This window comes from Massilia agri, assembly GCF_024753255.1.
Classification (GTDB): domain Bacteria; phylum Pseudomonadota; class Gammaproteobacteria; order Burkholderiales; family Burkholderiaceae_D; genus Telluria; species Telluria agri.
In genome coordinates this window covers 57,672-157,968 of sequence record NZ_JANUHA010000013.1, presented here as the reverse complement: position 1 = coordinate 157,968, position 100,297 = coordinate 57,672, and the positions used below count along the sequence as shown (strand labels likewise).

The window sequence follows — 100,297 nt, the reverse complement described above, 5'->3', positions numbered from 1 at the left end:
TTCGCCTGGCCGCCTCAGGCGCCGGGCCGGCAGCGCAGGCCGTCCACCAGCAGTCCGACCATCCGGCGCGTGGCGGCCGTGTCCTCGTCGGGATTGGCCTTGCACAGCGTCGCCACCGCACGCAGCAGCTCGTCCGCCTCGTAGCCGGGGCGGATCACATCCTGCGCGACGGCGGCCTGCAGCAGCCCGCTCAAGGCTGGACGCAGGCGGCTGTAGAAATAGTCGGGCAGCGCGGCATAGGCGGCGCTGCCCGACTGCAGCGCGCCCGACAGGCCACGTTTAGTCACGATGAAGTCGACGTAGCGCTGCATCCAGCGCGCCAATGCCTCGCCCGCATCGTGTTCGGCGGCGAGAAGGGGGGCCGCGTCGGCGCAGGCATCGATCTGGGATTTCATGACCGCGATGATCAGGTCGGCCCGCTGGGGGAAGTGGCGGTAGAAGGTCCCGACTCCGACGCCGGCCCGTTCCGCGATCTCGCGCACCGGCGCGTCCACGCCCGACTTGGCGAACACGTCCATTGCCGCTTCGAGCAGCCGGTCCAGGTTGCGCTGGGCGTCCGCACGCTTGCCGCGCGCCGACGTGGTCCCGGCCACGCCTTCTTCTTGTGATGTCGTATGCATAAAAAAATTGCTTTCAAACGGAACACGGTTCCGTTTATAATGCGGAATCGTGTTCCGTTTTGTACATGGTATCAGGTCTTTGACCAGCAGGGCAGCGGAACTTCTCTCAATCCTGTTCCCGAAAGGAGAAATCATGCCCAATCCTCAAGTATGCATGTTCTGCCGCTACAGGAGAACACCCGTGAACGGAGCTGCCGCACCATCATGCAATCACGCTGCGGAACAGATGGCGCCGACGGGCGCTCCGCCCGTGCAGCAGCGATCCGGCCTGCTTGCGGCAGCGCGCCGGCGCGCCGGCCAGGGAGGTCTTGCGCGCCATAGTTAGCCAAACGTGTCATATGGGTAACTTTACTGTTATGCTCATGCATTATTTGACATGGAGGCTTGTATGAAACGCAGGGAGTTCGTTCAGCTCGGATTAAGCGCAGGGATCGCGGCAGGCTCGGCGGGTGCGGCAGGGGTGGCAAGCGCGGCCGGCAGTGCAGGCCCCGGCATCCTTGACGCCGGCGTGCGCGAGCAGCAGGCCCAAATGGCGTCCGGCAAACTGACTTCCAGCAGCCTCGTCAAGCAATACCTGGCCCGCATCGCCGCCGTCGACAAGGCCGGCCCGCGCATCAATTCCGTGATCGAGACCAATCCGGACGCGCTCACCATCGCCGCCGTGATGGACCGCGAACGCGCCGCCGGCAAGGTGCGCGGCCCCCTGCACGGGATTCCGGTCCTGCTGAAAGACAATATCGCCACCGGCGACAAGATGAGCACCAGCGCCGGCTCCCTCGCCCTGAGCGGCGTGCGCGCCACCCGCGACGCCCACATCGTGGCCCTGCTGCGCCAGGCCGGCGCCGTCATCATCGGCAAGACCAACCTGTCCGAATGGGCGAACATGCGCTCGACCAAGTCGGTCAGCGGCTGGAGCGGCCGCGGCGGGCAGACCAGGAATCCCTACGCGCTCGACCGCAACACCAGCGGCTCCAGCTCGGGTTCGGGCGCGGCGGCCGCCGCGGCGCTGGCGACCCTCACCGTGGGCACCGAGACCGACGGCTCGATCGTCTCGCCATCCTCGTCCTGCGGCATCGTCGGCATCAAGCCGACCCTGGGCCTCTTGAGCCGCAGCGGCATCATCCCGATCGCCCACTCCCAGGATACGGCCGGACCGATGACCCGCAGCGTCGCCGACGCCGCCCTGATGCTGGCCGCGATGGCCGGTCCGGACAAGGACGACGCCGCCACCGCCGATAGCGGCAACCACCTCAAGGACTACGCGGCGGCGCTGCGCACCGACGGCCTGAAGGGCAAGCGCATCGGCGTGGCGCGCAATTTCTTCGGCGCGAACGACGCGGTCGACGCCATCATCGAAAAAGAGCTCGACATCCTGCGCGCGCAAGGCGCGGTGCTGGTCGACGTGAAGGTGCCGAACACCGACAAGTACGGCGACAGCGAGCTGCAGGTGCTGCTCTACGAATTCGCGCCGGGCCTGGCCGCCTACCTGAAGAACTACGCGCCGCATGCGCCGATCAAGACCATGGCCGACGTGATCGCCTTCAACGAGAAGAACGCAGCCAGGGAGATGCCCTACTTCAAGCAGGAGCACCTGGTGGCGGCCGCGGCCAAGCCGGGGCTGGACGCGCGCGAGTACAAGGAGGCGCTGGCGAACGACCTGCGCTATTCGCGCGAGGAGGGCATCGACCAGGTAATGAAGGAACACAAGCTCGATGCGCTGGTGGCGCCGACCGGGGGGCCGGCCTGGCTGACCGACTATATCAACGGCGACCACTACGGCGGCAGCTTCTCGACCCCGGCGGCGGTGGCGGGCTATCCGCACATCACGGTGCCGGCCGGCTTCACGCGCGGCCTGCCGGTGGGCATCTCCTTCGTTGGCGGCGCCTGGAGCGAAGCCAGCCTGATCGGCATGGCCTATGCCTACGAGCAGGCCTCGAAGCGCCGCCGCGCGCCGACCTATCCGGCCAGCGTCAACGTCAGGTTCTAACGCGCCCCGGCCTTGACCTTGGCGAACACGGGGCCCCATTGCGGGTGGCCGTGCTCGCCAGGCGCCAGGTCGAAGTTCGGGTCGAGCCGCCGGGCGCGCTCGAACGCCTGGCGGCATGGGACCGGGCGGCCCGTCACGCAATAGCTGAACGCCGTGTACTTCAGCGCGGTGACGCGGTTGCGCAGCGAACCGCCGTTCATGTCGCTCGAGGTGAGGCGCTTGATGGCGGCATTGAACTCCCCGTCATGATACAGGGCGATGCCTTCGCGCAGGGCGATGTCGTCGCGGTCGGCGGCCGGCCGTTCAGGCCGTGGCGCGGGGCGCTCGGGGCGTTCGGCGCGGGCGCGCTGCACGTCCTCGGCGCGCGGGTGAGGACGCGGACGCGACGTTTCCTTCGGGCCGAATACCGAATCCAGGCCGGCATTCAGTTGGGCGCAGCCGCCCAGCAGCAGCACGGCGGCGAGGGCGCCGGCACGCAGGCAGGGTGTCTTGAAGCGTGGCTTCACTGGGTGGCCTCCTCGCTAAAGTCCAGTTCGATGGTCGAGGAATCGCCCTTGGCGGCGTTCACCGTGACCGTGTGTTCGGGGAAGCTGGGGTTGGTGATGCGGATCGTGTGCTCGCCCGGCGCCAGGTTCAGGCGCTTGAGCGGCGGGCTGGCGCCGTAGTTCACGCCATTGACCTGCACCATGCCCCAGGGTTTGATGATGAGCTTGTAGCTGGCGCCGGCGCCGGCCGGCATGGCGGGCTGCGCCGCGCCATGCGGCGTCATGGCCGGAGCGTTGGCCGGCGGGAGGACGGCCGCGAGCGGGTCCGGCTGGGGTTGTCCCGCCGGCAGCGCTGCGCCGGCGACGGCCAGTTCGGCCCCGGCAGGCAGCGCCTGCGCGTCTGCCGGGGCCTGCGGCAGAGGCTCGTCCGGCAGCGACAGCGTCAGGGCATCGCGCGAATCGGCCTGGTGCAGCAGCGCGATCAGGGCGCCGGCCGCGCACAGCAGCACGGTGGCCGCCGCCACCAGCATGAGCCAGCGCCGCAGGCGGCCCTTGTCGAGTGCGGCGGATGATTCGGCCAGGAAAGAGGGCGGCGCTTCCTGCACGGGCGATAGCGCAGCCGGGGCCGGCTGCACCGGCAGCGCGGGGCCGAGCGGCACGATGCCGAGCAGGTTGCGCAGTTCCTCGATGGTGCGCGGGCGCTCTGCCGGATCGGGCGAGAGGCAGCGGTCGACGGCAGCCAGGAAGGTGTCGCTGTACTCGCCTGTCACGCGGCCGCGCAGCGGTGCGCGGGGCGGCGCCTCCATCGTGATCGCGTAATGGACGACGGCGGCGAGGTCGTGCATGTCGCCGGCCTCGGACCAGGGCGCATCGGATTCGGGCGAGGGAAGCAGGATAGGATCGCCGGAATCGAGCACCAGCACGGTGTCGGGATCGATGGGACGATGCGGCATCTGCATCGCGTACTGCAGTTCGAGCGACTGCAGGATCTGGCGGAAGATTCGCCGGCACCAGACCTCGTTGACGAGTTCCTGGTTGCATTCGACCACCTCGCGCACGGTCCGGCCGTCGGTTTGCTGCTGCTGGGTTACGGGTGTGCTCGTCATCATGGCATGTGCGCCGTGCCGTGACGTGGTGAAGCCCGCTGCCCCGGCCCGGTATTTGTATTTTGACAAATAATGCCAGATTTGCCCGGGGCGTGGCGCTGCTGAGCCAACCGTGCGCAGCTGTTACAAATCGCTTACATATTTGATAACAGCAACGCCTGGCAGGCTCAGACTGCGAGGAAGCGCATCTTGAAGTAGCGGCCCTTGATCGCGCCGAATTCCGGGCCCGGCGCATTGCGGTCGGACAGGCGGGCCACGGCCGCATGCGCCACGTGGCGGTCGAGCGCCACATAGCTGGCGAACTCGCCGACATTGATCTTGCCGACTTGTTCCTTGGTGAGCCCGGCGTCGCCGGTCAGGGCGCCGAGGATGTCGCCCGGACGCAGCTTGGCCTTCTTGCCGCCCGCGATGTGCAGGGTCAGCATGGGCGCGGGCGCGCCGGCTTCCTGGTGCTCGCCCAGGTCGTCGAGCGGGTGCCAGGTGGCCGGCATGTCCTGGTATTCCTCGATCAGGCGCACCCACTTCTTTTCGTTCGGCGCGCACAGGGTGAGCGCCAGGCCCGATTCCCCGCCGCGGCCGGTGCGGCCGATGCGGTGCACGTGCACTTCCGGATCCTTCGAGACGTCGGCATTGACGACGGTGTCGAGGTTGGCGATGTCGAGGCCGCGCGCGGCCACGTCGGTGGCGACCAGCACCGAACAGCTGCGGTTGGCGAACAGCACCAGGATCTCGTCGCGCTCCCATTGCTCGAGTTCGCCGTACAGCGCGAGCGCCGAGAAGCCTTGCGCACGCAGGTGGTCGGCCAGTTCGCGGCAGTGCGCCTTGGTATTGCAGAAGGCGAGGGTGGAGACCGGTTGGTAGTGCTTGAGCAGGCGCGCCACCGCTTCGTCGCGGCCTTCGAAGCCGATCTCGTAGAAGCGCTGTTCGATCTTTTCCGCGCTGTGCTGGCTCTCGACCGCCACTTCGAGCGGGTCGCGCAGGAAGCCGGCGGTGGCGAAGCGGATATCGTCCGGATAGGTGGCCGAGAACAGCAGGGTCTGGCGGCGTTCCGGGCAGGCGCTGACGATGCCGGCGATCTCGTCGTAGAAACCCATGTCGGTCATGCGGTCGGCCTCGTCCAGCACCAGGGTCTGGACCTTCGAGAGGTCGAGGGTGCTGCGGCCGAGGTGGTCGCGGATGCGGCCCGGGGTGCCGACCACGATGTGGGCGCCATGCTCGAGCGAGGCGATCTGCGGACGCATGGCGACGCCGCCGGTGAGCGTGAGGATCTTGACGTTGCCGACCCCGCGCGCCAGGCGGCGCAGTTCGCCCGCGACCTGGTCGGCCAGTTCGCGGGTCGGGCACAGCACCAGGCCCTGCACGGCAAACCAGGCCGGGTTGAGCTTGTGCAGGATGCCGATGCCGAAGGCGGCGGTCTTGCCGCTGCCGGTCTTGGCCTGGGCGATCAGGTCGCGTCCTTCGAGCACGGCCGGCAGGCTCTCGGCCTGGATCGGCGTCATGGCGTGGTAGCCCAGCGTGGCGAGGTTGGCGAGGAAGCGCGGCGCCAGCGGCAGTGAGGTGAAAGGTGCTTGGGTGTGCATGGTAGTCGAGCCAAAAGGCCGGACTAGGTCGAGGCCGGCGCCCAGACCGGCAGGCCGGTCAGGTCAAGGTTGTCGTCGCGGCGCCAGACCGGCAGGCCGGTGGTGTCGGTTTCTTCGAGCAGTTCCAGTTGTTCCTGCTTCAGCGAGACGCGGCGCGCCCTGGGAGCGGCACGCTTGGCTTCGACAACGGGAACGGGGGGAGCGGCCGGTTCAAAGCCCGGCAGGTCGATCGTTGCGTTGTCTTTCTTGTCTCTCATAAGCTCTTACTGCGAAGCTCTTACTGCCGGTTTTTGCAGTGCAATCCTACGCACTACTTTTGCCGCCGTAGAAAACAAAAGCCCGGCTGCAAGAGTCGGGCTTCTGTACGGTATTTGGTTGCGGGGACAGGATTTGAACCTGTGACCTTCGGGTTATGAGCCCGACGAGCTGCCAGACTGCTCCACCCCGCGTCTGAGAAAAAGATTATAGCGCGTCCCGGGCCTCAACGCAATCGGCATATTTTCTGGAGATGCCATGCTTGCGTCAGATCAAGCGACGCGCAGGCGCCAGAGCGAGGTCACTTCGCGCGAGCGCGCCGCATGCAGCGGGTCGTCCGGATCGCTGGCCTTGCCGTGGGTGGGGCGGCTGTCGTGGCGGGCGACGACTTCGAGGCCGGCAGCGGCGATCCAGCCGAGCAGTTGCTCGCGTGGCCGCAGGCCCAGGTGCTCGGCCAGGTCGGACAGGATCAGCCAGCCTTCGCCACCCGCTTCCAGGTGGGCGCCCAGGCCGCCCAGGAAACCCTTGAGCATGCGGCTGTCGGGGTCGTAGATCGCGTACTCGATGGCCGAGCTGGGCTTGCCCGGCAGCCAGGGCGGATTGCAGACCACCAGCGGCGCGCGGCCTTCGGGGAAGAGGTCGGCCTGGACTACTTCCACCGCGGCGTTCAGGCCGAGGCGTGCGATGTTCTCGCGCGCGCAGCCCAGGGCGCGGGCATCCATATCGGTCGCGACAACGCGGGCGATGCCGCGGCGCGCCAGCACGGCCGACAGCACGCCGGTGCCGGCGCCGATGTCGAAGGCCAGCCTGGTGCCGTGCTGCAGCGGCGCCTGCGCCACCAGTTCCACGTACTCGCCGCGCACCGGCGAGAACACGCCGTACCAGGGGTGGATGCGCTCGTCGAGGGCGGGAATGTGCACGCCCTTGCGGCGCCACTCGTGGGCGCCGATCACGCCCAGCAGTTCGCGCAGCGAGGCGACATAGGGTTGCGTGGCCGGGCCATGGGCCTCGAGGCAGGCCTCATGGACGTCGGGGGCGCGGCGCAGTGGAATCACGTGGCCGGGCTCGAAGGGGATCAGGAGCATGGCCAGGGTGCGGGCGCGCTGCAGCTGCTGGAGGCGATGGCGGTGGAACAGCTCGGTGGGCGTGGCCTGGCTCGTTTTACCGGACTTGGCGCGGCCCTTGCGTTCGCTCTTGTGGTCGACCCGGCGCACCAGTGCGTTCAGCAGCTGGCGCGCGTTCTGGAAGTCGCCGCGCCACAGCAGGGCGGTACCGTCCAGCGCCAGGCGGTAGGCCGCGTCGGCGTTCATGGTGTCGTCGGCGACCACGACCTTCTTCGGCGCCGGCCAGCCGCTTTCCGAACGCCATTGGGCGCTGCGGTCGACGCCGCCTTCCTGCCACGTAATCTGGTTCATCGAGGGCTTGTCAGTGGTGGTGATGCCAGTTGCCGTCGGTCGATTCGAGGTAGGACTTCACGGCGTCCGGGTTGCCGGTGGCGTGGCGCTTGACCTCGCCGCAGTCGCAGATGCCCTGGTAGGGCTGGATGTGCGAGCAGGCCGAGACCTTCTGCAGGAAGACCTTGACGGGTTTGGTGCACTTGGCGCACTTGAAGGTGAGGATGCGGGTGGGTTTCATGATGATTGAGCGGTTGCGTGCAAAGCGCGCATTGTACTAGGGATGGCCGTCCGGGGCAGCTCAGCGCGCCCCGGGCAATGTTCGTCATGCCGGCGCACAGGCCCTCAGCGTCTGCTGCTCGGCCGCGCTGCCGGGTAGCGGTAATGGCCCGTGATCGGGTAGGCGAACAGGCGGTCTTCCATGCGCGTGCCGGCGCCGATGTTGTGGATGACGAGTGGAACGCCGGACGGTGTGCGCACATCGGCCACCAGGCCAATATGGGGGAGCCCGGGCGGCACCGTCCATGTGACGATGTCGCCAGGGGCGTAGTCGCTTGCGTTCTTGCTCACTGGCAGCGACTGTCCGTGGCGCGTGAAAAAGACGGCGAGGTTCGGGACCCTGCGGTGGTCGATGTTCGGATCGGGGCGCTTGAGGCCCCATTGGGAATGCGGATAAGCCTTCCACGCCGCCTTCATGTCCCGGTGGACGAGTTGCTGCAGATCGATTCCGGTCTGCCGCAAGGCGCGTATCACGACGTCGGTGCACACACCGCGCTCGGCCGGGACATCGCCGCCCGGATAGGCCAATCGCTGGTAACTGGCGTCGTACAGCAGGGTCACGCCGATCTGCTTCTTCGCGGCTGCGACGACCTGGTGCTGCTGCCCGGCCGCACCCGCCGTGCTGACCGGGCCATGGCACAGCATGGCAAGGCCGAAGGCGATGGAACACACCCTGGCGGCATGCCGTGTCGCGGGTGGCCGGCAAGCATGGCACAGCGTGGGGCAGTGAAAACGCATGACAGGTCTCCAGTAATCATGTCAAGGCTATAGCTTGCGCTGCCGAATCCGGTATGACTTGAGACGGCGCAGCCGCGCCTGCGCGACCCGCCTCCGCGCCGCGCCAGCTTACTCGACCACGACGCTGCTGCTGCCGCCACCGCCCGGGCGCACCAGCACCTTGGTGGCGATGCGTTCCGTCATTTCCTGCACGTGCGAGATGACGCCGACCTTGCGGCCCATCGACTGCAGGGCGTCCAGCGCATCCATGGCCACGCCCAGGGTGTCGCTGTCGAGCGAGCCGAAGCCTTCGTCGATGAACAGCGATTCGACCCGCACCCGGTTCGAGGACAGCGAAGCCAGTCCCAGCGCCAGGGCCAGCGAGACCAGGAATGATTCGCCGCCCGACAGGGAATTCACGGAGCGGACCTCGCCGCCCATGTCCTGGTCGCGCACCATCAGGGCCAGCGAGGGGGCGCCGCCGTTGGAGACGCGCTCCAGGCGGTAGCGCCGCGCCAGCTGGGCCAGGTGGGCGTTGGCGTAGCCGAGCAGCACGTCGAGCGTGAACTGCTGGGCGTAGTTGCGGAAGCGCTTGCCGTCGTGGGAGCCGATCAGCTCGGACAGCTTGCCCCAGCGCCTTTCCTCGGCCTGCTGGCGCTCGATCTCGGCCATGACGGCTTGGGCCTGCACCCGGCGCGTGTCGTCCTGGGCCGCACGCATGCGCAGCTCGGTGGCGCGGTCGTGGGCTTCGCGGCGCTCGCTCGTCAAGGCATCCACCGCGGCGGCGACAGCGTCAAAGGACAGGCCGCTTTCCGGCCGGCCCTCGGCATGCAGGGCGCGCTGGGCGCGGCGCTCGGCCAGCACGGTCGTGGCGCTGGCCACCTGGGACTCGAGCGCCGCCAATGCCGCGCGTTCCTGCCCCAGCCAGGTGCTGCCGACTGCCAGCAGGCTGCCGAGTTCGGCGGCATTGGCGACCGGGTCGAGACCGCTGCCGGATTCCTCGCTTTGGCGGCGGTAGTCTTCCAGCCAGTCGCCCAGCGCCGCCGCGGCGCGGGCGCCGGCATTGTCGAGCGCCGCGATCTGCTCGCCCAGCTGGGCCAGCGCGGTGCGGGCGCTGGCTTCACGCTGACTGGTTTCGTTGGTGGTCGCCTGGCGCGCATTGAGGGCGTTGCGCGCGGAAGCGACGCTCGTCACCAGCTCCTGCTCGACCTCCGTTACCGGCCGACCCTGCCACAGGGCGGCGCGTTCGGCGCGCCGGGTGGACAGTTCCTCGTCGATGCGCTTGAACTCGGCGGCGACGCCGGCCCCGTGCCGGTCGGCCTGGGCGATGCGTTCATGGGCGCCGGCCACTTCGGCTTCCAGTGTGGCGACGGTTGCCGCGCTGCGGGTGTGCAGGGCGGTCTGTTCCTGCCATTGCGCGGCCTCGACGGCGCGCATGCCGCGCCATGCATCCGGATCGCGGCGCCAGGCATCCTGCCAGGCGTCGCCGATGGCGTCGGACAGCACCGGATCGAGCTCGGCCAGCACGGCGGCGAGCTGGGCGGCCGCCGCTTCCTGCTGCACCGTGCGCGCCCGCAACTCGGACTGCAGGCGGGCGCCGGCCTCGCGAGCGGCGTCCAGCACCTGGCGCAGGCGTGCGTGTTCGCCCTGGGTGCGGTCATAGGCGGCCTGGGCGGCGTCGCGCGCCTGGGCGGCCCGGCGCAGCGAGGCGCCGCGCGCATCGAGGGCGGCAAGCGCCTCGTGCAAACCATCGCGCGCCGCGAGGAACCAGGCGGCAGGTTCAAGGTCTTGCGGCACTTCGCCTGCCAGCGGCTCGGCCTTCCACTCGGCCGCGAGTTCCTCGACCAGGCGCGCCAGGCCGGCACGCTCGCGCTGCAGGGACGCCAGGCCCTCGCTCATTGCCGCCAGCGTGGCGGCCTGCGCCGCCTGGGCCGCTTCGTTGTCGCGCACCAGCTTGCGGCATTGCGTGACTTCCTGGCGCAGCGTGGCCAGCATGGTCCGCAACACGTCCTGGCGGCCGTCGTCGTGGTAGGGGTGCTCGTGGGCGCCGCAGACCGGGCAGGGCGTGTCGTCCTCCAACGTGGCGCGCAATTCCTCCACATTGGCGGCGCAGGCCAGTTCGGCCGCGGACATTGATTTTTCGGCCTGCTGCATGGCCCCCAGGAGGGCCGGCGCGGCGGCACGCGCTTCCTCGAGCAGGCGGGCGGCGCCGGCACGGGCCGTGTCGACGCGGTCGAATTCGCGGCTGGTGTCCTGCAATTCCTGGCGCGTGGTGACGAGGGCCGTCCAGGCCTTCTCGGCGGCGGACAGGCGTTCGCGGCGCGCTTCCAATGCCTGGCGTTCCTGGTCGATGGCCTGCGGATCGATCGCCTCCAGTGCGGCCATTGCCTCGCGGCGCGCGCTGTCCTGGGCGTCCAGGCGGCCGGCCGTGTCGGCCAGTGCGAGGCTTGCCGCCTGTTCGGCCTGGGCGGCCTCCTGCGCCTGCCGGCTGGCCGTGGCCAGGGCCGTGCTTGCGGCGGCATCGACGGTCACCAGCTGTCCGGCCTGGGTCAGGAGCTTGTCCCAGCGCGGCCACTGGACGGCCATCGGTTCCAGGCGCGCATGGGCGGATAGCCAGGCGGCGGCGGCGTCGCGTTGGCGGCGCGCGGTGTCGAGCTCGAGCGACTTGGCCTGGTGCACGGCGCGCGCCTGGCGCGCCTCGTGCCGCGCCGCTTCCAGGGCAGCTGCGGCCTGGGCGTGCGAGGGCGCCTGCGCGGCGATGGCGGCATCCAGGCCCTTGGCCGCGTCCAGCTGGGGCGCCGCACCGCGCAGGGCGTTTTCCGCTGCATCGACGGCTGCGAGGGCGGCGTCGACGTCGAGCACGGCCTGGCGCCTGGCCTCGACGGCCAGCGCCAGCGCGGATTCGAGCTTGCCGCCTGATTCGGCCGCCGCCTTGCGCTCTTCATCCAGGCGCACGATGTCCGCCACCAGGGGGCGGGCCGGTTGCACGGCATCCAGGGTGGCCAGGCGCCTGCGGCGTTCACCGGATTCCTGCTGCGCAGCCTGGGCGTTCGCGAGGGTCTCGGCAGCCTGGGTCTCGCTGGCCGCGAGCTTGGCCGCTTCCTGGTGCCAGCGCAACTCCTGCTCGAGGGCGGAACGGCGCGCATCGGCCGCTTCCAGCGCCAGCTCGGCGGTAGCGCGCTCGGCGTCGAGCTTTTCGCGTTCTTCAGGCGGCAAGGGCGCCTGGTTCGCGAGCTGCGAGGTAAGCATCTTCGTGCGTTCCTGCTCGGCGCGGTAGCGCTCGAAGGCGCGCTTGGAGATCTCGGTGTAGATGGTCGTGCCGGTCAGGGTTTCCAGCAGTTCGCCGCGTTCGTTCTCGTCGGTTTTCAGGAAAGCCGAGAACTCGTTCTGGGCCAGCAGCACGGCGCGCGTGAACTGCTCGAAAGACAGGCCGATGCGCGCCACGATCTCGTTCGCGACCTCGGTCTTGGTGCCGCCGAGCGGATCGAGTTCGGGCAGGCGGTGCAGGGTCATCTTCGAGGGCTGCAGGGCGCCGCTTGCCTTGCTGTAGGCGCGCCGCACGCTCCAGCGCGCGCGGTAGCGGATGTCGTCGTTGCCGGCGAAATCGACTTCGGCCCAGGCTTCGGCCGCGCCGCGCCGCAGCAGGGTGCGCGGGTCGAGCGCCGAGACCGTATCCGCGCCGACGTCCGGCAGCTGGCTGCCGGCGCGCTTGAGCAGGCGCGGAGTGGCGTCGTACAGGGCCAGGCAAAGGGCGTCGAGCAGGGTGCTCTTGCCCGCGCCGGTAGGGCCGCTGATGGCGAACAGGCCGCTGGACGCGAGCGGTTCGGATTCGAAATCGACCTGGAATTCCCCCGCGAGCGAGGCGAGGTTCTTGCCGGCGATGCGCAGGATCCTCATGCCTGGTCTCCCAGCGCATGGGTGAGCTCGGCGAAGGCGGCGAGCTGCTCAGGCGGGGCCTCGTCGCCGTAGCGCTGGGCCCACAGGCGGCGGAAGATGTCGTCCGGCTGCAGCTGGGCCAGCTGGTCGAGGGTGAGTGCCTGGTCGGGCTGCTCGGCGCCGGTGTGGCGGCGGGTCGGTTCGATCTTGGCCAGGCGCACCGGCTTGCCGGCAAGGACAGCCTCGACCTGGGCGCGCAGGCCGGGCTCGGGGCCGTCGAGCAGCACGCGCACTTCGAGGTAGGGCTGGGCATGCAGGGGCGCGTCCGGCACGTCGAGCGCCTCGAGGGCGGCCAGGACTTCGCCGAGCGGCGCGGGTTGGGGCGGCACGCGCAGCAGCTGCACGGCGCGCGGCACGAAGAGCGGCGTCACGGCCTGCACCCGCGCCCCGTCGAGGTCGATGCGCAGCACCTGGTGCTGGTAGCCGACCTCCGAGAAGGACAGGGGCAGGGGGCTGCCGCAATAGCGGCGGTGCTCGTGGCCGCCGACCTTCTGGGCCAGGTGCAGGTGGCCCAGGGCCACGTAGGCGACCTGCGGGTCGAACATCGAGGCGGGCAGGGCTTCGGTGCCGCCGATCACGATGCGGCGCTCGGAATCCTGGGACGACTGGCCGTCCACCATATGGCAATGCCCCATCGCCACGATGGCCTCGGCGCCCGTGCAGCGCGATTGCGCCAGCGCGAAGGCTTGCCGGTAGAGCAGGGTGGTGCCGTGCAGGTAGGGATCGAGAGCCGTTTCTTCGGCCTCGAGCACGGCGCGCGGCACGTCGCCAGGGCGCAGGAAGGGAATCGCCAGGCACCAGGCCGTCACCTTGCCGGTGCGGTCGCGCAGCGGCACCAGCAGGCGCTCCAGGTCGATGGCGCCGTCCGGCGTGCGGCCGACATTGCCGACCACGACCGTTCCATGCGCTTCGAGCAGCGGCGTCGGCGCTTCCAGGCGGCCCGGGGAATCGTGGTTGCCCGCGATGACCACCACCTGCAGGTGGGGAACCCTGGCCTTGGCCTGCTGCAGGAAGCGGTAGAGCTGGCGGTGGGCGGCGGCCGAGGGATTGGCGTTGTCGAAGATGTCTCCGGCGATCAGGAGCACGTCGATTTCCTCGGCGGCGAGCGTCTCCACGAGCCAGTCCAGGAAGCAGGCGTGCTCGTGGCTCCGGTCGAAGTTGTGCAGGGTCTGGCCCAGGTGCCAGTCGGAAGTGTGGAGCAGCCGCATGGTTAAAATAGTAAGTCGGGGTCGGCGCTTACTATAGCGCAGACTTGCCGTGTCGCCCAGAAAAAGACTGTGTTTTTTTACAGTAGTATTGGTTTGTCATTACAATATCGTCATGAGCGAAATCAAACTGAGCAAGCCGGCCGCCCGGGCCCTGCACCTGGCCGCCCAGGAGATGCTGGGCCCGCCGCGCCGGCGCGCCGCCAAGGCCGATGTGCTGGCGGCGATCCGCCGCATGGGCATGTTGCAGATCGACACCATCAGCGTCGTGGCGCGCAGTCCCTACCTGGTGCTGTGGAGCCGGCTGGGCGACTACGAGCCGGCCTGGCTGGACGAACTGCTGGCCGAGGGCGCCCTGTTCGAGTACTGGGCGCACGAGGCCTGCTTCCTGCCGATCGAGCACTACGGCTTGTACCGCCACCGCATGCTCGACCCGGAAGCGATGGGCTGGAAGTATTCCAGCAACTGGATGCGCGAGCGCGCAGCCGAGGTCCAGGCCCTGCTGGCCCACGTGCGCGCCAACGGCCCTGTACGCTCGTCCGATTTCGAACGCAGCGACGGCAAGGCCGGCGGCTGGTGGGAGTGGAAGCCGGAAAAGCGCAGCCTCGAAGTGCTGTTCACCGCGGGCGAACTGATGATCGCCCGGCGCCACAACTTCCAGCGCATCTATGACCTGGCCGAGCGCGTGCATCCTGGCTGGCACGACGGCCTGACCCCGCCTCTCGAGGAGGTGCGGCGCACCTTCGTGCTGCAGGCGGTGCGCGCGCTCGGGCTGGCGAAGGCCGCCTGGATTCCCGATTACCACCGCACGCGCCGGCCCCATCCGGACCCGGCCGCGCTGGCCGACGCGGGCCTGCTGCTGCGCGCCCGGGTCGAGGGATGGGACGAGCCGCTCTACATCCATCCCGACCATGCGGAGCTGGCCGCGCGCGCCGCCGATGGCGCGCTGCGTCCGAGCCTGACGACCCTGCTGTCGCCATTCGACCCGATCGTCTGGGACCGCCGCCGCGCGCTCGAACTGTTCGGCTTCGACTACCGGCTTGAATGCTATACCCCGGCGGAAAAGCGCCAGTATGGTTATTTCACCCTGCCGATCCTGCGGCGCGGCGCCCTGGTCGGCCGGGTCGACGCCAAGGCGCACCGCAAGGCCGGCGAGTTCGAATTGCGCAGCATCGTGCTGGAGCCGGGCATGCGGCTGAGCGAACGCTTCGTCTCCGACATCGCCGCGGCGATCTCCCGTTGCGCCCACTGGCACGGATGCCCGGCAGTACGCATCAGCCATACGCTGCCGAATGAGCTCGGCGCGCAACTGGAAAGTAAACTGTGTGACTGAAAAACATTCCGTCGTCATGGGAGGCCGAATGCATGCAATGCTCGAAAGACTTCTGAAACGATGGAAGCGGGAGGGACTGAACGTATTGCCGCCGTATGGCGAAGCGGTGGTGCGTTCGACTTTCCTCGAAGCCGGCACTGAGGTACAGAAGGATGTGATCGTGTTGTACAGCGTGATCGGTGGAATCGATGCGCCGGACGGAAACAACTGGCGCCTCTGGCCACTTTCGGAAGTGTACAAGCGGCGCGCCGAAGCGAACGGCCATGGTGTGCTGTTTTCGGACTTCTTGCTCGATTCGTGGCTCTACCGGATCAAGCCGAACGACACGGAGACCAGCGCCGTCTACGTGGACTACTTCGATGGACGTGAGCCCATTCTTGTAGCGCGAAGCCTCGAGCAGTTCTTCGAGATGTATCTGGATGATCCGACGGGCGTGATGGAAGCCGAGCACTAGATTCTTCGTGTGCGCCGACCAAATTATTTGGACATCGCCACCCCCGAAAAGTCTCCGCTGTCCACCGGGTCGGGTTTGCGCCACCTCAAACCCGATGTGATGCATCTCTCTACACTACGAGTTCCCACCGGCTGGCAAGACCAACAAGACCAAGCCGCCGTCCCGATAAAAGCCACCCCCAGCCATCGCACCTCGGCCCTAGCCGGGGCCGCGTGCTGGCGGTGCCATCCTGAGAGGAGACAGTAGTGTTGACGTCAACCTATACGCTGGTCGCCCTGTCAATCGAGCAGGCCGGCGCCCGCCATGGCCTGCAGGCGCTGCTCGACCGCTGGCACACCAGTGGCCGCAAGTACGCGGAGCCCACCCGCCGCCAGCTCGAGCTGGCCTGCGATGCCCTGCGTGTCGCCTTCGACGGGTGCCACTGGCGTAAACTCGACAAGTTCGTCATTCCGGCGCTGCGCCGGGCCGGCGCGGCAGGGGGGCTGCTGGCCGAACTCGACGCGCTCACCCTGGCCGCCATCGAGGCGCGCGCCGATGCGCACGCCGCCGCGGCGGTGCTGGATGGCAGCTTCGCCGAGGCCGTGGAACGGTGCTGCACGCTGCTGCTCGAACGGCTCGACCGCGAGGAGCGCGAGCTCTTCCCCCTGGCGCGCACCCATGTGCCGAGCGAAGTCTGGTTCGCCATCGCCAACCAGATGCTGGCCCATGAGGCCTGGCAGAACGAGAACCGCGGCTGCCCGGTCGGACCGATGCCGGCCGCCGCCATGGCCCGCAGTTCTGCCCGGCAAAGTCCTTTCGTCACGGTTTCGCAGCCGCTTCCGCACTATGCGGCGCACTAGCCGGCCGGCGGCACGGCCCGGTCGGCGCCCCGGGCAAGCCCCACCGTGGTTCTTTGCTATGATGGGGGTTTTGGAAGTGCGATTTCATCATGTTCGAATTCCTTTTCAAGCGGCAAGGTGGCGACAAACCAGCCGGCGCTCCGGGCGAACAGCCGGGCGCGGCGGGACAGTCGGCAGCGGCCCAGCCTGCGGCGCCGGGGCAGTCCGCCTCGCGTGACGGGGCGGCGGGCTCACCCAGCCCGCGCGAGCGGCAGGCCGAACAGCTCAAGCACCTGGACGGCGACGAAGAGGCCGCCGTCGCCTTCATCCTGTCCTCCGAATTTTCCGAACTGCGCCTGGCCGCGGCCGAACTGGTCCACAGCCGCCCCCAGCTCGAGCGCGTCCATGCGGCCATGCGCAACCTGGACCGGCGCGTGGCCAAGCTCATGCAGTCGCGCCTGGACGCGATCCGCCACCACGAGGCCGAACTGCGGCGCGGCCGGGAAGCCCTGGCGCACGCGCGCTCCCTCCTGGACGACGAACTGCTGACGCCCAACCACGTCGCCGAACTCGACCGCGAATGGGCGGTCATCAAGGCGCCCGAGCTGGCGCCGGAGTTCGACGCCATCCGCGCCGAGCTCGGCAAGCGCCTGGAAGACCAGGTGCAGCTGCAGCGCGCCATGATCGACCGCCTGGCCGCGCTGCGCCAGCTCGAGTCCGCCGGCCTCGATCCCGAAGCCTTCGCCCAGCGTTTGGCAAGCCTGCAGGAAGAGCAGGCCGCCGCCCTGGTGGCGCAAGGCCACGCCTCGCTGCCGCGCACGCTGGTGGCCGAGTTCGCCACCGAGCATGCACGCCTGGGCGCCAGCCTGGCGACGCTGGCCCAGGACCCGGCCGCACTCGCCGCGCGCGAGGCGGCGCTCGGCCAATGGCAGGCCCAGCCGGCCACTGAGTTGAAGGCCGAGGCCCTGCGCAAGGAATGGAACCGCCTGCCGGCGCTGCCCGCGAGCGCACCGGGCGCCGAGCTGCAGCGCCGTTTCGAGGCGCTGCTGGCCACCCTGCCGCAGGAGGCGCCGAAGGCGAAACAGGAGCACAGGCAGGCGGCGCCGGAGGCCCAGCCGAAAGCGCCGAAGGCGCAGAACAGGGGCGCCGACCAGCACTTCCTCGACCGCCTCGACGCCATGGAAGCGGCCTTGCAGCAGGGCTCGCTCGGCACGGCCGCCGAACTCGACAAGTCGCTGAAGGAAAGCAAGGACAAGGGCATGCGCCTGACCCAGGCCCAGGCCGACCGCCTGGCCCATGTGCGCGCCGAGCTCAAGCGCCTGTCAGACTGGGCGCGCTGGGGCGGCAATGTGTCCCGCGAAGAACTGATCAAGTCGGTCGAGGCCTTGCCGACGCAGAACCTGGCGATGAGCGAGCTGGCCAAGAAGGTCGGCAGCATGCGCGAACGCTGGAAGGCCCTCGACAACCTGTCCGGCGCCGCGCCGCGCTCGCTGTGGGAGCGTTTCGATGCCGCCTGCACCGCGGCCTATGCGCCGGCCGCCGCCCACTTCCGCCACCTGGCCGACGAGCGCCATGCGAATGCGGCGCGGGCCCAGGCCCTGGTCGAGGAAGCCCAGGACGAGATCAAGCGCCTGCAGGACGGCAGCGCCGACTGGAAGCACGTCTCCGGCACGGTGCAGCGCCTGCGTACCGCCTGGAGCCACCTGGGCGCCATCGACCGCAAGGATAAAAAACGTCTCGATGGCCTGTTTTCCGAGGCCCTGAACACGCTGCAGCGCCCGCTCGAAGCGCAGCGCAAGGGCGAGATGGCCGTGCGCGAACAATTGATTGGTGAAGCGCTGGCGCTCGACCCGCACGACCGCCATGCGGTCAACGCCCTGCGCGGCCTGCAGCAGCGCTGGCAGGAGCATGCACGCGCCTTGCCGCTCGAGCGCAAGGCCGAGCAGGCGCTGTGGCAGCGTTTCCGCGCCGCCTGCGATGCCCTGTTCGCCCAGAAGAAGGAGCATGCGCACGCCCTCGACGCCGAGCGCCGTTCGCACGAGGCCGCCAAGGAAGCCCTGTGCGCGCGCCTGGAAGCGGCCGCGCCCGATGCGACCCCCGCCAGCGCCGGCAAGCTGCTGCGCGAGGCGGCGGCCGAGTGGCATGCGATCGGCCCGGTGCCGCGCGCCCACGAGGCACGCATCGAGAAACGCTACCACGCCGCGATCGCCGCCGTGCAGCACCACGCCGACGTGGCCCGCCGCGCCGCCGGCATGGCCCTGGCCGGCGCCGTGCGCGACAAGCTGCGCCTGATCCAGGCGCTGGAGGCGGCCCTCGTCAATCCGGACGCCCACACCAACCCGGCCGACTGGCACGCGCGCTGGGAGGCGCTGCTGCCGCTCGAAGGCGGCTACGAGACGATCCTGCGGGGCCGTTTCGACGCCGCCCTGGCCGCACTCGACAAGGGCCGTGAAGCCTATGCGCGCCAGCTCGAAGCGAACCGCGAACAACTGCTGCACGAGCTGCTGCGCCTCGAGATCGCGGCCGGCATCGACAGCGGCGCCGAGTTCGCGCGCGAGCGCCTCAAGCTGCAGGTCGAAGTGCTGCAAAGCTCGCTGAAGTCGGGCCAGAAGCCGGGCACGCAGGCGGCCGGCCTGCGCGAGCTCCTGGGCCTGCCGGCCCTGGCCGACGCCCGCACCGAGACCCGCATCGAGCAGCTCCTGCTGCGCCACGCGAAGGATGGCCGGTGAACGCGCTGGACGTCAAGGCGCCCGAGGCCAGGACCGAGATCCGGGTGCAGCAGGCCGACTTCGACCTGTCGCGGGAAGTCGCCCGCCTGCGCGAAGGCGACGGCCGGGTCGGCGCCGTGGTCAGCTTCGTGGGCACGGTACGCGACCTGAACGAGGGCTCTGCTGTCTCTGAAATGGAGTTGGAGCACTATCCCGGCATGACGGAAAAGGCCCTGGAAGACATCGTGGCCCAGGCACGGGCGCGTTGGACCCTGTTCGGCATCACCGTCCTGCACCGGGTCGGCCCCTTGAAACCGCTGGACCAGATCGTGCTGGTGGCCTGCGCCTCGGCGCACCGGGGCGAAGCCTTCGCGGCCTGCGAGTTCATCATGGACTACCTCAAGACGGACGCGCCATTCTGGAAGAAGGAGCAGACGCCGCAGGGCGCGCGCTGGGTCGACGCCCGCGCCAGCGACGATTCGGCCAAAGCCAAGTGGACCACGATGGGTAGCGGGCGTTGAGCTGGCTGGCGGTAGGAGCGGGGGCGGCGCTGGGCGCCTGGCTGCGCTGGCGGCTGGGCATCCTGCTGGGCAGCCTGCATGCCTACGTGCAGATCGGCACCCTGGCCGCCAACCTGGTCGGCGGCTACCTGGTCGGGCTGGCGCTGGCCTTCTTCACGGCGCATCCCGCGATCGCTCCAGAATGGCGGCTGTTCGCCATCACCGGCTTCCTCGGCGGCCTGACGACGTTTTCCAGCTTCTCGGGCGAATCGGTGATGCTGCTCCAGCGCGGGCAATATGGCTGGGCGCTGGCGCATACGGCCCTGCACCTGTTCGGCTCGCTGCTGTGCTGCGCGGCCGGTTTCGCGACATGGCGCGCCCTGCGCGGCTGACGGTATCATCTTCCAATACCAGTGGATTGGCGCAAGTCAGTACCGGGATGACCGTGCTACCTTGGCGGCTCCTTCAACTACTGCCAAGGACCTGCCATGCAAGCCATTCAACGCCCGACCCCCGCCTTCGTGGGCGCTTCGTGGGGCGCACTGCTGATCGGCGCCAGTGCTTACCTGATCGGTTTGTGGAATGCCCAGATGCAGCTCAATGAAAAAGGCTACTACCTGACCCTGCTGCTCTACGGCCTGTTCGCCGCGGTGTCGCTGCAGAAAACCGTGCGCGACCGCAGCGAGGGACTGCCGGTCACCGGCATTTACTCGGGACTGTGCTGGATCTCCCTGATGGCCGCCATCCTGCTGCTCACGGTCGGCCTGTGGAACGCAACCCTGGCGCCCAGCGAGAAGGGTTTCTACGCCATGTCCTTCACCCTCAGCCTGTTCGCCGTCGTTGCTGTCCAGAAAAACGTGCGTGACCTGGCCGGCCTGAAGGCGCCGAGCCCAAGCCCGACGTCGCCTGAATCGGCTTGCTGAGCATTGCACATCTTGAAAAGCGGATTGCCATCCCAATTTTGCTCCTCAGTTAAGAACACCACTAGGGAGCAAGACCATGCGGCAAGACAAACTGACGACCAAGCTCCAGGAAGCGCTGGCGGATGCCCAGAGCCTGGCGGTCGGTAACGATAACCAGTACATCGAAGCGGTGCACCTGCTCGTCGCCCTGTTGAACCAGGACGACGGCGGGGCCCGTTCCCTCCTGCAGCGCGCCGGCGTCAATGTCGGCGGCCTCTCGAATGCCCTCAAGTCCGCGCTGGAGCGCCTGCCCAAGGTCTCCGGCACCGGCGGCGAGGTGCTTGCGGGGCGCGAGCTCGTTGCGCTGCTCAACCTCGCGGACCGCGAATCGCAGAAGCGTGGCGACCAGTTCCTCTCATCGGAAATGGTGCTGCTGGCCCTCGCCGAGGACAAGTCCGACGCCGGCCGCCTGGCGCGCGAGAACGGCCTGGCTCGAAAGGCGCTGGAGTCGGCCATTTCCGCGGTGCGCGGCGGGGAGTCGGTGAACTCGCAGGATGCCGAAGGCCAGCGTGAAGCGCTGAAGAAATACACCCTCGACCTGACCGAGCGCGCTCGCATGGGCAAGCTCGACCCGGTGATCGGCCGCGACGACGAGATCCGCCGCGCCATCCAGGTGCTGCAGCGCCGCTCGAAGAACAACCCGGTGCTGATCGGCGAACCCGGCGTGGGCAAGACCGCCATCGTCGAGGGCCTGGCCCAGCGCATCGTGAACGGCGAGGTGCCCGATTCCCTCAAGGGCAAGCGCGTGCTCTCGCTCGACATGGCGGCCCTGCTGGCGGGCGCCAAGTACCGCGGCGAGTTCGAGGAGCGCCTCAAGTCCGTGCTGAAGGAACTGGCCCAGGACGAGGGCCAGACCATCGTCTTCATCGACGAGATCCACACCATGGTGGGCGCCGGCAAGGCCGAGGGCGCGATGGATGCGGGCAATATGCTCAAACCCGCGCTGGCGCGCGGCGAACTGCACTGCGTGGGCGCGACCACGCTGGACGAGTACCGCAAGTACGTCGAGAAGGACGCCGCGCTGGAGCGCCGCTTCCAGAAGATCATGGTCGACGAGCCGAGCGTGGAGGCGACCATCGCCATCCTGCGCGGCCTGCAGGAGAAGTACGAGCTGCACCACAAGGTCGAGATCACCGACCCGGCCATCATCGCCGCGGCCGAGCTCTCGCACCGCTACATCAGCGACCGCTTCCTGCCGGACAAGGCGATCGACCTGATCGACGAAGCCGCTTCCAAGATCAAGATCGAGATCGACTCCAAGCCCGAGGTGATGGACAAGCTCGAGCGCCGCCTGATCCAGCTGAAGATCGAGCGCGAAGCGGTGCGCAAGGAAACCGACGAAGCCTCGCTGCGCCGCCTCGAGCTGATCGGCGAGGAGATCGCACGCCTGGAGCGCGAGTACAACGACTACGAGGAAATCCTCAAGGCCGAGAAGGCTGCCGTGCAGGGCACCGCGCACATCAAGGAAGAGATCGAGCGGGTCCGCCACCAGATCGAGGAAGCGAAGCGCCAGAGCGACTACAGCCGCATGTCCGAGCTGTCGTATGGCCGCCTGCCGGAACTGGAGGCCCAGCTGAAGAAGGCGGAGGAGGCCGCGAATGCAGGAGATGGCGAGGCGACCAAACCGAAGCTCCTGCGCACCCAGGTCGGCGCCGAGGAAATCGCCGAAGTGGTGGCGCGCGCCACCGGCATTCCCGTGGCGCGCATGATGCAGGGCGAGCGCGACAAGCTGCTGCACATCGAGGACGAGCTGCACAAGCGGGTGGTGGGCCAGGACGAGGCGATCGAGGCGGTGTCGGATGCGATCCGCCGCTCGCGGGCCGGGCTGTCGGATCCGAACAAGCCGTATGGGTCCTTCATGTTCCTCGGCCCGACCGGCGTCGGCAAGACCGAGCTGTGCAAGGCCCTGGCCGCCTTCCTCTTCGACACCGAGGAGTCCTTGATCCGCATCGACATGAGCGAATTCATGGAGAAGCATTCGGTCGCCCGCCTGATTGGCGCGCCGCCGGGCTATGTCGGCTACGAAGAGGGCGGTTATCTCACCGAAGCCGTGCGCCGCAAGCCCTACAGCGTGATCCTGCTCGACGAGATCGAGAAGGCGCACCCGGACGTGTTCAATGTGCTGCTGCAGGCGCTGGACGACGGCCGCATGACCGACGGCCAGGGCCGCACCGTGGACTTCAAGAACACGGTGATCGTGATGACCTCGAACCTGGGTTCGCACAAGATCCAGTCGATGGACAGCGACGATCCGGCGGTGGTGAAGCTGGCCGTGATGGCCGAGGTGCGCGGACACTTCCGCCCCGAGTTCATCAACCGCATCGACGAGATCGTGGTCTTCCACGCCCTCGACGAGAAGAACATCGGCGCCATCGCCAAGATCCAGCTGCACGGCCTGGAAGAGCGCCTGGCCAAGATGGAGATGCAGCTCGACATCGACGACGAGGCCCTGCAGAAGATCGCGGAAGCCGGCTTCGACCCGGTGTACGGGGCGCGTCCGCTCAAGCGCGCGATCCAGCAGCAGATCGAGAACCCGCTCTCGAAGGCCATCCTGGCCGGCAGGTTCGGGCCGAAGGACACGATCCCCGTGCGGGTGCGCGGCGGCCAGCTGGTGTTCGGCGAGCAGGTCGAGCTGGCCAAGTAATCCGGCCCTGGATGACAAAACGGCGCGTCCCGCAAGGCACGCGCCGTTTTTATGTCGTCAAGCGATTCAAGCCTGCTTGCGGCGACGGCGCGCCATCCATCCCATCACGCCCAGGCCGCCGAGGAAGAGGGCATAGGTCTGCGGTTCCGGCACCGGCGCGATGGTCTGCGACAGCAGGCTGCCCACCTTGCGGTCCCCGTCTCCGAAGAAGTTGACCTTCAGGTGGGGCGCATCCAGGTTAGGTGCGCCACCATCGAGGCGGAACTGGAAGACCAGGTCGTCGGCGAGCGCCACGTGCGCGCCCGAATAGCACAGGCTCATGCCCGCGTGCGAACCGCCGCCGCAGCCGTTGGCATTGAGCTCGTTCGAGGACAGGGTCCAGCCGGTCGCCGCGCCGGGCGCCGATACCAGGGTCACGTCCGAGAAGCTGCCCAGGTCTTTCAGTTGCAGGGCGCCGATGCTGGTCGCCGTGGACCAGTCACCAAGCGGGTTGGCGGCATCGATTTCCAGGGTCAGCAGATTGCCCGACCAGGATGTCGTGAAGGTCACGCCCTGGTAGGTGAGGGTGCCCGCATGGGCGGAAGCGGCAAGGCCGGCGGACAGCAGCAGGGCTGCCGCATTGCGCAGAATCGTCTTCAACTTGGTCTCCTCGAAAAGTTGAAGGACCGGGCCTTCGCGTCGGCGAACGGCCCGGTCCTGCGTACCGTTGAGCACGCGAGTCGAGACTATGCGCTTCGGGTGGCGCTCTCCGTTAGGCGTCTAACCAATGGCTGAGTTAGCGGTGGAAAGCAAAACGGACCGCGCCGGCGGTCCGTTCGAGGGGTAGGGCGGGCTCAGGCCTGCGGGCGCTTGCGGCGGCGCGCCAGGGTAAAGCCTGCAAGGCCGGCGCCGAGGATGGCCAGGGTCGCGGGTTCCGGGACGTCGCCGGCACCGATGCCGGAGGGCGGGATCACAGGGCCGCCGGCGCTTTCGCCGCCGCCCGCATTACCCTGTTCCGTGTCAGGCATCAGGACCGGGTCGAGGCTGCCGGGCGTCTCGCCGCTGTCCTTGTCTTCGCCCTGCTCCGTGCCGCCGGAGGAGGCGGGTGTCTCGGCGTCCAGAGCGAAATCCTCCGACAGCAGGCTGCCGGCCTTGCGGCCGTCGGCGGTGAGGAAGTGAACTTTCAGGTGCGGCGCACCCAGCGTCGGGCTGCCCTCGAAAGTAAAGGTGAAGACCATATTGTCGGCCAGGTCGATCTTGCCGCCTTTGTAGCAGATCTTGCCCGCATTTCCATTCCCCTTGCCGTTGCACCCGTTGGCGCTCAGTTCAGCGCCCGACAGCGTCCATGCGGCGCCCAGCGAGTTCGTCGCACTCACGCTGTCGAAACTGCCCACCGTCTTGATGCCGAGCGCATCGATCGCGACCGCATTCGCCCATCCGCCGGTGGGGTTGGCCGCATCGATTTTCAGGGTCAGGACATTGCCCGTATAGCTCGTGGTGAACACCACGCCATTCAGGGGGATGACACCCGCCGAGGCGCTGCTTGCGGCAGCGAGGAGGACGGGAAGCAGGGCGGTGCGGAGGACGCGATTCATGGAAGTGAAATTTATTTGATGAAAATGCCGATCCGACTAGCTTCGCATTCTTCATTCCACTCGTCAATTTAAATTCATTTTATTAACAATTATTTCCATTAAATACACAAAACGCGATGGGTGATTACAACAAGACGGGCTTCGGAAGGGGTAAATTTCACATCCCGGAATGAGGCCTCCGCATTACGAAATACGCAGCAATCCTGGGTGCGCTTCGATTCTCATCGTGAGAAACTTCATGTCACATCATGAAACGACCATTGCAAGTCTTTGAAAGAAAAGGAATAAAAAATCTTTTGATGTCTTATATAAGAGTTGTTGTGCCGTGCACAAACTGGACTATGATGATTCCAACAGCTTCCCTCGCAATTGTTTATTTCATCCAGGAGAAACAGCATGGCAACTCGTGAACAACAGATCACCCAACTCCAGCAAGACTGGGAGAGCAATCCGCGCTGGCAGGGCGTGACGCGCAACTACACCGCGGCCGACGTGGTGCGCCTGCGCGGCTCGGTCCAGATCGAACACACCCTGGCCAAGCGCGGCGCCGAGAAGCTGTGGGACCTGGTCAACAACGAGCCCTACGTCAACGCCCTGGGCGCCCTGACCGGCAACCAGGCGATGCAGCAGGTGAAGGCTGGCCTGAAGACCATCTACCTGTCGGGCTGGCAGGTGGCGGGCGACGCCAACGTTGCCGGTGAGATGTATCCGGACCAGTCGCTGTATCCGGCCAACTCGGTGCCGCAGGTGGTGCGCCGCATCAACAACACCTTCCAGCGCGCCGACCAGATCCAATGGTCCGAAGGCAAGGACGACATCGACTACTTCGCCCCGATCGTGGCCGACGCGGAAGCCGGCTTCGGCGGCGTGTTGAATGCCTTCGAACTGATGAAAGCCATGATCGACGCGGGCGCGGCCGGCGTGCACTTCGAAGACCAGCTGGCCTCGGTCAAGAAATGCGGCCACATGGGCGGCAAGGTGCTGGTGCCGACCCGCGAGGCCGTCGAGAAGCTCAATGCGGCGCGCCTGGCCGCCGACGTGATGGGCACCCCGACCCTGGTCATCGCCCGCACCGACGCCGAAGCGGCGGACCTCCTCACCTCGGACGTGGACGACAACGACAAGCCCTTCTGCACCGGCGAGCGCACCGTGGAAGGCTTCTTCAAGGTCAAGCCGGGCATCGAGCAGGCCATCTCGCGCGGCCTGGCCTATGCGCCCTTCGCCGACCTCGTGTGGTGCGAGACCGGCAAGCCGGACCTGAACTTCGCCAAGCAGTTCGCCGAGGCGATCCATGCGAAATTCCCGGGCAAGATGCTGGCCTATAACTGCTCGCCGTCCTTCAACTGGAAGAAGAACCTGGACGACGCCACCATCGCCAAGTTCCAGAAGGAGCTGGGCGCCATGGGCTACAAGTTCCAGTTCATCACCCTGGCCGGCTTCCACGCCCTGAACTACGGCATGTTCAATCTGGCCCACGGCTATGCGCGCCGCGGCATGTCGGCCTTCGTGGAACTGCAGGAAGCGGAATTCGCCGCCGCCGAAAAGGGCTTCACCGCCGTGAAGCACCAGCGCGAAGTCGGCACCGGCTACTTCGACGCCGTGACCCAGACCATCCAGCAGAACCAGAGCTCGACCACGGCCCTCCATGGTTCGACGGAAGACGAGCAGTTCTTCGACGAGAAGAAGGTCGCGTAAGCAGCCAGCGCTTCTCATCCTCCCGGAATTTGCCGCAGTGCCCGCAAGGGCCTGCGGCTTTTTTCGTAGGGTGTTCGGCTTCGCCGAACGCGCGTTCAACGTCCCGATGAATTGACGCGTCCTGGCCATTCCTGCACTGTTTGAACGCGCGGACGGCAGAGCCGTCCACCCTACAACAGCGCGATGTAGTGGATAATGGCGGCAATTTCGCCGGCTTGCATGCCCGGCACCGACTCTCTTCTCAGGAATTCCAGCTTATGTTGAGCTACCGCCACGCCTTCCACGCGGGTAACCACGCCGATGTCCTCAAGCACTTTGTCCAGGTCCAGCTGCACCTGTACATGAACCAGAAGGACGTGGCCTACACTTATATCGACACCCACTCGGGCGCCGGCGTCTATGCGCTCGACAGTTTCCAGGCAACCAAGACCGCCGAATTCGACACCGGCATCGGTCCGCTGTGGAACGCGACCGAGGTGCCGGAGGCCTTGCAGCCCTACCTGGACCTGGTCAAGTCGATGAACCCCAGCGGCAAGATGCGCTATTACCCGGGCTCGCCCTATGTGGCGGACCAGATGTCGCGCCTGGAAGACCGCCTGCGTCTGTTCGAGCTGCATCCGGCCGACGTCAAGATCCTGAGCGAGAACGTGCGCAAGGCCGAGGCGCACAAGGCGGAGCAGGGCGAGCGGGCGCGCGGCAAGCGCGTGATCGTCGAGCATGGCGACGGCTTCCAGAGCCTGAAGAAACTGCTGCCGCCGCCTTCGCGCCGCGCCCTGGTGCTGGTCGACCCGCCTTACGAGGTGAAGGACGATTACCAGAAGGTGCGCGACGCCCTCAACGATGCCCTGGGCCGTTTCGCGAGCGGCATGTACGCGGTCTGGTATCCGGTGCTGCAGCGCATGGAATCGCGCCAGTTCCCGGACAAGCTCAAGCGCCTGCCGGCCAAGGAGTGGCTGAACGTCACGCTCACGGTCTCGACCCCGGGCCCGGACGGCATCGGCCTGCACAGCAGCGGCATGTTCATCCTGAACCCACCCTATACCTTGGAAAAGATGCTGCGCGAAACCATGCCTTATCTGGTGCAGGTACTCGGCAAGGACAGCGGCGCGCGCTTCACGATCGAGACCGGCACCCAGGTGCTTGGTGCGGCCGGCCTGCGCGACACGGGCGCCGGTCCGCGTGCGCCGGTTGGCAATGCGCGCCGCGCCAGTCCGCTGTCGGGCAAGGGCAGCCTGCGCCTGCCGGGCCAGAGCATGGTGCGCGAGGAAGCCAAGGACAAGCCGGCCGCGCCGGCGCCGAAACCACGCCGTGCCTGGCATCCGGACGGCAGCGCCGGCGCCAAGCCACAGGGCGCCGCTCCAGAAGCCCGCTCCCAGGGTAAACGTCCGGCCACAGCCGGCGAGCGTCCGGCACGCAGCGCCGGACCACGCCCCGGCGGCCCGCGCTCGGGCAGCGGCGGCAAGCGCTGAGGCGCGATTCGATGTAAAAATGCTAAGGTTAGCGTTTTTGTAGTATAGTCTTCGAGGCAGGCCTGCGCGCCTGCCTGGCACGCTCGTGCGTGCCGAAACAGTTTCCCAGGAGTTTTCCAGATGCATGCCGAAGCAACGGCAGCGGCATCCGTGCCGTCCAACGATTTTTTCCTCGCGCGTCAGCCCATCCTCGGCCGGGACCAGCATCTCGTGGCATTCGAGCTGCTGTTCCGTGCGGCCGGCGAGGACGACGACGCGAAGCTGACCGACAACGCCGCGGCGACGGCGGCTGTCATCTCGCATGCATCCCAGCTCGGCATGGAACACGTCGTGGGAGAGCAGATGGCCTTCGTCAATGTGGACGAGGTCGTGTTGATGAGCGACTTCGTGCGCTTCCTGCCCCCACACAAAGTTATCCTCGAAATCCTGGAAACCGTCAAGCCGACTCAGGCGCTGTTGGCGCGGGTCGCGGAGCTGAAGGAACTCGGTTTCAAGTTCGCGGTCGACGACGTCATCGAACATTCCCCCGAGCTCGACCGCCTGGTCGGCCTGGTAGACGTGATCAAGGTCGACGTCAAGCTGGTGCCGCGCGATGAACTGACGAAGCTGGTCGCCTCCTTGAAGGCCACTGGCAAGACTTTGTTGGCGGAAAAGGTCGAGACCCTCGACGAGTTCAAGCTGTGCATGGACCTGGGTTTCGAATACTTCCAGGGCTATTACTTTGCCCGTCCGGTGATTTTGTCGGGCAAGAAGATTACGCCCTCCGAAATGGCCATCCTGCGCCTGCTGGAGCTGGTGAGTTCCGATGCGGACGCCCAGGTGATCGAAACCGCCGTCAAGCGCGACGCCCTGATCAGCCTGAACCTGCTGCGCCTGGTAAACAGCCGCGCCGCGCCGGGGCCGCAGATCGAATCGCTGTCCCAGGCCCTAAGCCAGCTCGGGCGCCGCCAGCTGCAGCGCTGGCTGCAGATCCTGCTCTACACCACGGCCGGCGGCGTCGAACTGGCCTCGCCGCTGCTGCAGCTGGCCACCACCCGCGGCAAGCTGCTGGAGCTGATGACCCTGGCGCGCCGGCCCGACGACGCGGCCGGCGCCGATCGCGCCTTCACGGTGGGCATCATGTCGCTGGCCGACGCGCTGTTCTCGATCCCGATGCCGGACATCCTCGACAATGTCGAGGTCGCGCAGGACGTGCGCATGGCGCTGCTGCACCGGGAGGGGGAGTTCGGCACCATGTTGCGCGTGGTCGAGCTGCTGGAGGCGGCCGAAGGCGGCTGCAGGCTGGCGGAGGCGCTGCGCAAGCTGGGCCTGAGCGTCAAGCAGATGCGCGAGCTGGAGCTGGCGGCCTTCGACTGGGTGAGGGAGCTGACGCACGAGGCGCGTTGAGCGCCGCCGTGCGCAGTAAAACCGGCTTACTGGGCCAGGAAGAGGAAAACCGTCGGCTTCTTGTGGAAGTCGGGCCCTTTGCCGGCGGCCAGAGCCGTTTTCCATTTTGCTGCGGTCAAGGTCTTGACCGACTCGGTTTCCAGCGACAGGTCCGTCGCCACGCAAATCAGGGTGCCCGGCTGGCAGCCTGCCACCAGCGCTTCCAGCATCTGCCCGTTGCGGTAGGGCGTCTCGATCAGGAGCTGGGTCTGCTTCTCCACGCGCGAACGTCCCTCGAGCTGGCCGATGCGCTTGGTCCGCTGCGCCGCGTCGGTCGGCAGGTAACCGTTGAAGGCGAAGCTTTGGCCGTTCAGCCCGCTCGCCATCACGGCCAGCAGCAGGGAGGACGGGCCGACCAGCGGCCGCACGGCGATCCCGTGCTGGTGGGCCAGGCGCACCAGGTCGGCGCCCGGATCGGCCACGGCCGGCACGCCCGCTTCCGACACCAGGCCGGCATCGCGCCCCGCCAGCAGCGGAGCCAGCAGCTGGGCCAGCGCGGCCGGCGGCGTGTTCACGTTCAGTTCGGCGATCTCGATTTCCTGCAGCGGCTTGGCCAGCGGATGGTCGAGGGCGACCAGCTTCAGGAAGGCGCGCGCGGTCTTGGCGTTCTCGGCCACGAAATAGTCGAGGCGGGAAGTCAGCGCTTGCACCTGGGTAGGAAGCAGCGCCGACAGGGCGCCGGGCGCGGCGGTGGTGGGGCCGAGGGTGTTGGGGATCAGGTACAGGGTTCCAGGCATCTTGTTTCTATTTATTCATTGTCGAAAAAGCGCACGCCGGCGCGGCGCAGCATGCCGGTCAAGGCAATCAGGGGCAGGCCGGTGAGGGCGGTCGGGTCGCTTGATTCGATGCGTTCGAGCAGGGCAATGCCCAGGCCCTCGTTCTTGGCGCTGCCGGCGCAGTCATAGGGTTGTTCGATGCGCAGGTAGGCGTCCAGCTCCGCGTCCGGCAGGTCGCGGAAGTCGACGAAGACCTGCACGTTTTCCACCTGGGCAGCCTGGGCGGGATCTTCGATGCGTCCATCCCACAGGCACAAGGCGGTATGAAAGACGACGCGGCGGCCGCGCATCAGCTGCAACTGTTCCAATGCCCGCGCATGGTCACCGGGCTTGCCGATCTGCAGGCCGTCGAGTGTGGCGACCTGGTCCGAACCGATCACCAGGGCGCCGGGTGCCTGGCGCGCCACGGCTTGCGCCTTCTCGCGCGCCAGGCGCAGGGCGGTGTCCTGCGGCGCCTCGCCGGGCTGCGGGGTCTCGTCGATGCTGGGGGCAATGGCCTCGAAGGGCAGGCGCAGGCGCGACAGGAGTTCGCGACGGTAGGCGGAGCTGGATGCGAGGATGAGGCGCGCATGCGCCGGACGCGGGGACGCGGAACTTGGTATCATAGTGGGCTATCAAAGAATCAAAACTATAAGCAAAGCCGATAGAATATGCAGTTCGGCAAGCAAATCTTATAATTGCCGACATCCTGCAACGCCAGCGGCCCCAAAACGCCGTAAGTCTTTGACTCTGCGGGGAGAAGCCTGTTATTATCGCAGGTTTTCCGGGGAAGTTTTCCAAATGAGCGCTTTTGTCATTGACGCCTTCGAGTTTTGCCGGAATAGCGGACACCGCGAGGGCGTGACGCCTGTCGCCGAGATGAGCCGCCTGGCGGCAGAGTGCGCCGACAAAACCGGCGAAACATCTGGAGAGATTCGCTGGTCGATCGAAGGCGGCCTGACCAAGCAGGGTTATCCATCGATGACCCTGGCGGTCGCCGGTCCCGTGAAGCTGGTGTGCCAGCGTTGCCTGACGCCGATGGACTACGAGATCGATTCGTCGACCATGCTCGTGCTCGGCAAGGATGATGAAGACGCCGATGCGATCGAGGAAATCCTCGACGACGAGAGCATCGACGTGATCGTCGGCAGCCGCGAGTGCGATATCCGCCAGCTGCTGGAAGACGAAGCCCTGCTGGCCCTGCCGCAGGCACCGAAACACGAGGTATGTCCGGACACCAAGCTCCTGGACGCCCTGAAGACTGAAAAAGTCTCGCCGTTCGCGGCACTGAAAAATCTCAAGCCCGAATAAAGCAGCAAAGAATTTGGTAGTACCGCAGTACCGGCAGTACGACTGAAAGAACGTGTCAAACGCGTGCAGTAGTCGAGTATGGCAGTAGGCAGTTGATGTAGGCAGCGTTAAAACATGTCGGCAATGGATGAACAAGAAATTGCCGCTGGGATACTCGATCTGCAAGTATTTGCAAGTCGAATGTGTTAGAATTTTAGAACTTATGTATTAGGAGTCATCATGGCAGTTCAGCAGAATAAGAAGTCCCCGTCGAAGCGCGGCATGCACCGTTCGCACGATTTCCTGACCGCACCGAACCTGGCAGTCGAGCCGACCACCGGCGAAACCCACCTGCGTCACCACATCAGCCCGAACGGTTTCTACCGTGGTCGCAAAGTCCTGAAGACCAAGAACGACGAGTAATCGACGTCTTGTCCTTTAGTACCATGAAAGCGGTGCAACGTATGATTTCTGCGTCGCACCGCTTTTTCTTTCGCATTTTCGTTTTTTGCGGCTGCAAATCTAGCTTGCACTCCGTCATTTTGAATTGCGCGGAACCCGGCGGGCCACGAGCCACGCCCCGATCCCATCTTGCCGCCCGCTTTGCGTGAGCCGGCATCCCCCAGCAAATGACAATCACAATTTCCATTGACTGCATGGGCGGCGACCACGGCCCCTCAGTTACCATTCCGGCAGCCATCTCCTTCCTGAAAAAACAATCCGACGTTCACCTGATCCTGGTGGGCCTGGAAGAGACGCTGCGCGCAGAACTCAAGAAACATCGCGCGGAAGCGCATCCCCGACTCACCGTCAAGAACGCCACCGAAGTCGTCACCATGGACGACCCCGTCGAGATCGCCCTGCGCAAGAAGAAGGATTCGTCCATGCGCGTGGCCGTCGAGCTGGTCAAGGACGGCAGCGCCAATGCCAGCGTTTCCGCCGGCAATACCGGCGCCCTGATGGCCGTCTCGCGCTATGTGCTCAAGACCATGGCCGGCGTCGACCGCCCGGCGATCTGCTCGATCATGCCGAACCAGAAAGGCGGACCGACCTATATGCTCGACCTCGGCGCCAACGTCGACTGCGAGCCGCATCACCTGCACCAGTTCGCCATCATGGGTTCGGTGCTGTGCTCGGCCATGGAGCGCAATCCGCGCCCGACCATCGGCCTGCTGAACGTCGGCACCGAAGAGATCAAGGGCAATGACGTGGTGAAAGCCACCGGCCAGATCCTGAAAGCCGACCACGAACGCGGTAAACTGAATTTCTACGGCAACGTCGAAGGCAACGACATCTTCAAGGGCACGGTTGACGTGGTCGTCTGCGACGGCTTCGTCGGCAACGTCACGCTGAAGGCGGTCGAAGGCCTGTCGCGCTTCGTCAAGTCGGTGTTCACCGAGAACATCCTGTCGATGGCCGGCGCGCTGCTGGCGCGCAAGTCGTTGAAAAAACTGAACCCGGAACGCTACAACGGCGCCAGCCTGCTGGGCCTGAAGGGTCTGGTGTTCAAGAGCCACGGCGGGGCGAACGCCTATGCCTTCGAATGGGCGCTCCAGCGCGCCTTTGACGCAGCAAAATACGATGTACAAGAGCAGCTGTCGGCCCTGATCGCCGAACTGATGCCGACGTCGCCCGGCGAGCAGGCAAGCCAGGCGTAAGCAAACCTAGCAGGATGGTGGAGAGATGACTGTCTACAGCAAGATCACCGGTACCGGCAGCTACCTGCCGGCCAAGCGCGTCACCAACGATGAACTCGCGGCCCAGCTGGCCGAGAAGGGCATCGAGACCTCCGACGAATGGATCGTGACCCGCAGCGGCATTTCGAGCCGCCACTATGCGGCCGCCGACGAAAACGCGTCCGACCTGGCCGTGCACGCCGCGCGCAAGGCGCTGGAAAGCGCCGGCAAGAGCCCGAGCGACATCGACCTCGTCATCGTCGCCAGCTCCACCCCCGACTTCCACGGCAGCTTCCCGAGCACCGCCTGCATCGTGCAGACCAAGCTGGGCATGGCCAACAACAGCGCCGCGTTCGACGTGCAGGCCGTGTGCAGCGGCTTCGTCTACGCGGTCTCGACCGCCGACGCCTTCATCCGCGCCGGCGTGTACAAGCGCGTGCTCGTGATCGGTGCGGAAGTGTTCTCGCGCATCCTTGACTTCAATGACCGCACCACCTGCGTCCTGTTCGGCGACGGCGCCGGCGCCGTCGTCCTGGAAGCATCCGAAGAACCAGGCGTGCTGGCCACCAAGCTGCACGCCGACGGCAGCCACGCCGACATCCTGTCGATCCCGGGCAACCTGGCCGGCGGCGCCGTGGCCGGCAGCGGCTTCCTCTACATGGACGGGCCGGCGGTCTTCAAGCTGGCCGTCACCGTGCTGGAAGAAGTCGCCAAGGAAGCGCTCGAACACGCTAAGATGCAGCCGTCGGACGTCGACTGGCTGATCCCGCACCAGGCCAACCTGCGTATCATGAAGGGCACGGCCAAGAAGCTGGGCCTGCCGATGGAAAAGATGGTCGTCACCGTCGACCAGCACGGCAACACTTCGGCCGCCTCGATCCCGCTGGCGCTGGACGCAGCCGTGCGCGATGGCCGCATCCGGAAGGGCCAGAATGTGCTGATGGAAGGCGTCGGCGGCGGCTTCACCTGGGGCGCGATCCTCGCCCGCATGTAATTTGTTTCATGCCGCGGCATATGCACTGCGGCGATTCGTAGGGTGGTCGGCTCTGCCGACCGCGCGTTCAGCCAGTACAAGCGTGACCACGGCGCATCCGTGAGTTGGACGCGCGGTCGGCGAAGCCGACCACCCTACGGTGAACCACGACATTTCCGAACAGAGAGAACAAGAACATGAGCAAATTCGCATTCCTGTTTACGGGCCAGGGCGCCCAGGCCGTCGGCATGCTGAACGGCTTCGCCGGCAACCCGGTCGTCGAACAGACCGTGCTCGAGGCCTCGGAAGCCCTCGGCTTCGACCTCGGCAAGCTGATCGCCGAAGGCCCGAAGGAAGACCTCGACCTCACTACCAACACCCAGCCGGTCATGCTGACCGCAGCCGTGGCGGTGTACCGCGCCTGGATCGCCGCCGGCGGCCCGGTGCCGAACCTGGTGGCCGGCCACAGCCTGGGCGAATACTCGGCCCTGGTCGCCGCCGGCGTGATCAAGTTCAAGGACGCGGTGCCGCTGGTGCGCTTCCGCGCCCAGTCGATGCAGGACGCGGTGCCGGTGGGGCAGGGCGGCATGGCCGTCGTGCTGGGCCTGCAGGCCGACGACGTGCGCGCCGTCTGCACCGAGGCCGCGCAGGGCGAAGTGGTCGAGGCCGTGAACTTCAACGAACCGACCCAGATCGTCATCGCCGGCCACGCCGCCGCGATCGACCGCGCCTGCGAGATCGCCAAGGCCAAGGGCGCCAAGCGCGCCATGAAGCTGGCGGTGTCGGCGCCTTTCCACTCGTCCTTGCTCAAACCCGCATCCGACCGCTTGCGCGAGTACATGGAAAACATCGAATTCTCCGCACCGCAGATCGACTTGATCAACAACGTGGACGTCGCTATCCTGCACGATCCGGCTGCGATCAAGGATGCCCTGGTGCGCCAGGCCGCCGGTCCGGTGCGCTGGGTCGAGACCATGCAGAAGGTGGCGGCAAGCGGTGTGACCCAGGTCATCGAGTGCGCACCGAGCAAGACCCTGATCGGCATGGCCAAGCGCATCGACCCGGTCCTGGTCGGCGAAGCCCTGGTCGACCAGGCCTCGCTCGAGCGCGTGCTGGCCGCCGTCAAGGCCGCCTGAACAAACACATAAGAAGAGGAACAGCATGAATCTGGAAAACCAAGTCGCCCTCGTCACCGGCGCATCGCGCGGCATCGGCAAGGCCATCGCACTGGAACTGGCCCGCCAGGGCGCCAAGGTCGTCGGCACCGCCACCAGCGAATCCGGCGCGGCGGCCATCACCGAATACCTGAAGGAATTCGGCGGCAAGGGCCTGGTCCTGAACGTGACCGATGCCGCGAACTGCGAAGCCGTGGTCGGCGACGTGCAGAAGTCCTTCGGCAGCCTGTCCATCCTCGTCAACAATGCCGGCATCACCCAGGACAACCTGGCCATGCGCATGAAGGACGAGGAGTGGGATTCGGTCATTCTGACCAACCTGACCGCCGTCGGCCGCCTGTCGCGCCTGGTGCTGCGCGGGATGATGAAGGCCAAGCACGGCCGCATCATCAACATCACCTCGGTGGTGGGCGCCTCGGGCAATCCGGGCCAGATGAACTACGCCGCCGCCAAGGCCGGCGTGGCCGGCATGACCCGCGCCCTGGCGCGCGAGATCGGCAGCCGCAACATCACCGTCAACTGCGTGGCGCCGGGCTTCATCGATACCGACATGACCCGCGCCCTGGGCGAAGGCCAGCACGAAGCGCTGCTCACCCAGATCCCGCTGGGCCGCCTGGGCCAGCCGGAAGACATCGCCCATGCGGTGGCCTTCCTTTCCGGCCCACAGGCCGCATATATCACCGGCACCGAGCTGCATGTGAATGGCGGCATGTACATGAATTAAGAGGTTTAATAGAGGCGAAACGCCGGATGGACGCAGCATTGCGGAAGAAAATCCGGCGTGTACGCCTCTTTTAGCAGTAATTTCGGTGGAAATAGTCGCAATCGCCGAAAGTAGTTTTTCATCGCGCAAACCTGATAAAATGCGCGCACTTTCCGCAACACATACCTTAATGGAGCCATAACATGTCGGATATCGAACAACGCGTTAAAAAAATCGTCGCTGAGCAACTGGGCGTTGCAGAAGCAGACATCAAAATCGAATCCTCGTTCGTTGACGACCTCGGCGCTGACTCGCTGGACACCGTGGAACTGGTGATGGCACTGGAAGACGAGTTCGAAATGGAAATCCCTGACGAGCAGGCTGAGAAGATCACCACCGTCAAGCAAGCCATCGACTACGCAACCGCGCACGTCAAGGCCTAAGCTGTAGCTGTCGCTTTAAAAGTTTCTGGGAGAATCGCTTGAGCCGTTCACGCAACCGCCGTGTCGTCGTTACCGGCCTGGGCTGCATTTCACCAATCGGCAACACCATTGCCGAGGCGTGGGACGCGGCGCTGGCTGGTAAGTCGGGCATTGCCAACATTACCAAGTTCGATGCCTCGCAGTTCACGACCCGTTTCGCCGGCGAAGTGAAGAACTTCAATGTCGAGGAATACCTGCCGGGCAAGGAAGGCCGTCATATGGATAGCTTTATCCATTACGGCATGGCCGCCGGCATCCAGGCCCTGCAGGATTCGGGCCTGGTCGTGACCGAGGAAAACGCGGACCGCATCGGTGTGACCATCGGTTCGGGCATCGGTGGCCTGCCGATGATCGAAGCCACCAAGGAAGAATACACGGCCAAGGGTCCGCGCCGGATCTCGCCGTTCTTCGTCCCGGCATCGATCATCAACATGATCTCGGGCGATCTCTCGATCAAATTCGGCCTGCGTGGCCCGAACCTGGCGATCGTCACCGCCTGCACCACCGGCCTGCACTGCATCGGCGCGGCCGCCCGCCTGATCGAATACGGCGACGCGGACGTGATGATCGCCGGCGGCGCCGAGTCGACCGTCTCGCCGCTGGGCCTGGGCGGCTTCGCCTCGGCACGCGCGCTGTCCACCCGCAACGACGACCCGACCACCGCGTCGCGTCCGTGGGACAAGGACCGCGACGGCTTCGTGCTGGGCGAGGGCGCCGGCGTGATGGTGCTCGAAGAGTACGAACACGCGGTCGCGCGCGGCGCGAAGATCTATGCGGAAGTCATCGGCTTCGGCATGAGCGCGGACGCCAACCACATCACCTCGCCGGTCGAGGATGGCAGCGGCGCAGCCCGTTGCATGGTGGCGGCACTGCACAACGCCGGCATCAATGCCAGCGAAGTCCAGTACGTCAACGCGCACGGCACCTCGACGCCGCTGGGCGACGTGGCGGAAGTGCGCGGCATCAAGCGCGTCTTCGGCGACCACGCCAAGGGTGGCCTCGTCGTGAACTCCACCAAGTCGATGACCGGTCACCTGCTGGGTGGCGCGGGCGGCCTGGAATCGGTGTTCACCGTGCTGGCGATCCACAATCAGGTCTCGCCGCCGACGATCAACATCTTCAACCAGGATCCGGAGTGCGACCTGGACTTCGTCGCCAACACGGCGCGCGACATGCGCATCGATTACGCGGTGAAGAACTCCTTCGGCTTCGGCGGTACCAATGGTACCCTGGTGTTCGCAAAAGTCTGAGCATTCGCTTGAACTGACTCCGCCCGTCCCGGTCTAACCGGGATGGGCGCCTGCCAGCCTCGACCGTCCGGTCCTGCGCTTTTCCCCGCAAGTCCTCCCGCCCCTGGCCCCGGCCCGTGGCGCCCGCCGTACCTCCAAACACACCATGTCGATCGCGATGACCGTCGTCGTTGCGCCTTCGCGTCGGCTGCGCATGCTCGCCGCCGGATTCGGCGCATCCCTCGCCGCAGCGGCGCTCGCCGCGGGTCTGCTGTCGCCTGTCCACACACCTGCGGGAACCCTTGTCGCGGCCACGCTGCTGTTCGCCGGCCTATGCCTGCTGCATGCTGCGCTGCGTCCTGCAATGGTGCATCGCATTGATATTTCTGGAGTCGGTCGGCTACGCCTGACGGTACAACAAGATCTGCGGCCCGACGCGCCTGGCGGCATGCAGGTGGCGCTTTTGCCGGGTTCGACGCTGTGGCCGCAGCTGATGCTGCTGCGCCTCGCACCCGTGGATGCCGCCGGCGGCAGGGCGGGCCGAGGGTGCTGCGTTGTCGTTTTCCCCGACAGCGTGGCGCCGGACGCCTTCCGTGCCCTTGCGGTGGCGCTCGGCGCCGTGGCCGGGCTGGGCGCCGTGGTGGTAAACGAACGCGAAATAGGTTGAACTTATTGCAGCGAGCCAACTCTTATTGCAGGAGGACCGCTCGCTGCCGACGGGGCATGGTCCGTGACGACAGAACGCGAGGGTGATCAAGTGTTGGTGGAGCGCGTCCAGGCCGGGGACCGGCAGGCGTTCGACCTGCTCGTGGCCAAATACCAGCGCCGCCTGATGCGCCTGGTGTCGCGCCTCGTCCACGATCCGGCCGAAGCCGAGGACGTGGTCCAGGAAACCTTCATCAAGGCTTTCCGCGCACTGCGTCATTTCCGCGGCGATTCAGCCTTCTACACCTGGCTGTACCGCATCGGAATCAACACGGCGAAGAATTTTCTCGTCACCCAGGGCCGCAGGGCGCCGACCTCCACCGAGGCCGATGCCGAGCGGGCCGAGGGCTTCGAGGACGCGGACAGCCTCAGGGATATCAACACGCCGGAGTCGGTGCTGGCGAGCAAGCAGATTGCGCACACGGTGAATGCGGCGATGGAAGCCCTGCCGCTGGAATTGCGAACCGCAATCGTCTTGCGTGAAATTGAAGGATTGAGCTACGAAGAAATTTCCGAAGTGATGTCGTGTCCGATTGGCACCGTGCGCAGCCGAATTTTCCGTGCACGTGAGGTAATCGCCGAGAAATTGCGCCCATTGCTCGATTACCCGGTTGACAAACGTCGCTAGGTGGCGGGATCGTAGATGGGAACGGCAAATTGAACATACCGACGATGGCGACGGGCAAGAAGATGGACACGAACAAGAAAATGCGCGACTACATATCCGCCTTTGCGGACGGCGAGCTGCCGGACGCCGACCTCGAACTGGCCCTGGCGGCCCTGCGCGAGGCCGACGGCCGCGAAGCCTGGCGGCTCTACCACGAGATCAGCGACGCCCTGCGCGCCGAGCCGGCCGCGCCGAGCCTGTCGCCCGGCTTCGCCGAACGCCTGGCGGCGCGGCTGGCGGCCGAGCCCACGCCCCTGCGGCGCGGAGCGGGCAGGGCGCCGCTCCCCACCGATGCGCTGGCCAAGATCGCACCCGGCGTGGTGGTGGGCGCGGATCCGGTCGATGGCGCCGGCGAGGAGGCGCAGCCCGTGACCACGCTGGCCCCGCTGGACGGGCCGGCCAAGGAATCGCGGAAACGATTGACCTAGCTTGCCGCGCAAGTATCCATAGGGCTATTTCCATTCCTTCTGGCCAAAGGAGTCCCCCATCCGGTGGGGGCACGGGATAAGGCCGGGGCGCGCGACAAAGTGGCGATTTTGGCTTACCATAAAGTCAATCTCAGCCTTGATATCGCCAATCCATGTCCCGACCACTTGCCCGTCTGTTCCTTTCGGCCGCGCTGCTGTCCGGCCTGTCGCTCACTGCCCATGCCGCCGAAGTTGCCAATGCCGCCGCCGCGCAACCCGTGCCCGCCACGCCGACGCTCGTCACCGGCCTGCCCGACTTCTCGAACCTGATCGACAAGGTCGGGCCGGCCGTCGTCAACATCCGCACCACCGAGCGCGTCACCCGCGGCCAGGGCGCCCCGGGAGAGGAAGAGATGCAGGAGTTCCTGCGCCGCTTCTTCGGCGGCCAGATGCCGACACCGCGCGGGCGCCGGGCGCCCCCTGGGCAGGGCGGGCAGGAAGAACAGGTGGCGCGCGGCGTCGGCTCCGGCTTCATCATCTCGCAGGACGGCTTCGTGCTGACCAATGCCCACGTGGTGGAGGGCGCCGACGAGGTCACCGTGACCCTCACCGACCGCCGCGAGTTCAAGGCCAAGGTGCTGGGCGCCGACCGCCGCTCCGACGTCGCCCTGCTGAAGCTGGCCGCCAACAACCTGCCTTACCTGCGCACCGGCGACTCGAGCAAGATCCGGGTTGGCGAGTGGGTGGTGGCGATCGGTTCGCCCTTCAACCTCGATAATACCGTCACCGCCGGCATCATCTCGGCCAAGTCGCGCGATACCGGCGAATACCTGCCGCTGATCCAGTCCGACGTCGCCGTCAACCCCGGCAACTCCGGCGGCCCGCTCATCAATATGCGCGGGGAGGTCATCGGCATCAACTCGCAGATCGCCACGCTGTCCGGCGCCTACAACGGCATTTCCTTCGCCGTACCGATCGACGAGGTGATGCGCGTCGCCGACCAGCTCAAGACCACCGGCAAGGTCACCCGCGGCCGCCTGGGCGTGCAGATCAGCGAAGTCACCAAGGACGTCGCCGAGTCGCTCGGCCTGGGCAAGGCGCGCGGCGCCGAAGTCTCGATGGTCGAAGCCGGCGGGCCGGCGGAGAAGGGCGGCATCAAGGTCGGCGACATCATCCTGAAGTTCAATGGCCAGCCGATCGAGACCACCCGCGACCTGCCGCGCCTGGTGGGCGCGACCAAGGTCGGCACCCGCGCCACCGTCACCGTCTGGCGCCGCGGCGCCCAGCTCGACGTGCCGGTGACCATCGTCGAACTGCAGGAAGAGCGCAGCCCGACCGCCCGTCCGACGCCGAAGAAGCCAAGCCCTGGCGCTGCCCCGAATGCGCTCGGCCTGGTCGTCACCGACATCAGCCCGGCCCAGCGCGGCGAACTGGGTGTGGACGGCGGCGTGCTGGTCGAGAACGCCGACGGCAGCGCGGCGACGGCCGGCATCCGTCCGGGCGACGTGATCTCGCAGGTCGGCAATACGGCGGTGGCGAACGCGGCCCAGTTCAATGCCCTGGTCGCCAAGCTCGATCCGAAGAAGCCGGTGGCCCTGCTGGTACGTCGCGAGAACGTGTCGCAATACGTCGTCGTGAAGCCGCGCCAATAATGTCGCAGCCGACCCGGGTGGTTCCCTTCACGCTGTATTCGCGCAGCTACTGCCACCTCTGCGAAGACATGCTGCAGGCCTTGCTGGCCTTGCAGCAGCAGGGCGAGCGCTTCGAGGTACAGGTCGTCGACGTCGACGCTGACCCGGCGCTCGTCGCCCGCTTCGACGAACTGGTGCCGGTCCTGTACGGCGACCCGGCGGGTGCCGAACTGTGTCATTACTTCCTCGACGCGGCCGCTGCGCGCGGCTGGGCGGACGCCCGCACCGTCGCCGCGGCTTGAATCCGCCCCTCCAGCGCCGCATATTCTCCTTGCCGACACGCAAAAACGGCGCTTTCTGCCCCTCTCCAGGGTCAAAACCGGGCTTTCCCGCCCGGAATCCGGTAAAATGCCGGGTCGGAAAAGCCCGCGCTGATCTTCGGGCTGTTCCCAGCACCATCAAGGCGCTTCGGCCGGGGCCGGCATGCCCCCACGGAGCGCTTTTTTGCATTGTCCGGTTGCCTTAGTCGACCGTATCCGTCGTACCGTCGCCGCCCCAATCGCGGCCCTTTTGGTTTTGAGCTTGTTAATGAACAACATACGTAACTTTTCCATCATCGCCCACATCGACCACGGCAAATCGACCCTGGCCGACCGCATCATCCAGCTGTGCGGCGGGCTGTCGGAACGCGAAATGGATGCGCAGGTGCTCGACTCGATGGACCTGGAGCGCGAGCGCGGCATCACCATCAAGGCCCAGACCGCGGCGCTGCAGTACAAGGCGCGCGATGGCCAGACCTATAACCTGAACCTGATCGACACCCCGGGCCACGTCGACTTCTCCTACGAAGTCTCGCGCTCGCTGTCGGCCTGCGAAGGCGCGCTGCTGGTGGTCGATGCCTCCCAGGGCGTGGAAGCCCAGACCGTCGCCAACTGCTACACCGCCCTCGACCTGGGCGTGGAAGTGGTGCCGATCCTGAACAAGATCGACCTGCCGCACGCCGATCCGGACAACGCCAAGAAGGAAATCGAGGACGTGATCGGCATCGACGCGTCCGACGCCACCACCTGCTCGGCCAAGACCGGCCTGGGCGTGGAAGACGTGCTGGAAACCCTGATCGCGAAGGTTCCGCCGCCCACGGGCGACAAGGATGCGCCGCTGCAGGCCCTGATCGTCGATTCCTGGTACGACCCCTATGTCGGTGTCGTGATGCTGGTGCGCGTGGTCAATGGCACCCTGCGCCCGAAAGAGAAGATCCTCCTGATGGCAACCGGTTCCGTGAACCTGGTCGAGAGCGTCGGCGTGTTCACGCCGCGTTCGGTGTCGCTGCAAGAACTGTCGGCAGGGCAGGTGGGCTTCATCATCGCCGGCATCAAGGAACTGACCGCCGCCAAGGTGGGCGACACCGTCACCCTGGCAGCCAAGCCTGCGCCGGAACCGCTGCCGGGCTTCAAGGAAGTCCAGCCGCAGGTCTTCGCCGGCCTGTTCCCGGTCGAAGCCAACCAGTACGACGCGCTGCGCGACTCGCTGGAAAAGCTGAAGCTGAACGACGCCGCCCTGATGTACGAGCCGGAAGTGTCGCAGGCGCTGGGCTTCGGCTTCCGCTGCGGCTTCCTGGGCCTGCTGCACATGGAGATCGTGCAGGAGCGCCTCGAGCGCGAGTTCGACATGGACCTGATCACCACCGCGCCGACCGTGGTGTACGAGGTCGAGATGCGCGATGGCACCATGGTCCGCGTCGACAACCCGTCGAAGATGCCGGAGCCGTCCAAGATCAACGAGGTGCGCGAGCCGATCGTCGACGTCAACCTGTACATGCCGCAAGAGTATGTTGGCGCGGTCATGACCCTGTGTAACGGCAAGCGCGGCGTCCAGATGGACATGGCCTACCACGGCCGCCAGGTCAAGCTGCACTACGAGATCCCGATGGCGGAAATCGTGCTGGACTTCTTCGACCGCCTGAAGTCGACCTCGCGCGGCTACGCCTCGATGGACTACGAGTTCAAGGAATACCGCGCCGCCGACGTCGTCAAGGTCGACATGCTGATCAACAGCGAGAAGGTCGATGCGCTGGCGATCATCGTGCACCGCGCCAACGCGCCTTACCGCGGACGCCAGGTAGCGGCCAAGATGCGCGAACTGATCCCGCGCCAGATGTTCGACGTGGCGATCCAGGCCGCGATCGGCGCCACCATCATCTCGCGCGAGAACGTCAAGGCGCTGCGCAAGAACGTGCTGGCCAAGTGCTATGGCGGCGACATCTCGCGCAAGAAGAAGCTGCTGGAGAAGCAGAAGGCTGGCAAGAAGCGCATGAAACAGGTCGGTTCCGTGGAGATTCCGCAGGAAGCCTTCCTCGCCATCCTCCAGGTGGAAGAAAAATAATGAACTTGCAACCCATTCTGGGCAACTTCGCCCTGATCCTGTTCGTCTTGATGGTCATCACGGGCGTCATCTGGTGCCTGGATGTGTTCGTTCTCGCCAAGCAGCGCCGCCGCGCTGCCGACGCGGCCCTGCGCGAATACGATGCGCGTAACGCCAAGCTGCAGGCCGAGGGCATCAAGCCCGATACGAGCAAGCGCGCCGAGATCGAGCAGGGCATTCTCCGCCAGCCGGTCTGGATCGAGTACTCGGGCAGCTTCTTCCCGGTGATCGCCCTGGTCTTCGTGCTGCGCTCCTTCCTGTGGGAGCCGTTCAAGATCCCGTCCTCGTCGATGGTGCCGACCCTGCTGGTGGGCGACTTCATCCTCGTGAACAAGTACGCCTACGGCATCCGCCTGCCGATCGTGAACCAGAAGATCATCGAGATCGGTGACCCGCAGCGCGGCGACGTGATGGTGTTCAAGTATCCGAAGGACATGAGCCAGGACTACATCAAGCGTGTCGTTGGCGTGCCGGGTGATAAGATTACCTACGAAAACAAGCGCCTGACCGTGAACGGCAAGCCGGTGGAATACACCCCGCTGGACGACTACCTGGACGACCAGCATCCGATCTACCACAAGCAGTTCATGGAGAATCTGGCGGGCGTACCGCATCGTATCCTGAACACGGACAACAAGCGCACGCTCGACCTCGGCGCTGTCGAGAATTTCCCGCATCGTGAAGCCTGCGAGTACACCTACGATAAATTTACCTGTATCGTACCGGAGGGCAACTATTTCATGATGGGCGATAACCGCGACAACAGTGCCGACAGCCGCTATTGGGGCTTCGTACCGGACAAGAACATTGTTGGCAAGGCGATCGTCGTCTGGATGAACTTCGGCAATCCGAAACGGATTGGCGGCATCCAGTAACAACGGAGAAAACCAATGTTCACTTCGCGTCAACCGCAATCCTTCTCGCGCCAGGCCGGCATTTCGCTGACCGGACTGATCTTCGTCCTGGCCGTGCTCGGCGTCGCCGCCGTGTTCGCCATGAAGCTGATTCCGACCTATATGGAGTACAGTGCGATCAAGGGAGCAATGCAGCGCGCGAAGGAAACCGGCGGCACGAACCGCGAAATGCAGGTAGCCTTCGACAAGAACGCCGACATGAACAACGTCACCGCCATCCGTGGCGCCGACCTCGTCATCACCCGCGACAACGGCGAACCGCAGCTCAGCTTCGCCTACGAGAAGCGGGTATCGCTGATGGGCAATGTCAGCCTGGTGATCGACTACGAAGGCACCACCGATCCGAGCGGCGAGGTGGCCGCCAAGGACGCTCCCGCAGAAGGCGGACAGTAAAACCGCGCCCGGGCAGCCGGGTGCTATCAAGAGACACGATGAATCTACAGTTATTGCAAACGCGCCTGGCTTACACCTTCCGGGACACGGGCCTGCTCCAGCAAGCCCTGACCCACCGTAGCCATAGCGCGGTGCATAACGAACGCCTGGAATTCCTCGGCGACTCGATCCTGAACTGCGTGGTCGCCTCGATCCTGTACGAACGTTTCACCAACCTGGACGAGGGCGACCTGTCGCGCCTGCGCGCCAACCTGGTCAAGCAGCAGTCGCTGTTCGAGATCGCCCAGAAGCTCGAGCTCTCGCAGTTCCTGCGCCTGGGCGAGGGCGAGCTGAAATCGGGCGGCTTCCGCCGTCCCTCGATCCTGGCCGACACCCTGGAAGCCCTGCTGGGCGCGATCTTCCTCGACACCGGTTTCGATGCCGCGCGCGACGTGATCCGCGCCTTCATCATTCCGCTGCTGGATACCGTCGATCCGGCCACCCTGGGCAAGGATGCCAAGACCCTGCTGCAGGAATTCCTGCAGAGCAAGAAGATCTCGCTGCCGACCTATAACGTGGTGGCGACCCATGGCGCCGCCCACAGCCAGGAATTCGAGGTCGAATGCCTGGTGCCCAAGCTGAACGTGCAGGTCTTCGGCCGTGGCGGCAGCCGCCGCGCCGGCGAGCAGGCCGCCGCCCGGCTGGCACTCGAGGCCGCCCAGGCGGCCCTGACCAAGTCGCCGTCCAGCCGCAAGAGCAAACCGCGCGCTGCCCAGCTGAAACTGGGCATCGGCACCATCCAGGGCGATACGGCTTCGGCGCCAACGGAACAACCAGGAAATACACCAGCATGAGCACCACCCCAGAACAATTCCGCTGCGGCTATATCGCCATCGTCGGCCGCCCGAACGTCGGCAAGTCGACCCTGATGAACGTGCTGATCGGCGCCAAGGTGTCGATCACCTCGCGCAAGGCCCAGACCACGCGCCACCGCATCACCGGCATCCAGACCCGTGACGACGCCCAGTACATCTACGTCGACACGCCGGGCTTCCAGACCCGCCATGCGAATGCGCTGAACAAGACGCTGAACAAGACCGTCTCGAACACGCTCACTTCTTCGGACGTGATCCTGTTCCTGGTCGAGGCGGGCACCTTCGGCCCGGCCGACCAGCAGGTGCTGGACCTGCTGCCGAAGAACGTGCCGGTGGTGCTGGTCATCAATAAATCGGACCGCATGAAGGACAAGGCCGTCCTGATGCCGTTTGCGCAGAAGGTTGCGGCCCTGCGCGACTTCGCCGCCATCGTGCCGGTGTCGGCCAAGATGCGTTTCCAGGTCGATGCCCTGGAAGCCGAGATCAAGCGCCACCTGCCGGAAAACCCGCCGGTCTTCGGCCCGGACGACATCACCGACCGCAGCGAAAAATTCCTCGCCGCCGAGATCGTGCGCGAAAAAGTGTTCCGCCTGCTGGGCGACGAGCTGCCCTACACGAGCACCGTGCTGGTCGAACAGTTCCAGCAGGAGGGCAATCTGCGCCGCATCTTCTGCGCCATCCTGGTCGAGCGCGATACCCACAAGTCCATGATCATTGGGAACAAGGGAGCGCGCCTGAAAGAGATCTCGACCCAGTCGCGCCTGGACATGGAAAAGCTGTTCGGTGGCCCGGTGTACCTGGAAATCTGGGTCAAGGTAAAATCAGGGTGGGCCGACAACGAAGCCGGCCTGCGCGCCTACGGTTACGAGTAATCCCTGGAGGCCGTTCTAGAGCGCATGCCCAGCACAGACGACCTCATCGACACGCCGGAACAGGCTGTTCCGGCGACTGCAAAACGCAGCCGCCCACCCGTACGCGACACCCGCGTGACGGGCCAGCCCGGCTTCGTCCTGCACAGCTACCCCTACAAGGAAACCAGCCTCATCGTGGACATGTTCACGCGCGACTTCGGCCGCGTGGGCGTGGTCGCGAAGGGCGCCAAGCGGCCGCTCTCCAAACTGCGCGGCGTGCTGCAGACCTTCCAGCCGCTCTCGCTCTCCTTCAGCGGCAAGTCGGAACTGCGCACCCTGATCGACGCCGAGTGGGTGGGCGGCATGCTGCCGCTGGAGCGGACCGCGCTGCTGTGCGGCTTTTATCTCAACGAGCTGCTGGTGAAGCTGCTGGCCCGCGATGACAAGCATCCGGCCCTGTTCGACCACTATGTCTCGACCTTGAACCAGCTGGCCCATGGCGAGCCGCCGCCCATCGTCTTGCGAAAGTTCGAACGGGCCCTACTTAAGGAAACGGGCGTCGCCGCCGACCTGGGGCGCTGCACGACGACGCGTGGGCCCGTGGACCCGGCCTGCGACTATGTGGTCGACCCCGAGAAGGGCGCGCGCGAGGCACTGCCCGCCGACGTCTGGCCTGTCGTGAGCGGCAAGACCCTGCTCGACATGGAGGGCGAGGACTACAGCGACCCGGCCACCCAGGCGCAGAGCAAGCAGCTGATGCGCTTCCTGCTGGCCCACCACCTGAACGGCGCGCCGCTGAACACGCGCCAGATATTGATCGACCTCAGCCAGCTTTAATTAACGATAGAACCGACATGAGCTTCCTCCAACCCGCAGGCCCCGTCATCGACCTGGGCGTCAACATCGACCACATCGCCACCGTGCGTAACGCCCGCGGCACCAGCTATCCGGACCCGATCCGCGCCGCGCTGCTGGCCGAGCAGGCCGGCGCCGACCTGATCACCCTGCACCTGCGTGAAGACCGCCGCCACATCAAGGATGCGGACGTGCTGGCCCTGCGCCCGCAGCTGGCCACCCGCATGAACCTGGAGGCGGCCGTCACCACCGAGATGATCGACTTCGCCTGCCGCGTGAAGCCCCAGGACGTGTGCCTGGTGCCCGAGCGCCGCGAAGAGGTGACCACCGAGGGCGGCCTGGACGTGATCCGCTACTACAAGGAAGTGGAAGCCGCGGTGAAGCAGCTGAAGGAAGAGGGCATCCGCGTCTCGCTCTTCATCGATGCGGACGAAGCCCAGATCGAGGCGGCGAAGAACGTGGGCGCGACCGTGATCGAGCTGCATACGGGCCGCTATGCGGAAGCGGAAGGCGAGGAAGCGCTGCGCGAGATCGAGCGCATCAAGGCGGGCGTGCATGCGGGCGCTTCGCGCGGCCTGCGCGTGAACGCCGGCCACGGCCTGCACTACACGAACGTCCAGCCGATCGCGGCCATCCCCGACATCCACGAGCTGAACATCGGCCACGCCATCGTCGCCCATGCCCTGTTCGCTGGCTGGGAGAACGCGGTGCGCGAGATGAAGGCGATCATGGTCGCCGCGCGCCTGGGCGTGCGGTACGGGCAGGGTGCGTAAATGATCTACGGGATCGGCACCGACATCGTCCAGATCTCGCGTGTCGAGGCGGCCCTTCTACGGAGCGGGCCGCGCTTCGCCGAGAAGATCCTCGGCCCCGAGGAACTGGTGAAGTACCATGCACGCAGCGCGAAACATGCGGTGCGGGGACTGCGTTTCCTGGCCACGCGCTTCTCGGCCAAGGAAGCGTTTTCGAAGGCGATCGGGCTGGGCATGCGCATGCCCATGACCTGGCGCTCGGCCCAGATGTTCAACGCGCCCGGCGGCAAGCCGACCATCGTGTGCAGCGGGGCATTGGCGGAATTCATGCGCGCGAATGGCTTGAGCGCGCAGGTGTCGATCAGCGACGAGGCGGATTATGCCGTGGCTTTCGTGATCGTGACCAAGGACGTGGCCGCATAAGGTAGAAGTGAGCAGGACGTGAGCAAGGAAGAGCAGGGCTCCGCGCAAGAGGCGGTCGCCCATGTGGCGAGCGGCGGGGCGGCGATGCCGGCGCCGGCAGCAAAACCGGCGCGCATCGGCGCCGCCAGACCCAGGATCAGGAAACAGGAGTCGGTCGCGCCACGGGTGCGGCCGGACAGTTGGCAGGCCATGAAAGAAGAATTGAAAGCGACATTGAAGGGCGACGCCGCGCAACCGGTGCAGCCGAGCGAAGCGGCGCGCGAACAGGTGCTCGCCACGGTGGCGAAACTGCCTGGTCTGCCGGGCGTCTACCGCTACTTCGACGCCAACCAGAACGTGCTCTACGTGGGCAAGGCGCGCAACCTCAAGAACCGCGTCTCGAGCTACTTCCAGAAGAACCTCTCGAGCCCGCGCATCGCCATGATGGTGTCGCAGATCGCGCACCTGGAAACGACGGTGACGAGCAGCGAGGCGGAAGCGCTGATCCTGGAAAACAACCTGATCAAGACGCTCAAGCCGCGCTACAACATCCTGTTCCGCGACGATAAATCGTACCCCTACATCCGCATCACCGGCGGAGAAGCGCCGCGCCTGGGCTACTACCGCGGCGCGCTCGACAAGAAGAACCAGTACTTCGGTCCTTTCCCATCCGCCTGGGCGGCCAAGGAATCGATCCAGCTGCTGCAGCGGGTCTTCCTGCTGCGCACCTGCGAGGACAGCGTCTACAGCAACCGCACGCGTCCCTGCCTGCTGCACCAGATCGGCCGCTGCAGCGCGCCCTGCGTCGACCTGATCACGCCCGAAGACTACGCGCGCGACGTCGACAACGCGGCGCGCTTCCTGCGCGGCCGCCAGACCGAGGTGCTGGCGGACCTCGAGGAGAAGATGCAGGCCTACGCGATGGAGCTCAAGTTCGAGCAGGCCGCCAGCATCCGCAACCAGATCCAGGCCTTGTCGAAGGTGCTGCACGCGCAGAGCATGGAGACGGTGGGCGACGCCGACGTCGACGTGATCGCCGTGGTGGTGCAGGGCGGCCGCGCCTGCGTGAACCTGGCCATGGTGCGCGGCGGGCGCCACCTGGGCGACCGCGCCTATTTCCCCACGCATGTGGGCGAGTCGCTCGGGGAATGTCCGATCGAGGTCGAGGTGCTGTGTGCCTTCCTGGCCCAGCACTATGCGGGCCAGTTCATCCCGGGCACGCTGATCCTGAACATCGAGTTCGACCAGCCGGAGCTGATCGTGGCCTTGAGCGAGCAGTGCGGACACCGTATCAACCTGATCTTCCAGCCGCAAGGCCAGCGCCGCCAGTGGCTGGAGATGGCCTGCAAGGGCGCCGAGATCGCGCTGGCGCGCCTGCTGTCCGAGCAGGGCTCGCAGCAGGCGCGCACCCGCGCGCTGGCCGATGTGCTGCAGCTCGACCAGGACACCCTGGATGAGCTGCGCATCGAGTGCTTCGACATCAGCCACACGGCGGGCGAGGCGACGCAAGCCTCCTGCGTGGTCTTCCACCACCACCAGATGCAGAACGGCGAGTACCGCCGCTTCAACATCAACGGCATCACGCCGGGCGACGACTACGCCGCCATGCGCCAGGTGCTGCAGCGCCGCTACGAGAAGGTGGCCAATGGGGAGGGCGTCATGCCCGACATCGTGCTGGTCGACGGCGGCAAGGGCCAGGTCGAGATGGCGCGCCAGGTCTTCGAGGAGCTGGGTCTGCCCATCTCGATGATCGTCGGCGTGGCGAAAGGGGAGGGCCGCCGCGTGGGCCTGGAGACCCTGATCTTCGCCGACGGCCGCGCGCCGCAGGAGCTGGGCAAGGAATCGGCTGCCCTGATGCTGGTGGCGATGATCCGCGACGAGGCCCACCGCTTCGCGATCACCGGCATGCGCGCCAAGCGCGCCAAGGCGAGACAAGCTTCGCGCCTGGAGGAGATCGAAGGCATCGGCGCCAAGCGCCGCCAGCGCCTGCTGGCGCGCTTCGGCGGGCTGCGTGGCGTGATCGACGCCAGCGTGGAAGACCTGATGTCGGTGGAGGGCATCTCGAGTACGCTGGCGGAAGAGATCTACCGCCAGCTGCACTGATTCCGACCGGGGCCATGCCCCGGTTTTCTTTTGGGCGTTCACATACAGACGAGTCACCTAGTCCAATTTGCAATACCCATGTAGACTAACGCCCACACTTTCATTCCCGTAATCAGTGCTTTTTCCATGCCTTTCAACATCCCGATTCTCCTGACCTGGTTACGCGTCGCGCTGATTCCCCTCGTTGTCGGTGTCTTCTACCTCCCCGCCCACTGGCTCCCGCTGGCCGACCGCAACCTGGCGGCCACGCTTGTGTTCGTGATCGCCGCCATTACCGACTGGTTCGACGGCTTTTTGGCCAGGCGCTGGAACCAGACCTCGGCCTTCGGGGCCTTCCTCGATCCGGTGGCGGATAAACTGATGGTGGCCGGCGCGCTGCTGGTGCTGGTGCAGCTGGACCGGGTCAACGCCATCATCGCCTTCATCATCATCGGCCGCGAGATCACCATCTCGGCGCTGCGTGAATGGATGGCGCAGATCGGCGCGACCAAGTCGGTGGCCGTCAGTTCGCTCGGCAAGATCAAGACCGCCGCCCAGATGACCGCGATCCCGATGCTGCTCTTCCACGATGTCATTGCCGGCATCGACACCCACTACTGGGGCGAGTACTTCCTGTGGCTGGCCGGCGTGCTGACCGTGTGGTCGATGTTCTACTACCTGCGCAAGGCCTGGCCGCTGATCAAGGAGAAGGCAGGTTCGCTTTAACGGCCCTAATGAGAAATAAGAAATGTTCGGTGTCATCCTTGACGTACGGAATAGAATCTCTATAATGCCTGCCTGTTGCGACGACATCGTTGCAGAATGAAAGACGAAGCGGGAGTAGCTCAGTTGGTAGAGCGCAACCTTGCCAAGGTTGAGGTCGAGAGTTCGAGACTCTTCTCCCGCTCCAAAGTTTCAAGATGATCAGTGCTCTGCACGATAGGCAATCTTGAAAAAATGTCAAAGTTCTGTAATAATGATTGTCCTGAACGCGGGAGTAGCTCAGTTGGTAGAGCGCAACCTTGCCAAGGTTGAGGTCGAGAGTTCGAGACTCTTCTCCCGCTCCAGTTTGCCTCACGGTGAGTTGGCGCGACAGGCGTAACAGGTAGTAAGACTCCAATGCGGGAGTAGCTCAGTTGGTAGAGCGCAACCTTGCCAAGGTTGAGGTCGAGAGTTCGAGACTCTTCTCCCGCTCCACAGGTTTTACGACAAAGATGAACTCCAATGCGGGAGTAGCTCAGTTGGTAGAGCGCAACCTTGCCAAGGTTGAGGTCGAGAGTTCGAGACTCTTCTCCCGCTCCAGAATTCTTGAGAAGATTTTCCTTCTCGGTTGACACGGCACATAACCGGCCGGGTCAACTCTCCCAAGATCACCTCTGGCGAGGTAGCAAAGCGGTTATGCAGCGGCCTGCAAAGCCGTCTAGACGGGTTCGACTCCCGTCCTCGCCTCCAGAACGTATCTAGCGCGGGCCCTTCGGGGCCCGTTGCTTTTCCAACCCGGGTCCGTGCAATTGCATTCATGACAGATGTGCAAGGCTTGCGGCAGCGCATAAGCTCATGCGGCCAGTGGCCTAAGATAGGTTCTGGCGAGGTAGCAAAGAGGTTATGCAGCGGCCTGCAAAGCCGCCGAGACAGGTTCGATTCCTGTCCTCGCCTCCAAATCAGAACGGGTCCCATTCGGGGCCCGTTTGCGTTGGTGCGCCCGGCAAAGCCGCACACCTGTCTCATCCATGCCTGGACTTCCTGCGCGCCTGCGCCTTCCGTTTTTTGCCGGGTTCTTCGCTGCGACCGCGCGGCGCTTCGTGTCCGGAACGGCACGGGCATCTGGATGCCGCCTCCGCTTTTGCTAGCTAAAAGACCAGGCCGATATCGAAACCGATATTGGAAACCCAGAAAAAGTCATTAGCTCGATCATTGTTGGGTCTCTAACATGATCTATAGCAATTCCAGTTTAAGAACTAAATTACTCATAACTAAAAAATACAGGAGACGTATGAAATCGCAAGCATCAGCACGTCCATTAGCCTTGAAGCGGACTGTCACAGCGCTGATGGGCGCCGGTCTGCTCAGCAGCGCCTCGGTGTGGGCACAAGCAGCCGCAGAGACGACGACGGAGCCGGGTGAAGCCCAGACCGTGGTCGTCACCGGCGTCAAGGCATCGCTCATCAAGAGCCTGGCGGTCAAGCGCATCAATGACCAGGTCGTGGAATCGGTTGTCGCCGAAGACATCGGCAAGCTACCCGATAACAACGTCGTCGAAGCGCTGCAGCGCGTGACGGGCATCCAGGTTACCAATCGCGCCGGCGGCGAGGTCGGCGCCTTGTCCATCCGCGGCCTGCCCGATGTCCAGACCACCTGGAACGGCCGCAACATTTTCACCGCCTCGGGCACGCAGGTCGCGCTCCAGGACATTCCCTCGACCCTGGTGCGCCAGATCGACGTCTACAAGACGCGCGACGCCAGCCAGCTGGAAACCGGCATCGCAGGCCAGATTGACGTCAAGTCGCTTCGGCCCTTCGATTTCAAGGGGCCGCAGGTGTCGCTCACGGCGCGCGGGACCTACCTGGATCCTGCGGAGAAGTGGAACCCGCAAGTCAGCGCCATGTTCAGCAATCGCTGGGAAACCGGCATCGGCGAGGTCGGCGCCCTGCTCAATCTGGCGGGCACCAAGACGAAATACCGCAATGAAAGCGTGACGCCGGGCGCCATGGTCCCGTTTACCAGCCCGAATGCGGCCGAGGTTCCGCCAGGTTATACGCCTTTGCAGCGCATCACCGACAACAATATCTGGCCAGCTGGTACCCGTACCGGCCTGCCGATGGCCGCTGGTTCGACCTTGAATTTCAACGGCCAGGCATATCCGTATTACCTGGCGCGCGACGCCATCTTCCAGAGCGACGTCCAGGGTGAACGCGAGCGTCCCGCCGCGAATATCGCCCTGCAGTGGAAGCCGAACAGCGACGCGGTCTACACCTTCGAAACGATGTACAACGGTTATCGCGACAAGGCGTTCAACCAGCTGCTGTTCAGCTTCGTCGACTGGTGGGGCGATCTCGGCAGCAACCCCGCGGGGACGATCACGACCTTCCCGGGAACCAACGTCATCAAGACCCGTACGGTCAATAACGTCTATGGCTTCAACAGCGGCGACTACACCACGTCGAAAACCGATACCTTCGTGTATGCCCTGAACGGCAAGTGGGACATCGGCGACCGCTTGAAGCTGGACGGCGATCTGTCGTACCAGACGAGCGAGTTCGACACGCAATTCACGGCCACCCGGATCGATCGCGTCGCACCGTCCATCAATGTCGACTTCAATGCCGGCGGCGATACCGCGTTCAGCTTCAATAACAATGCCGACCTCACCGACCCGAGCAAGTGGAATGTTGCGGAGTTCTACGATAACGCCAACCGCAACAAGGGCAGCGCCGCGACGGCCAGCCTGTCGGGCGTCTTCGATGCCGGCTGGGGTGCGCTGCAGACGCTCCAGTTCGGCATGCGCCACGACGTGCGCAAGGCGTCGGAGGCCAACCGGACGCAATCGGCCTTCCTGGGCCGCAACCTCGCCTCGCTGGGGCCGGAGTATTCCATTACCAATGCGAACTTCGGCAAGGACATCTCGGACGTTCCGCGCGCATGGGTGGAGCCCAATGCCTACTACATCCGCGACCACATCGACGACTGGCGCAAGCTGTATAACTCGGTCAACAGCAACTTCCTGACCACGGACCAACTGCGGCTGCAGAAGACCTTCGAGATCGAGGAAAAGACGAGCAATCTCTACCTGATGGGCAATTTCCAGAGCGAGCTGTTCGGCAATCGCCTGCGCGCCAATGTCGGCGTGCGCTACACCAAAGTCGATACCGACATGGTCTTCTACAAGGTCGATGCCACCACCAAGGCGGTCACGGCCTCGGGCGCCGACAAGTCGACCAAGAAATTCCTGCCCAGCCTGACGCTGACTTACGACGCGGCCAAGGACGTCGTCACGCGCTTCAACTTTGGTAAAACCCTGCGCCGCCCGAACTTCGGCGATCTGAATCCCGTCCTGCAACTCGCCGACGACGTGTCGCGGGTGGGGTATGGCTCGGGCACTGGCGGCAATCCAGACCTGAAGCCGACGCTCTCGACGAACTTCGACCTGACGGGCGAGTGGTATTTCCAGAAGGACAGCGCACTCTACGGCACTGTGTTCAAGCGCAAGATCGACGGCCTGGTCGTGCCTCTGCGTCGCAGGATCCACGTCGACCCGGCGGACGACCCGTTCCGCGACTCTACCTCGGGCGGCGACCATACGAACGGCTATGACTACGTCATCAACTCGCCGGTCAACGCCTCCGACGGCACGATCAAAGGCATCGAACTCGGCCTGATCTACTTCCCGAAGTGGTTGCCGCGCCCGCTGGAAGGCCTGGGCTTCCAGGGCAGCTTTACCCGACTCAGCTCGTCGCAGAACGTACCAGAGGCCAATAACGCCGGCGAGATCATCGCCCAGCTCGAGACACCGTTCTTCGGCGTCTCCGACCGCTCCTACAACGCCACCCTGGCGTACGAAAAGGGCCCGGTCAGCGCGCGCCTGTCCTACGTCTGGCGTTCCGCATTCCTGGCTGCTAACGAAGCCGCCCTGTTTGCCAACCCGATCGGTATCTGGCGTCAGCCGGAAAAGAGCGTGGACATGCAGATCTCGTACAAGGTCAACGACAGGATGTCGGTCGATGTCGGCGCCATCAACCTGACGAACGAAATGCAGCGGCAGTACTACCACTTCGGCAATGCGGGCAATGAGCAGCTGACCAATTTCGGTACGGTCCAGGTTGGACGCTCGGTCTCGGTTGCCATGCGCTGGAAGATGTAGTCTCCGACGCTCGAATACATCGCGTAGCAAGAAGGGCGTTGCCCGGTTCAGACCGGCAACGCCCGTTTTCATTGGAGCTGTCAGCGCTATCTATTGAAGACTCTGAGCGGGATGCCCAGCAATTGCTTCACGATGCACAGCCGGGTGGGCGCCATGTCTGGCCATACTTGCGAAGCCGTCGCAGAATAAACCGGCCCCGCGCACGTACGCTCCCCAACCCAAAGCGGACAATTCAACGATTGTATTTCGCCAAAAAGTCATCAATCTCCTGATCCGCTGCTGTCCAATTGTTACCACGTGCCTCATGCATGCTGACAAGTCCAAGCAGCTCAATCAAGCTTTCGGCCCGAAAACGCATGCCGTCTTTCTCAGCATACCAGCCGTCGTTTACCGGTGCCGTAACGGTATACGCTTTCTGGCAGAGAACGAGGTAAGCCGGGACTTCCGCGTTGGCAGCTGCACAGAGAAGTGGTTGAGCTTCATTCATACAATATTCCGATGAGTCCAATATCTGAATGTCTTTGGGCCACCTACTTTTGCTTCTGGCCGCAAACAGTCTTATGCAAAGGGCCGCGACCGACCCATGGCGGGAGTTCGTGGTTTGTGAGAGGGGCCATGCCGCACCTGAATCAAGTTGGGTTGCGAAGCGGCCTTGGCTTGGGTGAGCTGTTAGGCCTCTCGATCATGGACTCTGAATCTCGCCGATGCTCTTCGGCGCCGTACCAAATACCGAGACCAGGGCCGAGTGCCTCATAGGCGCCAGGTAGAACTGACGCGGAGTAGAGCTTGGCAACTGCCAGCTTGTTCCTCACATGCCGGTGAATTCTTCCTGAAATCAAGCGCATGGCGTGCCAATCAATGTCTTCGGTTGGTAAAGCGCTGCGCTGCAGCGCGCCCGCCTCATTCCAGTGGCTGAAGCTCGAAGAATGAAGGAGTCCACTCTCAATGCGCCCTTGCGCGAATTGCATGAGACCTGATCCTTCCAGTGAGGTTCGATGACCGCCAATTTCTGGGCGGAGCGCGAAAGTTCGGAAGATGGGGGAATTTGTCACGGTCGGAGACCATGACCTAAGCAGGAAACATCCACCTTTGCGCTCATGCGCAATTGATCGCAAATCGTCGACGGAGCTTAGTTTTCTAATTTCGTGGTCAATCCGAGAATAGGCTTCATAGACAATCAGGTCCGTCTCCGAAAACACAAACTGCATCAAGCTGTAGAAATCTTCGTCGAGACCAAAGAAGTCGAGTTGCGCCATACTAAGCAATCGTTAGAAGTTGCCGTTCAAGGCAGTTTTGCTTTGTCTGTCTTGTAGAAAAGTATTTGGATTACTTCCGCTAATGATTCAACCTTGAGCTTCCGGTGGCCGCGCATGGCCGAAAACAGACCGCTGGAACGGTTCAGTGTACGGGCTTGTTGCTCTCAGGGCAAATAGGAGGTTTTCTCAGGCCTTCCTCACGCTGCGCGAGGAAGGCGGCAGCGCAGGCCCTTGCCCGCGCAAACACGAGGCGCGTTCTTGCCGCGCCTGGGTATCCACCGCGCTTTCCTCTTTTTCAAACCGCCCCGCGAATTACGGTGCGGGTCCGGCGCCTGCGAGCGGCCTGCGCCTGCGCGACAGCGCCATCCCCGCCAGCGCGGCGCCGAGCAGGGACAGCGACGCGGGCTCCGGAACCGTGAACTCATCCATGGCCCATTGCGTGCCGCTGCTGTTGTAGATCAGCAGGGTATCGATACCCGACCAGCCGAGGCCGATCCACAGCGGCGTGGCGGTATCGATCACGTACGATGCGGGGCTGGCATACACCAGCACGCCGTCGCGCCAGCCCTCGAAGGCGAGTTCCTGCTCGAGCCAGGCGGAGGTGAAAAACGCGCCGACGAAATTGAATCCACCGGCCCTGGAGATCGCGGCGGTGCCGCCGTCGTGGTTGAACGCTGCATTGGCGAACGATACCGTGCCGGCCGCATAGCCGCTGCCGGGATAGGCATCGGCCCGGATCGCGCCCAAGCCGTCCCAGTCGAAGCCCGCGTAGCCATTGGCGATCGGCTCGGTTTCCAGGCCTGGCAGGTCATCGAAGCCGATCACACCGGCGGAGGCGCCCGCCGAGGCAAGCAGCAGCGAAAGTGAAAACACTAAATTCTTCATGTTCGTATCCTGTAGTCGTCGTTCGATCAGCGGGCGAGGGCAGTCACTTCGGCGTCGCTCAGGGCCGTGCCGTAGATCCGCAGCTCGTCCATGGAGCCCTTGTAGGGCGTATCCCACCAGTTCACGCCGAGGGCGAAGACGCTGTTCGTGGTGGTGAACACGTTGGGGAAGTTGCCGCCGCTGAAGCGCTTGGTTCCATCCACGTAGACATTGACGGCGCCATTGCGCACCGTGAACGCCAGGTGCGACCAGCGGCCCACCGGGATGTTCATGCCCAGCCCTGCGTCATACCAGGCCGTTCCCGACCACAGCATCGAGGCGCCGCCAACGAAGTCATGCCCTTTCGGCAGCAGACTGATCCAGGAGTCAAGCGTCCTTGCGCCGAAGAAGGTGGTCGTGAGCGCCGTCAGCTGCGCGGGCTTGAGCCAGAGCGACACCGTGTAGTTGTTGCTCGAGATGAGACCGTTCGGCAGGCGGATGCCACTGGCGCCGTTGAAGACGGCGGCATTGCCCCGGACGCCCGCCTCGAAAGCGATGCTGCCGCCGGCGCTGTCGATGCGGCTGCCGACCACCGCGCCCGGCCCGGAAAGGCCGCTGCTGTCGAGCAGGTTGCCTTCGAAGCCGTAGTGCGCCAGCAGGCCGCCGGCCTTGCGCACCGTGACGGTGAAGGTCTTGGTGGCGCTGGCCGTGCCCTTGCTGATGCGCGCGCTCAGGGTCAGGGTGACGTCATTGGCGGCCGGGGTGACGACGCCGGTATTGCTGACGACGGCCGGGTTCGAAGAGGTCCAGGCGATGACGGCGCCGCGCGTCGCCGAGGTCGGCAGGTTCAGGTTGGCGCTCACCGCAGCGGTGTTGCCCAGGCTGAGTTCCGCATGAATCGCATTGACTACCTGCGCATCGGTGCGCGGCACCAGCCGGCTGCCGAACACCGCCACCCCTTCGCGCGACAGGGCCGAGAAGGTCATGGCATAGCTCTGCAACGTTTCGTTCCACTGGTTCAGGAACACGCCCTTGTACGGCGATGCGGCGCCGTTCAAGAACAGCTCGACGTTGTTGGCCCCGGCCAGCCGCCAGCTCCCCGTCACCGCCCCTGTGATCCTGCCATCATTTCCCAGCGTGATCGACTGCGATTTCTTGACCGCGGCCGAGATGTCCTTGCCGTGGTTGACGTACAGGTAGTCGCCGACGACGAACTCGCGGCGCACGGCCGCCGCCTTTTCCTTCGCATAGCGGTAGGGCGCGACGACCGGCCAGCCGTCGGCATTCATGAACATCTGGTGCACGCGGATCTCGTGCTGCTCGCCGCGCTCGGGAAAGCGCGTATGGAAGATCAGGAAGTACTGGCCGGTGGCGGCGTCGTACCAGGCCGAATTGTGGCCGGGCGACACATAGCCGGTGCCGATGCCGGTGCCCGGCTCGCCCAGCTTGCGGTCGAACAGGAAGTTCCCCATCAGCTTGACGCCGTGCGGTGCGATCGAGGCGTCGTCGAACAGCGGCCTGGCCGGATCCGACCTGACCTCGGCCATGTCCTTGCCCTGGGCGTCGAGATAGGGACCGTCCGGCCTGAGCGAACGCGCCACACGCATATTGTAGCCACCATTGGCGTCCAGGCCGCCGAAGGAGGTGAACAGGTAGTAGTGCGAGGTGGCGGGGCTGTACATCACGTAGGCGCCTTCGATGCGGCTATGGTTGCCGCCCATCAGGCGCTTGCCGTATCCCTGGCCGGGCAGGGGCATGCCGTTGCTGGGGTTCATCTGCATGATGAAGATGCCGCCCGAGTAGGAGCCGTAGATCATCCACAGGCGCCCGGCATTGTCGGAAAACACGTGCGGGTCGACCGTGTTCGGATGCTTCATCGCATCGTAGATCGTACCGTCGTGGCTGGCCTGTCCCCACATGCCGGAGCGCAGGATGACGCCCTTGTCGACATACGGGCCCTCGACGCGGTCGGCCACCGCGATCCCCAGCGCCGAGCGGGGAGAGTCGCCCTTGCAGGCGTTGTAGTACATGTAGAACCTGCCGTCGGCAAGCTGCTTCACGTCCGCTGCCCACAAGGTGTCCGATTGCGCCCAGCTGAAAGTTTCGGCCAGCTCGGTGAGCACGTTCGCCGAGCCGCGCAGGAACAGGGGATTGGTGGCGCTGACGCCGCTGGCGATCTGCTGCCAGTTCATCAGGTCGGCGCTTTTGGCGGCGGCGAGGTGGGAGCCGAACACGTACCAGCCATCGTTCGTCTTGATCACGGAAGGATCATGGACCGAGGCGTTCCTGAAGGTGATCGGGGTAAATCCGGCCTGGGCGGCGGCATTCTGGGATAGCAGGGACGAGGCCAGGAGCGCCCCCATCCCCCATCGTGCGAGTGTGATGTTCATTGCATGTCTCCGTAGTTGTAATGGCCGTGGCGCGGAACATGGTCCGGCTGGCGTATGGACGGCATGCACAGGTTGAAGAGTTTCTTGTGTTTTTTCCAATCACATATAAGCATCGGCCGATATCCGGAACGGTATCGGCAGAGACCCGATACTGATGTGTAAAACGATATCGGAACGCTCAAAAAATTGATTGGATTGATCTCAGTCCAGCGCCTACTATCAAAGTCAAAAATGTATAAAAGCAAGCACAGGAGACGTATGACAAGCCCCCCATCCGGCCGCGCTTTGGCGCAGCACACGCAAAAACTCTCCACCCTCGAAAAAGCGGGCTTCGGCGCAGGCGACATGGCGCTCAATGTGGTGATCTCGTCGATGATGCTGATCATCACCTTCTTCTACACCGACATCTACGGCATCCACACGGCCGACCTGGCGGCGCTGTTCGTGGCCGTCAAGGTCGTCGGCGCCGTCGCCGACCTGGCGATGGGCCAGGTGACCGACGCCGTGCTGACGCGCTGGGGGCGCTACCGGCCCTGGCTGCTGCTGCTCGCCGTGCCCTACGGCCTGAGCGTCTTCCTGGTCTTCACCACGCCCGACTGGGGCTATGACGCCAAGCTGGTCTGGGCCTACTCGACCTACATCCTGATGACCCTGATGACGGCGGGCGTCGGCATCCCCTACATCTCCCTGATCAGCGGCCTCACCTCCGATCCGCAGGAGCGCCTGTCGGCCAACGGCTACCGCCTGTTCTTCGCCAAGATCGGCGCCTTCATGGTGACCATCATCGTTCCGCTGCTCGCCAGCTGGTGGGATGCCGGCAACCCGGCCACCGGCTACCAGGCCGCGATGGCGGTGATGGCCGCGATGGGCGTGCTGCTGTTCCTGCTGTGCTTCTTCACCACCACCGAGCGCGTCATCCACAAGGTCGAGAAACAGCCGCTGATGGACCAGGTGCGCGTCCTGATGCGCAATGACCAGTGGCTGATCCTGTGCGCCGTGTGCGTGACCGGCACCATCGGCTACGTGATCCGCGGCTCGGTCGCGATCTACTACGCCAAGTACTACCTCGGCGGCGACACCGCCACCGTCTCGGCCTTCCTGTCCACCGGCGTGGCGGCGGCGATCCTGGCGATGGTGGTGTCCACCTGGACCACCAAGTTCTACTGCAAGGTCAAGCTGTTCCGCAATTCGCAGATCCTGGTCGCCGTCATCAGCCTGATGATCTACTTCCTGGTGCAGCCGGGCGACATCGTGCTGGCCTTCGTCCTGTACTTCATGCTGTCCCTGGTGGTGGACCTGCACGCCCCGGTGTTCTGGTCGGCGATCGCCGAGACCATCGACTATGGCCAGGTCAAGACCGGCAAGCGGGTGTCGGGCTTCGCCTTCGGCGGCATTTCGGTCTGCCAGAAGGCCGGCATGGCGATCGCGGGCGGCATGGTCGGCATCCTGCTGGACTACTTCCACTACCAGCCCAACCAGGAACAGTCGGCGCTGGCGCTGCAGGGCATCGCCCTGATGCTGTCGGTGATCCCGGGCTTCTTCCACTTCCTGATGGGCGTCCTGATGTTCAAGTACCGCATCAGCGACCAGTACTACGACAGCGTCAAGGCCGACATGGCGACCCGCGGCTACGCCGCCGGATAAGAAGGAACACGATGAACCAACGAGAAGCAAGCATGCAAGAAACCGTCCTCAAGCCACTGATCGAACAGCGCGCCGACCCCTATATCTACAGGCACACTGACGGCTACTACTACTTCACGGCCTCGGTGCCGCAATACGATCGCATCGAACTGCGCCGCGCTTCGAGTATCGCCGCACTTGCCGGCGCAGAGACCGTCGACGTGTGGACCAAGCCCGACACCGGCCCTTACTGCGAACTGGTGTGGGCCCCGGAGATCCACTTCAACGAGGGCGCCTGGTACATCTACTTCGCCGCCGCCCCGAGCCGCGAGATCAAGGACAAGCTGTTCCAGCACCGCATGTACGCGATCCGCAACCGGAACGCCAATCCGCTCGAAGGGGAGTGGGAGTTCATGGGCCAGGTCGACACCGGCATCGACAGCTTCTGCCTGGACGCCACCACCTTCACCCACAAGGGGCGCCTGTACTACCTGTGGGCGCAGAAGGACGTCGCCATCGAAGGCAATTCGAACCTCTACATCGCCCCCATGAAGACCCCGTGGCAGATCGAGGGCCGGCCGGTCATGCTGAGCAAGCCGGAATTCGACTGGGAGACGCGCGGCTTCTGGGTCAACGAAGGCCCGTCCGTCGTGCGCCGCGACGGCAGGATCTTCATCAGCTACTCGGCCAGCGCCACCGACGAGAACTACGCGATGGGCCTGCTGTGGGCCGACGAGGAGGCCGACCTGCTCGACCCGACCTCCTGGACCAAGTCGCGCGAGCCGGTGCTGCGCACCTGTTACGAGCACGGCATCTACGGGCCGGGCCACAACAGCTTCACCTATGCCGAAGACGGCGAGACCGTCATGCTGGTGTACCACGCCCGCACCTACACCGAGATCGTCGGCGATCCGCTCTGGAATCCCGACCGCCATACCTTCGTCAAGCCCCTGCGTTGGGACGAGCAGGGCATGCCGGTGTTCGGCCGGCCATCCACCCTCTGAGGAACACGGTGCCACATCCCATCACGCAAGCACCCTTCGGCCTTCTGGAAGACGGCACGGCCATTACCCAGTTCACCTTGAGCAATGCGAATGGCCTGACCGCGAAGATCATCGATTTCGGCGGCATCATCACCGCGCTGCATGCACCCGACCGCGAAGGTCACCTGGCCGATGTGGTGCTGGGCTTCGACACACTGGATGCCTACGAGGGCGACAGCCCCTACTTCGGCGCCCTGATCGGCCGCTACGGCAACCGCATCGCGGGCAGCCGCTTCACGCTCGACGGCCGGGAATACGTGCTGCCGGCGAACGACGGCGACAACCACCTGCATGGCGGGGCAGGGGGCTTCCACAAGGTGAAGTGGCAGGCCAGCGTGGAGGGCGACAGCCTGGTCCTGGCCTACCGCAGCGTGGACGGCGAGCAGGGCTACCCCGGCAACCTCGATGTGGTGGCAAGCTATACGCTGAGCGACGACAACGAGCTGGTGATGCGCCTGCGTGCCGTCACCGACAAGCCGACGCCGGTCAACCTCACCCAGCACAGCTACTTCAACCTGTGCGGCGAGGGGGATATCCTGGATCACCTGCTGACCATCGACGCCGACACCTTCGTGCCGATCGACGCCGGCGCGATCCCCCTGGGGATGCTGTCGCCGGTGACCGGCACGCCCTTCGACTTCCGCACGCCGCGCCCCATCGGCGAACGCGTCGGCCAGCCGGACAAGCAGCTGCGCCATGGCCGCGGCTACGACCACAACTTCGTGCTCAACAAGCCCGACGGAAAAGCGATGACGCGCGCCGCCCACGTGCTCGACCCCGGCTCTGGGCGGGTGCTCGAGCTGTTCACCGAGGAACCCGGCCTGCAGTTCTACAGCGGGAACTTCCTCGACGGTTCACTCGCCGGCAAGGGCCGCAGCTTTGGCCACCGGAGCGGCTTCTGCCTGGAGCCGCAGCACTTTCCGGATTCGCCGAACCGCCCGCGCTTTCCCAACGTGATCCTGCGCCCGGGACAGGTGTACGAGACCGAATCGCGCTTCCGCTTCTCGGTGCAGGGCGGGGGCTGAACGGATGATGCAAGCCTTCCTCGACAACCGGCACGAACTGGGCGAATGCGTCTTGTGGTGCGAGCGCACGGAGCGCCTGCTCTGGACCGACATCCCGGCATGCCGGTTGTGGTCGTATTCGCCATCGACCGGCCGCAGCATGCACTGGCCGATGCCGGAGCGGCTTTGTTCCTTCGCCCTGACGACGAACGACGACTGCCTGCTGCTGGGACTGGCCTCAGGCCTGGCCTTCTTCCGTTTTTCGAGCGGGATGGTGGAGCGCATCGCCGACGTCGAGCCCGGGATTCCAGCCACGCGGATCAACGACGGACGCTGCGACCGCCAGGGCCGCTTCGTGTTCGGCATGTTCAACCAGGAAGACGCGCCGAAGCGGCCGCTGGGCGGCTTCTACCGCCTGAACGCCGACCTGAGCCTCGAACGCCTGCCCATCGGGACCGCGGCTATTGCCAACAGCATCTGCTTCAGCCCGGACGGCCGGCGCATGTACTACGCCGATTCAAGCACGCGCGCGATCCATTGCTGCGACTACGAGCCAGGCGGCCGGCTCGGCGCCTCGCGGGTCTTCGTCGGCGCCGATGCGGCCCCGGGTGAGCCGGACGGCTCCTGCATCGATGCGGACGGCTATCTGTGGAGCACGCGCTGGGGCGCGGGACAAATCATGCGCTTCGCGCCCGACGGCCGGCTTGAGCGCGTGCTGGCACTCGGTGCGCCGCAGCCGAGTTGTCCCGCCTTCGGCGGGGCCGGGCTGTCCACGCTATATGCGACCAGCGCCTTCCTGGGCATGAGCGCCGGCGACCGCGCCGGCGCGCCCTTGTCGGGGGCGCTGTTCCACCAGGACCTCGACGTGCGCGGCCTGCCCGAATCGCGCTTCCTCCTTCCGTGATTCGATAACGATTCCGATATCAATATCGCGAAATAATTGATTGGAAAGTTATCTGGCAGGATTTTAGACTTGTCTTATTGCTGAACAACAAAACGCTGCGCAACCCATTCGAGAGAAGGCCCAAAGCCTTCCGCGGCGAAGCCAACGAGACGAGGAGAATGCATGTCCGAGACGAAAAAGAAGACCACGCTGCGCTCGGCGGCGTGGTTCGGGACCCAGGACAAGAACGGCTTCATGTACCGGAGCTGGATGAAGAACCAGGGCATTCCCGACCATGAATTCCAGGGCAAGCCGATCATCGGCATCTGCAACACCTGGTCCGAACTGACTCCCTGCAACGCCCATTTCCGCAAGCTGGCCGAACACGTCAAGCGCGGCATCCTGGAGGCGGGCGGCTTCCCCGTCGAGTTCCCGGTGTTCTCGAACGGCGAATCGAACCTGCGTCCGACCGCCATGCTGACCCGTAACCTGGCGAGCATGGACGTCGAAGAGTCCATCCGCGGCAATCCGATGGACGCCGTCGTGCTGCTGGTGGGCTGCGACAAGACCACGCCGGCCCTCCTGATGGGCGCAGCCAGCGTCGACCTGCCGACCATCGTCGTCACCGGCGGCCCCATGCTCAACGGTAAGCTGAACGGCAAGGACATCGGCTCCGGCACCGCCGTCTGGCAGCTGCATGAGCAGGCCAAGGCAGGCCAGATCACGATGCACGATTTCCTGTCCGCCGAAGCCGGCCACTCGCGTTCGGCCGGCACCTGCAACACCATGGGCACCGCGTCCACGATGGCCTGCATGGCCGAGTCGCTGGGCACCTCGCTGCCGCACAATGCCGCCATTCCGGCGGTCGATGCGCGCCGCTACGTGCTGGCCCACATGTCGGGCATCCGCATCGTCGAGATGGTGCACGAAGACCTGCGCCTGTCGAAGATCCTCAAGCGCGAGAATTTCGAGAACGCGATCCGCGTGAACGCGGCCATCGGCGGCTCGACCAACGCCGTGATCCACCTGAAGGCCATCGCCGGCCGCGTCGGTGTACCGCTGGAGCTGGAAGACTGGACCGCCATCGGCAAGGGCACCCCGACCATCGTCGACCTGCTCCCGTCGGGTAAATACCTGATGGAAGAGTTCTACTATGCCGGTGGCCTGCCGGGTGTGATCCGCCGACTGGGCGAGGGCGGCCTCCTGAAGCACAAGGATGCGCTCACCGTCAACGGCAAGACCCTGTGGGAAAACTGCCAGGACGCGCCGATCTACAACGACGAAGTCATCCGCAAACTCGACACCCCATTGATCGAGGACGGCGGCATCCGCATCCTGCGCGGCAACCTGGCGCCGCGCGGCGCCGTGCTCAAGCCGTCGGCGGCTTCCCCGCACCTGATGCAGCACCGCGGCCGCGCCGTCGTGTTCGAGGATTTCGACCACTACAAGCAGCGCATTGTCGACCCTGACCTGGACGTGGACGCCAACTCCATCCTGGTGATGAAGAACTGCGGCCCGAAAGGCTACCCGGGCATGGCGGAAGTGGGCAATATGGGCCTGCCGCCCAAGCTGCTGGCCCAGGGCATCACCGACATGGTGCGCATCTCGGATGCGCGCATGAGCGGCACCGCCTACGGGACCGTCGTGCTGCACGTGGCGCCGGAAGCGATGGCCGGCGGCCCGCTCGGCATCGTGCGGGACGGCGACTGGATCCAGCTGGACTGCGCCGGCGGTGGCCTCAACATCGAGCTGTCGGACGAGGAGATCCGCCAGCGACTGGCGGACCGCGCCGAGAACAACAAGCCGGTCCAGCACAGCGGCTACCAGCGGCTCTATCTCGACCACGTGCTGCAGGCGGACGAAGGGTGCGACTTCGACTTCCTGGTCGGCTGCCGTGGGTCGGCTGTGCCCAAGCATTCTCACTGATCGCGCGGGAGCTGGACGCGCGGACGGCAAAGCCGTCCACCCTACGTAGGGTGGGCCTGGGCGGCCCCGCGAGTCCTCCGCCCACGCGTTCAACCGGTGCTCGAATCCTTGCACCGCTATTCGAACATTAATAATTGGGAGACCGGGCCATGCTGCTCGTACAATTCATCAACGAATCCCAGGAACGCCGCATCGGCATCCTGCACGACAACACCATCCGCGTCGTGGGCGGCTTCGCCACCACCCTCGAGCTGGCCCGCGCCGCCATCGCCGCCGGCACGGGCCTCGCGCAACTGGCCGACAGCGCCGCGACCAGCGAGCACCACCAGTACGACGAGGTGGCGCGCGCGGGCCGCATCCTGGCGCCGCTCGACCATCCGGACGCCGCCCACTGCTACGTCACCGGCACCGGCCTGACCCACCTGGGCAGCGCCGACACCCGCGACGCCATGCACAAGAAGATCGGCGGCGACGTCGATACGTTGAGCGACTCGATGAAGATGTTCCGCATGGGCGTCGAAGGCGGCAAGCCGGCGCCCGGTACGGCCGGCGTGCAGCCGGAGTGGTTCTACAAGGGCGACGGCTCGATCGTGCGCGCAACCGGCCAGGAGATCGAGATGCCGGACTTCGCGCTCGACGGCGGCGAAGAGCCGGAGATCGCGGGCCTCTACCTGATCGGCGACGACGGCCGGCCTTACCGCCTCGGTTTCGCCATCGGCAACGAGTTCTCCGACCACGTCACCGAACGCCAGAACTACCTCTACCTGGCCCACTCGAAGCTGCGCAACTGCGGCGTCGGCCCCGCGCTGCTGGTGGGCGAGCTGCCTGGCCACGTGTCGGGCACCTCGCGCATCCTCGACAAGGACGGCCAGGTCCGCTGGGAGAAGGCCTTCGTCAGCGGCGAGCAGAACATGTCGCACACCATCGAGAACCTCGAGTACCACCACTTCAAGTACGGCCTGTTCAACCGTCCGGGCGACGTGCACATCCACTTCTTCGGCACCGCCACCCTGAGCTTCGCCGACAGCATCCAGGTCGCGCCGGGCGAGACCTTCGAAGTGGAGTCGCCGCAGTTCGGCCCGGCCCTGCGCAACCGCCTGGCCGTGCTGGAAACCAGCTTTGCGAAGGTGGAGGCGCTATGAACATCAGCGGCGAAGCCATCATCGGCGGCGCGCACGAGCGCGGCACCGCCGGGTCGTTCAAGGCCTGGGACCCGACGGGGCGCGACTACCTGGAACCCAGCTTCCACATGGTCGATGCAGACCAGATCGACCGCGCCTGCCGGCTGGCGGGCGAGGCCTTCGACGTCTTTCGCGCCACCACCGACGAGCAGCGCGCACATTTCCTCGATACGGTGGCGGAACAGATCATGCTGCTGGGCGACGAGCTGATCGAACGCGCGATGCTTGAGTCCGGCCTGCCGCGCGTGCGCCTGGAAGGCGAGCGCGGACGCACCTGCAATCAGCTGCGCATGTTCGCCGAGCTCCTGCGCGAGGGCTCCTGGCGTGATGCGCGCCTGGACACGCCGCTGCCCGAGCGCACCCCGCCGCGTCCCGACCTGCGCTACCACCTGATCGGCGTCGGTCCGGTGGCCGTGTTCGCCGCATCGAACTTCCCGCTGGCCTTCTCGGTGGCCGGCGGCGACACCGCATCCGCCTTCGCAGCCGGCTGCCCGGTGGTGCTGAAAGCGCATTCCTCGCACCCGGGCACCTCGGAACTGGTGGCGCGCGCCGTCACCAGGGCCGTGCAGCAGTGCGAACTGCCGGCTGGCGTGTTCTCGCTCCTGACCGGCACCGGCAGCCGCATCGGCCAGGCCCTGGTCGGCCACCCGGCCATCCAGGCTGTCGGCTTCACCGGCTCGCGTGGCGGCGGCACGGCCTTGATGGCGGTCGCCGCGGCGCGCAAGCAACCGATTCCCGTGTATGCCGAGATGAGCAGCATCAACCCGGTATTCCTGATGCCGCACGCGCTGGAGCACCGTGCCGAAGAAATCGGCAAGGGTTTTGCCGCCTCGCTGGTGCTGGGCGTGGGCCAGTTCTGCACCAATCCAGGCCTGGTGCTGGCGGTCGAGGGGCCAGGCCTTGCGACCTTCTGCAAGACCGCGCAGGAGGCACTGGACGCGACCGAAGCGGCCGTGATGCTGAACCAGAACATCGCGGACAGCTACCGCAAGGGCGTCGACGCCCTGGCCGGCAACGCGGCGGTAAGCACGCTGGCGCGCCTGGAACACGGCGAGGGCAGGGGCGCGGCCGCCCTGTTCCGCGTGAACGCGGACGAGTTCCTGCAGCGCCACGAACTGCACGAGGAAGTCTTCGGCCCGGCCTCGCTGGTGGTCGTGTGCCGCGACGCCGCCCAGATGCGCGCGGTCGTCGAGGTGCTGGAAGGCCAGCTCACGGCCACGCTGCAGATGGATCCGGAAGACCATACGGAAGCCGGCGCCTTGCTGCCGCTGCTGGAGCGCAAGGTCGGCCGTATCCTCGCCAACGGCTTCCCGACCGGCGTCGAGGTCTCGACCGCGATGGTCCATGGCGGACCCTTCCCGGCCACGGCCGACGGGCGCAGCACCTCGGTGGGCACCGGCGCCGTCAACCGCTTCCTGCGGCCGGTGTGCTACCAGAACCTGCCCCAGGAACTGCTGCCGGAGGCGCTGCGTGACGGGAACCCGCGCGGGATCTGGCGCCGCAGGGACGGCGCATTGACCAAAGAGTAAGTGCGCATCACAATAAGAACGGATGGAGACAAGCATGAAGAAGTTGGCAAGCTACCCCAGCCTGCAGGGCAGGCGGGTATTCGTGACGGGCGGCGGCACCGGCATCGGCGAAGCGATCGTGAAGGCCTTCGTGGAGCAGGGCGCGGTGGTGGCCTTCGTCGACATTGCGAAGGAAGCCAGCGAAGCCCTGTGTGCGAACCTTGCGGCTGCTGGTCACCGCGCACCGGTGTTCCGCTACTGCGACATCACCGACATCCCCGCGCTGCAGCGCACGATGGCGGAACTGGCCGAACAGCTGGGCGACTTCGAGGTGCTCGTCAACAATGCGGCCAACGACCAGCGCCACGATATCGAAAAGGTCACGCTCGACTACTGGAACGAGCGCATCGCCATCAACCAGCGTCCCATGTTCTTCACCGCGCAGGCAGTCCTGCCAGGCATGAAGAAGATGGGCGGTGGCTCCATCATCAATTTCTCTTCCATGTCCTGGCACGCCAAGGGCGCCGGCTATCCGGTCTATGCCACCACCAAGGCGGCGGTCATTGGGCTCACGCGCAGCCTGGCGCGCGACCTCGGCCCCTTCGGCGTGCGCGTCAACACGGTCACCCCCGGCTGGGTCATGACCCAGCGCCAGATCGACCTGTGGGTCGACGAGGCTGCCGAGCTCGAAATCAAGAAGGCCCAGTGCCTGCCCGGCAAGCTGATGCCGGACGATATCGCCGCCATGGTGCTCTTCCTCGGCGCCGACGACAGCAGGATGTGCACGGCGCAGGACTTCGTCGTCGACGCAGGCTGGACCTGAGCGGCAGCGGCTGGACGCCGCCGGCCGAGGCACCACCCATTTCCCTTGTTCCGTCACCCCGGCGCCGGCCGGTGCGACAGGCACTTTCACGCATACCGCCACAATAACAGGAGACTCCACAGTGAAAGCATTGCAACCCACCATCCTTGCCCTGGCCATCCTGGCCGCACCGGCCTTCGCCCAGGTGAACGTCAGCATCGACGCCACCAAACCGGGCCCGGTCATCAACAAGAACGTGTACGGCCAGTTCGCCGAGCACCTCGGCACCGGCATCTACGAGGGGCTGTGGGTCGGCCCGGATTCGAAGATCCCGAACACCCGCGGCTGGCGCAATGACGTGGTCGGCGCGCTGAAGGAGCTGAAGGTGCCGCTGGTGCGCTGGCCGGGCGGCTGCTTCGCCGACGAGTACCACTGGCGCGACGGCATCGGCCCGCGCAACAAGCGCCCGGTGAAGGTCAACACCCACTGGGGCGGCGTGGCCGAGGACAACGCCGTCGGCACCCACGAGTTCTTCGACCTGGTCGAGATCCTCGGCACCGAAGCCTACGTCAACGGCAACCTCGGCTCCGGCACGCCGCAGGAGATGGCCGAGTGGCTCGAGTACATGACGTCGGACACCAAGTCGACCCTGGCCGAGCAGCGCCGCAAGAACGGCCGCAAGGAGCCGTACAAGGTGGCCTTCTTCGGCATCGGCAACGAAGCCTGGGGCTGCGGCGGCAACATGAAGCCGGAGTACTACGCCAACCTGTACAACCACTACGCCACCTTCCTCAAGACCCCGCCGAACGCGCGTCCGAAGATGATCGCCAGCGGCGGCAACGACGACGACACCCGCTGGACCGAGGTATTGAGCCGCGAGGCCGCCAGGGGCACCGACGGCATCAGCTTCCACTTCTACACGCTGCCGACCGGCGTCTGGGAAAAAAAGGGCGCCGCCACCGGCTTCGCGGAAAACGAATGGTTCTCGACCATGCAGCAGACCCTGCGCATGGATGGCCACATCCGCCGCAACGTCGCCATCCTCGACAAGAACGACCCGGAGAAGAAGCTCGGCTTCTATGTGGACGAGTGGGGCACCTGGTACGACGTCGAACCGGGCACCAATCCGGGCTTCCTGTTCCAGCGTAACACCCTGCGCGACGCGGTCGTGGCGGCGCTGAACTTCAACATCTTCCATGCCCACGCCGAGCGCGTGCGCATGACGATGATCGCGCAGATGGTCAACGTGCTGCAGGCGATGATCATCACCGACAAGGAGAAGATGCTCTTGACCCCGACCTACCACACCTACAAGATGTACATCCCGTTCCAGGATGCGACGTCGCTGCCGACGGCGGTGAACAACGACGTCGCCTACTCGGTGGACAACAAGAGCATCCCAGGCATCAGCGCCTCGAGCGCGCGTGGCAAGGACGGCAAGATCTACGTGGCCCTGGTGAACACCAACCCGCGCCAGCCCAGCGACGTCAGCATCGACCTGAAGGGCCAGGCCGCATCGAGCGCGACGGGGCAGGTGCTGACCGCCGAGGCGATGGATGCGCACAACACCTTCGACAAGCCGCAGGCCATCAAGCCGGCGCCGTACAGCGCGAAGGCGGTGAACGGCAAGCTGACCTTGAAGGTGCCGGCCAAGTCGGTGGTCGTCGTCGCAGTCGAATCGTAATACGTAGGGTGGACGGCTCCGCCGTCCGCGCGTTCAAATCACGCGTCGGGCCACGCGCCAGATTTTGGGCCCGCATACTGTGGTTGAACGCGTGGACGGGAGAACCCGTCCACCCTACGGACCTCGACTATTCAGGAGTCCACAATGTCTCTATTCTCCCGCTTCTGCGCCTGTGTACTGGCCCTCGCCGCGGCGCTGCCCGCCTTCGCCGCCCAGGTCGAAGTCCACGACCCCGTGATGGCCAAGGAGGGCAACAAGTACTACCTCTTCAGCACCGGCCCCGGCATCACCTTCTACAGCTCGAGCGACATGAGTTCCTGGAAGCCCGAGGGCCGCGTATTCGCCGGCGAACCCACCTGGGCTAGGCAAGCGGCGCCCACCTTCAACGACCACATCTGGGCGCCGGACATCTACCACCACAAGGGAAAATACTACCTGTACTACTCGGTGTCCGGCTTCGGCAAGAACACCTCCGGCATCGGCGTGACCACCAACACCACGCTCGACCCGCGCGCGCCGAACTACAAATGGGAAGACCAGGGCATGGTCCTGCAGTCGATCCCCGGCCGCGACCTGTGGAACGCGATCGACTCGCACGTGATCGACGACGAACAGGGCACCCCATGGATGTCCTTCGGCTCCTTCTGGTCCGGACTGAAGCTCGTCAAGCTCGACGCCAGCCGCACCAGGCTGGCCGAACCGCAGGAATGGCACACCATCGCGCGCCGCGACCGTTCGGCCTTCGAAGCCGACATCGAACCAGGCTCCGGACATATCGAAGCCCCCTTCATCTTCAGGAAGAACGGTTGGTACTACCTGTTCGCATCCTGGGACCTGTGCTGCAAGGGCAAGGACAGCACCTACAAGGTAGTGGTTGGCCGCGCGAAGTCCGTGACGGGTCCCTACCTCGACCGCCGAGGCGTGGACATGGCCAAGGGCGGCGGCTCGATCGTCATCCAGGGCGACCGCGATTGGAAGGGCCTCGGCCACAACAGCGCCTACACCTTCGAGGGCAAGGATGTCATGGTGCTGCACGCCTACGAGAGCGCCGACCGCTACAAGCAGAAGCTGAAGGTGCTGGAGATGAAGTGGGATGGCGAGGGCTGGCCAGTTCTCGACCAGGCTGATCTCAACCGTTACCAGAGCGTCCGACTGCCATGAAGCCCCGGCTCGCCGCACTTGCGATGCTCCTGACGTCGGCCTGGGCGCAGGCGGCCGAGCTCTTCCCCCTGGCCGACGTGCGCTTGACACCCGGCCCCTTCCTCGACGCCCAGACCACCGACCTGAACTACATGATGGCGATGGAGCCGGACCGGCTGCTGGCGCCATTCCTGCGCGAAGCCGGCCTGGCGACGCGCCAGCCGGGCTACGGCAACTGGGAGTCGACGGGGCTGGACGGGCACATGGGCGGCCACTACCTGTCCGCGCTGGCGTTGATGCATGCCGCGACCGGCGACGCGGAAGTACTGCGCCGCCTGAACTACTTCGTGGCGGAGCTCAAGCGCGCGCAGGAGGCGAACGGCGACGGCTACCTGGGCGGCATTCCCGGCGGCCGTCAGGCCTGGCGCGACATCGCGGCCGGCAAGCTGGAGGCCGACAACTTCTCGGTCAACGGCAAGTGGGTCCCCTGGTACAACCTGCACAAGGTCTATGCGGGCCTGCGCGACGCGCACCGCTATGCCGGCAACCGTGACGCGCGCGCGATGCTGGTCGCGCTGTCCGACTGGGCGCTGCGGCTGAGCGCCCACTTGAGCGAGGAGCAGATGCAGCAGATGCTGCGCGCCGAGCATGGCGGCATGAACGAGATCTTCGCCGACGTGGCGGAGATCACGGGCGAGCGCAAATACCTCGACCTGGCGCTGCGCTTCTCGCACCAGGCAGTGCTGCAGCCGCTGGCGCAGGGGCAGGACAAGTTGACCGGCCTGCACGCCAATACCCAGATTCCGAAGGTGATCGGCTTCAAGCGCATCGCCGACATGACCGGGCGGCAGGACCTGGGCAAAGCCGCGGAGTTCTTTTGGCAGACCGTGGTCGACCGCCGCTCCGTGGCAATCGGCGGCAACAGCGTCAAGGAGCACTTCCACGACACCCAGGACTTCGGCGCGATGATCGGCGAGGTCGAGGGGCCGGAGACCTGCAACACCTACAACATGCTCAAGCTCACGGGCATGCTGTTCCAGACGGAGCAGAAGGGCGGCTACGGCGACTACTACGAGCGCGCGCTGTACAACCACATCCTGTCCTCGCAACGCCCGGGCGGCGGCTTCGTCTACTTCACGCCGATGCGGCCGAACCACTATCGCGTCTACTCTCAGGTGGACAAGGGCATGTGGTGCTGCGTCGGCTCGGGCATCGAGAGTCACGCCAAGTATGGAGAGTTCATCTACGCGTACGAGGGCGATGCGCTGTTCGTGAACCTGTTCATTCCCTCGACGCTGCACTGGCGCGAGAAAGGCGTACGGATTACCCAGTCGACGCGCTTCCCGGACGAGAGCAGCACGCGGCTGACCGTCGATGCGCCGGGGGAGTTCACCATGAAGATCCGCTATCCGGCCTGGGTCGCGGCGGGCAAGATGGTCGTGAAGGTCAACGGCAGGGCGGTCAAGCCCGACGCGGCGCCGGGCGGCTACGTGAGCGTGGCGCGCGCGTGGAAGAAGGGCGACCGGGTCGACGTGCAGTTGCCGATGACCACGCGCCTGGAACAGATGCCGGACAAGTCGAACTACTACGCCGTGCTGCACGGCCCGATCGTGCTGGCGGCGAAGACGCGCCTGTTCGGCGACGAGCAGCTGAACTTCCTTGCCGACGAGTCGCGCATGGGCCATATCGCGGGCGGGCCGGTGTGTCCGCTGGAGGCCGCGCCGATGCTGGTCAGCGATTCGCTTGCGTTCCTGCGCCGCTTCAAGCCGGTCAAGGGCAAGCCGCTGACCTTCACGGCGCGGGGGCTGGTCCATGGCGCTGCAGGCAGCGCGACCGAGTTCATTCCCTTCTTTCGCCTGCACGAATCGCGCTACACGATGTACTGGCAGCATGCGACGCCAGCGAATTTCGAGCGCATGCGGGCTGAGAACACGGCGCGGGAAGCGGACCGGCTGGCGCTGGACGCCCGCACCATCGACCAGGTGGCGCCGGGCGAGCAGCAGCCGGAGTCGGATCACTTCTTCAAGGGCGAGGGTACCGAGGCCGGGGTGAATGGCGGGCGGCACTGGCGTCATGCCAGCAAGTGGTTCAGCTACGAGCTGAAGGATCCGAAAGGGGAGGCGAAGCTGCTGCGGCTGACATTCGCCAAGGCTGACGCCGGGCGGCGCTTCGATATCGAGGTCAACGGCGTGCTGGTGGCGGAGGTCGCGCTCGCGGGCGACGGCAACGCAGAGTTCTATACCGTCGACTACCCGATGCCGGATTCCATCGTGCAGGCAAAGCCGCAAGCGCTGTCGGTCCGCTTTGTGGCCAAGCCAGGCTCGACAGCCGGCGGACTGTACGGATTACGCTTGCTGCGCTAAGGTGTGACGAGAGCGATATCGAATTAGATATCCGATCAGACATAAATATGATTGGATCAGCATCGCACTTTGTCTTACGATTGCGTTACAACAATACCGGAGACAAGGTAATGACCATCACTCGCAGAACCCTCCTGGGTAGCGTCGCGGCCTGTGCAATCGCTGTCGCGATGCCTGCCCACGCCGCCAAACCCCTCACCATCGGCTTCTCCCAGGTCGGCGCCGAAAGCGAATGGCGCACCGCCAACACCACCTCGATCAAGAACGCCGCCAAGGCGGCCGGCGTCAACCTGAAGTTCGCCGACGCCCAGCAGCGCCAGGAGAACCAGGTCAAGGCCATCCGCTCCTTCATCGCCCAGCGCGTCGACGTGATCGCCTTTTCGCCGGTCGTCGAATCCGGCTGGGACACCGTGCTGCGCGAAGCCAAGGCCGCCAAGATCCCGGTCATCCTGACCGACCGCTCGGTCAAGGTCAGCGATCCCTCGCTGTACGTGAGCTTCATCGGCTCGGACTTCGTGGAAGAGGGCCGCCGCGCCGCGCGCTGGCTTGTCGAGCACCAGAAGAAGAACCCGAACCGCAGCTACAACATCGTCGAGCTGCAGGGCACCGTCGGCTCGGCGCCGGCGATCGACCGCAAGGCGGGCTTCCTCGAGGTCATCAAGGACAACCCGAAGCTGAAGATCATCCGCTCCCAGACCGGCGACTTCACCCGCGCCAAGGGCAAGGAGGTGATGGAAGCCTTCCTGAAATCCGAAGGCAAGAACATCACCGTGCTCTACGCGCACAACGACGACATGGCCATCGGCGCGATCCAGGCCATCGAGGAAGCGGGCCTGAAGCCGGGCAAGGACATCCTGGTGGTGTCGATCGATGGCGTGCGCGGGGCGTTCGAGGCCATGTTGCAGGGTAAGCTCAACGTCACCGTGGAGTGCAACCCGCTGCTCGGGCCGCAGCTGATCCAGACCGCCCAGATGGTCAAGGCGGGCAAGCCGGTGCCGAAGCGTATTACCGTGAACGAGGGTGTGTTCCCAGCTGAAGTCGCGGCCAAGGAATTCCCGAACCGTAAATACTGAGGCGGCCATGCTCGCCTCGACCACCGTGGCGCCGGTCCTGGAAGTGACCGGCATCCACAAGCAATTCCCGGGCGTGAAGGCGCTGTCGGATGCGGGCCTGCGCCTGTTCCCCGGCGAAGTCCACACGCTGATGGGCCAGAACGGCGCCGGCAAGTCGACCCTCATCAAGGTCCTCACCGGCGTCTACCAGCCCGAGCGCGGCAGCATCCATCTCGATGGCCGCGCGATCGCGCCTACTTCCACCCAGGACGCCCAGGAACTCGGCATCAGCACGGTCTACCAGGAGGTGAACCTGTGCCCGAACCTGTCCGTCGCCGAGAACATCTTCATTGGACGCTATCCGCGCCGCTTTGGCATGATCGACTGGCGTGGCATGCGCCGCCAGGCCGCTGAACTGCTGAAGCGCCTGCAGATCGACGTCGACGTCGCCAAGCCTTTGGCAAGCTATCCGCTGGCGATCCAGCAGATGGTGGCGATCGCGCGCGCGCTGAACATCTCGAGCAAGGTCCTGATCCTCGACGAGCCCACCTCCAGCCTGGACGAGAATGAAGTCCAGCTGCTGTTCTCGGTGCTGCGCGGCCTGCGCGAACAGGGCATGGCGATCCTGTTCGTCACCCACTTCCTCGACCAGACCTATGCGATCTCGGACCGCATCACCGTGATGCGCAACGGCGAGCGCGAAGGCGAGTACCTGTGCAGCGAGCTGTCGCGCCTGGCCCTGGTCAACAAGATGATCGGGGCGCCGGCCGAAGCGCAAGAGGAAGCCGGCAGCGCCTGTGCCGAAGCAGGAACGCACCTTGACACCTTCCTGCGCACAAAGGCACTGGCGCGCAAGGGCGTGCTGAACCCGATCGACCTCGAGATCCGCAAGGGCGAGCTGCTCGGCCTTGCCGGCCTGCTCGGTTCCGGCCGCACCGAGACGGCGCGCCTGCTGTTCGGAGCGGACAAGGCCGACAGCGGCGCCATCGAGATCGACGGCCGCAGCCACGTGTTCTCCACGCCGCGCGACGCTATTCAAGAGGGCATCGGCTTCTGTTCGGAAGACCGCAAGCACGAAGGGGCGATCCTGGCCCTGTCCGTGCGCGAGAACCTGATCCTGGCGCTGCAGGCGCGCCAGGGACTGCTGCGCGCGATCCCGATGCGGCGCCAGCAGGAGCTCGCGGCCCACTATGTCAAACAACTGGGGATCAAGACGGCGAGCATCGAGACGCCGATCGGCACGCTGTCCGGCGGCAACCAGCAAAAGGTCTTGCTGGCGCGCTGGCTGGCTACCGAGCCGAAGCTGATGATCCTCGACGAACCGACGCGCGGCATCGACGTGCGCGCCAAGCAGGAAATCATGGATTACGTTACCACCCTGTGCCGCAAGGGCATGTCGATTCTGTTCATCTCGTCCGAGCTGCCCGAGGTGCTGCGCGTGAGCGACCGCATCGTCGTCATGCGCGACCGCAAGGCCTGTGGCGAGTACGGCCGCGGTGAGCTGGACGACAGCACCGTGCTGCACGTGATTGCCGGGGAGGGCTGCGCATGAACGCCGCCGTCAAGGAAGCGGTGCTTGAGAAGGCCAGGCCGGCCAGGCCGTCGGTCTTCCAGCATCCGCTGTTCCGTCCCCTTGCTGCGCTGGCCCTGCTGCTCCTGATCGACTTTCTCCTGATTCCCGGCTTCTTCCGCCTGGAGATCAAGGACGGCCACCTGTACGGCAGCCTGGTCGACATCGTCAACCGCGCCGCCCCGCTGATGCTGGCGGCGATCGGCATGACCCTCGTCATTGCCACGCGGGGCATCGACATCTCGGTGGGCGCCGTGGTGGCCCTGTCCGGGACGGTGGCCTCCATGCTCATCGGCGGCACCATGGTGATCAACAACGGCGTGCCCGAGTACGTGGCGCAGACGCCGATGGGGCTGGCGCTGCTGGCAGCCATGGGGGCGGCCCTGCTGTGCGGCCTATGGAACGGGGCGCTCGTCGCCGGCCTGGGCCTGCAGCCGATCGTCGCCACCCTGATCCTGATGGTGGCCGGACGCGGCCTGGCCCAGCTGCTCACCGACGGCCAGATCGTCACCGTCTACTACCAGCCCTTCTTCTTCCTGGGCAGCGGCTATCTCCTCGGCTTGCCCTTCGCGCTGTTCGTGGTGGTGGCGGTGTTCGCCGTGACCAGCCTGCTGCTGCGCCACACGGCGCTCGGCCTGTTCATCCAGGCGGTCGGCATCAACCCCGTGGCGGCGAGACTGAGCGGCATCCGCACCGCGGCCCTGATCGTCTTCGTCTACGTGTTCAGTGCGGCCTGCGCGGGCATGGCGGGATTGATGATCAGCTCGAACGTGAAGAGCGCCGATGCCAACAACGCCGGCCTGCTGCTGGAGCTGGACGCCATCCTGGCGGTGACGCTGGGCGGCACCTCGCTCGCGGGCGGCAAGTTCTCGCTGGTGGGCAGCATCATCGGGGCGCTGATCATCCAGACGCTCACCTATACCATCTATTCGCTGGGCGTCCCGCCCGAGGTCAATATGGTCGTCAAGTCGGTCGTGGTGTTCCTGGTCTGCATCTCGCAGTCCGACCAGTTCAAGAGCCTGGGAAAGAGGAGGGCGGCATGAAGCATGTCACCAATGCTCCCTGGTTCACCTCGGCGGCCACCGTGGTCCTGCTGGTGGCCATGCTGCTGGCCGGCGGCCAGGCCTACGACGGCTTCCTGTCGCTGCAGGTGATGCTCAATCTCCTGATCGACAACGCCTTCCTCCTGGTGCTCGCCATCGGCATGGGCGTCGTGATTCTCTCCGGCGGCATCGACCTTTCGGTGGGCGCGGTGCTGGCGCTGTCGACCATGGTGGCGGCCTGGCTGCTGCAGGTGGCGCAGTGGCCGCCGCTTGCCGTGATCGCGGTGGTGCTGCTGGGGGGCGCGGCTTTCGGGGGCTGCATGGGCGCCATCATCCATTTGTTCCGCCTGCAGCCCTTCATCGTCACGCTGGCCGGCATGTTCCTGGCGCGTGGCCTGTGCTACCTGATCAGCATCGAGTCGATCACCATCGAGGATCCGCTGTTCGTCGCGATGTCGCAGACCCAGCTGCCCTTCCTCGGCGGTTTCCTGTCCCCTGGCGCCCTGGTCGCGATCGGCATGCTGGTCCTGGCCGTGTGGATGGCGCATTACTCGTCCTTCGGGCGCGCGGTCTACGCCATCGGCGGCAACGAGCAGTCGGCCGCGATGATGGGCCTGGCCGTGGGACGCACCAAAGTGCTGGTTTATGCCTTCAGCGGCTTCTGCGCGGCGCTGGGCGGCTTGCTGTTCTCGTTCTACATGCTGTCGGGGTATGGGCTGCATGCGCAGGGCACCGAACTGGATGCCATCGCGGCGGTGGTCATCGGCGGCACCCTGCTCACCGGCGGCTATGGGTATGTACTGGGTGCGCTGTCGGGCGTGCTGGTGCTCGGCACCATCCAGACCCTGATCGCCTTCGACGGCACCCTGAGTTCGTGGTGGACCAAGATCGTGATCGGCGCGCTGCTGTTCGTGTTCTGCGTGGTGCAGCGCCTGATGGGCTTCCGCCAGAAGCAAAACTGATAAATAAACAAGGAGACGTGATGAACAAGATGTCCGCACTCGTGGCCGGACTGGCCGCTGCATTGGCTGCGCCCATGGCCCTGGCTTCCAACCCCATCGTGAAGGACATCTTCACGGCCGACCCGGCTGCGCTGGTCGACAAGGGCCGCGTCTACGTCTACGTCGGCAAGGACGAGGCGCCGGTCGGCGGCAAGGAATACGTGATGAACGAGTGGCGCGTGTACTCCAGCTGCGACATGAAGAAGTGGGTCGACCACGGCTCGCCGCTGCGCTACAGCACCTTCAAGTGGGCAGGCCGCGACGCCTGGGCATCCGACATCGTCAAGCGCAACGGCAAGTACTACTTCTATTCGACCGTGGACCACGCCACCCTCAAGAGCAAGGCGATCGGCGTGGCCGTATCAAGCAGCCCGACCGGGCCTTTCGTCGACGCGCGCGGCACCGCGCTGGTCACCAACGACATGACGAAGGAAAGCCCGATTCCCTGGGACGACATCGATCCGGCCGTCTTCATCGACGACGACGGCCAGGCCTATCTCTACTGGGGCAACACGGTTATGAAATACGCGAAGCTCAAGCCCAACATGATCGAGATCGACGGTCCGATCCATACCGTGGGCCTGGACAACTTCGTCGAGGCGGCCTACCTGCACAAGCACAAGGGAACCTACTACCTCTCGTACTCGCACAAATTCCCCGAAGAGACCGTGGTGATGAGCGGCCCGACGGCCACCGGCCCCTGGTCGTGGGGCGGGGTGATCATGGAGAAGAACAGCAACGTGAACACGATCCACCAGGCCATCGTCGAGTTCAATGGCAAGTCCTACATCTTCTACCATAACGGCAAGCTGCCGACCGGTGGCGAATACCGCCGCTCCGTGGCGGTCGAGGAACTGCGTTATGCCCCGGACGGGAAGATCCTGCCGGTCGCGCAAACGGCTGAAGGGCCGGCCGCCAACCCGTCACCGGGCTGCAAGTGATAGCTGCTGAACAGTTTTTTCTATCGAAGTGATATCGATACTGATATTATTTTCTGATGGATACAACAAACCCGAACTGGTTCCTGAAGGCGCGCCTCAAGACGCGCCAGCTGCTCCTCCTGATCGCGCTGGACGACTACCGCAACATCCACCGCGCGGCCGAGGAACTCCACATGACGCAGCCGGCGGCGTCCAAGCAGATCAAGGATCTGGAAGAGATGCTGGACGTGCGCCTGTTCGAGCGCCTGCCGCGCGGGATGGAGCCGACCATCTACGGCGAGACCATGATCCGCCATGCGCGCATGGCGCTCACCAGCCTCGCACTGGCGCACGACGACCTGGTGGCGCTCAAGGCCGGCCTGTCCGGGCAGGTCGAGGTGGGCGTCATCATGTCGCCCGCGATGGCGCTGCTGCCGCGTGCGATCGCGCGCATCAAGGAGCAGGCGCCGCTGCTGCGCATCGGCGTGCACCTGGAGCCCAGCAACGTCCTGCTCGACAAGCTGCAGCGCGGCACGCTCGACTTCATGATCGGCCGCATCCTGGAAAAGGAAGATTCGAGCGGCCTGGTGTACGAGGAGCTGACCGAGGAACCCGCCTGCGCCGTGGTGCGCCCCGGCCATGCGCTGCTCGAGGCGAAGGACCTGCGCCTGGAGGACATCGTCGACCGGCCGTGGATTTTGCCGCCGCCCGGCAGCATCCTGCGCCACCGCTTCGACATGATGTTCCGCCGCGCCGGCCTGCAGCCGCCCGCGAACGTGGTCGACACCACGGCGCTGCTGCTCATCACGACACTGCTGCAGCAGACCGACTCGCTGCACGTGATGCCGCTGGAGGTGGCGCAGTACTATGCGTCGCTGAACGTGATGCGCGTCCTGCCGATCGAACTGCCCTGTACGATGGATGCCTTCGGCATCATCCGCCAACAGGAGCACCTGCTGTCGCCGGGCGCCGAGCTGCTGCTCAAGCAGGTGAGGCTGGCGGCTTCCGAGATCTACTGAAGCGGTATCGTTCGCGCCAAAAAAGTGATTGGTTCGGTGCCGGCGTGGCGCCGTATCATGGGCAATCCATGCTATCCACGGACCCGCACATGACGAGAGTTTTCCGGTTCATCCTTGCCCTGGCGCTTGCCCTGGCCTTGCCCGCTTCGGCCGCCCCCGGCTTCGCCAATCCGCTCGTGCTGCAGCGCGCCGATCCGCACGTCACCCTGCACGCGGACGGCTATTACTACTACACGGCCACCGTTCCCGAATACGACCGCATCGAGCTGCGCCGCACCCGCGACCTGAACGTCCTGGGCAAGGCCGAGGCGAAGGTGGTCTGGCGCAAACACGCCAGCGGACCGATGAGCAGCCATATCTGGGCGCCGGAACTGCATCACATCGACGGCAAATGGTATCTGTATTTCACGGCCGGTCGCGCCGACGCGCCGTTCGACATCCGCCTCTACGTGCTCGAGAATGCAGCGGCCAATCCGCTAGAAGGGCAGTGGATCGAACGGGGACAGCTGAAGACGGGCTGGGAGTCGTTCGCGCTGGACGCGACCACCGTCGCGGTGAATGGACAGCGCTACCTGGCATGGACCCAGCGTCCGCCGACGGCCACGCGCCACATGACGGCGGTGTACATTGCCCGCATGGACTCGCCGCTCTCGATCACGGGCCCGGCCACCATGCTGACCACGCCCGAATATCCCTGGGAGAAGGAAGGACAGCACGTCAACGAGGCTCCCGCGGCCCTGGTCCGGCACGGCCGGGTGTTCCTGACCTATTCGGCGAGCGCCACCGATGCCAGCTACTGCCTCGGCATGCTGAGCGCGGCGGCCTCCGCCGACCTGACCGATCCGGCCGCATGGACCAAGTCGCCGCTGCCCGTGTTCCAGAGCAGCGCCGCGACCGGTCAGTATGGTCCGGGCCACAATGCGTTCACCACCAGCCCCGATGGCAAGACGGACATCCTGGTGTACCACGCCCGCGGCTACCGCGACATCAAGGGGGATCCGCTGCATGATCCGAACCGCCATACGCGGGCACAGGTGATCACCTGGCGGGCGGATGGGACGCCCGACTTCGGGCAGCCGGTGGCGGGCGTCAACCGGGGCCGGCAGGGGCGCTGACACGCTGCGCGGCGCCGGCGCGCCCGGCCAGCGTGGCGCCCAGGACGGCGCCGGCGGCCAGGCAGCCGGCGATGCACAGGGCGGCGACGGTGAAGGCATGGGCGAGCGCCGCCGGATCGTCGCGTGCGCCGAGGACGCCGTAGAACACGCCGCCGATCACGGCCACGCTGAGCGCGGTGCTCACCTGCAGGGTGGAGCTCGCAACGCCGGCGATCATTCCCGACAGGGCAGGGGAGACACGGCCCGTGATCATGCGCATCAGCGTCGGCAATCCGAGTCCCTGCCCGAAGCCGATGGCGAACAGCACGGCGGCCAGCGGCGCCGACTGCGGCGCCAGGCCGGCCGGACCGGCATCGACCAGCCAGGCCAGGCCGAGCAGTCCGGCGCTCTCCAGCGCCATGCCGGTCGGATTGACCCAGTCGCCGAGCAGGCGCCTGCAGGCCGGCGTGACGAGTGGTCCCAGCAGGAAACCCAGGCCGAAGGGCAGGAAGACCAGGCCGGCGTCCAGGGCGCTCGTGTGCAGCGCGTCCTGCAGGTAGACCGAGAACAGCAGGAAGAAGGAGCCGATCGAATAGAAGGACAGCGCGACCAGGAGGGCCCGGCCAAGGCCCGGCGCGCGCAGCGCCGCCGGGTCCAGCAGCGGCGCGCCGCCGGCGCGGGCAAGCCGGTGCTCGTGGCGCCAGAACACCCATGCCGCCACCGGCGCCGCCGCCAGCGACAGCCAGCACCAGAGCGGCCAGCCGGCTTCGCGGCCTTCGATCAGGGGCACGATCAAGAGGGCGAGCGCGAGCATCGACAACGCCGTGCCGCCCAGGTCCAGCCGGCCGCTGCGCCGTTCGCCCACGTTTTTCAGGAGCGGAACCCCGAATGCCGTGACCAGCACGGCCACCGGCAGGTTGGCCAGGAAGACCATGCGCCAGCCCATGCCGAACAGGTCGAGCGCGATGAGGATGCCGCCCAGCGCCTGCCCGATCACGGCGGCAAGCCCGAACACTGCGCCGTACAGGCTGAGCGCGCGCGGCTTCTCGGCTTCCGGGAAGATGGCCTGGACCGAGGCCAGCGCCTGCGGCGCCATGATCGCCGCCGTCACCCCCTGCAGGGCGCGGCCGGCGACCAGGCTCCACGGCGACCACGCCAGGCCGCACAGCAACGACGCCGCGGTGAAGCCGGCCAGCCCGATGAAGAACATGCGCCCGCGCCCGTACAGGTCGCCCATGCGCCCGCCGGTGATCAGGGTCACCGCATACAGCGCGGCATAGGAGGAAATCACCAGCTGTCCGGCCGAGGACGAGGCGCCCAGTTCGGCCCGGATCGACGGGAGCGCGACGTTGACGATGAAGAAGTCGAGCGGCGGCAGGAAGGATCCGGCCAGCAGGACGATGAACATCGCCCAGCGGCGCGGCTCGGGAGTGGGATGATGTGATGACATGACGGGCTTGCCTCGGTAATCGATTGCTTCCTGAGTAGAGAAAAATTCACTTCAGCCGGGAAGGCGTGCGGCCTGCTAGCGCATGCCTCCCGAACCCAGGATGATCTCGCCCGTCACCCACCTGGCGTCATCCGATGCCAGGTAGGAGACGATCGGCGCGATGTCCTGCACCTGGCCGATGCGGCCCAGCGGCGACTGCTGTTCGTACCAGGCATGGAAGTCGGAACCGATCACCCCGGCGGCCTGGGTGCCTTCGGTGTCGATCAGGCCGGGATTCACGGCATTGACCCGGATGCCGCGCGGGCCGAGCTCGCGCGCGAGCACGCCGGTGATGGCGTCGATCGCGCCCTTGCTGCCGGTATAGATGGCGCTCTCGGCCGGGAAGACACGCGTGACGTTGGAACCGATGTTGATGATGCTGGCGCCCTTTCCCAGGTGCGCAGCGGCGACGCCGGCGACCAGCAGCGGGCCGAGGACGTTGATGTCGAACTGCTGGCGATAGCGTTCTTCGGTCGTCTCTTCGATCCTGGCGAACTGGTAGATGCCGGCGTTGTTGACCACGATGTCCAGGCGCCCGAAGGCGCGGATGGCCGCATGGACCAGCGCTTCGACTTCCGTCCTGCGGGTGATGTCCGCGCCCACCGCCATGGCAACCCCGCCGGCGGCTTCGATGTCGGCGACCACCCGGTCCGCGGCATGCTGGTTCGCGGCATAGTTGACGACCACCCTGGCGCCGTCGGCGGCGAGCTGGCGGGCAATGCCCGCGCCGATCCCTTTGGAAGCGCCCGTGACGATCGCGACTTTGTCTTTTAACTTGTTCATGTTTTCAAACTCCAGGTAAGGGCCGGCGCAAGATTTGCCGGCACGACGAAAGACGCCATGGTGCGCCGTACAATCTTGTTTAGGAACTGACATGCATGTACATTTGGTGAACATTTTTGAACGGGGGAATGATGGAGTGGAGCGACGTCCGGATATTCCTGGCCGTGGTGCGCGGCGGATCGTACGGCGAGGCTGCGCGTACCCTCGGTGTGAGCCACCCGACGGTGGGGCGCCGCATCAAGGCGCTGGAAGACGAGGCAGAGCAGGCGCTGTTTCGCAGGACCAGGGAGGGCCTGGTGCTGACGGATGCCGGCGACACCGTGCTGGCCCTGGCGGAATCCATGGAGAATTCCGCGCTCGCCATGGAAAGGCGTCTGGCGGGTAACCACGAACGCCTGGAAGGCATCCTGCGCATCTCATCTGCAGAATGGTTTGCCGGCTATGTTCTTGCGCCCGTCCTGGCTGAACTGGCGCGCCGCCATCCGGCCGTCGTGCCGGAGGTGATCGGAAGCTACCGGCTGCTCAACCTGGCGCGCCGCGAGGCCGACGTGGCCTTTCGCCTCGTGCCTTTCACCGAACCGGACATCGTCCAGCGCCGGCTGATGAGCATTTCCTATGGCCTGTATGGTTCAGCCGAGAGCGCGCGGGCGATGGAAGACGATCCGGCGTCCGTCGGGCTGATCCTCATGAATACGGCGCAGTCCCACTTCCCGGATGTGGCCTGGCTGCTCGACAGGTTCCCGTCGTCGCGCCGTGTCTTCACGAGCACCAGCCGGGCCGTCCAGGCCCAAATGTGCCTGCGCGGCATGGGCATTGCAGTACTGCCGAGGCCATTGGGTGACGCGACCTCCGGATTGCAACGCATCGACATGCCGGACCAGCCTCCGGGGCGGGATATCTGGGTGGGATATCACCACGACCTGCGACATATGGACCGCCTGCGCGCGATGCTCGACATCGCCGATACGATGCTGTCGCAGCCGTTCAAGACGGGCTCGCCCAGGTTCTCGGGCGCCCGGCCGGCAGGCTCCGTGATCAAAAAGTGAAGACGCTGTAGCCGTCGGCGGCGATGCGGGCGATGCTGGGCAGGCCCGAGGTGCCCGGCACGCTGTTGTCGGTGATCAGGTCGAAGCCCGCCTTTTCCACTTCCTCGCGCGCCCCGAACACGTCGGCGCAGCCGCAGGACACGCCCACCACGCGGTCTTCGACCGCCTTGTACAGCGCATGGATCGGATGCGCGGCGTTGGCCAGCACCCCCGGCCAGCGGGTGCCGGTGCCCTGGAAGTAGATGCCGACTTCGACGTCCTGCTGCTTGAAGTCGTAGGCGGCGGCCAGGCCGTTGAACATGCGGCCCAGGGCTTCTTCGCCGGCTTTCGGGTCGGACAGGATGATAATGGCTGCTTTCATGCTTGTTCTCCTTGTGGATTTGTTTGGTCCGTCGCTTCGCGCAGCGGATGAATCCATTCTAGGCATGCCGCCTGGGGAGAAAAACCATGCAGCTTTCAATACATTATTTCGCCAGCTGAAATAGTCGGGGCCGGATCGACATCGACAGTCCGCCTTTCGTCCCCGCTGCGCAGCGCCAGTTCGATCACCCGCACCACGTCGAGCGCATCTTCCGGCAGCACGGGCACCTGCGCGTCATGGGCGATCGCCTCGTACATGCCGCGATAGAAGGCCAGGTAGTCGCCCGGGAGGGTCTCGACGGTCCGGGGCGCACCAATAGCCGGCGTGACGGTCGCCCAGTCGGCCGGCGCATCGTGGCCGAAGCCGGGGTCGCCCGGCCGCTGGCCCAGTTTCAGTGCGTTTTCCTGAGGGTCGATGCCGTACTTGACGAAGCTGCCGTGCGCTCCATGCACCTGGTAGCGCGGACCGGGGGCACGCACCAGCGCACCGGCATGCAGTACGGATGTGGTGGCGCCGTGGTCCAGGACCAATTCGAAGGCGTCTTCGACCCGGGCGCCCTGGCGCTGGACCGCGAGGTGGGCCGTGACCGAGCGCGGCACGCCGAACAGCTGCAGCGCCTGGTCGATCAGGTGCGGACCGAGGTCCCACAGCACGCCGGCGCCCGGCTGCGCTTCTTCCTTCCAGCGCGCCTTCACCTGCGGCGCATAGCGGTCGAAGTGGGCGCGGAAGGTATGGATCGCGCCCAGCTCGCCCGATTCCACCGTGCGGCGCAGGGTGAGGAAATCGCCGTCCCAACGGCGGTTCTGGTAGACGCTGAGCCGCAGGCCCCGCTGGCGCGCCAGTGCGAGCAGTTCTTCGCCTTCGGCGCAAGACAGCACGAAGGGCTTGTCCACCACCACGTGCTTGCCGGCCTGCAGCGCGGCCTTGGCCAGGGCGTGGTGGCTCGCATTCGGCGTGCACACGACGACCAGCGCAATGGCGGGGTCGTCCAGCATGGCTTGCGGCGTGTCGTCCAGCCGCACGCCGGGATAGGCGCCGAGCGCCTCGGCCTGCGCGCTGCGGCTGGCGATCCGCGCCAGCCGCAGGCCGGGAACGGCGGCGATCATCGGTGCGTGAAAGATGGAGCCGCCCAGGCCGAAGCCGATGAGTCCTACCGAGTATTGTTGCATGCCTGCTCCTGCGAGTGAGTCGTCGAGGGATTCTACGTGGACTTGCCCGACCATGCGGACGCGCCTTTGCGGCGGTATTCGCCGGGCCCGATGCCATGACTGCGCTTGAAGACCCGGTGGAAGGCCGCTTCCGACTGGTAGCCGACGGTTTCGGCGATCTCGCCGATGGACACCGTGTCGCGTGCCAGCGCGATCGCCGCCTGCGCCATGCGCAGTTCGGTCAGCACCGCGGCGGGCGTCTGCCCCGCCACCTGGCGGAACACGCGCGCGAAGGTGGCGCGCGACATGAAGCATGCCGCCGCGAGATCCTCGACCAGCCAGGGCCGGCCCGGAGACTGCAGCATGCGCTGCATCGCCGCGCCGAGGCGCCGGTCGGCCAGCAGTGCCAGCAGTCCGGGCATGACCGCATTGTCGTCGAGCCACGCCCTCATCAGGAGTGCGAACAGCGCGGAGGACAGGTGCGAGACGACGGTGGACGAACCGGGGCGCGCCTGGTCCGTTTCGCTTCGCAGCATCATCATGAGCGCATGCAGGCCGGAGAAGTCCGGCCGGTTCGCGGTGCGCACCACGATCACCGGCGGCAAGGCGCGCTGCAGCACGCGCCGTGCGTTGTCGTCGAACACGAAGCGCCCGCACAGGATGCCGGTCAAGGGGCCGTCGCCCTCGTTCGCTTTCCAGCGGACCAGGTCCGGGCCGGGAACATCGTGCGGCGTGCTTGCCTGCGCGGGCGGCCCGGCATGCAGGCGATGTGCGCCGCCGTGGGGAAAGACGATGATGTCGCCGGTTGAAAGCTCGAGGCGCTCCCCGTCCGGCAGGTCGACCGAGGCGGCGCCGTCGATGATCAGGTGATAGGGCGCCGAGCCGGGCGCCGCGGCGGCTTCCTCCAGGACCCAGGGAGCGGCCAGGCTGCAGCGGATGTCCAGCGAGGTATGCAGCGAAAACAGGGAAAGCAGGCGGCTCAGCGTATCCATGTGCATGAAGATGAAAATGGGATTGCCATGGCCCGGGCGCTGTCGACAGCGCGGTACACGGCAGAGACGACCATTCTAAATGGGAAGCAGGGCGTGCGACATCATGCCCATCCCGGGCTTCGGGTGACTTCACTACGCATCGGTCAGCGATGCGTGTGAGGGTGAGACGATCGAGCAGTTTTCGGCGTGTTTCGGGCATTCATCTTCCAGGTCGCCAGTCCTACACTGGTTTCCATGCCAGCGAACAAAAAGGCTGGCAGCCAACGACAAACACTGAAAGGAAACCATCATGTCCCGTCTGCATACCGTCCGGATCGACCAGGCCACCGGCCACGCCGCCCAACTGTTCGGCGCCATCAAATCCTCGATCGGCATGGTCCCGAACGCCTACGTCACGATCGGCTCGAACAGCACGGTCGCCCTCGAAGCGGCGCTGAACCTCGACGGCGCCCTGCGCAAGGGCAGCCTGTCGCAGAAGCAGATCGAAGTCGTCAAGCTGGCCGTCAGCGCCGTCGCCGAATGCGACTACTGCCTGGCCGCCCACTCGCTGATGGGCAAGCACGCCGGCCTGAGTGTCGAGGCGATCCGCGCCATCCGCACCGCCAGCCCGACCGGCGACGCCGCCATCGACGCCCTCGCGGCCTTCGCGCGGCGCCTGGTACGCACGGTGGGCACGGTCCCGGCCGCGGTGCTGGACGAGGTCAAGGCGGCCGGCTACAGCGATGCGCAGGTGGTCGACACGTTACTGGCGGTGGCCAGCATCACCTTCACCAACCTGCTGAACCGGGTCAACGACACCATCGTCGACTTCCCGGCGGCGAACTGAAATCCGCATCGATCTCGACGACCCCGCCGCGCTGGAGCGCGGCGGGAAGCCCGGCGCCCTGCTGCAGACGGACCGGCCGGCGTTCCTTCGTGCGAAATAATGAATTGCGGCCTGCATCATTCCACAGGGCCGTCCGATTCGACAGAATGCATCTCACGACAACCAGGCAAGGCCCGCAGGCCGGCCGGCACACGGGAGAGGGCGGCATGACGACGACATCGGTCTACCACGAAGGCGAACGCAGCGTGCAACAATCCGCCGGCGAGGTCGCCATCGCCGAGCGCAACGGCACGGTCATCGCGAACACCATTCTCGGCGGCGCCCGGCCCTTCCTGCAGAAGCAGTCGATGGCGGTGCTGGCCAGCGTCGACGCCGCCGGCGCGCCCTGGGCCACGCTGCTGTTCGGCGAATCCGGCTTCATCCACGCCGACAGCGCCGCCGCGATCGCGATCGACGTGCCGGAGGAGCGGCGCGACCCGCTCGACCCGTTCTGGACCAACGTCGCCGCCAACCCGGCGCTCGGCATGCTGTTCATCGAACTGGGATCGCGCCGCCGCTACCGCATCAACGGCGACCTGACGCGCCTGGACGCCGGGGGCTTCGAGGTGGCGGTGCGCGAAGCCTATCCGAACTGCCCCAAGTACATCCAGCGCCGCCAGCTGCGCGGCATGGACGGCGCCACGCTGCCGGCCCTGCTGGGCGAGGGCAGGACGCTGGACGGCGAGGTGCGCGACATCGTGCGCCGCGCCGACACCCTGTTCGTGGCCAGCAACCACCCGCGGACCGGGGCCGACGCCTCGCACCGCGGCGGCAATCCCGGCTTCGTCCAGGTGCCCGGGGACGGCCTGCTGCGCATGCCGGATTACGCCGGCAACAGCCTGTTCAACACCTTCGGCAACCTGGTGCTGGATCCGCGCGTCGGCCTGTGCATTCCCGATTTCGACGGGCAGCGGCTGCTGCAGATCAGCGGCCGGGCGCGCATCCTGCACGGCCAGGACGATCCGCTTGGCCTCACCGGCGGCACCGGGCGCTTCTGGGAGATCGAGGTCGAGCGCTGGCTGCTGCGCCGCACCCCGCGCCGGCTCGAGTGGGAATACCTCGATGCATCGCCCTTCAATCCGGCCACCGCGGAGGCATGACCATGCGCTACCTGATCGACGCCATCATCCCGCACGGCCCGGCCGTGAAGGAATTCCGCCTCGCCCCGCTCGGCGGCGCCGCGCTGCCGCCCTGGCAGCCCGGCGCCCACGTGGAGCTGCGCTTCGAAGCGCGCAGCGGCGCCGGCCACGCCAACGCCTACTCCGTGGTGGGCGAGGTGGACGGCAGGCTGCGCATCGCGGTGCAGCGCGAGGAGCGCGGCCGTGGCGGTTCACGCGTGCTGCACGACGAGTTCGCGCCGGGCATGGAGCTGGAGGTCGGCGCGCCGCGCGACAGCTTCAGGCTGCACCCGGGCGCCGTCCGCACCGTGCTGATCGCCGGCGGCATCGGCATCACGCCGATCCTGCCGATGGCGCGCGCGCTGGACGCCGCCGGCGCCGACTATGCATTGCATTACCTGGCGCACGACCGCGAGCGCCTGGTGCTGGCCGGGGACTGGCAGGCGCTCGGCGCAGGGCGCGTACGCACCTACGCCACCGGCGTGGACGGCCGTCCCGACCTGCAAGCCCTGGTCGGCCCCTGGCGGGAAGGCTGCGAGCTGCATGCCTGCGGCCCGGTGGCGCTGCTGGAAGCGATCCGCGCCGCCGCCACGGCGCAGGGCTGGCCGCAGCGGCACATCCGCTTCGAAAGCTTCGGCGCGCGCGCCCAGGCCCAGGACAGGCCGCTGCGCGTGCACCTGCTCCAGAGCGGCATGACCCTCGACGTCGCGCCCGGCGCCTCGATCCTGGACGCCATGATCGATGCCGACGTGTTCGTCTCCTATGAGTGCAAGCGCGGCGAATGCGGCAACTGCTACGCCGGCGTGGTCTCCGGCGCGCCCCTGCACCGCGACGTCTGCCTCACGCCCGCCCAGCGCGCGCAGGGGATGACCCCGTGCGTGTCCTGGGCCGCCACGCCCGAACTCGAACTCGATTTGTAAGCCACCACTGAAAGAGGTATCCCATGACGTCAAGCGCCGAAGTCCGTCCTCCGCTCCCACCCTTCACCCGTGCATCCGCCATCGAGAAAGTGCGCCTGGCCGAAGACGGCTGGAACACCCGCGATGCCGCCAGGGTGGCGCTGGCCTACAGCCTCGACACCCACTGGCGCAACCGCGCCGAGTTCTGCAATGGCCGCGACGAAGCGCGCGCCTTCCTCGAACGCAAATGGAAGAAGGAGCTCGAGTACCGCCTGATCAAGGAGCTGTGGGCCTTCACCGACAACCGCATCGCCGTGCGCTACGCCTACGAGAGCCGCGACGACTCGGGCAACTGGTACCGTTCCTACGGCAACGAGAACTGGGAGTTCGGACCGGACGGCCTGATGGTCAACCGTTACGCATGCATCAACGATATGCCGATCAAGGAAGAGGAGCGCAAGTTCCGCTGGCCGCTCGGCCGCCGCCCGGACGACCATCCGGGCCTGTCCGATCTCGGGCTGTGAACGATGGCGGGCCTCAGTCGAGGTGGGGGTGGGCCTTGAGTTCCCCGGCAAGCAGGTCGATGAAATTGCGCACCTTGGACGAGCCGAATTTGCTCTCGCGGTGCACCAGGTGCACCGGCCACGGCGCCTCCTCGTGATCGGCCAGCACGATCTTCAGGCGGCCCGCCGCCAGCTCGTCCGCGATCTGGTAAGACAGCAGCCGGCAGATGCCAAGGCCCATGACGGCGGCCGCGATGGCGGCGTCGTTGCTGGTGACCGTCAGTCGCGGCCGCAGGCGCACCATGGTGGGGTCGTCGTCCGCCCCGAACTTCCACTCGACCCGGGGCGTGACGCCGCTCGCCGCGACGATGGTGTGGCGCAGCAGCTCGTCCGGATGCCGCGGCACGCCGTGCCTGGCCAGGTATTCGGGCGAGGCGCACAGCACGCGCCGCACCTGGCCCACCCGCACGGCCTTCAGGCTGGAGTCGGGCAGGTGGCCGATGCGCACCGCCACGTCGATGCCTTCCTCCACCAGGTTGACGACGCGGTCGAGGAACAGCGCCGAGACCTCGACCTCCGGGTACGCTTTCAGGTAGCGCACGATGCCGGGCATCACGAAGGTCTTGCCGAACAGGACCGGAGCCGTGACCGACAGATTGCCCTTCGGGGCCGAGTTGACGCCGGCCGCGGCCTCGTTGGCTTCCGCGATGCTGGACAGGATGTTGCGGCTATCGTCCAGGTAGCGGCGGCCGGCCTCGGTCAGGCGCACGTTGCGGGTGGTGCGCAGCAGCAGCTTGACGCCGAGCTTTTCTTCCAGCGCGGCGATCGCGCGCGTCACCGCTGCCGGGGACAGGTCGAGACGGCGCGCCGCCGCGGCAAAACCCTCTTCTTCGCCGACCGCGACGAATACGCTCATCAAATGAACCTGGTCCACCCATTTCTCCATGCGAAAGCGTCACCAGCATCACACGCCGGTTCCATCGCTCTGCATTATTTCGGAAAATGGAAAGAGCAGCAATCCTGGCGGCGGGATGGCTTTACTGGTGCGGCTGCCCGTTGGAGGCCATCAGTCCGTTATCCACCGGCAGGTTCACCCCGGTGATGAGGCGCGCATCCTCGCTCGCCAGGAAGGCCATCGCCGCCGCGACACCTTCCGGATCTTCCGGCGCGCCGAGCGGCATCCGCTTCCTGAATTCGGCGACCAGCTCGGGATCGCTCACCATGTCCTCGGTCATCCGGGATACCGTGAAGCTCGGATTGACCGCGTTGACCCGCACGCCATCCTTCGCCGCATCCATCGCCATCGCGCGCACCATATTGCTGACGGCGCCCTTCGAGGTGTTGTAGGCGAACAGCTCCCAGTCTCCGCCCAGTCCCGACACCGAGGAGGTCATCACGATCGAGCCGCGCGTCTTGACGAGTTCGGGCATCGCCGCCTTGGCCATGTGGAAGTAGCCGGCCACGTTGACTGCCATGACGCGTGCGAAGTCGTCTTCGCTCGTGTGCATGATGTCGCCTTCGGTCGCCATGCCGGCATTGTTAATGAGGATATCCAGCCTGCCGAAGGAGTCGACAGCCGCCTTGACCGCGGCGACGGCGGTCGCCTTGTCGGCCGTATCGCCGACCTGCACCAGGACACGGTCCTGGGCAAGCCCGGCGACCGCCTTGCGAAGCGTGGCTTCGTCGATATCGAGCATGACAACGCGCGCACCCTCGTCGAGGAAGCGGCGGGCGCAGGCAAGTCCGATGCCGGAAGCGGCGCCAGTGACAAGTACGGTCTTTTCCCTGAAACGATTCATCCTGCGTCTCTCCTGTAAGTGACGTGAGCGGGTAGGTGGAAACGAACTTATCACAGCCGCGCGAATGCGGTTTTTTGATTTCCACGTGTCTACTCAAGCGTGCTATATTGATTTGGCAACGTTTCCAATTTCGGTTGCGTTCCAATGAGAGGAGACCCACGACAATGTATAAACCCATGCTGATGCTCCGCAGCGCCGTGTTGACGGTACTGCTGGGCGCCATCCATTCCCATGCCATGGCCGGGGAAGCAGCCGGCGCCGTGCAGGCCTGGCTGACCACCGGCGACCAGGCCAAGCTGATGGCACGCGCCCCTGACGCGAAGTTCAGCCGCGCCGCGCCGGCAGCCACCGTGATCGACATCGATCCCGCCAAGCGCTTCCAGGAAATACAAGGCTTCGGCGCCTCGATCACCGACGCCTCGGCCTTTCTCATCCAGCAGCGCATGAAGCCGGCGCAGCGCGACAAGCTGATGCGCGAGCTGTTCGGCCGCAATCCCGGCCTCGGCATGTCCTTCACCCGCCTGACCATCGGCGCCTCGGATTTCTCGCAGAGCCATTACAGCTTCGACGACATGCCGGCAGGCGAGCGTGATCCGGAATTGAAACGCTTCTCCATCGACCCGCACCGGGCTACCGTGCTGCCGACCGTGAAACAGGCGCTGGCGATCAATCCGCAACTGAAGGTGATGGCTTCGCCCTGGAGCGCGCCGGGCTGGATGAAGAGCAGCGACAGCCTGATCAAGGGCTCGCTCAAGCCGGAAGCCTACGACGCCTTCGCCCGCTACCTGGGCCGCTACGTGGGCGCCATGCAGAAGGAGGGGGTGCCGATCTTCGCGCTGACGCTGCAGAACGAGCCGCACTTCGAGCCTGCCGACTACCCGGGCATGCGCGTCGATCCGCCGAGCCGCGCCGCTTTCATCGGCGGCCACCTCGGCCCCTTGCTGGCGCGCGAGCACCCCGGCACCACGGTCTTCGACTGGGACCACAACTGGGACGAACCCCAGTCGCCGACGGCCGTGCTGGCCGATCCGGCCGCCGCCAGGTATGTCAGCGGGGTCGCCTGGCACTGCTATGCGGGCAATGTGGCCGTGCAGGCCCAGGTGCACGCGCGTTTCCCGGACAAGGACACCTGGTTCACGGAGTGCTCGGGCGGACGCTGGGCCATGGACTGGGCCAAGAACCTGATGTTCTTCACCCGCACCCTCGTCATCGACACCACGCGCGGCTGGGCGCGCGGCGTCCTGCTGTGGAACCTGGCGCTGGACGAGAAGGACGGCCCGCACCTGGGCGGCTGCAAGGACTGCCGCGGCGTCGTGACCATCGATTCGCGCACCGGCGAAGTGACGCGCAACGTGGAGTACTACGCGCTTGCCCACGCCAGCCGCTTCGTGCTGCCGGGCGCGCAGCGGGTCCAGTCGAGCGAAGCAGCAGGGGAGCTGTCGAACGTCGCCTTCCGCAACCGCGACGGCTCGCTCGCCCTCGTCGTGGCCAATGGCGCGCCACAGGAACAGACCTTCTCGGTCCGCATGAAAGGGCAGAGCTTCCGCTATACCTTGCCGGGCATGAGCGTCGCCACTTTCGCCTGGGGCGGCAAACCCTGAAACGCGACAGCCGGTGTGAATTGCATTGACATCGTATTCACAGCGGCGCAATAATGAGCTCGGCAGGTTGGCAACGTTTCCAAAAAATTTTCCAGCAGGTTGGCAACGTTTCCATCCCCGCCGGCAGGTGTGCAGTGAAACCAGGCAGCAAGACGTTCCCAGATAGCGTCCTCGTTTGGCAGCGTTTCCAAAACAAGACACAGAATAACAATTCAGGAGACCCACATGACTCGAATTCGCAACGCCCGTGGCGCCGATGCGGCCGTCACCCATGCAATCCGCTTGCGCCCCATCGCCGCCGCCTGCGCACTCTGCCTGTGGAGCGCATCGGCGCAAGCCCAGTCCCAGGCCCCATCGCAGGAAGGCGTCCCGTCCCAGGTGGTCGTGACCGGGATCCGCGGCAGTATCGAAACGTCGATCGCGATCAAGAAGGAATCGGACTCGATCGTCGAAGCGATCACCGCCGAAGACATCGGCAAGCTGCCGGACCAGTCGATCGCGGAATCGATCGCGCGCCTGCCCGGCCTGACCGCGCAGCGCGTGGCCGGCCGCGCCCAGGTGATCTCCCTGCGCGGCCTGGCGCCGGACTTCGGCGTCACCCTGCTCAACGGCCGCGAACAGACCAGCACCAGCAACGATCGCAGCGCCGAATTCGACCAGTACCCGTCCGAGCTGCTCAGCGGCGTGGTGGTCTACAAGACGCCCGACGCCAACATGACGGCGGCCGGCCTGTCCGGCACCATCGACCTGCGCACCGTGCGTCCGCTCGACCGCAAGGGCCGTACCATCGCCGTCAATGTGCGTGGCGAGCATAACAGCAATGGCGAACTCAATAGCGGCTGGTCGACCCGCGGCAAGCGCGTCTCGGTGTCCTACATCGACCAGTACCTGAACAACACCCTGGGCCTGGCCATCGGCTACGCCCACCTCGACACGCCGGGCCAGCAGAAGGAATACAAGTCCTGGTGGTGGGGCACCGAGAACAATCTCCCGGCCGGGATGGAGGACGTGGTCGCGCTGAAGGGCGCCGAAGTCACCTCGACCTCGCGCAAGCAGGTGCGCGACGGCCTGATGGCGGTCGTCGACTGGAAGCCGAGCCGCGACCTGCGTTCCACCCTCGACCTGTACTACTCGCAGTTCGACCAGGAAGAGGTCATGCGCGGCATGATGTGGAACTCGCACCAGTGGAGCGCGGTCACCTACCGCGATCCCCAGGTCGAGACCATCGGCGGCGTGCGCCTGCTCACCGGCGGCAGCCTGGTCAACCTGGAACCGATCGTGCGCAACGACTACAACGAGCGGCGCGACGAGATGGGCGCCCTGGGCTGGAATACGAAGCTGCGCCTCAACGATCGCTGGTCGGTCGACGGCGACCTGTCCTGGTCCACGGCCAAGCGCCGCGAAACGACCTCGGAGACCTATGCCGGCCTGGGACCGGCCAATTCAGGCGTCACCGACAACGATTTCAAATTCCGCATCCCGGTCGGCGCCGGCCTGCCGCAGTTCACGCCGAGCATCGACTTCACCAACCCCGGCATCATCAGGCTGACCGACGTCGGCGGCTGGGGCCACGACGCCACCATGCACCACCCGCGTGTCGAAGACCGCCTGGGCGCGGCTAAGCTGAACGTGCGCGGGGAGCTCGACGGCTTCTTCAGCAATGTGCAGGCGGGCCTGAGCTACTCCAAGCGCGACAAGTCGCACGAAGACGTCTCGCAGACCTATTGGCTGAAGAACGACCGGGCGTTGACGACCGTCCCGGCCGACATCATCCAGCCGACCACCTCGCTGGCCTGGGCCGGCATTCCCGGCGTGCTCTCCTTCGACCCGCGCGCCGCGATCGACCGCTTCTACGTCAAGCGACCGGTCGATACCGACGTGGCCCAGCAGGACTGGGCGGTGAGCGAGAAGCAGGCCATCGGCTACCTGCGCCTCGGCATCGACACCGACCTGGGCAACGTGCCGCTGCGCGGGAACATCGGCGTGCAGTACGTCCACGTGAACCAGGATGCGCAGGGCAAGGCGGTGAGCAACAACGTGATCACGCCGCTCTCCGACGACCACTCCTACAACGACGTCCTGCCGAGCGTGAACCTGAACTTCGACCTCGGCCACTACCTGCACGACACCTATATGCGCATGGGCGTGGCCAAGACCGTCGCGCGGCCCCGCATGTCCGACATGCGCGCCGGCGTGTCGGCCGGCGTCGACCAGACCACGCGCATGTGGAACGGCAGCGGCGGCAATCCGCAGCTGGAGCCGTGGCGCGCGAACTCCTTCGACCTCTCGCTCGAGCACTACCTGGGCAAGGGCAGCTATGTATCGGCCGCCTACTTCTTCAAGGACCTCAAGAGCTACATCTACAACCAGCAGCGCCCCTTTGACTTCACCGGCTTCCCGAACTCGAGCGCCGTGGTGCCGCTGACGAACATCGGCACCATCAACCAGCCGGCCAACGGGCAGGGCGGTTTCGTGCGTGGCGTCGAACTCAGCGGATCCCTGCAGTTCGGCATGCTGTGGCAGCCCCTGGACGGCTTCGGCGTGCAGGCCAGCGTCTCCGGCACCGAGAGCTCGATCAGCCCGAACGGACCGGGCACCACGGAAAAGCTGCCGGGCCTGTCCGGCGTGGTCCGCAACATCACGCTGTTCTACGAGAAGCACGGCTTTTCGGCGCGCGTGGCCCAGCGCTACCGCTCCGCCTTCCGCGGCGAGGTCACGGGCCTGTTCGCCCAGCGCGCCTTCAGCGAGATCATGGCGGAGGACCAGATCGACATCCAGCTGGGCTACGAGTTCCAGAGCGGCCCATGGAAGAACCTGTCCCTCATGCTGCAGGTGAACAACCTGGGCAACGAACCTTACCAGACCAAGCAGGGCAGCCCCTTCGCCAGCGGCGCCTATGCGCCCGAGCGCTACACGACCTACGGTCGCCAGGTCCTGTTCGGCGTGAACTATAAACTGTAAAAGGAGAGCGAATGACGACCAGACGAAACGCGATGCGCGTGGTGTGCGGGATGGCCCTGACGATGATGGGAGCGGCGGCGGGTGCGCAGGGGACCAGCGCCACCTGGCAGGTGGTGACCACCGCGCAGGGCGGCGGCCAGCGCTTCGCCGTGCAGGCGCTCGGCGCGCCGCGCCCGGCCGGGCAGCCGATGGAAACCGAGACCGCGGTGTTTGTCGATACGCGCCAGCGCTACCAGGAAGTGTTCGGCTTCGGCGGCGCCGTGACCGATGCGGTGGCCGAGGTCTATGCGAAGCTCACTCCAGCCGCGCAGCAGGCCTACCTGAAGGCCTACTTCGACCCGCGCGAAGGCCTGGGCTACAACGTGCTGAGAACGACGATCCACAGTTCGGACTTCAGCAGCGGCAGCTACACCTACGTCAAGGACGGCGACCGCAGCCTGGCTTCCTTCAGCATCGAGCACGACATGTGCCACCGCGTGCCGCTGCTGCGCGCCTCCCTGGCCGCCGCCAGGGCGCAGGGAACGCAGATGCGCGTCTTCGCCAGCCCCTGGAGCGCGCCGGCCTGGATGAAGTCGAACAAGAACATGCTGCAGGGCGGCAGCCTGCTGCCGGAGAACCGTGACCTGTGGGCGAACTACATCGTCAAGTTCGTCCAGGCCTACGAAAAGGCGGGCATTCCCTTGTGGGGCCTGTCGGTGCAGAACGAACCGATGGCCAGGCAGCGCTGGGAATCGATGATCTACACCGCCGAGGAAGAGACGCGTTTCCTGGGCGACCACCTCGGGCCGGCGCTCACGCGGGCCGGGATGAAGGACAAGAAGATCATCGTCTGGGACCACAACCGCGACCTGCTGCCGCAGCGTGCCGCCCACATCCTGTCGGACCCGAAGGCGCGGCCCTACGTCTGGGGCATCGGTTTCCACTGGTACGAGACCTGGGCCAAGGGCCAGCCTATGCACCGCAACGTCGCCGCCGTGCACGCGGCGTATCCCGACGTGCCGCTCCTGATGACCGAGGCGACCGTCGAGAAGTTCGATCCGGCGAGGTTGCAGGACTGGGCCAACGGCGAGCGCTACGGCAGCGAGATCATGGCCGACCTGAACGCCGGGGCGGCAGGGTGGATCGACTGGAACATGCTGCTCGACAGCCGCGGCGGACCCAACCACGTGGGCAACTACTGCTTCGCGCTGCTGCACGCGAGCGACGACGGCCAGCTGGTCTACACGCCGAGCTACGCCTACATGGGCCACTTCACCCGCTACATCAAGCCGGGGGCGAGGCGCGTGGGCGCCACCACCAGCCGCAGCACGCTGGACACGGTGGCCTTCCGCAATCCGGACGGCGCCCTGGCGATCGTGGTGATGAACCGGACCGACGGGGCGCAGCGCTATCGGCTGCAGGTCGATGGCGCCGAGGTGGCGGTGGACATTCCGGCCCGCGCCATCCAGACTGTGCTACGTTAACCGGAGAAGAAGCAGGGGAGGACCGTGGCGACGATCAAGGATGTGGCCCGCATGGCGGGGGTGGGGACCGGGACCGCGTCGCGCGTGGTGCGCGGCAAGGGCTCGGTGTCGCCCGACAAGCTGGAGCGGGTCAGGCAGGCCATCGACGCGCTGGGCTACCGGCCCTCGCACACGGCGCGCTCGCTGCTGTACGGGCGCTCGCGCATGATCGGGGTGTACATCCCGATGCTGTCGGGGACCTTCTATACCGCCATCCTGAAGATCATCGACGCCGAGCTGCGCGGCGCCGGCCTGCACATGATGATCGGCTTCGGCACCGGCAAGGGCGAGGCTCGGCGCGAAGCGGTCGACGGCGTGAACCTGCTGCTCGAGCGCGGCTGCGACGGGGTGATCGTGCTCACCAGTCCCCTGCAGGAAGAAGACCTGGCGCTGTTCGGCGAGCGGCGCCGCCGCCTGGTCGCGCTGAACTACGACGTCAAGAGCATCCCCGGGCAGTGCTTCACGGTGGACCACGTGCTGGGAGGGCGCCTGGCGGCGCGGGCGCTGCTCGAGCACGGGCACCGCGAGATCGCCGTGCTGGCCGGTCCCTGGGCGGTGCAGGACAACGTCGAGCGCATCGAAGGCTTCATGTGCGAGCTGGAAGCCGCCGGCATCGACACCGGCGCCATGTGGGTGAGCGAGG

The 100,297-nt window shown here is 65.8% G+C and carries 88 protein-coding genes and 7 tRNA genes (1 of these 95 running past the window's edge); 69 read left to right on the top strand and 26 right to left on the bottom strand.

Annotation, left to right across the window (positions count from 1 at the left end):
- Positions 1–14 precede the first annotated feature (14 nt).
- Positions 15–620: a TetR/AcrR family transcriptional regulator gene (locus NX780_RS17950; protein ID WP_258829240.1), complete on the bottom strand. Its 606-nt coding sequence runs from the start codon at positions 618–620 to the stop codon at positions 15–17.
- A 388-nt stretch (positions 621–1,008) separates the two neighbouring features.
- Between NX780_RS17950 and NX780_RS17945 the strand changes: the two genes are divergently transcribed.
- A complete protein-coding gene (locus NX780_RS17945; protein WP_258829239.1) occupies positions 1,009–2,607 on the top strand; it encodes an amidase in 1,599 nt (532 codons plus the stop codon).
- Here NX780_RS17945 and NX780_RS17940 read toward each other — a convergent pair.
- The 10 genes from NX780_RS17940 to NX780_RS17895 all read right to left on the bottom strand — a co-directional run bounded on the left by NX780_RS17940 (position 2,604) and on the right by NX780_RS17895 (position 13,567).
- The gene (locus tag NX780_RS17940) at positions 2,604–3,113 is read right to left on the bottom strand and encodes a TssQ family T6SS-associated lipoprotein (protein ID WP_258829238.1); all 510 of its coding nucleotides are present in this window, start codon (positions 3,111–3,113) and stop codon (positions 2,604–2,606) included. The genes NX780_RS17945 and NX780_RS17940 overlap by 4 nt on opposite strands.
- Entirely contained in the window at positions 3,110–4,201 is a 1,092-nt protein-coding gene (locus NX780_RS17935) for a serine/threonine-protein kinase (protein ID WP_258829237.1), read from the bottom strand. Before NX780_RS17935 ends, NX780_RS17940 begins: the two co-directional genes overlap by 4 nt.
- Before the next feature lie 164 nt (positions 4,202–4,365).
- Positions 4,366–5,778: an ATP-dependent RNA helicase DbpA gene (gene dbpA / locus NX780_RS17930; RefSeq protein WP_258829236.1), complete on the bottom strand. Its 1,413-nt coding sequence runs from the start codon at positions 5,776–5,778 to the stop codon at positions 4,366–4,368.
- Positions 5,779–5,801: 23 nt separating this feature from the next.
- Positions 5,802–6,035 carry a hypothetical protein gene (locus NX780_RS17925; RefSeq protein WP_258829235.1) on the bottom strand — a complete coding sequence of 78 codons (234 nt, stop codon included), beginning with the start codon at positions 6,033–6,035 and terminating at the stop codon, positions 5,802–5,804.
- A gap of 115 nt (positions 6,036–6,150) precedes the next feature.
- Positions 6,151–6,227: transfer RNA gene (locus NX780_RS17920), tRNA-Met, on the bottom strand.
- 78 nt (positions 6,228–6,305) lie between these two features.
- Positions 6,306–7,448, bottom strand: a complete 1,143-nt coding sequence (locus NX780_RS17915) for a methyltransferase (protein ID WP_258829234.1) — start codon at positions 7,446–7,448, stop codon at positions 6,306–6,308.
- A 10-nt stretch (positions 7,449–7,458) separates the two neighbouring features.
- Positions 7,459–7,668: a hypothetical protein gene (locus tag NX780_RS17910; RefSeq protein WP_258829233.1), complete on the bottom strand. Its 210-nt coding sequence runs from the start codon at positions 7,666–7,668 to the stop codon at positions 7,459–7,461.
- Positions 7,669–7,772: 104 nt separating this feature from the next.
- Positions 7,773–8,444 (bottom strand): DUF1287 domain-containing protein, encoded by a 672-nt coding sequence (locus tag NX780_RS17905; protein ID WP_258829232.1) that lies wholly within the window; start codon positions 8,442–8,444, stop codon positions 7,773–7,775.
- Positions 8,445–8,552: 108 nt separating this feature from the next.
- Positions 8,553–12,320 carry an AAA family ATPase gene (locus NX780_RS17900; RefSeq protein ID WP_258829231.1) on the bottom strand — a complete coding sequence of 1,256 codons (3,768 nt, stop codon included), beginning with the start codon at positions 12,318–12,320 and terminating at the stop codon, positions 8,553–8,555.
- Positions 12,317–13,567, bottom strand: coding sequence for an exonuclease SbcCD subunit D C-terminal domain-containing protein (locus NX780_RS17895; RefSeq protein WP_258829230.1), 1,251 nt, complete (start codon positions 13,565–13,567; stop codon positions 12,317–12,319). The genes NX780_RS17900 and NX780_RS17895 overlap by 4 nt, the downstream gene beginning before the upstream one ends.
- A gap of 112 nt (positions 13,568–13,679) precedes the next feature.
- On the opposite strand from NX780_RS17895, the gene NX780_RS17890 reads away from it, so the two are divergent.
- The 8 genes from NX780_RS17890 (at position 13,680) to clpB (ending at position 22,983) form a co-directional block, all read left to right on the top strand.
- Entirely contained in the window at positions 13,680–14,897 is a 1,218-nt protein-coding gene (locus tag NX780_RS17890) for a winged helix-turn-helix domain-containing protein (protein ID WP_258829229.1), read from the top strand.
- Between the two features lie 28 nt (positions 14,898–14,925).
- Positions 14,926–15,351 carry a hypothetical protein gene (locus NX780_RS17885; RefSeq protein ID WP_258829228.1) on the top strand — a complete coding sequence of 142 codons (426 nt, stop codon included), beginning with the start codon at positions 14,926–14,928 and terminating at the stop codon, positions 15,349–15,351.
- 245 nt (positions 15,352–15,596) lie between these two features.
- A complete protein-coding gene (locus NX780_RS17880; RefSeq protein ID WP_258829227.1) occupies positions 15,597–16,190 on the top strand; it encodes a hypothetical protein in 594 nt (197 codons plus the stop codon).
- A gap of 89 nt (positions 16,191–16,279) precedes the next feature.
- A complete protein-coding gene (locus NX780_RS17875; protein WP_258829226.1) occupies positions 16,280–18,898 on the top strand; it encodes a DUF349 domain-containing protein in 2,619 nt (872 codons plus the stop codon).
- A complete protein-coding gene (moaE, locus tag NX780_RS17870) occupies positions 18,895–19,398 on the top strand; it encodes a molybdopterin synthase catalytic subunit MoaE (protein WP_258829225.1) in 504 nt (167 codons plus the stop codon). The genes NX780_RS17875 and moaE overlap by 4 nt, the downstream gene beginning before the upstream one ends.
- On the top strand, positions 19,395–19,769 hold the full coding sequence (gene crcB, locus NX780_RS17865) for a fluoride efflux transporter CrcB (protein WP_258829224.1): 375 nt from the start codon (positions 19,395–19,397) through the stop codon (positions 19,767–19,769). The genes moaE and crcB overlap by 4 nt, the downstream gene beginning before the upstream one ends.
- A gap of 96 nt (positions 19,770–19,865) precedes the next feature.
- Positions 19,866–20,300 (top strand): inner membrane protein YiaA, encoded by a 435-nt coding sequence (gene yiaA / locus NX780_RS17860; RefSeq protein WP_258829223.1) that lies wholly within the window; start codon positions 19,866–19,868, stop codon positions 20,298–20,300.
- Positions 20,301–20,376: 76 nt separating this feature from the next.
- Positions 20,377–22,983: an ATP-dependent chaperone ClpB gene (clpB, locus tag NX780_RS17855; protein WP_258829222.1), complete on the top strand. Its 2,607-nt coding sequence runs from the start codon at positions 20,377–20,379 to the stop codon at positions 22,981–22,983.
- A gap of 66 nt (positions 22,984–23,049) precedes the next feature.
- Here the strand turns inward: clpB and NX780_RS17850 are convergent, their stop codons facing one another.
- A complete protein-coding gene (locus tag NX780_RS17850; RefSeq protein WP_258829221.1) occupies positions 23,050–23,622 on the bottom strand; it encodes a PEP-CTERM sorting domain-containing protein in 573 nt (190 codons plus the stop codon).
- Positions 23,623–23,816: 194 nt separating this feature from the next.
- A complete protein-coding gene (locus NX780_RS17845) occupies positions 23,817–24,557 on the bottom strand; it encodes a PEP-CTERM sorting domain-containing protein (RefSeq protein ID WP_258829220.1) in 741 nt (246 codons plus the stop codon).
- Between the two features lie 396 nt (positions 24,558–24,953).
- Between NX780_RS17845 and aceA the strand changes: the two genes are divergently transcribed.
- From aceA to NX780_RS17830, 3 genes are all read left to right on the top strand, one after another.
- Positions 24,954–26,252, top strand: a complete 1,299-nt coding sequence (gene aceA / locus NX780_RS17840; RefSeq protein WP_258829219.1) for an isocitrate lyase — start codon at positions 24,954–24,956, stop codon at positions 26,250–26,252.
- A 257-nt stretch (positions 26,253–26,509) separates the two neighbouring features.
- Entirely contained in the window at positions 26,510–27,721 is a 1,212-nt protein-coding gene (locus tag NX780_RS17835) for a 23S rRNA (adenine(2030)-N(6))-methyltransferase RlmJ (protein ID WP_258829218.1), read from the top strand.
- Between the two features lie 120 nt (positions 27,722–27,841).
- Positions 27,842–29,107, top strand: a complete 1,266-nt coding sequence (locus NX780_RS17830) for an EAL and HDOD domain-containing protein (protein ID WP_258829217.1) — start codon at positions 27,842–27,844, stop codon at positions 29,105–29,107.
- A 26-nt stretch (positions 29,108–29,133) separates the two neighbouring features.
- On the opposite strand, the gene NX780_RS17825 is transcribed toward NX780_RS17830, so the two are convergent.
- Entirely contained in the window at positions 29,134–29,883 is a 750-nt protein-coding gene (locus tag NX780_RS17825) for an SAM-dependent methyltransferase (RefSeq protein WP_258829216.1), read from the bottom strand.
- A gap of 11 nt (positions 29,884–29,894) precedes the next feature.
- Entirely contained in the window at positions 29,895–30,527 is a 633-nt protein-coding gene (locus NX780_RS17820; RefSeq protein WP_258829215.1) for a Maf family nucleotide pyrophosphatase, read from the bottom strand.
- A gap of 175 nt (positions 30,528–30,702) precedes the next feature.
- Between NX780_RS17820 and NX780_RS17815 the strand changes: the two genes are divergently transcribed.
- The 30 genes from NX780_RS17815 to NX780_RS17670 all read left to right on the top strand — a co-directional run bounded on the left by NX780_RS17815 (position 30,703) and on the right by NX780_RS17670 (position 55,221).
- Complete coding sequence (locus NX780_RS17815; protein WP_258829214.1) at positions 30,703–31,212, top strand: YceD family protein; 510 nt, start codon at positions 30,703–30,705, stop codon at positions 31,210–31,212.
- A gap of 219 nt (positions 31,213–31,431) precedes the next feature.
- On the top strand, positions 31,432–31,614 hold the full coding sequence (rpmF, locus tag NX780_RS17810; protein ID WP_005666806.1) for a 50S ribosomal protein L32: 183 nt from the start codon (positions 31,432–31,434) through the stop codon (positions 31,612–31,614).
- Between the two features lie 206 nt (positions 31,615–31,820).
- Positions 31,821–32,849 carry a phosphate acyltransferase PlsX gene (plsX, locus tag NX780_RS17805; RefSeq protein ID WP_258829213.1) on the top strand — a complete coding sequence of 343 codons (1,029 nt, stop codon included), beginning with the start codon at positions 31,821–31,823 and terminating at the stop codon, positions 32,847–32,849.
- A 25-nt stretch (positions 32,850–32,874) separates the two neighbouring features.
- Positions 32,875–33,861, top strand: a complete 987-nt coding sequence (locus tag NX780_RS17800; protein WP_258829212.1) for a beta-ketoacyl-ACP synthase III — start codon at positions 32,875–32,877, stop codon at positions 33,859–33,861.
- A gap of 176 nt (positions 33,862–34,037) precedes the next feature.
- Entirely contained in the window at positions 34,038–34,976 is a 939-nt protein-coding gene (gene fabD, locus NX780_RS17795; protein ID WP_258829211.1) for an ACP S-malonyltransferase, read from the top strand.
- A gap of 25 nt (positions 34,977–35,001) precedes the next feature.
- Positions 35,002–35,739: a 3-oxoacyl-ACP reductase FabG gene (gene fabG / locus NX780_RS17790; RefSeq protein ID WP_258829210.1), complete on the top strand. Its 738-nt coding sequence runs from the start codon at positions 35,002–35,004 to the stop codon at positions 35,737–35,739.
- A 182-nt stretch (positions 35,740–35,921) separates the two neighbouring features.
- Complete coding sequence (gene acpP / locus NX780_RS17785) at positions 35,922–36,161, top strand: acyl carrier protein (RefSeq protein ID WP_020653257.1); 240 nt, start codon at positions 35,922–35,924, stop codon at positions 36,159–36,161.
- A gap of 38 nt (positions 36,162–36,199) precedes the next feature.
- Positions 36,200–37,450: a beta-ketoacyl-ACP synthase II gene (gene fabF / locus NX780_RS17780; RefSeq protein WP_258829209.1), complete on the top strand. Its 1,251-nt coding sequence runs from the start codon at positions 36,200–36,202 to the stop codon at positions 37,448–37,450.
- 145 nt (positions 37,451–37,595) lie between these two features.
- On the top strand, positions 37,596–38,096 hold the full coding sequence (locus NX780_RS17775) for a hypothetical protein (RefSeq protein ID WP_258829208.1): 501 nt from the start codon (positions 37,596–37,598) through the stop codon (positions 38,094–38,096).
- A gap of 63 nt (positions 38,097–38,159) precedes the next feature.
- Positions 38,160–38,762: an RNA polymerase sigma factor RpoE gene (gene rpoE / locus NX780_RS17770; RefSeq protein WP_258829207.1), complete on the top strand. Its 603-nt coding sequence runs from the start codon at positions 38,160–38,162 to the stop codon at positions 38,760–38,762.
- 29 nt (positions 38,763–38,791) lie between these two features.
- On the top strand, positions 38,792–39,229 hold the full coding sequence (locus tag NX780_RS17765; RefSeq protein WP_258829206.1) for an RseA family anti-sigma factor: 438 nt from the start codon (positions 38,792–38,794) through the stop codon (positions 39,227–39,229).
- 152 nt (positions 39,230–39,381) lie between these two features.
- Complete coding sequence (locus NX780_RS17760; RefSeq protein ID WP_258829205.1) at positions 39,382–40,860, top strand: DegQ family serine endoprotease; 1,479 nt, start codon at positions 39,382–39,384, stop codon at positions 40,858–40,860.
- Complete coding sequence (locus NX780_RS17755; protein ID WP_258829204.1) at positions 40,860–41,141, top strand: glutaredoxin family protein; 282 nt, start codon at positions 40,860–40,862, stop codon at positions 41,139–41,141. Before NX780_RS17760 ends, NX780_RS17755 begins: the two co-directional genes overlap by 1 nt.
- 286 nt (positions 41,142–41,427) lie before the next feature.
- Complete coding sequence (gene lepA, locus NX780_RS17750; RefSeq protein WP_258829203.1) at positions 41,428–43,221, top strand: translation elongation factor 4; 1,794 nt, start codon at positions 41,428–41,430, stop codon at positions 43,219–43,221.
- Positions 43,221–44,135 (top strand): signal peptidase I, encoded by a 915-nt coding sequence (gene lepB, locus NX780_RS17745; RefSeq protein ID WP_258829202.1) that lies wholly within the window; start codon positions 43,221–43,223, stop codon positions 44,133–44,135. Before lepA ends, lepB begins: the two co-directional genes overlap by 1 nt.
- A gap of 15 nt (positions 44,136–44,150) precedes the next feature.
- Positions 44,151–44,567 carry a DUF4845 domain-containing protein gene (locus NX780_RS17740; protein WP_258829201.1) on the top strand — a complete coding sequence of 139 codons (417 nt, stop codon included), beginning with the start codon at positions 44,151–44,153 and terminating at the stop codon, positions 44,565–44,567.
- Between the two features lie 38 nt (positions 44,568–44,605).
- A complete protein-coding gene (gene rnc / locus NX780_RS17735; RefSeq protein ID WP_258829200.1) occupies positions 44,606–45,400 on the top strand; it encodes a ribonuclease III in 795 nt (264 codons plus the stop codon).
- Positions 45,397–46,293: a GTPase Era gene (era, locus tag NX780_RS17730; protein ID WP_258829199.1), complete on the top strand. Its 897-nt coding sequence runs from the start codon at positions 45,397–45,399 to the stop codon at positions 46,291–46,293. The genes rnc and era overlap by 4 nt, the downstream gene beginning before the upstream one ends.
- Before the next feature lie 24 nt (positions 46,294–46,317).
- On the top strand, positions 46,318–47,109 hold the full coding sequence (gene recO / locus NX780_RS17725; RefSeq protein ID WP_258829198.1) for a DNA repair protein RecO: 792 nt from the start codon (positions 46,318–46,320) through the stop codon (positions 47,107–47,109).
- Positions 47,110–47,126: 17 nt separating this feature from the next.
- Positions 47,127–47,900, top strand: a complete 774-nt coding sequence (locus tag NX780_RS17720) for a pyridoxine 5'-phosphate synthase (protein ID WP_258829197.1) — start codon at positions 47,127–47,129, stop codon at positions 47,898–47,900.
- Positions 47,901–48,302, top strand: a complete 402-nt coding sequence (gene acpS, locus NX780_RS17715; protein WP_258829196.1) for a holo-ACP synthase — start codon at positions 47,901–47,903, stop codon at positions 48,300–48,302. It begins immediately after the preceding gene.
- A gap of 84 nt (positions 48,303–48,386) precedes the next feature.
- Positions 48,387–50,384: an excinuclease ABC subunit UvrC gene (gene uvrC / locus NX780_RS17710; RefSeq protein WP_258829246.1), complete on the top strand. Its 1,998-nt coding sequence runs from the start codon at positions 48,387–48,389 to the stop codon at positions 50,382–50,384.
- Between the two features lie 126 nt (positions 50,385–50,510).
- Complete coding sequence (gene pgsA, locus NX780_RS17705) at positions 50,511–51,089, top strand: CDP-diacylglycerol--glycerol-3-phosphate 3-phosphatidyltransferase (RefSeq protein ID WP_258829195.1); 579 nt, start codon at positions 50,511–50,513, stop codon at positions 51,087–51,089.
- Between the two features lie 108 nt (positions 51,090–51,197).
- A tRNA-Gly gene (locus NX780_RS17700) sits at positions 51,198–51,273 on the top strand.
- A gap of 81 nt (positions 51,274–51,354) precedes the next feature.
- Positions 51,355–51,430: transfer RNA gene (locus tag NX780_RS17695), tRNA-Gly, on the top strand.
- Between the two features lie 54 nt (positions 51,431–51,484).
- Positions 51,485–51,560 (top strand) — tRNA-Gly (locus NX780_RS17690).
- A 29-nt stretch (positions 51,561–51,589) separates the two neighbouring features.
- Positions 51,590–51,665: transfer RNA gene (locus NX780_RS17685), tRNA-Gly, on the top strand.
- 76 nt (positions 51,666–51,741) lie between these two features.
- Positions 51,742–51,815 (top strand) — tRNA-Cys (locus NX780_RS17680).
- A 133-nt stretch (positions 51,816–51,948) separates the two neighbouring features.
- Positions 51,949–52,022 (top strand) — tRNA-Cys (locus NX780_RS17675).
- A gap of 421 nt (positions 52,023–52,443) precedes the next feature.
- Positions 52,444–55,221: a TonB-dependent receptor gene (locus tag NX780_RS17670; RefSeq protein ID WP_258829194.1), complete on the top strand. Its 2,778-nt coding sequence runs from the start codon at positions 52,444–52,446 to the stop codon at positions 55,219–55,221.
- A 232-nt stretch (positions 55,222–55,453) separates the two neighbouring features.
- On the opposite strand, the gene NX780_RS17665 is transcribed toward NX780_RS17670, so the two are convergent.
- The 4 genes from NX780_RS17665 to NX780_RS25245 form a co-directional block, all read right to left on the bottom strand.
- Positions 55,454–55,708: a hypothetical protein gene (locus NX780_RS17665; RefSeq protein ID WP_258829193.1), complete on the bottom strand. Its 255-nt coding sequence runs from the start codon at positions 55,706–55,708 to the stop codon at positions 55,454–55,456.
- Between the two features lie 142 nt (positions 55,709–55,850).
- Positions 55,851–56,477, bottom strand: coding sequence for a hypothetical protein (locus NX780_RS17660; RefSeq protein ID WP_258829192.1), 627 nt, complete (start codon positions 56,475–56,477; stop codon positions 55,851–55,853).
- A gap of 312 nt (positions 56,478–56,789) precedes the next feature.
- Positions 56,790–57,362 carry a PEP-CTERM sorting domain-containing protein gene (locus tag NX780_RS17655; RefSeq protein ID WP_258829191.1) on the bottom strand — a complete coding sequence of 191 codons (573 nt, stop codon included), beginning with the start codon at positions 57,360–57,362 and terminating at the stop codon, positions 56,790–56,792.
- 26 nt (positions 57,363–57,388) lie between these two features.
- A complete protein-coding gene (locus NX780_RS25245; RefSeq protein ID WP_307732919.1) occupies positions 57,389–59,731 on the bottom strand; it encodes a LamG-like jellyroll fold domain-containing protein in 2,343 nt (780 codons plus the stop codon).
- Between the two features lie 258 nt (positions 59,732–59,989).
- Here NX780_RS25245 and NX780_RS17640 point away from each other — a divergent pair, with 258 nt between their 5' ends.
- From NX780_RS17640 to NX780_RS17555, 18 genes are all read left to right on the top strand, one after another.
- Complete coding sequence (locus NX780_RS17640) at positions 59,990–61,375, top strand: MFS transporter (protein WP_258829190.1); 1,386 nt, start codon at positions 59,990–59,992, stop codon at positions 61,373–61,375.
- Positions 61,376–61,407: 32 nt separating this feature from the next.
- Positions 61,408–62,358, top strand: a complete 951-nt coding sequence (locus NX780_RS17635; protein ID WP_258829189.1) for a glycoside hydrolase family 43 protein — start codon at positions 61,408–61,410, stop codon at positions 62,356–62,358.
- A gap of 8 nt (positions 62,359–62,366) precedes the next feature.
- A complete protein-coding gene (locus NX780_RS17630; RefSeq protein ID WP_258829188.1) occupies positions 62,367–63,422 on the top strand; it encodes an aldose epimerase family protein in 1,056 nt (351 codons plus the stop codon).
- A gap of 4 nt (positions 63,423–63,426) precedes the next feature.
- Entirely contained in the window at positions 63,427–64,305 is an 879-nt protein-coding gene (locus NX780_RS17625; protein ID WP_258829187.1) for an SMP-30/gluconolactonase/LRE family protein, read from the top strand.
- A gap of 162 nt (positions 64,306–64,467) precedes the next feature.
- Positions 64,468–66,210: an IlvD/Edd family dehydratase gene (locus NX780_RS17620; RefSeq protein ID WP_258829186.1), complete on the top strand. Its 1,743-nt coding sequence runs from the start codon at positions 64,468–64,470 to the stop codon at positions 66,208–66,210.
- 149 nt (positions 66,211–66,359) lie between these two features.
- A complete protein-coding gene (araD1, locus tag NX780_RS17615) occupies positions 66,360–67,352 on the top strand; it encodes an AraD1 family protein (protein WP_258829185.1) in 993 nt (330 codons plus the stop codon).
- On the top strand, positions 67,349–68,920 hold the full coding sequence (locus NX780_RS17610; RefSeq protein ID WP_258829184.1) for an aldehyde dehydrogenase (NADP(+)): 1,572 nt from the start codon (positions 67,349–67,351) through the stop codon (positions 68,918–68,920). The genes araD1 and NX780_RS17610 overlap by 4 nt, the downstream gene beginning before the upstream one ends.
- Before the next feature lie 34 nt (positions 68,921–68,954).
- Positions 68,955–69,722, top strand: coding sequence for an SDR family NAD(P)-dependent oxidoreductase (locus NX780_RS17605; protein WP_258829183.1), 768 nt, complete (start codon positions 68,955–68,957; stop codon positions 69,720–69,722).
- A gap of 121 nt (positions 69,723–69,843) precedes the next feature.
- Complete coding sequence (locus NX780_RS17600; protein WP_370663625.1) at positions 69,844–71,385, top strand: alpha-N-arabinofuranosidase; 1,542 nt, start codon at positions 69,844–69,846, stop codon at positions 71,383–71,385.
- Between the two features lie 144 nt (positions 71,386–71,529).
- Entirely contained in the window at positions 71,530–72,546 is a 1,017-nt protein-coding gene (locus NX780_RS17595) for an arabinan endo-1,5-alpha-L-arabinosidase (RefSeq protein WP_258829182.1), read from the top strand.
- Positions 72,543–74,888 carry a glycoside hydrolase family 127 protein gene (locus NX780_RS17590; protein WP_258829181.1) on the top strand — a complete coding sequence of 782 codons (2,346 nt, stop codon included), beginning with the start codon at positions 72,543–72,545 and terminating at the stop codon, positions 74,886–74,888. The genes NX780_RS17595 and NX780_RS17590 overlap by 4 nt, the downstream gene beginning before the upstream one ends.
- Before the next feature lie 110 nt (positions 74,889–74,998).
- Positions 74,999–75,961 (top strand): ABC transporter substrate-binding protein, encoded by a 963-nt coding sequence (locus NX780_RS17585; protein WP_258829180.1) that lies wholly within the window; start codon positions 74,999–75,001, stop codon positions 75,959–75,961.
- Positions 75,962–75,968: 7 nt separating this feature from the next.
- Positions 75,969–77,492 carry a sugar ABC transporter ATP-binding protein gene (locus NX780_RS17580; protein WP_258829179.1) on the top strand — a complete coding sequence of 508 codons (1,524 nt, stop codon included), beginning with the start codon at positions 75,969–75,971 and terminating at the stop codon, positions 77,490–77,492.
- Positions 77,489–78,553, top strand: a complete 1,065-nt coding sequence (locus tag NX780_RS17575; protein WP_258829178.1) for an ABC transporter permease — start codon at positions 77,489–77,491, stop codon at positions 78,551–78,553. Before NX780_RS17580 ends, NX780_RS17575 begins: the two co-directional genes overlap by 4 nt.
- On the top strand, positions 78,550–79,515 hold the full coding sequence (gene yjfF / locus NX780_RS17570) for a galactofuranose ABC transporter, permease protein YjfF (RefSeq protein WP_258829177.1): 966 nt from the start codon (positions 78,550–78,552) through the stop codon (positions 79,513–79,515). The genes NX780_RS17575 and yjfF overlap by 4 nt, the downstream gene beginning before the upstream one ends.
- 20 nt (positions 79,516–79,535) lie before the next feature.
- Positions 79,536–80,495 carry a glycoside hydrolase family 43 protein gene (locus tag NX780_RS17565; RefSeq protein WP_258829176.1) on the top strand — a complete coding sequence of 320 codons (960 nt, stop codon included), beginning with the start codon at positions 79,536–79,538 and terminating at the stop codon, positions 80,493–80,495.
- A 56-nt stretch (positions 80,496–80,551) separates the two neighbouring features.
- Positions 80,552–81,493 (top strand): LysR family transcriptional regulator, encoded by a 942-nt coding sequence (locus NX780_RS17560; protein WP_258829175.1) that lies wholly within the window; start codon positions 80,552–80,554, stop codon positions 81,491–81,493.
- A gap of 89 nt (positions 81,494–81,582) precedes the next feature.
- Complete coding sequence (locus NX780_RS17555; protein ID WP_258829174.1) at positions 81,583–82,608, top strand: glycoside hydrolase family 43 protein; 1,026 nt, start codon at positions 81,583–81,585, stop codon at positions 82,606–82,608.
- Here NX780_RS17555 and NX780_RS17550 read toward each other — a convergent pair.
- A complete protein-coding gene (locus tag NX780_RS17550) occupies positions 82,583–84,037 on the bottom strand; it encodes an MFS transporter (protein ID WP_258829173.1) in 1,455 nt (484 codons plus the stop codon). The genes NX780_RS17555 and NX780_RS17550 overlap by 26 nt on opposite strands.
- A gap of 75 nt (positions 84,038–84,112) precedes the next feature.
- Positions 84,113–84,859 carry a glucose 1-dehydrogenase gene (locus NX780_RS17545; protein ID WP_258829172.1) on the bottom strand — a complete coding sequence of 249 codons (747 nt, stop codon included), beginning with the start codon at positions 84,857–84,859 and terminating at the stop codon, positions 84,113–84,115.
- A 131-nt stretch (positions 84,860–84,990) separates the two neighbouring features.
- Here NX780_RS17545 and NX780_RS17540 point away from each other — a divergent pair, with 131 nt between their 5' ends.
- Positions 84,991–85,905 carry a LysR family transcriptional regulator gene (locus NX780_RS17540; RefSeq protein WP_258829243.1) on the top strand — a complete coding sequence of 305 codons (915 nt, stop codon included), beginning with the start codon at positions 84,991–84,993 and terminating at the stop codon, positions 85,903–85,905.
- Here the strand turns inward: NX780_RS17540 and NX780_RS17535 are convergent.
- The 3 genes from NX780_RS17535 to NX780_RS17525 form a co-directional block, all read right to left on the bottom strand.
- On the bottom strand, positions 85,895–86,266 hold the full coding sequence (locus NX780_RS17535; RefSeq protein ID WP_258829171.1) for a DsrE family protein: 372 nt from the start codon (positions 86,264–86,266) through the stop codon (positions 85,895–85,897). The genes NX780_RS17540 and NX780_RS17535 overlap by 11 nt on opposite strands.
- Before the next feature lie 95 nt (positions 86,267–86,361).
- Positions 86,362–87,435 carry an oxidoreductase gene (locus NX780_RS17530; RefSeq protein ID WP_258829170.1) on the bottom strand — a complete coding sequence of 358 codons (1,074 nt, stop codon included), beginning with the start codon at positions 87,433–87,435 and terminating at the stop codon, positions 86,362–86,364.
- A gap of 32 nt (positions 87,436–87,467) precedes the next feature.
- Positions 87,468–88,406 carry an AraC family transcriptional regulator gene (locus NX780_RS17525; RefSeq protein ID WP_258829169.1) on the bottom strand — a complete coding sequence of 313 codons (939 nt, stop codon included), beginning with the start codon at positions 88,404–88,406 and terminating at the stop codon, positions 87,468–87,470.
- A gap of 289 nt (positions 88,407–88,695) precedes the next feature.
- Between NX780_RS17525 and NX780_RS17520 the strand changes: the two genes are divergently transcribed.
- The 4 genes from NX780_RS17520 (at position 88,696) to NX780_RS17505 (ending at position 91,812) form a co-directional block, all read left to right on the top strand.
- The gene (locus NX780_RS17520; protein ID WP_258829168.1) at positions 88,696–89,232 is read left to right on the top strand and encodes a carboxymuconolactone decarboxylase family protein; all 537 of its coding nucleotides are present in this window, start codon (positions 88,696–88,698) and stop codon (positions 89,230–89,232) included.
- 206 nt (positions 89,233–89,438) lie between these two features.
- The gene (locus NX780_RS17515) at positions 89,439–90,371 is read left to right on the top strand and encodes a pyridoxamine 5'-phosphate oxidase family protein (protein ID WP_258829167.1); all 933 of its coding nucleotides are present in this window, start codon (positions 89,439–89,441) and stop codon (positions 90,369–90,371) included.
- Positions 90,372–90,373: 2 nt separating this feature from the next.
- Positions 90,374–91,309 (top strand): PDR/VanB family oxidoreductase, encoded by a 936-nt coding sequence (locus NX780_RS17510; RefSeq protein WP_258829166.1) that lies wholly within the window; start codon positions 90,374–90,376, stop codon positions 91,307–91,309.
- A 23-nt stretch (positions 91,310–91,332) separates the two neighbouring features.
- On the top strand, positions 91,333–91,812 hold the full coding sequence (locus tag NX780_RS17505; RefSeq protein WP_258829165.1) for a nuclear transport factor 2 family protein: 480 nt from the start codon (positions 91,333–91,335) through the stop codon (positions 91,810–91,812).
- A gap of 13 nt (positions 91,813–91,825) precedes the next feature.
- Here the strand turns inward: NX780_RS17505 and NX780_RS17500 are convergent, their stop codons facing one another.
- Both NX780_RS17500 and budC read right to left on the bottom strand, forming a co-directional pair.
- Entirely contained in the window at positions 91,826–92,725 is a 900-nt protein-coding gene (locus NX780_RS17500; protein WP_258829164.1) for a LysR family transcriptional regulator, read from the bottom strand.
- 103 nt (positions 92,726–92,828) lie between these two features.
- A complete protein-coding gene (gene budC, locus NX780_RS17495; RefSeq protein ID WP_258829163.1) occupies positions 92,829–93,590 on the bottom strand; it encodes a meso-2,3-butanediol dehydrogenase in 762 nt (253 codons plus the stop codon).
- Between the two features lie 176 nt (positions 93,591–93,766).
- On the opposite strand from budC, the gene NX780_RS17490 reads away from it, so the two are divergent.
- From NX780_RS17490 to NX780_RS17475, 4 genes are all read left to right on the top strand, one after another.
- Complete coding sequence (locus NX780_RS17490; RefSeq protein ID WP_258829162.1) at positions 93,767–95,191, top strand: glycoside hydrolase family 30 protein; 1,425 nt, start codon at positions 93,767–93,769, stop codon at positions 95,189–95,191.
- A 225-nt stretch (positions 95,192–95,416) separates the two neighbouring features.
- The gene (locus tag NX780_RS17485) at positions 95,417–98,152 is read left to right on the top strand and encodes a TonB-dependent receptor (protein ID WP_258829161.1); all 2,736 of its coding nucleotides are present in this window, start codon (positions 95,417–95,419) and stop codon (positions 98,150–98,152) included.
- Positions 98,153–98,163: 11 nt separating this feature from the next.
- Positions 98,164–99,615 (top strand): glycoside hydrolase family 30 protein, encoded by a 1,452-nt coding sequence (locus NX780_RS17480; RefSeq protein WP_258829160.1) that lies wholly within the window; start codon positions 98,164–98,166, stop codon positions 99,613–99,615.
- Positions 99,616–99,639: 24 nt separating this feature from the next.
- A protein-coding gene (locus NX780_RS17475) for a LacI family DNA-binding transcriptional regulator (protein ID WP_258829159.1) crosses the window boundary here: on the top strand, positions 99,640–100,297 show its 5' portion. Its footprint extends 377 nt past the window's final position; only the first 658 of its 1,035 coding nucleotides appear in the window; the start codon lies at positions 99,640–99,642; the stop codon falls past the right edge of the window.

What these genes read in the sequence shown, in the direction of transcription:
- NX780_RS17950 (WP_258829240.1), bottom strand. Translation starts at nt 620, where the DNA reads ATGCATACGACATCACAAGAAGAAGGCGTGGCCGGGACCACGTCGGCG.
- NX780_RS17945 (WP_258829239.1), top strand. Translation starts at nt 1,009, where the DNA reads ATGAAACGCAGGGAGTTCGTTCAGCTCGGATTAAGCGCAGGGATCGCG.
- NX780_RS17935 (WP_258829237.1), bottom strand. Translation starts at nt 4,201, where the DNA reads ATGATGACGAGCACACCCGTAACCCAGCAGCAGCAAACCGACGGCCGG.
- dbpA (WP_258829236.1), bottom strand. Translation starts at nt 5,778, where the DNA reads ATGCACACCCAAGCACCTTTCACCTCACTGCCGCTGGCGCCGCGCTTC.
- NX780_RS17925 (WP_258829235.1), bottom strand. Translation starts at nt 6,035, where the DNA reads ATGAGAGACAAGAAAGACAACGCAACGATCGACCTGCCGGGCTTTGAA.
- NX780_RS17915 (WP_258829234.1), bottom strand. Translation starts at nt 7,448, where the DNA reads ATGAACCAGATTACGTGGCAGGAAGGCGGCGTCGACCGCAGCGCCCAA.
- NX780_RS17910 (WP_258829233.1), bottom strand. Translation starts at nt 7,668, where the DNA reads ATGAAACCCACCCGCATCCTCACCTTCAAGTGCGCCAAGTGCACCAAA.
- NX780_RS17905 (WP_258829232.1), bottom strand. Translation starts at nt 8,444, where the DNA reads ATGCGTTTTCACTGCCCCACGCTGTGCCATGCTTGCCGGCCACCCGCG.
- NX780_RS17900 (WP_258829231.1), bottom strand. Translation starts at nt 12,320, where the DNA reads ATGAGGATCCTGCGCATCGCCGGCAAGAACCTCGCCTCGCTCGCGGGG.
- NX780_RS17895 (WP_258829230.1), bottom strand. Translation starts at nt 13,567, where the DNA reads ATGCGGCTGCTCCACACTTCCGACTGGCACCTGGGCCAGACCCTGCAC.
- NX780_RS17890 (WP_258829229.1), top strand. Translation starts at nt 13,680, where the DNA reads ATGAGCGAAATCAAACTGAGCAAGCCGGCCGCCCGGGCCCTGCACCTG.
- NX780_RS17885 (WP_258829228.1), top strand. Translation starts at nt 14,926, where the DNA reads ATGCATGCAATGCTCGAAAGACTTCTGAAACGATGGAAGCGGGAGGGA.
- NX780_RS17875 (WP_258829226.1), top strand. Translation starts at nt 16,280, where the DNA reads ATGTTCGAATTCCTTTTCAAGCGGCAAGGTGGCGACAAACCAGCCGGC.
- yiaA (WP_258829223.1), top strand. Translation starts at nt 19,866, where the DNA reads ATGCAAGCCATTCAACGCCCGACCCCCGCCTTCGTGGGCGCTTCGTGG.
- clpB (WP_258829222.1), top strand. Translation starts at nt 20,377, where the DNA reads ATGCGGCAAGACAAACTGACGACCAAGCTCCAGGAAGCGCTGGCGGAT.
- NX780_RS17845 (WP_258829220.1), bottom strand. Translation starts at nt 24,557, where the DNA reads ATGAATCGCGTCCTCCGCACCGCCCTGCTTCCCGTCCTCCTCGCTGCC.
- aceA (WP_258829219.1), top strand. Translation starts at nt 24,954, where the DNA reads ATGGCAACTCGTGAACAACAGATCACCCAACTCCAGCAAGACTGGGAG.
- NX780_RS17835 (WP_258829218.1), top strand. Translation starts at nt 26,510, where the DNA reads ATGTTGAGCTACCGCCACGCCTTCCACGCGGGTAACCACGCCGATGTC.
- NX780_RS17830 (WP_258829217.1), top strand. Translation starts at nt 27,842, where the DNA reads ATGCATGCCGAAGCAACGGCAGCGGCATCCGTGCCGTCCAACGATTTT.
- NX780_RS17825 (WP_258829216.1), bottom strand. Translation starts at nt 29,883, where the DNA reads ATGCCTGGAACCCTGTACCTGATCCCCAACACCCTCGGCCCCACCACC.
- NX780_RS17820 (WP_258829215.1), bottom strand. Translation starts at nt 30,527, where the DNA reads ATGATACCAAGTTCCGCGTCCCCGCGTCCGGCGCATGCGCGCCTCATC.
- NX780_RS17815 (WP_258829214.1), top strand. Translation starts at nt 30,703, where the DNA reads ATGAGCGCTTTTGTCATTGACGCCTTCGAGTTTTGCCGGAATAGCGGA.
- rpmF (WP_005666806.1), top strand. Translation starts at nt 31,432, where the DNA reads ATGGCAGTTCAGCAGAATAAGAAGTCCCCGTCGAAGCGCGGCATGCAC.
- plsX (WP_258829213.1), top strand. Translation starts at nt 31,821, where the DNA reads ATGACAATCACAATTTCCATTGACTGCATGGGCGGCGACCACGGCCCC.
- NX780_RS17800 (WP_258829212.1), top strand. Translation starts at nt 32,875, where the DNA reads ATGACTGTCTACAGCAAGATCACCGGTACCGGCAGCTACCTGCCGGCC.
- fabD (WP_258829211.1), top strand. Translation starts at nt 34,038, where the DNA reads ATGAGCAAATTCGCATTCCTGTTTACGGGCCAGGGCGCCCAGGCCGTC.
- fabG (WP_258829210.1), top strand. Translation starts at nt 35,002, where the DNA reads ATGAATCTGGAAAACCAAGTCGCCCTCGTCACCGGCGCATCGCGCGGC.
- acpP (WP_020653257.1), top strand. Translation starts at nt 35,922, where the DNA reads ATGTCGGATATCGAACAACGCGTTAAAAAAATCGTCGCTGAGCAACTG.
- NX780_RS17775 (WP_258829208.1), top strand. Translation starts at nt 37,596, where the DNA reads ATGTCGATCGCGATGACCGTCGTCGTTGCGCCTTCGCGTCGGCTGCGC.
- NX780_RS17760 (WP_258829205.1), top strand. Translation starts at nt 39,382, where the DNA reads ATGTCCCGACCACTTGCCCGTCTGTTCCTTTCGGCCGCGCTGCTGTCC.
- NX780_RS17755 (WP_258829204.1), top strand. Translation starts at nt 40,860, where the DNA reads ATGTCGCAGCCGACCCGGGTGGTTCCCTTCACGCTGTATTCGCGCAGC.
- lepA (WP_258829203.1), top strand. Translation starts at nt 41,428, where the DNA reads ATGAACAACATACGTAACTTTTCCATCATCGCCCACATCGACCACGGC.
- lepB (WP_258829202.1), top strand. Translation starts at nt 43,221, where the DNA reads ATGAACTTGCAACCCATTCTGGGCAACTTCGCCCTGATCCTGTTCGTC.
- NX780_RS17740 (WP_258829201.1), top strand. Translation starts at nt 44,151, where the DNA reads ATGTTCACTTCGCGTCAACCGCAATCCTTCTCGCGCCAGGCCGGCATT.
- rnc (WP_258829200.1), top strand. Translation starts at nt 44,606, where the DNA reads ATGAATCTACAGTTATTGCAAACGCGCCTGGCTTACACCTTCCGGGAC.
- era (WP_258829199.1), top strand. Translation starts at nt 45,397, where the DNA reads ATGAGCACCACCCCAGAACAATTCCGCTGCGGCTATATCGCCATCGTC.
- recO (WP_258829198.1), top strand. Translation starts at nt 46,318, where the DNA reads ATGCCCAGCACAGACGACCTCATCGACACGCCGGAACAGGCTGTTCCG.
- NX780_RS17720 (WP_258829197.1), top strand. Translation starts at nt 47,127, where the DNA reads ATGAGCTTCCTCCAACCCGCAGGCCCCGTCATCGACCTGGGCGTCAAC.
- acpS (WP_258829196.1), top strand. Translation starts at nt 47,901, where the DNA reads ATGATCTACGGGATCGGCACCGACATCGTCCAGATCTCGCGTGTCGAG.
- uvrC (WP_258829246.1), top strand. Translation starts at nt 48,387, where the DNA reads ATGCCGGCGCCGGCAGCAAAACCGGCGCGCATCGGCGCCGCCAGACCC.
- pgsA (WP_258829195.1), top strand. Translation starts at nt 50,511, where the DNA reads ATGCCTTTCAACATCCCGATTCTCCTGACCTGGTTACGCGTCGCGCTG.
- NX780_RS17665 (WP_258829193.1), bottom strand. Translation starts at nt 55,708, where the DNA reads ATGAATGAAGCTCAACCACTTCTCTGTGCAGCTGCCAACGCGGAAGTC.
- NX780_RS17660 (WP_258829192.1), bottom strand. Translation starts at nt 56,477, where the DNA reads ATGGCGCAACTCGACTTCTTTGGTCTCGACGAAGATTTCTACAGCTTG.
- NX780_RS17655 (WP_258829191.1), bottom strand. Translation starts at nt 57,362, where the DNA reads ATGAAGAATTTAGTGTTTTCACTTTCGCTGCTGCTTGCCTCGGCGGGC.
- NX780_RS25245 (WP_307732919.1), bottom strand. Translation starts at nt 59,731, where the DNA reads ATGAACATCACACTCGCACGATGGGGGATGGGGGCGCTCCTGGCCTCG.
- NX780_RS17640 (WP_258829190.1), top strand. Translation starts at nt 59,990, where the DNA reads ATGACAAGCCCCCCATCCGGCCGCGCTTTGGCGCAGCACACGCAAAAA.
- NX780_RS17635 (WP_258829189.1), top strand. Translation starts at nt 61,408, where the DNA reads ATGCAAGAAACCGTCCTCAAGCCACTGATCGAACAGCGCGCCGACCCC.
- NX780_RS17625 (WP_258829187.1), top strand. Translation starts at nt 63,427, where the DNA reads ATGATGCAAGCCTTCCTCGACAACCGGCACGAACTGGGCGAATGCGTC.
- NX780_RS17620 (WP_258829186.1), top strand. Translation starts at nt 64,468, where the DNA reads ATGTCCGAGACGAAAAAGAAGACCACGCTGCGCTCGGCGGCGTGGTTC.
- araD1 (WP_258829185.1), top strand. Translation starts at nt 66,360, where the DNA reads ATGCTGCTCGTACAATTCATCAACGAATCCCAGGAACGCCGCATCGGC.
- NX780_RS17610 (WP_258829184.1), top strand. Translation starts at nt 67,349, where the DNA reads ATGAACATCAGCGGCGAAGCCATCATCGGCGGCGCGCACGAGCGCGGC.
- NX780_RS17605 (WP_258829183.1), top strand. Translation starts at nt 68,955, where the DNA reads ATGAAGAAGTTGGCAAGCTACCCCAGCCTGCAGGGCAGGCGGGTATTC.
- NX780_RS17595 (WP_258829182.1), top strand. Translation starts at nt 71,530, where the DNA reads ATGTCTCTATTCTCCCGCTTCTGCGCCTGTGTACTGGCCCTCGCCGCG.
- NX780_RS17590 (WP_258829181.1), top strand. Translation starts at nt 72,543, where the DNA reads ATGAAGCCCCGGCTCGCCGCACTTGCGATGCTCCTGACGTCGGCCTGG.
- NX780_RS17585 (WP_258829180.1), top strand. Translation starts at nt 74,999, where the DNA reads ATGACCATCACTCGCAGAACCCTCCTGGGTAGCGTCGCGGCCTGTGCA.
- NX780_RS17580 (WP_258829179.1), top strand. Translation starts at nt 75,969, where the DNA reads ATGCTCGCCTCGACCACCGTGGCGCCGGTCCTGGAAGTGACCGGCATC.
- NX780_RS17575 (WP_258829178.1), top strand. Translation starts at nt 77,489, where the DNA reads ATGAACGCCGCCGTCAAGGAAGCGGTGCTTGAGAAGGCCAGGCCGGCC.
- yjfF (WP_258829177.1), top strand. Translation starts at nt 78,550, where the DNA reads ATGAAGCATGTCACCAATGCTCCCTGGTTCACCTCGGCGGCCACCGTG.
- NX780_RS17565 (WP_258829176.1), top strand. Translation starts at nt 79,536, where the DNA reads ATGAACAAGATGTCCGCACTCGTGGCCGGACTGGCCGCTGCATTGGCT.
- NX780_RS17560 (WP_258829175.1), top strand. Translation starts at nt 80,552, where the DNA reads ATGGATACAACAAACCCGAACTGGTTCCTGAAGGCGCGCCTCAAGACG.
- NX780_RS17555 (WP_258829174.1), top strand. Translation starts at nt 81,583, where the DNA reads ATGACGAGAGTTTTCCGGTTCATCCTTGCCCTGGCGCTTGCCCTGGCC.
- NX780_RS17550 (WP_258829173.1), bottom strand. Translation starts at nt 84,037, where the DNA reads ATGTCATCACATCATCCCACTCCCGAGCCGCGCCGCTGGGCGATGTTC.
- NX780_RS17545 (WP_258829172.1), bottom strand. Translation starts at nt 84,859, where the DNA reads ATGAACAAGTTAAAAGACAAAGTCGCGATCGTCACGGGCGCTTCCAAA.
- NX780_RS17540 (WP_258829243.1), top strand. Translation starts at nt 84,991, where the DNA reads ATGGAGTGGAGCGACGTCCGGATATTCCTGGCCGTGGTGCGCGGCGGA.
- NX780_RS17535 (WP_258829171.1), bottom strand. Translation starts at nt 86,266, where the DNA reads ATGAAAGCAGCCATTATCATCCTGTCCGACCCGAAAGCCGGCGAAGAA.
- NX780_RS17530 (WP_258829170.1), bottom strand. Translation starts at nt 87,435, where the DNA reads ATGCAACAATACTCGGTAGGACTCATCGGCTTCGGCCTGGGCGGCTCC.
- NX780_RS17525 (WP_258829169.1), bottom strand. Translation starts at nt 88,406, where the DNA reads ATGGATACGCTGAGCCGCCTGCTTTCCCTGTTTTCGCTGCATACCTCG.
- NX780_RS17520 (WP_258829168.1), top strand. Translation starts at nt 88,696, where the DNA reads ATGTCCCGTCTGCATACCGTCCGGATCGACCAGGCCACCGGCCACGCC.
- NX780_RS17515 (WP_258829167.1), top strand. Translation starts at nt 89,439, where the DNA reads ATGACGACGACATCGGTCTACCACGAAGGCGAACGCAGCGTGCAACAA.
- NX780_RS17510 (WP_258829166.1), top strand. Translation starts at nt 90,374, where the DNA reads ATGCGCTACCTGATCGACGCCATCATCCCGCACGGCCCGGCCGTGAAG.
- NX780_RS17505 (WP_258829165.1), top strand. Translation starts at nt 91,333, where the DNA reads ATGACGTCAAGCGCCGAAGTCCGTCCTCCGCTCCCACCCTTCACCCGT.
- budC (WP_258829163.1), bottom strand. Translation starts at nt 93,590, where the DNA reads ATGAATCGTTTCAGGGAAAAGACCGTACTTGTCACTGGCGCCGCTTCC.
- NX780_RS17490 (WP_258829162.1), top strand. Translation starts at nt 93,767, where the DNA reads ATGCTGATGCTCCGCAGCGCCGTGTTGACGGTACTGCTGGGCGCCATC.
- NX780_RS17485 (WP_258829161.1), top strand. Translation starts at nt 95,417, where the DNA reads ATGACTCGAATTCGCAACGCCCGTGGCGCCGATGCGGCCGTCACCCAT.
- NX780_RS17480 (WP_258829160.1), top strand. Translation starts at nt 98,164, where the DNA reads ATGACGACCAGACGAAACGCGATGCGCGTGGTGTGCGGGATGGCCCTG.